Origin of the sequence: Hongsoonwoonella zoysiae, from assembly GCF_013266695.1 — a bacterium.
GTDB classification, from domain to species: Bacteria; Pseudomonadota; Alphaproteobacteria; order Rhizobiales; family Stappiaceae; genus Hongsoonwoonella; species Hongsoonwoonella zoysiae.
In genome coordinates this window covers 388236-500227 of record NZ_JABRXF010000001.1, presented here as the reverse complement: position 1 = coordinate 500227, position 111992 = coordinate 388236, and the positions used below count along the sequence as shown (strand labels likewise).

Annotated in this window: 107 protein-coding genes and 4 tRNA genes; 54 read left to right on the top strand and 57 right to left on the bottom strand. The window is 61.6% G+C overall.

Going from position 1 to position 111992, the window contains the following annotated elements; genetic code table 11:
* Positions 1–183 precede the first annotated feature (183 nt).
* Positions 184–810 carry an alpha-ketoglutarate-dependent dioxygenase AlkB family protein gene (locus tag HPQ64_RS02305; protein WP_172886769.1) on the top strand — a complete coding sequence of 209 codons (627 nt, stop codon included), beginning with the start codon at positions 184–186 and terminating at the stop codon, positions 808–810.
* 2 nt (positions 811–812) lie between these two features.
* On the opposite strand, the gene HPQ64_RS02300 is transcribed toward HPQ64_RS02305, so the two are convergent.
* From HPQ64_RS02300 to ubiE, 3 genes are all read right to left on the bottom strand, one after another.
* Positions 813–1232 carry a PRC-barrel domain-containing protein gene (locus HPQ64_RS02300; RefSeq protein WP_172886768.1) on the bottom strand — a complete coding sequence of 140 codons (420 nt, stop codon included), beginning with the start codon at positions 1230–1232 and terminating at the stop codon, positions 813–815.
* An 84-nt stretch (positions 1233–1316) separates the two neighbouring features.
* A complete protein-coding gene (gene ubiB / locus HPQ64_RS02295; RefSeq protein ID WP_172886767.1) occupies positions 1317–2885 on the bottom strand; it encodes a 2-polyprenylphenol 6-hydroxylase in 1569 nt (522 codons plus the stop codon).
* A gap of 5 nt (positions 2886–2890) precedes the next feature.
* Complete coding sequence (gene ubiE, locus HPQ64_RS02290) at positions 2891–3694, bottom strand: bifunctional demethylmenaquinone methyltransferase/2-methoxy-6-polyprenyl-1,4-benzoquinol methylase UbiE (RefSeq protein ID WP_172886766.1); 804 nt, start codon at positions 3692–3694, stop codon at positions 2891–2893.
* 122 nt (positions 3695–3816) lie between these two features.
* Here ubiE and mutM point away from each other — a divergent pair, with 122 nt between their 5' ends.
* The 12 genes from mutM to HPQ64_RS02230 all read left to right on the top strand — a co-directional run bounded on the left by mutM (position 3817) and on the right by HPQ64_RS02230 (position 17036).
* Positions 3817–4725, top strand: coding sequence for a bifunctional DNA-formamidopyrimidine glycosylase/DNA-(apurinic or apyrimidinic site) lyase (mutM, locus tag HPQ64_RS02285; protein ID WP_172886765.1), 909 nt, complete (start codon positions 3817–3819; stop codon positions 4723–4725).
* A 186-nt stretch (positions 4726–4911) separates the two neighbouring features.
* Positions 4912–5685: an enoyl-CoA hydratase gene (locus tag HPQ64_RS02280; protein ID WP_172886764.1), complete on the top strand. Its 774-nt coding sequence runs from the start codon at positions 4912–4914 to the stop codon at positions 5683–5685.
* 292 nt (positions 5686–5977) lie between these two features.
* Complete coding sequence (gene rpsT / locus HPQ64_RS02275) at positions 5978–6244, top strand: 30S ribosomal protein S20 (RefSeq protein ID WP_172886763.1); 267 nt, start codon at positions 5978–5980, stop codon at positions 6242–6244.
* A gap of 1360 nt (positions 6245–7604) precedes the next feature.
* The gene (gene dnaA, locus HPQ64_RS02270) at positions 7605–9074 is read left to right on the top strand and encodes a chromosomal replication initiator protein DnaA (protein WP_210260175.1); all 1470 of its coding nucleotides are present in this window, start codon (positions 7605–7607) and stop codon (positions 9072–9074) included.
* Positions 9075–9258: 184 nt separating this feature from the next.
* Positions 9259–10377 (top strand): DNA polymerase III subunit beta, encoded by a 1119-nt coding sequence (dnaN, locus tag HPQ64_RS02265; protein ID WP_172886761.1) that lies wholly within the window; start codon positions 9259–9261, stop codon positions 10375–10377.
* Positions 10378–10428: 51 nt separating this feature from the next.
* Positions 10429–11556 carry a DNA replication/repair protein RecF gene (gene recF / locus HPQ64_RS02260; RefSeq protein WP_172886760.1) on the top strand — a complete coding sequence of 376 codons (1128 nt, stop codon included), beginning with the start codon at positions 10429–10431 and terminating at the stop codon, positions 11554–11556.
* A gap of 465 nt (positions 11557–12021) precedes the next feature.
* Positions 12022–12420 (top strand): succinate dehydrogenase, cytochrome b556 subunit, encoded by a 399-nt coding sequence (gene sdhC / locus HPQ64_RS02255; RefSeq protein WP_172886759.1) that lies wholly within the window; start codon positions 12022–12024, stop codon positions 12418–12420.
* 11 nt (positions 12421–12431) lie between these two features.
* Positions 12432–12815, top strand: a complete 384-nt coding sequence (gene sdhD / locus HPQ64_RS02250) for a succinate dehydrogenase, hydrophobic membrane anchor protein (RefSeq protein ID WP_172886758.1) — start codon at positions 12432–12434, stop codon at positions 12813–12815.
* 4 nt (positions 12816–12819) lie between these two features.
* Positions 12820–14637, top strand: coding sequence for a succinate dehydrogenase flavoprotein subunit (sdhA, locus tag HPQ64_RS02245; protein ID WP_172886757.1), 1818 nt, complete (start codon positions 12820–12822; stop codon positions 14635–14637).
* A 10-nt stretch (positions 14638–14647) separates the two neighbouring features.
* The gene (locus HPQ64_RS02240) at positions 14648–15502 is read left to right on the top strand and encodes an FkbM family methyltransferase (RefSeq protein WP_172886756.1); all 855 of its coding nucleotides are present in this window, start codon (positions 14648–14650) and stop codon (positions 15500–15502) included.
* Positions 15503–15563: 61 nt separating this feature from the next.
* On the top strand, positions 15564–16346 hold the full coding sequence (locus tag HPQ64_RS02235) for a succinate dehydrogenase iron-sulfur subunit (protein ID WP_172886755.1): 783 nt from the start codon (positions 15564–15566) through the stop codon (positions 16344–16346).
* A 306-nt stretch (positions 16347–16652) separates the two neighbouring features.
* A complete protein-coding gene (locus tag HPQ64_RS02230) occupies positions 16653–17036 on the top strand; it encodes a VOC family protein (RefSeq protein WP_343035976.1) in 384 nt (127 codons plus the stop codon).
* Between the two features lie 23 nt (positions 17037–17059).
* Here HPQ64_RS02230 and HPQ64_RS02225 read toward each other — a convergent pair whose 3' ends face one another.
* Entirely contained in the window at positions 17060–17437 is a 378-nt protein-coding gene (locus HPQ64_RS02225) for an MAPEG family protein (RefSeq protein WP_172886753.1), read from the bottom strand.
* Positions 17438–17615: 178 nt separating this feature from the next.
* Here HPQ64_RS02225 and HPQ64_RS02220 point away from each other — a divergent pair, with 178 nt between their 5' ends.
* Together HPQ64_RS02220 and HPQ64_RS02215 are read left to right on the top strand one after the other, a co-directional pair.
* Positions 17616–17963: a carboxymuconolactone decarboxylase family protein gene (locus tag HPQ64_RS02220; protein WP_172886752.1), complete on the top strand. Its 348-nt coding sequence runs from the start codon at positions 17616–17618 to the stop codon at positions 17961–17963.
* 158 nt (positions 17964–18121) lie between these two features.
* Positions 18122–18589, top strand: coding sequence for an arsenate-mycothiol transferase ArsC (locus tag HPQ64_RS02215; RefSeq protein WP_172886751.1), 468 nt, complete (start codon positions 18122–18124; stop codon positions 18587–18589).
* Between the two features lie 54 nt (positions 18590–18643).
* Here the strand turns inward: HPQ64_RS02215 and HPQ64_RS02210 are convergent, their stop codons facing one another.
* Positions 18644–19219, bottom strand: coding sequence for a GNAT family N-acetyltransferase (locus HPQ64_RS02210; protein ID WP_172886750.1), 576 nt, complete (start codon positions 19217–19219; stop codon positions 18644–18646).
* Positions 19220–19562: 343 nt separating this feature from the next.
* Between HPQ64_RS02210 and HPQ64_RS02205 the strand changes: the two genes are divergently transcribed.
* The 11 genes from HPQ64_RS02205 to lpdA all read left to right on the top strand — a co-directional run bounded on the left by HPQ64_RS02205 (position 19563) and on the right by lpdA (position 32997).
* Positions 19563–20105 carry a protease inhibitor Inh/omp19 family protein gene (locus HPQ64_RS02205; protein ID WP_172886749.1) on the top strand — a complete coding sequence of 181 codons (543 nt, stop codon included), beginning with the start codon at positions 19563–19565 and terminating at the stop codon, positions 20103–20105.
* 107 nt (positions 20106–20212) lie between these two features.
* Complete coding sequence (locus HPQ64_RS02200) at positions 20213–20641, top strand: carboxymuconolactone decarboxylase family protein (RefSeq protein WP_172886748.1); 429 nt, start codon at positions 20213–20215, stop codon at positions 20639–20641.
* A gap of 109 nt (positions 20642–20750) precedes the next feature.
* Complete coding sequence (zapE, locus tag HPQ64_RS02195) at positions 20751–21932, top strand: cell division protein ZapE (protein ID WP_172886747.1); 1182 nt, start codon at positions 20751–20753, stop codon at positions 21930–21932.
* A 211-nt stretch (positions 21933–22143) separates the two neighbouring features.
* Positions 22144–23106 (top strand): malate dehydrogenase, encoded by a 963-nt coding sequence (mdh, locus tag HPQ64_RS02190; RefSeq protein ID WP_172886746.1) that lies wholly within the window; start codon positions 22144–22146, stop codon positions 23104–23106.
* 81 nt (positions 23107–23187) lie between these two features.
* Positions 23188–24387: an ADP-forming succinate--CoA ligase subunit beta gene (gene sucC, locus HPQ64_RS02185; RefSeq protein WP_172886745.1), complete on the top strand. Its 1200-nt coding sequence runs from the start codon at positions 23188–23190 to the stop codon at positions 24385–24387.
* Positions 24387–25295 carry a succinate--CoA ligase subunit alpha gene (gene sucD / locus HPQ64_RS02180; protein ID WP_172886744.1) on the top strand — a complete coding sequence of 303 codons (909 nt, stop codon included), beginning with the start codon at positions 24387–24389 and terminating at the stop codon, positions 25293–25295. The genes sucC and sucD overlap by 1 nt, the downstream gene beginning before the upstream one ends.
* Before the next feature lie 265 nt (positions 25296–25560).
* Positions 25561–28545, top strand: a complete 2985-nt coding sequence (locus HPQ64_RS02175; RefSeq protein WP_172886743.1) for a 2-oxoglutarate dehydrogenase E1 component — start codon at positions 25561–25563, stop codon at positions 28543–28545.
* Positions 28546–28658: 113 nt separating this feature from the next.
* On the top strand, positions 28659–30194 hold the full coding sequence (odhB, locus tag HPQ64_RS02170) for a 2-oxoglutarate dehydrogenase complex dihydrolipoyllysine-residue succinyltransferase (protein ID WP_172886742.1): 1536 nt from the start codon (positions 28659–28661) through the stop codon (positions 30192–30194).
* A gap of 167 nt (positions 30195–30361) precedes the next feature.
* Positions 30362–30724 carry a tautomerase family protein gene (locus tag HPQ64_RS02165; RefSeq protein WP_172886741.1) on the top strand — a complete coding sequence of 121 codons (363 nt, stop codon included), beginning with the start codon at positions 30362–30364 and terminating at the stop codon, positions 30722–30724.
* 47 nt (positions 30725–30771) lie between these two features.
* On the top strand, positions 30772–31536 hold the full coding sequence (locus tag HPQ64_RS02160; RefSeq protein WP_172886740.1) for an SDR family oxidoreductase: 765 nt from the start codon (positions 30772–30774) through the stop codon (positions 31534–31536).
* Between the two features lie 51 nt (positions 31537–31587).
* Positions 31588–32997 (top strand): dihydrolipoyl dehydrogenase, encoded by a 1410-nt coding sequence (gene lpdA, locus HPQ64_RS02155; protein ID WP_172886739.1) that lies wholly within the window; start codon positions 31588–31590, stop codon positions 32995–32997.
* A gap of 64 nt (positions 32998–33061) precedes the next feature.
* Here lpdA and HPQ64_RS02150 read toward each other — a convergent pair whose 3' ends face one another.
* The 10 genes from HPQ64_RS02150 to HPQ64_RS02105 all read right to left on the bottom strand — a co-directional run bounded on the left by HPQ64_RS02150 (position 33062) and on the right by HPQ64_RS02105 (position 43743).
* Positions 33062–33676 carry a hypothetical protein gene (locus HPQ64_RS02150; RefSeq protein ID WP_172886738.1) on the bottom strand — a complete coding sequence of 205 codons (615 nt, stop codon included), beginning with the start codon at positions 33674–33676 and terminating at the stop codon, positions 33062–33064.
* 84 nt (positions 33677–33760) lie between these two features.
* A complete protein-coding gene (gene thiE / locus HPQ64_RS02145) occupies positions 33761–34393 on the bottom strand; it encodes a thiamine phosphate synthase (RefSeq protein ID WP_172886737.1) in 633 nt (210 codons plus the stop codon).
* A gap of 189 nt (positions 34394–34582) precedes the next feature.
* On the bottom strand, positions 34583–34810 hold the full coding sequence (locus HPQ64_RS02140) for a hypothetical protein (RefSeq protein ID WP_172886736.1): 228 nt from the start codon (positions 34808–34810) through the stop codon (positions 34583–34585).
* Between the two features lie 169 nt (positions 34811–34979).
* Positions 34980–35510 (bottom strand): hypothetical protein, encoded by a 531-nt coding sequence (locus HPQ64_RS02135; protein ID WP_172886735.1) that lies wholly within the window; start codon positions 35508–35510, stop codon positions 34980–34982.
* Positions 35482–36432, bottom strand: coding sequence for a tyrosine recombinase XerC (locus HPQ64_RS02130; protein WP_172886734.1), 951 nt, complete (start codon positions 36430–36432; stop codon positions 35482–35484). The genes HPQ64_RS02135 and HPQ64_RS02130 overlap by 29 nt, the downstream gene beginning before the upstream one ends.
* A 43-nt stretch (positions 36433–36475) precedes the next feature.
* A complete protein-coding gene (locus HPQ64_RS02125) occupies positions 36476–37210 on the bottom strand; it encodes a nucleotidyltransferase family protein (protein ID WP_210260060.1) in 735 nt (244 codons plus the stop codon).
* Positions 37211–37225: 15 nt separating this feature from the next.
* The gene (tsaE, locus tag HPQ64_RS02120; RefSeq protein WP_343035891.1) at positions 37226–38731 is read right to left on the bottom strand and encodes a tRNA (adenosine(37)-N6)-threonylcarbamoyltransferase complex ATPase subunit type 1 TsaE; all 1506 of its coding nucleotides are present in this window, start codon (positions 38729–38731) and stop codon (positions 37226–37228) included.
* 19 nt (positions 38732–38750) lie between these two features.
* Positions 38751–41264, bottom strand: coding sequence for a sensor histidine kinase (locus HPQ64_RS02115; RefSeq protein ID WP_210260059.1), 2514 nt, complete (start codon positions 41262–41264; stop codon positions 38751–38753).
* 243 nt (positions 41265–41507) lie between these two features.
* Positions 41508–42905 (bottom strand): adenosylhomocysteinase, encoded by a 1398-nt coding sequence (ahcY, locus tag HPQ64_RS02110; RefSeq protein ID WP_172886733.1) that lies wholly within the window; start codon positions 42903–42905, stop codon positions 41508–41510.
* A gap of 355 nt (positions 42906–43260) precedes the next feature.
* Positions 43261–43743 (bottom strand): fasciclin domain-containing protein, encoded by a 483-nt coding sequence (locus HPQ64_RS02105; RefSeq protein ID WP_172886732.1) that lies wholly within the window; start codon positions 43741–43743, stop codon positions 43261–43263.
* 330 nt (positions 43744–44073) lie between these two features.
* Between HPQ64_RS02105 and HPQ64_RS02100 the strand changes: the two genes are divergently transcribed.
* Both HPQ64_RS02100 and HPQ64_RS02095 read left to right on the top strand, forming a co-directional pair.
* Complete coding sequence (locus tag HPQ64_RS02100; protein ID WP_210260058.1) at positions 44074–44895, top strand: pyrroline-5-carboxylate reductase family protein; 822 nt, start codon at positions 44074–44076, stop codon at positions 44893–44895.
* 265 nt (positions 44896–45160) lie between these two features.
* Positions 45161–45895: an NYN domain-containing protein gene (locus HPQ64_RS02095; protein WP_172886731.1), complete on the top strand. Its 735-nt coding sequence runs from the start codon at positions 45161–45163 to the stop codon at positions 45893–45895.
* 142 nt (positions 45896–46037) lie between these two features.
* Here the strand turns inward: HPQ64_RS02095 and HPQ64_RS02090 are convergent, their stop codons facing one another.
* Together HPQ64_RS02090 and HPQ64_RS02085 are read right to left on the bottom strand one after the other, a co-directional pair.
* Entirely contained in the window at positions 46038–46214 is a 177-nt protein-coding gene (locus tag HPQ64_RS02090) for a hypothetical protein (RefSeq protein ID WP_172886730.1), read from the bottom strand.
* Positions 46211–46549: a type II toxin-antitoxin system RelE/ParE family toxin gene (locus HPQ64_RS02085; protein ID WP_172886729.1), complete on the bottom strand. Its 339-nt coding sequence runs from the start codon at positions 46547–46549 to the stop codon at positions 46211–46213. Before HPQ64_RS02085 ends, HPQ64_RS02090 begins: the two co-directional genes overlap by 4 nt.
* A 198-nt stretch (positions 46550–46747) precedes the next feature.
* Here HPQ64_RS02085 and addB point away from each other — a divergent pair, with 198 nt between their 5' ends.
* From addB to HPQ64_RS02060, 5 genes are all read left to right on the top strand, one after another.
* The gene (gene addB, locus HPQ64_RS02080) at positions 46748–49879 is read left to right on the top strand and encodes a double-strand break repair protein AddB (RefSeq protein ID WP_172886728.1); all 3132 of its coding nucleotides are present in this window, start codon (positions 46748–46750) and stop codon (positions 49877–49879) included.
* Positions 49876–53364, top strand: a complete 3489-nt coding sequence (gene addA, locus HPQ64_RS02075) for a double-strand break repair helicase AddA (protein WP_172886727.1) — start codon at positions 49876–49878, stop codon at positions 53362–53364. Before addB ends, addA begins: the two co-directional genes overlap by 4 nt.
* 112 nt (positions 53365–53476) lie before the next feature.
* The gene (gene trxA, locus HPQ64_RS02070) at positions 53477–53797 is read left to right on the top strand and encodes a thioredoxin TrxA (RefSeq protein ID WP_172886726.1); all 321 of its coding nucleotides are present in this window, start codon (positions 53477–53479) and stop codon (positions 53795–53797) included.
* Between the two features lie 143 nt (positions 53798–53940).
* Complete coding sequence (grpE, locus tag HPQ64_RS02065) at positions 53941–54609, top strand: nucleotide exchange factor GrpE (protein ID WP_172886725.1); 669 nt, start codon at positions 53941–53943, stop codon at positions 54607–54609.
* Positions 54610–54809: 200 nt separating this feature from the next.
* The gene (locus HPQ64_RS02060) at positions 54810–55436 is read left to right on the top strand and encodes a trimeric intracellular cation channel family protein (protein ID WP_172886724.1); all 627 of its coding nucleotides are present in this window, start codon (positions 54810–54812) and stop codon (positions 55434–55436) included.
* 3 nt (positions 55437–55439) lie between these two features.
* Here the strand turns inward: HPQ64_RS02060 and HPQ64_RS02055 are convergent, their stop codons facing one another.
* From HPQ64_RS02055 to sppA, 3 genes are read right to left on the bottom strand one after another with little or no spacing between them, the layout of a single operon-like run.
* A complete protein-coding gene (locus tag HPQ64_RS02055; RefSeq protein WP_172886723.1) occupies positions 55440–55790 on the bottom strand; it encodes a lipopolysaccharide assembly protein LapA domain-containing protein in 351 nt (116 codons plus the stop codon).
* 60 nt (positions 55791–55850) lie between these two features.
* Positions 55851–56150, bottom strand: a complete 300-nt coding sequence (locus tag HPQ64_RS02050; protein ID WP_172886722.1) for an integration host factor subunit beta — start codon at positions 56148–56150, stop codon at positions 55851–55853.
* On the bottom strand, positions 56147–57151 hold the full coding sequence (gene sppA, locus HPQ64_RS02045) for a signal peptide peptidase SppA (RefSeq protein WP_172886721.1): 1005 nt from the start codon (positions 57149–57151) through the stop codon (positions 56147–56149). Before sppA ends, HPQ64_RS02050 begins: the two co-directional genes overlap by 4 nt.
* A gap of 221 nt (positions 57152–57372) precedes the next feature.
* On the opposite strand from sppA, the gene panB reads away from it, so the two are divergent.
* Positions 57373–58179, top strand: coding sequence for a 3-methyl-2-oxobutanoate hydroxymethyltransferase (gene panB, locus HPQ64_RS02040; protein WP_172886720.1), 807 nt, complete (start codon positions 57373–57375; stop codon positions 58177–58179).
* A gap of 87 nt (positions 58180–58266) precedes the next feature.
* On the opposite strand, the gene rpsA is transcribed toward panB, so the two are convergent.
* The 3 genes from rpsA to aroA all read right to left on the bottom strand — a co-directional run bounded on the left by rpsA (position 58267) and on the right by aroA (position 62199).
* Complete coding sequence (rpsA, locus tag HPQ64_RS02035; RefSeq protein WP_172886719.1) at positions 58267–59979, bottom strand: 30S ribosomal protein S1; 1713 nt, start codon at positions 59977–59979, stop codon at positions 58267–58269.
* Positions 59980–60229: 250 nt separating this feature from the next.
* Positions 60230–60850: a (d)CMP kinase gene (gene cmk, locus HPQ64_RS02030; RefSeq protein WP_172886718.1), complete on the bottom strand. Its 621-nt coding sequence runs from the start codon at positions 60848–60850 to the stop codon at positions 60230–60232.
* On the bottom strand, positions 60847–62199 hold the full coding sequence (gene aroA, locus HPQ64_RS02025) for a 3-phosphoshikimate 1-carboxyvinyltransferase (protein ID WP_172886717.1): 1353 nt from the start codon (positions 62197–62199) through the stop codon (positions 60847–60849). Before aroA ends, cmk begins: the two co-directional genes overlap by 4 nt.
* Before the next feature lie 348 nt (positions 62200–62547).
* Here aroA and HPQ64_RS02020 point away from each other — a divergent pair, with 348 nt between their 5' ends.
* From HPQ64_RS02020 to HPQ64_RS02010, 3 genes are all read left to right on the top strand, one after another.
* The gene (locus HPQ64_RS02020) at positions 62548–62931 is read left to right on the top strand and encodes a TIGR02300 family protein (RefSeq protein WP_172886716.1); all 384 of its coding nucleotides are present in this window, start codon (positions 62548–62550) and stop codon (positions 62929–62931) included.
* A gap of 310 nt (positions 62932–63241) precedes the next feature.
* Positions 63242–63317 (top strand) — tRNA-Ala (locus HPQ64_RS02015).
* A 95-nt stretch (positions 63318–63412) separates the two neighbouring features.
* Positions 63413–63488 (top strand) — tRNA-Ala (locus HPQ64_RS02010).
* Between the two features lie 387 nt (positions 63489–63875).
* Here HPQ64_RS02010 and HPQ64_RS02005 read toward each other — a convergent pair.
* The 5 genes from HPQ64_RS02005 to HPQ64_RS01985 all read right to left on the bottom strand — a co-directional run bounded on the left by HPQ64_RS02005 (position 63876) and on the right by HPQ64_RS01985 (position 68460).
* Entirely contained in the window at positions 63876–65720 is a 1845-nt protein-coding gene (locus tag HPQ64_RS02005; RefSeq protein ID WP_172886715.1) for a methyl-accepting chemotaxis protein, read from the bottom strand.
* 18 nt (positions 65721–65738) lie between these two features.
* Entirely contained in the window at positions 65739–66662 is a 924-nt protein-coding gene (locus tag HPQ64_RS02000) for a hypothetical protein (RefSeq protein ID WP_172886714.1), read from the bottom strand.
* A gap of 190 nt (positions 66663–66852) precedes the next feature.
* Positions 66853–67257, bottom strand: coding sequence for a hypothetical protein (locus tag HPQ64_RS01995; protein WP_172886713.1), 405 nt, complete (start codon positions 67255–67257; stop codon positions 66853–66855).
* A gap of 2 nt (positions 67258–67259) precedes the next feature.
* Complete coding sequence (locus HPQ64_RS01990) at positions 67260–67991, bottom strand: type IV pili methyl-accepting chemotaxis transducer N-terminal domain-containing protein (RefSeq protein WP_172886712.1); 732 nt, start codon at positions 67989–67991, stop codon at positions 67260–67262.
* Positions 67992–68091: 100 nt separating this feature from the next.
* Positions 68092–68460, bottom strand: a complete 369-nt coding sequence (locus HPQ64_RS01985) for a group I truncated hemoglobin (protein WP_210260055.1) — start codon at positions 68458–68460, stop codon at positions 68092–68094.
* Between the two features lie 360 nt (positions 68461–68820).
* Here HPQ64_RS01985 and HPQ64_RS01980 point away from each other — a divergent pair, with 360 nt between their 5' ends.
* The 4 genes from HPQ64_RS01980 (at position 68821) to HPQ64_RS01965 (ending at position 73049) form a co-directional block, all read left to right on the top strand.
* Positions 68821–70131 carry an extracellular solute-binding protein gene (locus tag HPQ64_RS01980; RefSeq protein ID WP_172886710.1) on the top strand — a complete coding sequence of 437 codons (1311 nt, stop codon included), beginning with the start codon at positions 68821–68823 and terminating at the stop codon, positions 70129–70131.
* A gap of 93 nt (positions 70132–70224) precedes the next feature.
* Positions 70225–71106, top strand: coding sequence for an ABC transporter permease subunit (locus HPQ64_RS01975; protein ID WP_172886709.1), 882 nt, complete (start codon positions 70225–70227; stop codon positions 71104–71106).
* Positions 71107–71115: 9 nt separating this feature from the next.
* Positions 71116–71958 carry a sn-glycerol-3-phosphate ABC transporter permease UgpE gene (gene ugpE, locus HPQ64_RS01970; protein WP_172886708.1) on the top strand — a complete coding sequence of 281 codons (843 nt, stop codon included), beginning with the start codon at positions 71116–71118 and terminating at the stop codon, positions 71956–71958.
* Between the two features lie 8 nt (positions 71959–71966).
* Entirely contained in the window at positions 71967–73049 is a 1083-nt protein-coding gene (locus HPQ64_RS01965; RefSeq protein WP_172886707.1) for a sn-glycerol-3-phosphate import ATP-binding protein UgpC, read from the top strand.
* A gap of 80 nt (positions 73050–73129) precedes the next feature.
* Here HPQ64_RS01965 and HPQ64_RS01960 read toward each other — a convergent pair whose 3' ends face one another.
* The gene (locus HPQ64_RS01960; protein ID WP_172886706.1) at positions 73130–73393 is read right to left on the bottom strand and encodes a hypothetical protein; all 264 of its coding nucleotides are present in this window, start codon (positions 73391–73393) and stop codon (positions 73130–73132) included.
* A 322-nt stretch (positions 73394–73715) separates the two neighbouring features.
* On the opposite strand from HPQ64_RS01960, the gene HPQ64_RS01955 reads away from it, so the two are divergent.
* Together HPQ64_RS01955 and HPQ64_RS01950 are read left to right on the top strand one after the other, a co-directional pair.
* Complete coding sequence (locus HPQ64_RS01955) at positions 73716–74147, top strand: Hsp20 family protein (RefSeq protein WP_160776965.1); 432 nt, start codon at positions 73716–73718, stop codon at positions 74145–74147.
* A gap of 49 nt (positions 74148–74196) precedes the next feature.
* On the top strand, positions 74197–74457 hold the full coding sequence (locus HPQ64_RS01950; protein ID WP_172886705.1) for a BQ00720 family protein: 261 nt from the start codon (positions 74197–74199) through the stop codon (positions 74455–74457).
* A gap of 94 nt (positions 74458–74551) precedes the next feature.
* On the opposite strand, the gene ptsN is transcribed toward HPQ64_RS01950, so the two are convergent.
* The 9 genes from ptsN to HPQ64_RS01905 all read right to left on the bottom strand — a co-directional run bounded on the left by ptsN (position 74552) and on the right by HPQ64_RS01905 (position 80889).
* Complete coding sequence (ptsN, locus tag HPQ64_RS01945; protein ID WP_172886704.1) at positions 74552–75019, bottom strand: PTS IIA-like nitrogen regulatory protein PtsN; 468 nt, start codon at positions 75017–75019, stop codon at positions 74552–74554.
* 65 nt (positions 75020–75084) lie between these two features.
* Positions 75085–75669 carry a ribosome hibernation-promoting factor, HPF/YfiA family gene (gene hpf / locus HPQ64_RS01940; RefSeq protein WP_172886703.1) on the bottom strand — a complete coding sequence of 195 codons (585 nt, stop codon included), beginning with the start codon at positions 75667–75669 and terminating at the stop codon, positions 75085–75087.
* Entirely contained in the window at positions 75666–75941 is a 276-nt protein-coding gene (locus HPQ64_RS01935; protein WP_172886702.1) for a hypothetical protein, read from the bottom strand. Before HPQ64_RS01935 ends, hpf begins: the two co-directional genes overlap by 4 nt.
* A gap of 32 nt (positions 75942–75973) precedes the next feature.
* A complete protein-coding gene (gene rpoN / locus HPQ64_RS01930; RefSeq protein WP_172886701.1) occupies positions 75974–77509 on the bottom strand; it encodes an RNA polymerase factor sigma-54 in 1536 nt (511 codons plus the stop codon).
* A 100-nt stretch (positions 77510–77609) separates the two neighbouring features.
* Positions 77610–78452 (bottom strand): LPS export ABC transporter ATP-binding protein, encoded by an 843-nt coding sequence (lptB, locus tag HPQ64_RS01925; RefSeq protein WP_425483788.1) that lies wholly within the window; start codon positions 78450–78452, stop codon positions 77610–77612.
* 74 nt (positions 78453–78526) lie between these two features.
* Entirely contained in the window at positions 78527–79087 is a 561-nt protein-coding gene (locus HPQ64_RS01920; protein WP_210260054.1) for an LptA/OstA family protein, read from the bottom strand.
* Positions 79084–79770 carry an LPS export ABC transporter periplasmic protein LptC gene (lptC, locus tag HPQ64_RS01915; RefSeq protein ID WP_172886700.1) on the bottom strand — a complete coding sequence of 229 codons (687 nt, stop codon included), beginning with the start codon at positions 79768–79770 and terminating at the stop codon, positions 79084–79086. Before lptC ends, HPQ64_RS01920 begins: the two co-directional genes overlap by 4 nt.
* Positions 79771–79970: 200 nt before the next feature.
* A complete protein-coding gene (locus tag HPQ64_RS01910) occupies positions 79971–80591 on the bottom strand; it encodes a ribonuclease D (protein WP_172886699.1) in 621 nt (206 codons plus the stop codon).
* Positions 80592–80802: 211 nt separating this feature from the next.
* Positions 80803–80889, bottom strand: a tRNA-Leu gene (locus HPQ64_RS01905).
* A 341-nt stretch (positions 80890–81230) separates the two neighbouring features.
* On the opposite strand from HPQ64_RS01905, the gene HPQ64_RS01900 reads away from it, so the two are divergent.
* A complete protein-coding gene (locus HPQ64_RS01900) occupies positions 81231–82205 on the top strand; it encodes a complex I NDUFA9 subunit family protein (protein ID WP_172886698.1) in 975 nt (324 codons plus the stop codon).
* Positions 82206–82343: 138 nt separating this feature from the next.
* Here HPQ64_RS01900 and HPQ64_RS01895 read toward each other — a convergent pair whose 3' ends face one another.
* Positions 82344–83150 (bottom strand): undecaprenyl-diphosphate phosphatase, encoded by an 807-nt coding sequence (locus tag HPQ64_RS01895; protein ID WP_172886697.1) that lies wholly within the window; start codon positions 83148–83150, stop codon positions 82344–82346.
* A gap of 193 nt (positions 83151–83343) precedes the next feature.
* On the opposite strand from HPQ64_RS01895, the gene HPQ64_RS01890 reads away from it, so the two are divergent.
* Positions 83344–84036, top strand: coding sequence for a glutathione S-transferase family protein (locus HPQ64_RS01890; RefSeq protein WP_210260053.1), 693 nt, complete (start codon positions 83344–83346; stop codon positions 84034–84036).
* Positions 84033–85184, top strand: coding sequence for a tRNA epoxyqueuosine(34) reductase QueG (gene queG, locus HPQ64_RS01885; protein ID WP_210260174.1), 1152 nt, complete (start codon positions 84033–84035; stop codon positions 85182–85184). The genes HPQ64_RS01890 and queG overlap by 4 nt, the downstream gene beginning before the upstream one ends.
* An 18-nt stretch (positions 85185–85202) precedes the next feature.
* Here queG and HPQ64_RS01880 read toward each other — a convergent pair whose 3' ends face one another.
* From HPQ64_RS01880 to HPQ64_RS01800, 17 genes are all read right to left on the bottom strand, one after another.
* A complete protein-coding gene (locus tag HPQ64_RS01880; RefSeq protein WP_172886695.1) occupies positions 85203–86408 on the bottom strand; it encodes an acyl-CoA dehydrogenase family protein in 1206 nt (401 codons plus the stop codon).
* A gap of 19 nt (positions 86409–86427) precedes the next feature.
* On the bottom strand, positions 86428–87198 hold the full coding sequence (locus HPQ64_RS01875; RefSeq protein ID WP_172886694.1) for an SDR family NAD(P)-dependent oxidoreductase: 771 nt from the start codon (positions 87196–87198) through the stop codon (positions 86428–86430).
* A gap of 170 nt (positions 87199–87368) precedes the next feature.
* On the bottom strand, positions 87369–87869 hold the full coding sequence (locus HPQ64_RS01870) for an RNA pyrophosphohydrolase (protein WP_343035890.1): 501 nt from the start codon (positions 87867–87869) through the stop codon (positions 87369–87371).
* Positions 87870–87875: 6 nt separating this feature from the next.
* A complete protein-coding gene (locus HPQ64_RS01865; RefSeq protein WP_210260052.1) occupies positions 87876–89051 on the bottom strand; it encodes a divergent polysaccharide deacetylase family protein in 1176 nt (391 codons plus the stop codon).
* Positions 89052–89151: 100 nt separating this feature from the next.
* A complete protein-coding gene (locus HPQ64_RS01860; protein WP_172886693.1) occupies positions 89152–90492 on the bottom strand; it encodes a S41 family peptidase in 1341 nt (446 codons plus the stop codon).
* Positions 90489–91709, bottom strand: a complete 1221-nt coding sequence (locus HPQ64_RS01855) for a murein hydrolase activator EnvC family protein (RefSeq protein WP_210260051.1) — start codon at positions 91707–91709, stop codon at positions 90489–90491. The genes HPQ64_RS01860 and HPQ64_RS01855 overlap by 4 nt, the downstream gene beginning before the upstream one ends.
* A gap of 350 nt (positions 91710–92059) precedes the next feature.
* Positions 92060–92542, bottom strand: coding sequence for a 23S rRNA (pseudouridine(1915)-N(3))-methyltransferase RlmH (gene rlmH / locus HPQ64_RS01850; protein ID WP_172886692.1), 483 nt, complete (start codon positions 92540–92542; stop codon positions 92060–92062).
* A 56-nt stretch (positions 92543–92598) separates the two neighbouring features.
* On the bottom strand, positions 92599–93009 hold the full coding sequence (gene rsfS, locus HPQ64_RS01845; RefSeq protein ID WP_172886691.1) for a ribosome silencing factor: 411 nt from the start codon (positions 93007–93009) through the stop codon (positions 92599–92601).
* 320 nt (positions 93010–93329) lie between these two features.
* Positions 93330–93983, bottom strand: a complete 654-nt coding sequence (locus HPQ64_RS01840; protein ID WP_210260050.1) for a nicotinate-nucleotide adenylyltransferase — start codon at positions 93981–93983, stop codon at positions 93330–93332.
* Positions 93984–93993: 10 nt separating this feature from the next.
* Positions 93994–95280, bottom strand: coding sequence for a glutamate-5-semialdehyde dehydrogenase (locus HPQ64_RS01835; protein ID WP_172886690.1), 1287 nt, complete (start codon positions 95278–95280; stop codon positions 93994–93996).
* 42 nt (positions 95281–95322) lie between these two features.
* On the bottom strand, positions 95323–96471 hold the full coding sequence (gene proB, locus HPQ64_RS01830; RefSeq protein WP_172886689.1) for a glutamate 5-kinase: 1149 nt from the start codon (positions 96469–96471) through the stop codon (positions 95323–95325).
* Between the two features lie 11 nt (positions 96472–96482).
* Positions 96483–97526 carry a GTPase ObgE gene (gene obgE, locus HPQ64_RS01825; RefSeq protein ID WP_172886688.1) on the bottom strand — a complete coding sequence of 348 codons (1044 nt, stop codon included), beginning with the start codon at positions 97524–97526 and terminating at the stop codon, positions 96483–96485.
* Positions 97523–98095: a GNAT family N-acetyltransferase gene (locus HPQ64_RS01820; RefSeq protein ID WP_172886687.1), complete on the bottom strand. Its 573-nt coding sequence runs from the start codon at positions 98093–98095 to the stop codon at positions 97523–97525. Before HPQ64_RS01820 ends, obgE begins: the two co-directional genes overlap by 4 nt.
* Positions 98092–98688, bottom strand: a complete 597-nt coding sequence (locus HPQ64_RS01815; RefSeq protein WP_210260049.1) for a GNAT family N-acetyltransferase — start codon at positions 98686–98688, stop codon at positions 98092–98094. Before HPQ64_RS01815 ends, HPQ64_RS01820 begins: the two co-directional genes overlap by 4 nt.
* Positions 98652–99257, bottom strand: a complete 606-nt coding sequence (locus HPQ64_RS01810) for a GNAT family N-acetyltransferase (RefSeq protein ID WP_172886686.1) — start codon at positions 99255–99257, stop codon at positions 98652–98654. Before HPQ64_RS01810 ends, HPQ64_RS01815 begins: the two co-directional genes overlap by 37 nt.
* Positions 99258–99392: 135 nt before the next feature.
* Positions 99393–99662, bottom strand: coding sequence for a 50S ribosomal protein L27 (rpmA, locus tag HPQ64_RS01805; protein WP_172886685.1), 270 nt, complete (start codon positions 99660–99662; stop codon positions 99393–99395).
* A gap of 53 nt (positions 99663–99715) precedes the next feature.
* Positions 99716–100336: a 50S ribosomal protein L21 gene (locus HPQ64_RS01800; protein ID WP_172886684.1), complete on the bottom strand. Its 621-nt coding sequence runs from the start codon at positions 100334–100336 to the stop codon at positions 99716–99718.
* Positions 100337–100970: 634 nt separating this feature from the next.
* Between HPQ64_RS01800 and HPQ64_RS01795 the strand changes: the two genes are divergently transcribed.
* The 7 genes from HPQ64_RS01795 to HPQ64_RS01765 all read left to right on the top strand — a co-directional run bounded on the left by HPQ64_RS01795 (position 100971) and on the right by HPQ64_RS01765 (position 108845).
* Positions 100971–101060: transfer RNA gene (locus tag HPQ64_RS01795), tRNA-Ser, on the top strand.
* Positions 101061–101458: 398 nt separating this feature from the next.
* Positions 101459–102232 carry a GGDEF domain-containing protein gene (locus HPQ64_RS01790; protein ID WP_172886683.1) on the top strand — a complete coding sequence of 258 codons (774 nt, stop codon included), beginning with the start codon at positions 101459–101461 and terminating at the stop codon, positions 102230–102232.
* Between the two features lie 148 nt (positions 102233–102380).
* A complete protein-coding gene (locus HPQ64_RS01785; RefSeq protein ID WP_343035889.1) occupies positions 102381–102962 on the top strand; it encodes a L,D-transpeptidase in 582 nt (193 codons plus the stop codon).
* Between the two features lie 281 nt (positions 102963–103243).
* Positions 103244–104680 carry a TolC family outer membrane protein gene (locus HPQ64_RS01780; protein WP_172886681.1) on the top strand — a complete coding sequence of 479 codons (1437 nt, stop codon included), beginning with the start codon at positions 103244–103246 and terminating at the stop codon, positions 104678–104680.
* Positions 104681–104713: 33 nt separating this feature from the next.
* Positions 104714–106885 (top strand): type I secretion system permease/ATPase, encoded by a 2172-nt coding sequence (locus tag HPQ64_RS01775; protein WP_172886680.1) that lies wholly within the window; start codon positions 104714–104716, stop codon positions 106883–106885.
* Between the two features lie 64 nt (positions 106886–106949).
* The gene (locus HPQ64_RS01770) at positions 106950–108227 is read left to right on the top strand and encodes an HlyD family type I secretion periplasmic adaptor subunit (RefSeq protein WP_172886679.1); all 1278 of its coding nucleotides are present in this window, start codon (positions 106950–106952) and stop codon (positions 108225–108227) included.
* Between the two features lie 6 nt (positions 108228–108233).
* Positions 108234–108845, top strand: coding sequence for a ribbon-helix-helix domain-containing protein (locus HPQ64_RS01765; RefSeq protein ID WP_172886678.1), 612 nt, complete (start codon positions 108234–108236; stop codon positions 108843–108845).
* 39 nt (positions 108846–108884) lie between these two features.
* On the opposite strand, the gene HPQ64_RS01760 is transcribed toward HPQ64_RS01765, so the two are convergent.
* The gene (locus HPQ64_RS01760) at positions 108885–109811 is read right to left on the bottom strand and encodes a transglutaminase-like cysteine peptidase (RefSeq protein WP_246270247.1); all 927 of its coding nucleotides are present in this window, start codon (positions 109809–109811) and stop codon (positions 108885–108887) included.
* Between the two features lie 311 nt (positions 109812–110122).
* Here HPQ64_RS01760 and HPQ64_RS01755 point away from each other — a divergent pair.
* Positions 110123–111992: beta strand repeat-containing protein (locus HPQ64_RS01755; RefSeq protein ID WP_172886677.1), on the top strand; the 1870-nt coding region annotated here is incomplete at its 3' end.

Here is a 111992-nt window from a genome sequence, read left to right as displayed (position 1 = left end):
TATAAGTGGGCCTGTCCCGCCCCGCAAGACGCGAGCGGCAGCCCAGTTGCATGTTTGTGCCGGCTTCAGAATCTCCTTGCGGGTGGCCATCGAGGCTGAAACATGCTTGGAAATCCGCGCTTCGGCGTGAAAATGCGAAGGGCCCGGGACTTGGTTACAGTGAAGGAAATTGGAAATCTGCCGATGACGAACGACTTTCCCGAAGGTTTCCGCCTGCTGCCCGGTTATTTCGACAAGCAGGCGCAGGAAGCGCTGCTTGGGGAGGTCCGCTCCGTGGTGCGCGCCGCCCCCCTTTTTACACCGGTGATGCCGCGAACGGGAAAGCCCTTTTCGGTTCGAATGTCGAATTGCGGCCCGCTCGGCTGGGTGTCGGATGTGAAGGGTTACCGGTATCAGCCTCATCATCCTGAAACCGGAGAGGCCTGGCCGGAAATGCCGGCCGTCCTGAAGGCCCTTTGGGCCGATGTCGCGCGCGACGCGCCGCCACCCGAGGCCTGCCTCATCAACTATTACGAGGGAAAGGCCCGCATGGGCCTGCATCAGGACAGGGATGAGGACACTTTCGACGCCCCGGTCGTTTCGGTCTCGCTGGGCGATACGGCCGTCTTCCGGCTGGGCGGAACGGCGCGCAAGGCGCCGACGCGGTCCTTCCGCCTCTCGTCGGGCGATGTTCTGGTGCTGGGCGGTGCCTCGCGCCTTGCCTATCACGGGGTGGACAGGCTCATCCCCGGCTCCTCGACGCTACTATCCGGGGCTGGGCGCATCAACCTGACGCTGAGACGGGTGACAAGCCTGGAATCGGGAACCTGAAATCACTGCCTCGCCGCATCGCCGGGTTCGGGCATTTCCTCGATTTCCTGGTCCGTCATGGGCACGACGATACGTTTCTCCTCCGGCACGATGCGCTCGACGGGGATCGCCCTCCTGCGCGTGAAAAAGCCCATCACGCCACCGGTTTCCGCCGTCACTTCGCGCACAATGCCTTCGTTGTCGCGCAGGATGCCGGCCACAGTGCCGATGGTCTTTCCGTCGGAGTTGACGAGCGGCAGGCCGATCCACACGGTTTCGGCGTCGCGGGGCACGGGTTGTCCGTCCGCCGTAGAGGGCGCCTTGCTTTCCATATCCCGGGCTTGCGCCGTTTCTTGCGCCGCGGCGTTCGCGGCATGGGCGTCGATCCCGAAGAACACGCTAAGCATGAGGGCGAAGATCAGCCCCTTCAAGGACCGGGTCATGCAGGCCTCCTTCCTGTGCCGCATGGTCCGGTCAGAATAGGAAAAGACAGTGGCGTCCTTTGGGCAAAGATTTGCAGGTGTGCCTTACGAAAAAACCGCAATCGCGAGGAGCGCCGCAATCACCCAAAGCGCGATGCGCCCCGACCGGGAGTGGCGCGCTTCGGCCCTGCCGATCGCCTCCGCCGTTTCGGGGTCGAACCTGAAGCCTCGCTCGGCCATGCGCTCCAGGTCGGAGGAAAGCCTGCCCAGCCTGTCGGCGAATATCGGCAGGTCGGAGGCGATGCGTCCCATGGACGACAAGCCGCTCGCCACGTCCTGGAGGCGCGCGGCGGGGCCGAGGTTCTTCTCGATCCATGTGCGCACCACGGGTTCCGACGTCTTCCACATGTCGAGATGCGGGTTGAGCGTGCGCGCGACCCCTTCCACCACCACCATTGTCTTCTGCAGCATGATGAGCTGCGTCTGGGTGTGCATGTTGAAAAGCTCGGTCACCTCCAGAAGCTGGGTGAGAAGCCGCGCCATGGAAATCTCCGAGGCGTCGTGCCCCTGTATCGGCTCGCCGATGGCGCGTAAAGCCTGGGCAAAAACTTCCACGTCCTGGTCGTCGGGCACATACCCCGCCTCGAAGTGCACTTCCGCCACCCGGCGGTAGTCGCGGGTGATGAAGCCGTAGAGGATCTCGGCCAGAAACCGCCGTTCGGCGCGCGAAAGCCTGCCCATGATCCCGAAGTCGACGGCGACGATCGTTCCGTCCGGATCGACGAACAGGTTGCCCTGGTGCATGTCGGCGTGGAAGAAGCCGTCGCGCACCGCATGGCGCAGGAAGGACTGGATGACGGTCTCGCCCAGTTTCACAAGGTCGTGGCCGTCGTCCTTCAGCTTGTCGAGGTTGTTGAGCTTCGTTCCCTCGATCCATTCCAGGGTCAGCACGCGTTTCGCCGTGCGCGTCCAGTCCACCGTCGGTACGCGGAAGCCCTCGTCCTCGCCGGTGTTTTCCGCCATTTCGGAAAGGGCGGCGGCTTCCAGGCGAAAATCCATCTCAAGCTCGACGGAGCGCGCCAGCGTGTCGACGGTGGCCACCGGCCTCAGCCGCCGCGAGCGGGGGTGGATACGCTCGATCAGCCGGGCGACGAAGTAAAAGCCGTCCAGGTCGCGCCTGAAGCGGCTTTCCACCTTCGGGCGCAGCACCTTGACGGCGACCTTCCTGAGCTCCCCGTCGCGGGTGCGGATCGTGGCGGGGTGAACCTGGGCGATGGAGGCGGCGGCCACCGGCTCGCCGAAGTCGACGAATACTTCCTCCACCGGGCGGCTTAGCTGCTCTTCCACCTGGCGGCGGGCTTCGGCCTGGGGAAACTCCGGCAGCTTGTCCTGCAGGGCGGAAAGCTCGCGCGCGACATCGTCGCCAACCACGTCGGCGCGGGTTGCGAGAAACTGGCCGAGCTTCACGTAGGAAGGCCCCAGCCGGTTGAGGGCTGCGGAAAGCCTTCCTTCCATCGTCTTGCGTCTGGCGGAGCGGCGTTCCAGAAGCCGCACAAGCTTGAGCGCCAGTTTCGCTCCCGCGGGAAGGTCGGGCAGGTCGACGATGGAAAACACGCCCTCGCGCGCCATGACGTAGCCGGCCCGGGAAAGGCGGAGAATTGCGCCGATCGCCATGTTTTTCAGATCTTCCAGCCGCTATGGAGCGCTGCTATGCCGCCGGAAAAATTCCGGTAGTCGACGCGCGAGAAACCGGCCTCGCGGATCATCTGCGCGAAACGCTCCTGATGGGGGAACTTGCGGATGGATTCCACGAGATATCGGTAGGGTTCGCCGTCGCCGGCGACGAAGCGTCCGATCGCCGGGATCGCGTTGAAGGAATAGGTGTCGTAGACCCGGTCGAGCATCGGCACGTCGACCTGCGAAAATTCCAGCACGAGCAGGCGCCCGCCGCGTTTCAGCACGCGAAAGGCTTCCGACAGCGCCTTGTCGATATGCGGCACGTTGCGGATGCCGAAGGCGATCGTATAGGCGTCGAAATGTTTGTCGGGAAAGGGCAGGTCCTCGGCGTTCGCTTCCACGAAACGGATCTTGTCGGAAAGCCCGGCCTTTTCGGCCCGTTCGCGGCCGACCGCCAGCATGGAGCCGTTGATGTCGAGGACGGTAGCCTCCGCCGGGCCGTCGGAGCGGGTGACGATCCGGGTCGCGACATCGCCCGTGCCGCCCGCCACATCGAGAATGCGAAAGGGCTTCCTGCCGGAGCGCGGCGGGGCGAGGCGCGAAACCATCGCATCTTTCCACAGCCGGTGCAGACCGCCCGACATCAGGTCGTTCATCACGTCGTAGCGGCGCGCGACCTTGTGAAATACCTCGTTCACCAGGGGCTGTTTCTCGCCATCGGCCACCGTGCGGTAGCCGAAGCTCGTCGCCATGTCCGGTCCGTGCGCGCGGGCCTTTTCTCCGGCGGAAGTCTTGTTCGCCGTCATGCCTGTTCTCCTTTTCGCGGCGGACCATAATATAAGCCGCATCGCATTGCCACGGCGCAGGCTGGATCCGTGACCTGAATCCTGTATGTAACGCCGGGAGATAGATAGGGATACCGAATTTCATGCCAGAATTGCCGGAGGTCGAAACGGTTCGCCGCGGCCTTGCTCCCAGTTTCGAGGATGCGCGCATCGTGCGGGTGGAGCAGCGCCGGCCCGACTTGCGCTTTCCTTTTCCAGAACGGTTTGCGGAGCGGCTGACGGGCAGGCTCGTGACAGGCCTCGGCCGGCGCTCCAAGTACCTGATGGCCGATCTTGACGACGGCAGTGTGCTCGTCATGCATCTCGGCATGTCCGGCTCCTTTCGCGTGGAGATGGGCCGCGTGGAGTCGGAAGAGCCCGAAATGCCGGGGGAGTTTCATATCCCCCGCTCGAAGGATCCGCGCCACGACCATGTCGTCTTTCATCTGGAGGGCCCCGCCCGGCCGGATGCCGTCAGGATCGTCTACAACGACCCGCGCCGTTTCGGTTTCATGACGCTTGTGGAGCGTGCGGCTCTCGCAAGCCACCCGCTTTTCGAAAAGCTCGGCATAGAGCCTACGGGAAACCAGCTTGACGCCGATCTTCTGGCACGCCTCTTCGCAAACCGGAAAGCGCCGCTCAAGGCCGCCCTTCTCGACCAGCGGCTGATTGCCGGGCTCGGCAATATATATGTTTGCGAGGCGCTGCACCGGGCGGGGCTTTCGCCGAAACGTGCCGCAGGCACCATCGTCACGAAGGCCGGCAGGGCGTCGGCGGGTGCCGAAAGGCTGGCGCTGGCGATTCGCGAGGTCATAGCCGAGGCGATCGCCGCCGGCGGATCCTCCTTGCGCGACCACAGGCAGGCGGATGGCACGCTCGGCTATTTCCAGCACGCTTTCCTGGTTTACGACCGTGAGGGCGCCCCCTGTCCGCGGCAGGGATGCGGCGGCACGGTCTTGCGCGAGGTGCAGGGCGGGCGCTCGTCCTTCTTTTGCGGGCGATGTCAGAAGTAGGGCCGAAACCTGAATGTCGATTGGCCCTGGGGCCACTGGCCACAGGTCCGGTTGCGGGGGGCGTTTGCTTCCGCTACCCCTTTTATCCGGACAGATGAAGGCGTCTTTCCTGCCCGCATGTCGAGGGCGGCAGGTTGCATCGGGCGGGGCCCCGCGCGGCGGGTCCGCCAACTCTCGGGAGGTTTCATGGCCTACGACAATATCCTGGTCGAAAAACGCGGCAAGGTGGGGCTGATCACGCTCAACCGGCCGAAGGCGCTCAATGCGCTCAATTCCGAACTTATCGGCGAGGTCAACGACGCGCTTGCCGGCTTTGAGGAGGACGACAAGATCGGCTGTGTCGTTCTGACCGGTTCCGAAAAGGCCTTCGCGGCCGGCGCCGATATCAAGGAGATGAGTTCGCTCACCTATATGGACGCCTACAAGGGCGATTTCATCACGAGCTGGGACAATGTCTCGCGCTTCCGCAAGCCGATCGTCGCCGCGGTCGCCGGTTATGCGCTGGGTGGCGGTTGCGAGCTTGCGATGATGTGCGATTTCATCCTGGCGGGCGAAAACGCTCGCTTCGGCCAGCCGGAAATCACGCTTGGCGTCATGCCGGGGGCGGGCGGCACGCAGCGCCTGACCCGTTTCGTGGGCAAGTCGAAGGCCATGGAAATGTGCCTGACGGGCCGCATGATGGATGCGCAGGAGGCTGAGCGTTCGGGCCTTGTCAGCCGCGTTCTGCCGGTCGACGAGCTTCTGGACGAGGCGCTGAAGGTGGCGGAAAAGATCGCCGACTTCTCCCTGCCCATCGCCATGATGACGAAGGAGAGCGTCAATCGCGCATATGAAACGACCCTTGGCGAGGGTGTGCGTTTCGAGCGCCGCCTCTTCCATGCGATGTTCGCGTCGGAAGACCAGAAGGAAGGCATGGCCGCTTTCGTCGAAAAGCGTGCGCCCCAGTTTCGGAACAAATAGGGCGCCGTGGGCGCGCGCCGGCCGCCCGATTTCCGTCAGGAAACGCGTTGACGGGCGAATTACGCGGCCTTATAAGCACCGCTTGATCGGTGGCGGCTCGTGCCGCCGCCGTTTTCGTTTCTCGTACATGTCTGACCGGGGCGGCTTGCCGCAGCCTCGATCTTGACTTGAACCTGAGCATGTTCAGCCGAAACACGGTCGTTCCGGGTTATGGATATGCTCTCAAGTATTGATCCCGGAGCGGCTTTCGTGAAAGGCGCTGCGGGCTCATCTGAACGGATCAGGACTGAAAATGGCCAACACACCCTCGGCCAAGAAGGCAGCGCGCAAGATCGCTCGCCGCACGGCCATCAACAAGACCCGCCGCAGCCGCGTGCGGACCTTCCTTCGCTCCGTCGAGGAGGCGATCGCTTCGGGCGATCAGGCGAAGGCGAATGAAGCCCTCAAGGCCGCGCAGCCGGAGCTGATGCGCGCCGCCTCCAACGGCGTCGTTCACAAAAACACTGCCGCCCGGAAGGTTTCGCGGCTGAACGCCCGTATCAAGGCGCTTGGCGCCTGAAGGTTGCATGACGTATGAATGAATGCAGCCCGCAGGGTCTGCAATCAGTACTTGAAAGCCCGGTTTTTGACCGGGCTTTTTTGTTAGCCGGTGAAGGCTTACCTATGATCGTCCGCCTAAAGTTGGGTTTCCGATACGGAAAAATAACGATTTTTGGCATGTCAGAAATTATATATTTATTTCAAGTGTTTATAAAGATGTCCCCAGGTGGGGACGGGTGTCCGGCCGTTTTCGGGAGAGTCAAGATCGGGCTCAAAAAAAATTTTTTTCGAGGTTGCATATCGTGGGTTTCATCGCGTGCGGAGGAAAAAAATCATTGAGTCCAAAAGCGTTCTCAAACCCTCACCCCTTTGGGTGATGTTGCAGGCTTCACGCAGACGGACGCTGCGTTAAGAAATCGGTAACCATGTGCTGTTGCAGGGGGGGTAGGGGCTGTGTATTGTCGTCTTCATCGGGCGGTCGCCCGGTCTAATCGTAAATCGAAGACCAACGAGCCTGTGAAAGAGCAATGAGGAAATATTGCCGAAATTCCGAGCGATCTTTTCGATCAATGTTCGCACATAGGCCTCCCGGCAGTGGCATAAGTCCGGGGCCGGATACTTCAAGCTTGCTCATGTAGCGGGCGTAATCACCAAAAAGATTATCGTGGTTGCTTGCCGAATACGTTCGGCGAGAAGGGGGCAGTGTGTCTGATTTAGTGGAAACCGGATGTGCCGGAGGCGCCATCGGCGTGCCTTTGCGGGGGAAGACACGTGCAGAGCGCTTTCCGCGAAAGCCGCTTGGATTTCGTGGAAATCAGTCGCTCCGGAATGGATGCGCGGGAGCATTGCCCCGTCGTCTGGGCGAAGGCGTTTCCTCAGATTGCGCTTCGAGCGGCTCCGGAAGGCGCCAACGCCGAGGAGCCGGATTAATCATCGCAACAATTGAAAGGGCCACCGCTACGGGGTCGGCAACCGTGGCTTACGTCGCGGCGCGCCGGACTTTGGCGGAATCTGCCCAGGTAGCTTTCGAAAATGGATTGAACAAGGGGCTTGACCGCGGCGGCGCAATGGCTTTTCTGTGCCGCTCCGCTGCAGGCACCGCGCTGCCGGTGCGGCACCTGCCTGGGGCGGACACCGGAGCGTTCGAGGAACGTCGGGCGGCGGTCGGCTGTCGATAGGCATTGCGCCGGTCGATGAGCGATATGCGACTACCGGAATGAACCTGGAATTTTGACGGGGCGGCGACGTCGCCCCGCGGGGAGATTTTGTGCCGGCGGCCGGTCAGGGCCCGCTGCGCGGAGATCGAAAAAATGCGGAACGGTTGCGGCGGCGCGTTCCGATAAAGAGCTTAGGAGGCGTAAGCAATGGACCTTCAGGATATGGCGGGGCCGGAACAGTGGGCTCGCGTAAAGAAGCGGCTTCGCGCGGAACTGGGAGAAGACGTCTATACGAGCTGGTTCGCGCGCGTCGACCTTGAGGGCCATGACGACGGAACGGTTCGCCTTTCGGTTCCCACGCGCTTCCTGAAGCAGTGGATCCAGTCGCATTACCGCGACCGTCTGATGGGTCTGTGGCAGCGCGAGTGCGAGGATGTTCACCGCATCGAGCTGACGGTGCGCGGCGCCATGCGCCCGGCGGCGCGAAAGCCGGCGGAAAGCCAGCAGCGGGCCGTGGCGGCCACCCGTCCTGCGGGCGACACCCGCCCGATCGCCCTTGCCGACCCCGCATCGCGCCAGGCGGCTCTGGCGGGCCTTCAGCCCGTCGCCCAGCCGGAACGCAGGCCGCAGGCCACCGCCACCCAGGAAAGCGACGTGCTTCAGGGCGCCTCGCTCGATCCGAAGTACACGTTCGAAACCTTCGTGGAAGGCGATTCCAACGCGCTCGCGCTTGCCGCGGCCCGTCAGGTCGCCGCCGGCGGCAAGGTCAACTTCAATCCGCTTTACGTGCATGCCTCCGTGGGCTTGGGCAAGACGCACCTGATGCAGGCCGTCGCCGCCCAGGCCAAGGCGTCGGGCCGGCGCGTGCTTTATCTCACGGCGGAGCATTTCATGTACCGCTTCGTCTCCGCGCTCAAGGCGCAGTCGGCAATCGCCTTCAAGGACACGCTGAGGACGATCGACCTGCTTTTGATCGACGACATGCAGTTCCTGCATGGAAAACAGGTGCAGCAGGAGTTCTGCCACACGCTGAACGCGCTGATCGACAGCGCGCGTCAGGTGATCGTCGCCGCCGACCGCGCGCCGTCCGAGCTCGACAGCCTGGACGACCGCGTGCGCTCGCGCCTTGCCGGCGGTCTCGTCGTCGGCATCGATGATCCGGACTATTCGCTGCGCCGGGCGATCATCATCAACCGGGTCGAGACGGTGCGCGCGTCCTATCCGAATTTCACGATCCCCGAGGGCGTGATCGATTACGTGGCGCGCAACGTCACCGCCTCGGGGCGCGATCTCGAAGGCGCGCTCAACCGCCTGATCGCCCACAATCAGCTCACCGGCCAGCCGGTGACCCAGGAGATGGCGGAAGCAACCTTGCGCGACCTGATCCGCTCCGTCGAACCGCGCCGGGTGAAGATCGAGGATATCCAGCGCGTCGTCTCCAAGCATTACAACGTGACGAAGGCCGATCTGCTTTCGGCGCGCCGCACGCGCACCATCGTGCGTCCGCGCCAGATCGCCATGTATCTCGCCAAGATGATGACGCCGCGTTCCCTGCCGGAGATCGGGCGGCGCTTCGGCAACCGCGATCACACGACGGTGCTGCATGCGGTGCGCAAGATCGAGGAGCTTGCCAGGGCGGACAACGGCCTTGCCCAGGAGATCGAGCTCCTGAAGCGCATGCTCGATGCCTGATGCCTGATGCCTGATGCATGAGGCGAGCTAAAACAGTGCGTTGAGGGGCGGCAAGACATGCTGCCCCTCTTGCATTTCTGTGCGGCAGCGGGCAGTGTCGTCTCCCCATTTTCTAGCCTTGGGCTAATCGAACGCATCATCACACGCGGCGGGGCCCTGCCGCTTCTCAACGACGGACAGCGCAATGAAAGTGACCCTCGAGCGGACGGATCTCCTGAAGTCCCTGACCCATGTTCATCGTGTCGTTGAGCGCAGGAACACGATCCCCATCCTGTCGAACGTCCTGTTGCGCTGCGACGGGGGCGAGTTGCGGCTAAAGGCGACCGACCTCGATCTGGAGATTTCCGAGACGGTGCCGGCCATGGTCGAGCAGCCGGGCGCGACCACGGTGCCCGCGCATATGATCTACGACATCGTGCGCAAGTTGCCGGATGGGGCGCAGGTCCAGCTCGAGACGTCGTCCGACAATGCCACGCTGGAGATCCGCGCCGGGCGCTCGCGCTTCGCGCTGCAGATGCTGCCCGAGGCCGATTTTCCGGACCTGACGGCGGGCGAATTCAGCCATGTGTTTACCCTTCCGGCGGGCGCCCTCAAGCGGCTGATCGATTCCACCCAGTTCGCGATCTCCACCGAGGAGACGCGTTATTATCTGAACGGCATCTACTTCCACACGGTCGAGACGCCGGGCGGAGAGCGTTTCCGCGCGGTCGCGACCGACGGTCACCGCCTTGCCCAGGCCGAAATGCCGGCGCCGTCCGGCTCGTCCGGCATGCCGGGCGTCATCGTGCCGCGCAAGACGGTGGGCGAGATCCAGAAGCTCCTGGAAGATCCGGAAGCCGAGGTGAAGGTGGAGATTTCGGAAGCCAAGGTGCGGCTGACCACGGCCAGCGTGGTGCTGACGTCCAAGCTGATCGACGGTACTTTCCCGGACTATGGCCGCGTCATTCCGCAAAACAACGACAAGCTTCTCCAGGTCGACCGGGAGGAGTTCAAGGAGGCGGTCGACCGCGTGTCGACCATCTCGTCGGAGCGCGGGCGCGCGGTGAAGATGGCGCTTTCCGAAGGGCGCATGGTGCTCACCGTGATCAACCCGGATTCCGGCACCGCGACGGAAGAGCTCGCGGTCGACTATGAGGCCGACCCGCTGGAGATCGGCTTCAACTCGCGCTACCTGCTCGACATCGCAGCCCAGCTCGACAAGGACACCGCGCATTTCCGCTTTGCCGATCCCGGCGCGCCAACGCTGATCCAGGACGACGGGTCTGAGGATGCGCTTTACGTCCTGATGCCGATGCGCGTGTAATTCCGGCGGCCGGGCCTGTCCGGCTGAAACCTGAACAAGGAGCGGGACAGCATGGCTGGACCGACACCGGTCGCGCTTCGCCGCCTGACGCTCGCCGATTTCCGGAACTACGCTTCGCTGTCGCTTGATATCGGCGCGCGGCTCGTCGCCTTCGTCGGGGCCAATGGCGCGGGAAAGACGAACCTGCTTGAGGCGATCTCGCTCTTGACGGCGGGCCGGGGCCTGCGCCGCGCGCCTCTTGCCGAACTTGTCCGCAAGGGGGCGGATGGCGGTTTCGCGGTCTCCGCCATTATCGACGGGCCTTACGGCGAAACCCGGCTCGGCACGGGCTACGGTCCAGGCGAGGCGGGCCGGCGCGTTCGCATCGATGGTGAGGATGCGCGCACCTCCGAAAGCCTGCTCGATTATCTTCGCGTTCTCTGGCTCCTGCCTTCCATGGACGGGCTTTTCACGGGGCCCGCGGGAGATCGCAGGCGCTTTCTCGACAGGCTGGTTCTGGCGATCGACCCCGGTCACGGGCGGCGCGTCGCGGATCTTGAAAAGGCGTTGCGCTCGCGCAACCGGCTTCTGGACGAGGGCGGCACGCCCGCTTATTTCGACGCGCTCGAAAGCCAGATCGCGCAGATCGGCGTCGCGGTCGCGCTTGCCCGGCGCGAAACGGTCAATCTCCTGTCGGGCCGCATCGCCGCGCAAGGCGCGCTGGGCCTGCCCTTTCCGCAGGCCGGCATCCGTCTGGAAGGCTCATTCGAGGCGGAGGCTGACGCGGTCGCCGCATCCGACATGGAGGATCGCTACATCGAAATCCTGCGCGAGGGGCGGGCGCGCGACCGGGCGGCGGGCCGCACGCTCGAGGGGCCGCACAGGTCGGACCTCGCCGTCACCCATCTCGCCAAGGACATGCCGGCGGGCATGGCGTCCACCGGAGAGCAGAAGGCGCTTCTGATCGGCCTCGTGCTTGCCCATGCCGATCTGACTGCTTCGGTCGCCGGCATGACGCCGGTGCTTCTTCTCGATGAAATCGCCGCCCACCTCGACCCGGACCGGCGCGCGGCCCTCTTCGCCCGTCTCGATGCGCTCGGCCTCCAGGTCTTCATGACGGGCACGGACCCGCTGCTCTTCGAATCGCTCGGGAATGCCGCACAGCTCTTCACCGTCGGCGATGGCAAGGTCGCGGGGTAGGGAGAGAACTCAGTTTTGATGAGTTGCCGGGTCAAGCCCGGCAATGACGATCCGAGAAGCCGCGGCTTGTGTTTCTTGTTCGATCGGCTGAGTTTTTCGAAACCCGCAAGCGGTCGCAGAGGGCCCGGCCTTGCCTTCGTCATCGCCGGGCTTGACCCGGCGACCCATCGAGCGTTTCGATATGAAAACCGGCATCCCCGCCCTGCACCTCCACCCCATGCAAGCACGTGCCCGCCCCATCTCACCAATTCGTGCAATCGCGGCATGACGCGCCAGCCAGCCTCTCACGCCGGATTTCCCTCATGAACCCGCCGGTAACCCGTTATTCTCCTTTGTGCCCCACTAAGCCTTTCTGACACTTTGACGGAAGCATGTTCAGGCGCTAGAAAGCCGTCAGACAAATCCTTGTTTGTGTTACCGTTTACGTAAGCGGAAGCATGACGGGAGGACGGGAGAAAAGGTTCCATGTCGAACGCCGATATAAAGTCAAACCGGCCGCTGTCGCCCCACATCCAGATCTTCAAGCCGATCCTGACGATGGTGATGTCGATCGTGCATCGCATCACGGGTGCGGCACTTTATTTCGGCACGGTGCTGGTCGCCTGGTGGTTGATCGCGGCGGCCGCCGGCCCCGCCTATTTCGATTTCGTGAACGAAATCTACGGTTCGTTCCTCGGCCGGCTCATTCTCTTCGGCTTCACCTGGGCGCTCGTGCACCACATGCTCGGCGGCATTCGCCATTTCATCTGGGACATGGGCTACGGCTTCGGTCCTCAAGCGCGCGAATGGCTGGTACGCGCCAATCTTGCCGGCTCGGTCGCGATCACGATCCTTTTGTGGATCATCGGCTACGCCGTTCGCTAAGGGGGCTTTTCATGACTGACATGCGCACACCGCTTGCCAAGGTTCGCGGCCTCGGTTCGGCGAAGGACGGAACGGAACATTTCTGGCGCCAGCGCCTTTCGGCGGTCGCCAACGTCTTCCTGATCACCTTCTTCGTTATCTTCCTCATCGCCACGCAAGGGGCAAGCCATGCGGAGCTTGTGTCGGCGCTGTCCAATCCGGTCGTCGCCGTACTCCTTCTTTTGACGGTCGCATCGGCCGTCTACCACATGAAGCTCGGCATGCAGGTGATCATCGAGGATTACGTTCACGGCGAGGGGCTGAAATACGCCACCCTCATCGCCAACACCTTCTTTTGCGCGTTGATCGGCTTCGGCTCGGTTTTCGCCATTCTCAAGATCAGCTTCGGAGGCTGAATAGATGTCGGGTGGAAAAGCCTATTCCTTCGTCGACCACAAGTATGACGTCGTCGTGGTCGGTGCGGGCGGCGCGGGCTTGCGCGCAACGCTCGGCATGGCCGAACAGGGCCTTCGCACCGCTTGCGTGACCAAGGTCTTCCCGACGCGTTCCCACACGGTGGCGGCGCAGGGCGGTATTGCGGCAAGCCTTCAGAACATGACGCCGGACCACTGGCACTGGCACCTTTACGACACGGTGAAGGGGTCGGACTGGCTGGGCGATGTCGACGCGATGGAATATCTCGCCCATGAAGCGCCGAAGGCGGTTTACGAGCTTGAACACTACGGCGTGCCCTTCTCGCGCACCGAGGACGGGCGCATCTACCAGCGTCCCTTTGGCGGCCACATGCAGAACTTCGGCGACGGCCCGCCCGTGCAGCGCACCTGCGCGGCTGCCGACCGTACCGGCCACGCCATCCTGCACACGCTCTACGGCCAGTCGCTGAAAAACAACGCCGAATTCTTTATCGAGTATTTCGCGCTCGATCTCATCATGTCGGAGGACGGCGTCTGCCAGGGCGTCATCGCCTGGAACCTCGACGACGGCACGATCCACCGTTTCTCCGCCAAGATGGTGGTGCTCGCCACCGGCGGTTACGGGCGGGCGTATTTCTCGGCCACTTCCGCCCACACCTGCACGGGTGACGGCGGCGGCATGGTGGCGCGCGCCGGCCTGCCGCTCCAGGATATGGAGTTCGTGCAGTTTCACCCGACGGGCATTTACGGCGCGGGCTGCCTCATCACCGAAGGTGCGCGCGGCGAGGGCGGCTATCTCGTCAATTCCGAGGGTGAGCGCTTCATGGAGCGTTACGCGCCGTCGGCCAAGGATCTTGCCTCGCGCGACGTCGTCTCGCGCTGCATGACCATGGAAATCCGCGAAGGGCGCGGAGTGGGCAAGGGCAAGGACCATATCTTCCTGCATCTCGATCATCTCGACCCGGCGATCCTGGCCGAGCGCCTGCCCGGCATTTCGGAATCGGCGAAGATTTTCGCCGGCGTCGACGTGACGAAGGAGCCGATCCCGGTCCTGCCGACCGTCCATTACAACATGGGCGGCATCCCGACCAACTACTGGGGCGAGGTGCTGAACCCGACGAAAGACGATCCCAACGCCATCCAGCCTGGCCTTATGGCCGTTGGCGAGGCGGGCTGCGCCTCCGTGCATGGCGCAAACCGTCTGGGCTCCAATTCGCTGATCGATCTTGTCGTCTTCGGCCGCGCGGCGGCCATCAAGGCGGGCGAGGTGGTCGACCGCAAGGCCGCCGTGCCGACGCCGAACGAGGCCTGGTGCGACAAGGTGATGGAGCGTTTCGACAAGCTGCGCAACGCCGATGGCGGTACGCCCACGGCCGAGCTTCGCCTCAACATGCAAAAGGCCATGCAGGAAGATGCCGCCGTATTCCGTACGCAGGAGACGCTGGAAAGCGGCTGCAAGCGGATTTCGCAGCTTTGGGGCGAACTTTCGGACCTCAAGGTCTCCGACCGCTCGATGATCTGGAATTCCGATCTCGTCGAAACGCTTGAGCTTGAGAACCTGATGGCGAATGCCATCACCACCGTCTACAGCGCGGAAGCGCGCAAGGAGAGCCGCGGCGCGCATGCGCGCGAGGATTTCTCCAAGCGCGACGACGAGAACTGGCGTCATCATACGCTTTCCTGGGTGGATGATGCGGGCAAGGTTTCTCTCGACTATCGTCCGGTCGTCACCGATCCGCTCATCCCGATGGAGGACGGCGGTATCGACCCGCAGAAGATACTGCCCAAGGAACGCGTGTACTGACGGATCGGCCATGCAGTCTGCGGCGCGCCCATTAACGGACACGAAATCGCCCTTTGGCACCTATGCGGGTCATGGGGTGGGCCGGTTCGTCTGGGCGCTTGCCGACCGTCGCTCGCTGGCAAAGCCGGTAAGGCGGCGCTTACGCCGTGTGGCGGAAAGCCGCTTCGCCGGACCTTACGACACAACAGTGGACGGCCTGAAGTTCCGCCTTTACCCGGGTGAGAATTACGACGACCGCAAGATGCTGGCCAAGGGTCGCCTGCCGGAACGCGCGGAACATCGGGCGCTTGCGCCTTACCTGAAGCCCGGCGTCACATTCGTGGATGTCGGGGCGAATATCGGCTCCTACGCGCTTTTCGCCGCCGCCAAGGGGGCGGATGTCGTCGCGGTGGAGGCCAATCCGGCAACGCAGGAGCGGCTTGACTACAACATCGCCGTCAATGGTGCGGACTGCGGAGCGGTCAGGGTGGTTCCGCGGGCCGTGAGTGACCGGGAAGGCAGCCTGACGCTCTGGACGACGCCGACGAACTCCGGCTTCGCGACAGGGGCGAGGGAATTGACCACCGGGGAACCGGCTGGCGAATGGCGTGCCATCGAGGTCGAGGTTTGTCCCTTGTGCAAGCTTCTCGTCGAGGCGGGCGTGAAGCGGGTCGACGTGTTGAAGGTCGATGTCGAAGGTTTGGAGGACCGTGTTCTCCTGCCCTTTCTTGCTGCGACGCCGGCGGGCGATCTGCCCGACGTGGTGATGTTCGAGACGAATTGCAGCGCTGTTTGGCAGGGTGATTGCCGGGCGGCGCTTGAAAAGGCGGGGTACGAGCCCGTCTGTGAGACGAATGACAATCTGATCGTCGCGCGGCGCGCGTGACGGAGCAATCTTGCCGGTCTTCGTGGTTCGCGGGCCGGCGGAAAAGCGGAGCGAAGGAAAGATGGTTCAGCTGACGCTTCCCAGGAACTCGCAGGTGACCGAGGGCAAGGTCTGGGACAAGCCCGAGGGTGCGAAAAACGTCCGGGAGTTCAAGATCTACCGCTGGAACCCGGATGACGGCCGCAACCCGCGCGTCGACACTTATTATGTCGACATGGACGATTGCGGGCCGATGGTTCTGGACGCTCTCATCAAGATCAAGAACGAGATCGATCCGACGCTGACCTTCCGCCGCTCCTGCCGCGAGGGCATTTGCGGCTCCTGCGCCATGAACATCGATGGCACCAACACGCTCGCCTGCACCCGCGGCATGGACGAGATCAAGGACGCCACCGTAAAGGTTTATCCGCTGCCGCACATGCCGGTGGTCAAGGACCTCGTGCCGGACCTGACGAACTTTTACGCCCAGCACCGCTCCATCGAGCCGTGGCTGCAGACCGTGACGCCGGAGCCGGAGAAGGAGTGGCGCCAGAGCCATGAAGACCGCGCCAAGCTCGACGGTCTTTACGAGTGCATCCTGTGTGCCTGCTGTTCCACCTCCTGCCCGAGCTACTGGTGGAACGGCGACCGTTACCTTGGCCCGGCCATCCTGTTGCAGGCCTACCGCTGGCTGATCGACAGCCGCGACGAGGCGACGGGCGAGCGTCTCGACAATCTGGAAGATCCTTTCCGTCTTTATCGTTGCCACACGATCATGAACTGCGCCCAGGTCTGCCCGAAGGGGTTGAACCCGGCGCAGGCGATCGCCGAGATCAAGAAGATGATGGTCGAGCGGCGGGTCTGACCGCAACCGATCGCCAAGTCTACCCGCATTCTCCGCTTGCGGGGATAAGCCGCTCCGGTTCATCCGGGGCGGCTTTTTTCTTGGGGCTCCGGTTATTCCCGCTTGGGTGGCACGGGTTATCCTGTCTCTTTTATGTCTTTGACCCGACGCCGCCATGCGCTCTGATCTGCATCCGGCCTGCCCGGGTTGGCCCCGGATTGGCCCCGGATTGGCCCCGGATTGGCCATGACGGATTTCTCGATTACCTTTTTCGCCCCGAAAGGAAATGGATTCGGCACGAACGGAATTATGCGAGGCGACATGGGTATACTGGATCACATCGGCTTTCCCGTCAGCGACTTTGAAGCCTCCAAGGCCTTCTACAAAAAGGCGCTTTCGCCGCTCGGCATCAAGGTGCTGCTCGAGATCGGGCCGGAACAGACGGGTGCGGGCAGCCATTGCGGTTTCGGCAAGGAATTTCCCGAATTCTGGATCGGCACCGGAAAGCCGCTCGAAGGCTGCCTGCATGTCGCCTTCACGGTTTTTACCCGTGAAGATGTCCATGCCTTTTACGACGCGGTGTTAGCTGCGGGCGGAAAAGACAATGGCGCCCCGGGTCTCAGGCCCCATTACCATCCGAATTACTATGGCGCCTTCGTCCTCGATCCTGATGGCCACAATATCGAGGCTGTTTGCCATAAACCTGAGTGAAAGTGGCGGAACTCAGCCGGTTTTCAACTCCATACCGGGCTTGTGAAGATCGCGATGGTCGAGGCAAAGCCAACGACCCAGGCAATCGATCGCGGGGTCGCCCGGTCGCTCAGATAGCAGAAAATATAGATGATCCGGACAGCGATGAAGAGGCCGGCGAGCCTGTCGATCCAGTCCGGGTCGCCGCCTTGTCCGAGACCGACGATCACGGCGATCGCGAAGAAGGGAAACGCCTCGAAACTGTTTTTTTCCGCCGCCCGTGCGCGAGCGCGGAAGCCATCCTTCCAGTAATCCGGATCGCGTGGTTTCGAGTTGTCGAAGTCGCGCGAGAGCTTTCCCGGATAGATCGCCGCAATCGGCAGGATCGCGGCGATCAGGATGCACCAGACGGCAAAAGGCATGGTCGCTTCTTTCTTGTTCGGACGTCACGTGGCCCACGAACTCGGTACGACTTCTGTGGGGTTTCGGTTTTCGCTTGTTTTTTGGATATTTGACAAGGCTCAAGGACGATTTCCGGCGGATGGGCCATGACCTCACCTGAAATGCCGGGGCCCGGCATCAACTGGAGGAGTGAGGGAAATGGCCGTCAGCGACTGGCAGGATTTCATAGAACAGACCGACGAGCGCATGGCCGATCTGCGCAAGGGTATTCCGGGCGTGGCCCAGGGCTTTCACGAGATCGCCAAATCGGCGATTGCCAAGGGTGCGCTCGATTCCAAAACCAAGGAACTTATCGCGCTCGCCATCGGCATCACGGTGCGCTGTGACGGTTGCCTGGCCTATCACGCCCGTGCGGCGGCGAAGTTCGGCGCGAGCCGCGAGGAGGTGGCCGAGGCAATTGGCGTTGCCGTTTACATGGGCGGCGGGCCGTCGATGATTTACGGTGCGGAAGCTCTCGCCGCTTTCGACAGTTTCCAGGATCTATGAGCCGGCAAGCCATATTGCATTGCACAACCCTAAGCCGTGCCCGCAAACCGTCCCATTCCTGTCACATGGACGACTCCAAAGGGCGGTATTTCATTTGCGAATCAAGCAGCGATCGCTTGGAAACGTGTTCCCGAAGGTCGGGAAGGAGCAGTATTTCGATGAAGGCGACGACTATTCTGTTCGTCTGTGAGGATAACGCAGGGTTGAGTCTCATGGCTGAGGCCTGCCTGAACGCAACCGCCCCGGAAGGCCTGCGTGCGTTTTCCGCCGGGCCGCGGCCCGCGCCCGAAATGCGCCGCGGCCTGAAGGCGGCACTTTGCGAAGCCGGCTTCGATACCGCCGGCCTTGAGCCGAAGTCCTGGGAGTTGTTTGCGCTGCCTCATGCGCCGGCCCCGGATGTGGTCGTGTTCATGACCGAAGCATCGCGCGGATTTAGCCCTCCCCGATGGCAGAACGAACCGCGCGAGCTGCACTGGACCCTGACAAAGCCGGATTTGAGCTCACACGCGCAGTTTCACCTTCGCAAAGCCCTGCGGGACGTGCGTCTTGCTGTCGACACGGCCCTCAAGAACGGAGATTTCTGCCTGGCGCCGGCGCTGCCACAGGTTTTTCGCGCCGCAAGCTGAGTGCACGATAAGGGCCGGGGAAACTCGCCCCGGCCTTTTGCGTGGCCCAAAGATTCATGCCAGCCGTTTGCGGCCGGCTTCAAGCAGGGATCCTGCAACGCCGAAACCGTCGTTCATCGCTTCCCGGAACAGGGAGAAAAACGAGAAGCTGGCCGGCTCCAGCCGCCCGACCACATCGCCGGCCTCGAAGGTCAGCTCGGCTTCGAATTTTCTCGCCAGAAGCTGCATGGCCCTGTTCGTGGAAAGGCAGTTGACGTAGATGTGCCGGTAGCCCCGGTTTCTGGCGGCAATCAGGGTCAATTCCATCAGCTTGGTGCCAAGGCCCGAATTCTGCCATGCGTCTTCCACGGAAAACGCCGCTTCGGCCGTGGTGATGCCGTCAACGGTTCTCAGTTCCGCGACCGCGCGCAAGATGCCGTCTTCGAAGAAACCGTGGATAACGGATCCGAGCGCCATGCTGGTTTCGGCGTAGCTTCTGAGAAACGCATCGTTTGCCGTCATGGCGAAACGGCTGCGCCGCGCATCCGGCGAAAGCCGCAGGAGATGGTCGCGAAACTGCGCCTGATCGCTCGCGTCAAGCTTCCTGATCAGGCCGTTTCCTGTACGATGTGGACCTATACGATGTGGCATGCCTCGCCCTCGCGATCGAAAAGAGGCTTTCGCCTCGACCGAGGGGCCCAAACAGGTTGGGACCCTATAGTGCGAGCCACTCCTTGGTTCCCTAGATGACGATCTATATAATTGTGCAGTGCGAAATTACCATGGCAGCCTCGAAATTGCCCAAAGTTTTGCAGGTCATGATTTCGCCCGTTTCAGGTTTATCAACGTTTCAGTCACCATAACCGGCAATGCTGATTCCATGCCGGCTTGCCGTCGCAGCACATCGCGATGAACGCCGGAAGACAAAATTTCGCCTGCATTCATGTGGCCTTGATGATTGAATGCGCGCTCTGGAGCCGGAAGGAAAAGGGAAATGAACCGTCCAGTCTCTATCGTCCTCGTCGTCGGCCTTGCCGTTGCAATCGCCGGCTGTCAGCGGCTGGGGCTCGGCGGCTCCAGCCCGGCCCCCCTGCCGGCAACGCCCGCGCCGCCGGTCGACAGCCAGCCGCTGACGCCGCTCGACGGTGTTCAGTCGTCCGATACGTTGATCGAGCAGCAGCCGCTCGATCCGGTGGAGGGCGGTGGCGAGCAGGTCGCCTCCGCGTCCCCGTTCGAAGCGCCTGCGGAGGCGAGGGAGATCGGCCGCAGCGATCTTCTCGGCGGCTGGACCATGCAGTCTGCCGCCGACCAGTGCCAGCTCTTCATGACGCTGACCACATGGAGCGGCGGTTACCGCGCCAACACGCGCGGCTGCGGCTCGCCGAACCTGCAGGGAATTTCCGCCTGGGACCTGACGGGCAAGCAGGTTGTGCTGAAGAACGATGCGGGCGAAACCGTCGCCAATCTTTATTCTTCAGGCGGAACGCAGTTCAACGGGCAAACGTCGACCGGACAGCCGATCACCGTTTTCCGCTGAACTCCGACGAAAGATGAAGCGCCGGCGCATTGCCCGGCGCTTTTCCTGCGTTTAGCTTGCCGATTGCGGCTCCCCTTTGCGGAGCGGCCTGATGCGGGAGGAACGCAATGTCCGTCTGGCCCATGCTGGAAGACGATGAGATGCCGGAGGCGTCGCGTGCTGTCGCCGACGACATCAGGCAAACGCGCAAGACCGATTTCCTGAACAATTTCTGGCGCGTGCTTGCCAATGATCCCGCGCTGATGAAGCGGACATGGGAAAGCCTGAAGGAGATCATGAGCCCCGGCGAGCTCGACCCGCTCGCCAAGGAGATGATCTATCTCGCCGTTTCGATATCGAACTCTTGCGACTACTGCATCAGTTCTCACACCGCTGCGGCCCGCGCAAAGGGCATGAGCGAGGCGCAATTGGGCGAGCTTCTTTCCGTCGTCGGCATGGCGAGCGAGACGAACCGCCTTGCGAGCGCGCTTCAGGTGCCGGTCGACGAGGCGTTCAGGCGACCGCCGAAGGCTTCCAATTCTCCAAAGGGTGAATAGGTTTGGCGGCCATCGGCCTTGCATGGCACCCGCCTGATTGGCTATTTCCTCGAAAAATACCCGATCCCGAAGCCCCCTGCCGTCATAAGGTCTGGAGCGAATTCCCTTCATGAGCGACATCGCATCTTCCTCCAGCCGGCTTCCGCTGACGCGCACCGTCGCAGGGCGCTATGCGTCGCTTATCGAGGCCGGGGAGATCGAAAGCGATCCGGCGCAGGAGGCGATCGTCAAGCGGCTCGACCGGCTGAACGAGGCGCTGGCCGAAAGGCGCCTGGCGTCCAAGAAAAGCTCGCTCGGCTGGCTGTTCGGCAAGCGCGGAAGCGCAAGGGAGCCGGTCAGGGGCCTCTATATCTGGGGGGCCGTCGGGCGCGGCAAGACCATGCTCATGGACCTTTTTTTCGACATTGCCGCGCCGCGCCGCAAGCGCAGGGTCCATTTTCACGAGTTCATGGCCGACGTGCACGAGCGCGTTCATGCGGTGCGCCAGGCTTTCAGGAACGGCGAACTCAAGGGCGACGACCCGATCCCGCCGGTGGCCGATGCCCTGGCGCAAGAAACGAGGCTTCTGTGCTTCGACGAATTTTCGGTCACCGACATTGCGGACGCCATGATCCTCGGCCGGCTCTTTACCAAGCTTTTCGAGCGTGGTGTGGTGGTGGTGGCGACCTCGAACGTCGATCCGGACGATCTTTACAAGGATGGCCTCAACCGCAGGCATTTCCTGGATTTTGTCGAGCTCCTGAAGACGCAGGTCCACGTCATGCAGCTCGACGCGCGCACCGACTACAGGCTGGAGAAGCTGGCGGGCGCTTCCGTTTACGTCACCCCACTGGACGATGGTGCGGATGCCGAAGTCGACCGGCTCTGGCGCAAGCTTACCCATGGCATGACGGCGCATTCGGAGGATCTTGAGGTGAAGGGGCGCAGGATTCACGTGCCGCGCACCGTCGCCGGGGTCGCCAGATTTACGTTTGCGGAACTTTGCGAGGCTCCTCTGGCAGCGTCGGACTATCTGCGGATCGCCCACGCTTATCACACCGTCGTCGTCGACCGTGTGCCCGTCATGGGCCTTGCGCAACGCAACGCGGCAAAGCGCTTCATAAACCTGGTCGATACGCTTTACGACAATTCCATCAAGCTCATACTTTCGGCGGAAACGGAGCCGGACGGGCTTTATACGGCGACGACAGGCGCTGAATCCTTCGAGTTCGCGCGCACGATCTCGCGCCTCACGGAAATGCGTTCGGAAAGCTGGCTGGCTGGTGCAGAAGCGTCGGCGGCGGCCGGCTGAGTCCCGCCGGACAGCGGCGGACGCGGCGAAAGAATTTCCGCCCGGCCTGGGAAGGGAAAGCGGAAAGAATTTTCCGGAAGCGGAAAATGGCGCGGCCTGGCCGCAATATTCCTTCGTTGATATTGCAAGGGCGGCTCAAAGAGAGTAGTGCCATGCCCGGTCATCACAGTATGGCGCATGCTCCAGTTTACGTAAAGGGAAACTTTTGGACATGGCTCGAAAGAAGATCGCATTGATCGGCGCGGGACAGATCGGCGGCACGCTCGCCCACCTGGCCGGGCTGAAGGAACTCGGGGATATCGTCCTCTTCGACATCGCCGAGGGCATCCCGCAGGGCAAGGCGCTGGACATCGCGGAGTCCTCGCCCGTCGACGGTTTCGACGCGAAGCTCGTCGGCACCAACGGTTATGAGGCGATCGCGGGCGCCGACGTGGTGATCGTCACCGCGGGCGTGCCGCGCAAGCCCGGCATGAGCCGCGACGATCTGCTGGAAATCAACCTCAAGGTGATGGAGCAGGTGGGCGCGGGCATCAAGGCGCATGCGCCGGACGCTTTCGTCATCTGCATCACCAACCCGCTGGACGCCATGGTCTGGGCGCTGCAGAAGTTCTCGGGCCTGCCGACGAACAAGGTCGTCGGCATGGCCGGCGTTCTCGACAGCGCCCGCTTCCGCTACTTCCTGGCGGAAGAATTCAACGTTTCGGTGGAAGACGTCACGGCCTTCGTGCTCGGCGGCCATGGCGACACCATGGTGCCGCTCACCCGCTACTCCACGGTGGCCGGCATTCCGCTGCCCGATCTTATCAAGATGGGCTGGTGCACGAAGGAACGGCTGGAAGAGATCGTCCAGCGCACGCGTGACGGCGGCGCGGAAATCGTCGGCCTGCTCAAGACCGGCTCCGCCTTCTATGCGCCTGCGGCTTCCGCGATCGCCATGGCGGAAAGCTACCTGAAGGACAAGAAGCGTGTGCTGCCGTGTGCCGCGCATCTCGACGGCCAGTACGGCCTGTCCAACACCTATGTCGGCGTGCCGACGGTGATCGGTGCCGGCGGCATCGAGCGGGTGATCGAGATCGACCTCAACTCCGACGAAAAGGCGATGTTCGACAAGTCCGTCGCCTCCGTCGAAGGGCTTGTCGACGCCTGCAAGAAGATCCAACCGGCGCTCGCCTGATCAAAGGCTGCGGTGGGGGCCGTATTCGCGGCCCTCACCCGCATCGAGCCGCCCGTCTCCACTTTCCGGGGGATAAAGCGCATGAACATCCACGAATATCAGGCAAAGGCCGTGCTGAAGGAATATGGCGCGCCGGTTGCCGAAGGTGTGGCCATTTTCTCCGCCGACGAGGCGGAAGCGGCTGCGAAGAAGCTTCCCGGCCCGCTGTGGGTCGTGAAGTCCCAGATCCACGCCGGCGGACGCGGCAAGGGCAAGTTCAAGGAACTCGGGGCCGACGCCAAGGGCGGCGTTCGCCTTGCCTTTTCCCTTGAAGAGGTCGTCACCAACGCGAAGGAAATGCTGGGCAACACGCTCGTCACCAAGCAGACGGGCGCAGCCGGCAAGGTGGTCAACCGCCTATATATCGAGGATGGCGCGGATATCGAGCGTGAGCTTTATCTCTCCCTCCTCGTCGACCGCACGGTCGGGCAGGTGGCATTCGTCGCCTCCACCGAAGGCGGTGTGGACATCGAGACGGTTGCAGAGGAAACGCCTGAAAAGATCCTGACCCTGCCGATCGACCCGGATGCGGGCGTAACGGAAGAGGCGGCTTCGAAGCTTTGCGACGCGCTGAAGCTCGAGGGCGAGGCGCGCGCCGACGGCATGAAGATCTTCCCCGTCCTCTACAAGGCCTTCGTCGAAAAGGACATGAGCCTTCTCGAGGTCAATCCGCTGATCGTCATGAAGAACGGGCGCCTGCGCCTGCTCGACGCCAAGGTCTCCTTCGACGGTAACGCGCTGTTCCGTCATCCGGAAATCGTCGAACTTCGCGACGTGACCGAGGAAGACGACAAGGAGATCGAGGCTTCCAAGCACGATCTCGCCTATGTGGCGCTCGACGGCGACATCGGCTGCATGGTCAATGGCGCCGGCCTTGCCATGGCGACGATGGACATCATCAAGCTCTATGGCGCGGAGCCGGCCAACTTCCTCGATGTTGGCGGCGGCGCCTCCAAGGAGAAGGTGACGGCGGCGTTCAAGATCATCACCGCCGACCCGAACGTGAAGGGCATTCTCGTCAACATCTTCGGTGGCATCATGCGCTGCGACGTGATCGCGGAAGGCGTGGTCGCGGCGGTCAAGGAGGTGGGTCTTCAGGTGCCGCTCGTGGTTCGTCTCGAAGGCACCAATGTCCAGCTCGGCAAGGACATCATCAACAACTCCGGCCTCAACGTGATCGCCGCGGATGATCTCGACGACGCCGCGCAGAAGATCGTCGCCGCAGTGAAGGGGGGCAACTGATGTCGATCCTCGTCAACAAGGACACCAAGGTCATCGTCCAGGGCCTGACCGGCAAGACCGGCACCTTCCACACCGAGCAGGCGCTTGCCTACAACGGCACGAAGATGGTCGCGGGCGTACACCCCAAGAAGGGCGGCGAGACCTGGACGAGCGGTATCGAGGGCTATGCCGAACTGCCGATCTACGCCACCGTCGGCGAGGCGAAAGAGGCAACCGGCGCGGATGCTTCCGTCGTCTACGTTCCGCCGGTGGGTGCCGCGGCCGCGATCATCGAGGCGATCGACGCCGAGATCCCCTTCATCGTCTGCATCACGGAAGGCATTCCGGTGATGGATATGGTCAAGGTCAAGGCGCGGCTTGAAAAGTCCAACTCACGGCTTCTCGGCCCGAACTGCCCGGGCATCCTCACGCCCGACGAATGCAAGATCGGGATCATGCCGGGCTCCATCTTCAAGAAGGGCTCGGTCGGCGTCGTGTCGCGCTCCGGCACGCTGACCTACGAGGCGGTGTTCCAGACGACGAACGCAGGGCTTGGCCAGACGACCGCCGTCGGCATCGGCGGCGACCCGGTCAAGGGTACGGAGTTCATCGACGTGCTCGAGATGTTCCTGGCCGACGACGCCACGGAATCGATCATCATGATCGGTGAAATCGGCGGATCTGCGGAAGAAGATGCCGCCCAGTTCCTGAAGGACGAGGCGAAGAAAGGCCGCAAGAAACCGATGGCCGGTTTCATCGCGGGCCGCACCGCGCCTCCGGGCCGCACCATGGGCCACGCGGGCGCCGTGATTTCCGGCGGCAAGGGTGGTGCCGAAGACAAGATCGCGGCGATGGAAGAGGCGGGCATCCGCGTCTCCCCGTCGCCGGCCAAGCTCGGCGAGACCCTGCTTGAGGTCCTCAAGGGCTGAATTCGGCAATCAACTCTTTGCGCGTTCGGGTGAATACGCTTGAATGCGAGTGATCGGTCGGCGCGCGGTTCCCTCTTTCTTAACTGCGCTCCAACCACCATAGTAGGGGTGGCCAGCGTGTCCTTGCGGCAGGCCGGCCCTACCGGGGAACAGGCCGGCGCGGGACACGCCTCGCGCTGGTCTTTAAAAAATGAAGCTTTAGGGGCGCTGCGTGAAAGGGCACCCCGTAAGGAGCATGGCGGGTAAACACCGCCAAAAAGGTGAGATGGCTCGGCAAGACGAGAACAACCTCTTCGCCCTGACGTCGTTCCTCTATGGCACGAACGCGGGCTACATCGAAGACCTCTACGCAAAATATCAGGAAAATCCGGCATCGCTCGACGAGGAGTGGCGCTCTTTCTTCGGCGAACTGAAGGACGAGAAGTCCGATGTTCTGAAGGAAGCGCGCGGCGCTCCCTGGAAGCGGGCCGACTGGCCGATCGCCGCCAACGGCGAGCTTGTCAGCGCGCTCGACGGCAACTGGGCGCCGGTCGAGAAGGACCTTGGCGACAAGCTGAAGGGCAAGGCCAAGGCCAGGGGCATCGAGATCAGCGATGCCGAGGTGCAGCAGGCGACGCGCGATTCCGTTCGCGCATTGATGATGATCCGCGCCTACCGCATGCGCGGTCATCTGCACGCCGACCTCGATCCGCTGCGGCTCAAAGCGCCGGGCGATCACGAGGAGCTTCACCCCGCGACCTACGGCTTCACGGAGGCCGACTGGGACCGGAAGATCTTCATCGATCACGTTCTGGGGCTCGAGTTCGCCACCATTCGCGAGATGCTGGCGATCCTGAAGCGCACCTATTGTTCCACGCTCGGCGTGGAGTTCATGCATATTTCCGATCCGGCCGAAAAGGCCTGGATCCAGGAGCGCATCGAGGGCCCGGACAAGCAGGTCACCTTCACCGAGCAGGGCAAGAAGGCGATCCTCAACAAGTTGATCGAGGCGGAAGGCTTCGAGAAGTTTCTGGACGTCAAATACACCGGCACGAAGCGCTTCGGCCTCGATGGCGGCGAGGCTTTGATCCCCGCGCTCGAACAGATCATCAAGCGCGGCGGCGCGCTTGGTGTGAAGGAAATCGTGCTCGGCATGGCCCACCGCGGGCGCCTCAACGTTCTGGCCCAAATGATGGGCAAGCCGCACCGCGCCATCTTCCACGAGTTCAAGGGCGGTTCCTTCACGCCGGACGACGTGGAAGGCTCGGGCGATGTGAAGTATCACCTCGGCGCCTCGTCCGACCGTTCGTTCGACGAAAACACGGTGCACCTGTCGCTGACCGCGAACCCCTCGCATCTCGAGATCGTCGATCCCGTGGTGCTCGGCAAGGCGCGCGCCAAGCAGGACCAGCTTTCGGCGGTCGACGGGCATTGGGTGGAAACGACCGAGGTCGACCGGTCCAAGGTCCTGCCGCTGCTTCTGCACGGCGATGCGGCGTTTGCCGGCCAGGGCGTGGTGGCGGAGTGCTTCGGGCTTTCCGCCCTTCGCGGCCACCGTACGGGCGGCTCCATCCACTTCATCATCAACAACCAGATCGGCTTCACGACGAACCCGCGCTTCTCGCGTTCTTCGCCCTATCCCTCGGACGTGGCGAAGATGATCGAGGCGCCGATCTTCCACTGCAACGGCGACGATCCGGAAGCCGTGGTCTATGCGGCCAAGATCGCGACGGAGTTCCGCCAGCAGTTCGGCAAGCCGGTGGTGATCGACATGATCTGCTACCGCCGCTTCGGCCATAACGAGTCCGACGAGCCGGCGTTCACGCAGCCGATCATGTACCGCAAGATCCGCAAGCACGCGACGACGCTGCAGATCTATGGCGAAAGGCTGGTGAAGGACGGCGTGGTCACGGCCGAAGAAGTCGAGGAGATGAAGGCGGGCTTCCGCGCGCGCCTCGACGAGGAGTTCGAGGCCGGCAACGCCTACAGGCCCAACAAGGCCGACTGGCTGGACGGCAAGTGGTCGGGCATGAAGCAGGCCAACCAGGTGGACGAGCCGCGCCGCGGCATGACCGGCCTTGACGACAAGACGCTTGAAACCATCGGCAAGCGGCTGACCACCGTTCCCGATGGCTTCAACGTCCATCGCACGATCCGCCGCTTCCTCGACAACCGCAAGAAGGCATTCGAATCGGGCGAGGGCATCGACTGGGCGACGGCGGAAGCGCTGGCGTTCGGCTCGCTCCTGGTGGAGGGGCATGCCGTTCGCCTGTCCGGCCAGGATTGCGAGCGCGGCACGTTCTCGCAGCGCCATTCCGTTCTCTACGATCAGGAGACGGAAAGCCGGTACATCCCCCTCAACAACCTGCAGGATGGTCAGGCGCGCTACGAAGTCATCAATTCGATGCTTTCGGAAGAAGCCGTGCTCGGGTTCGAATACGGCTATTCGCTGGCCGAGCCGAACGCGCTGACGCTTTGGGAAGCCCAGTTCGGCGATTTCGCCAACGGCGCGCAGGTTGTGTTCGACCAGTTCCTGTCGTCGGGCGAGCGCAAGTGGCTCAGGATGTCGGGCCTCGTCTGCCTGCTGCCGCACGGCTACGAAGGCCAGGGGCCGGAGCATTCCTCCGCGCGGCTGGAGCGTTTCCTGCAGATGTGCGCGGAAGACAACATGCAGGTCGCCAACTGCTCGACGCCCGCGAACTACTTCCACATCCTGCGCCGTCAGCTCAAGCGCGACTTCCGCAAGCCGCTGATCCTGATGACGCCGAAGTCCCTTCTGCGTCACAAGCGTGCGGTTTCCAAGCTTTCGGAATTCGGGGAGGAGGCCTCCTTTCACCGTCTCCTTTGGGACGATGCCGAACATAATCCGGGAGACGGCATCAAGCTCGCCGATGACAAGAAGATCCGTAGGGTCATCCTGTGCTCGGGCAAGGTTTATTACGACCTTTTCGAGGAGCGTGAGAAACGCGGCATCGACGACGTCTACATCATGCGCGTCGAGCAGCTTTTCCCCTTCCCCACAAAGGCGCTCAGCCACGAGCTTTCGCGCTTCAAGGACGCGGATATCGTCTGGTGCCAGGAAGAGCCGAAGAACATGGGGTCCTGGGCCTTCATCCAGCCCTATGTGGAATGGGTGCTCAACCAGATCGGCGCGAAGCATGACCGCCCGCGCTACGTCGGCCGGGCGGCGTCGGCCGCAACCGCGACCGGCCTGATGTCCAAGCATCTCGCCCAATTGCAGGCATTTCTCGACGAGGCCTTCGCCGCCTGAGGCGGGGGCCGTCTTTCGATCGCGCGACAAGCCGCGTGAAGGTTTTCAAGGGCCCTGGTCCCGCGTGAGCGTATTGCGGGGCAGGGCTACGGCCAGGACAAAGAGAAACGATCATGGCGACCGAAATCCGAGTGCCCACCCTGGGCGAATCCGTTACCGAGGCGACCATCGCCCAGTGGTTCAAGAAGCCGGGCGAGGCGATCAACGCCGACGAACCCATCGTGGAACTGGAAACCGACAAGGTGACCGTGGAAGTGCCGGCGCCCGCTTCCGGCACGCTTGAGGAAATCCTCGTCAAGGAAGGCGATACGGTGGAGGTCGGCGCGCTGCTCGGCCAGATCAGCGAAGGCGAGGGTGCCGCCAAGCCGGCTGCGGCGAAGAAATCGGACGGCGGTGCGGCCAAGGCGGAAAAGCCCGCCGAGGCGAAGAAGGCGGCCTCGGCTGAAACCGTGGACGTCGTCGTTCCTTCCGCAGGCGAAAGCGTGACGGAAGCCGAAGTCGGCGAATGGATGGTCAAGGAAGGCGATACGGTGAAAGCCGACGATACGCTTGTCGAGCTTGAAACCGACAAGGCCGCGCAGGAAATTCCGGCTCCCCAGGCAGGCACCGTCGTCGAGGTTTTGAAGAAAACCGGAGATACCGTCCAGCCGGGCGATATTCTCTGCCGCATCGCGGTCGGGGCGGGTGCCGCCGCCGCAAAGCCTGCGGCTTCCCCGGCCCCTGCTGCGAAAGAGGAAACGGCCAGCTCCTCCTCCATGCCGCCCGCGCCGTCTGCGTCCAAGATGATGGCCGAAGCCGGCCTTTCGGACGATCAGGTTTCGGGCTCGGGCAAGCGCGGCCAGGTGCTGAAGGGCGATGTCATTGCTGCACTCGCCGGCGACGCGGCCGCGAAGCAGGCCGAGGCGCCGGCGGCGAAGGCCCCGCGCGCGCCGAGCGCAGCCGGCGACGAGGGGCGCGAGGAGCGCGTTCGCATGACGAAGCTGCGCCAGACCATCGCGCGGCGGCTGAAGGATGCGCAGAACACGGCTGCCATGCTCACCACCTACAACGAGGTGGACATGGGCCCGGTCATGGAGCTGCGCAAGCAGTACAAGGACCTTTTCGAGAAGAAGCACGGCGTGAAGCTCGGCTTCATGGGCTTCTTCACCAAGGCCGTCTGCCACGCGCTGAAGGAAATCCCGGCGGTCAACGCCGAGATCGACGGCACCGACATCATCTACAAGAACTACTGCCACATCGGCGTGGCGGTGGGCACGGAAAAAGGCCTGGTCGTTCCGGTCGTGCGCGATGCGGATGAAATGTCGATCGCCGAGATCGAGAAGAAGATTTCCGAATTCGGCCGCAAGGCGCGTGACGGCAAGCTCGGCATCGACGAGATGCAGGGCGGCACCTTCACCATCTCGAATGGCGGCGTCTACGGCTCGCTCATGTCCTCGCCGATCCTGAACGCCCCGCAGTCCGGTATTCTCGGCATGCACAAGATCCAGGAACGGCCGATGGTCGTCGACGGTCAGATCGTCGCCCGCCCGATGATGTATCTGGCGCTCTCCTACGATCACCGCATTGTCGACGGCAAGGAGGCGGTCACATTCCTGGTGCGCGTCAAGGAGAGCCTTGAGGACATCCAGCGTCTCGTGCTGGATCTTTGAGAAAATGGGAATTGGCACCTTCCGGTGCCATTTTCTTTCCGGAGGAGCCAACGCGCGGCGAATTTGACGCCTTGAACGGGAGTGGATTCACGCAGCGATGCGGCAAGGGCGCTCATAATCGCGCGGAAGCATTGCGAAATTTGAATCTCGGGGGGAAGTGAAGGGTTATGCCGGTAATACGGGTTGATGTACCGAATGGGACGCCGCTTGAGACGCAAAAGCGCATTCGCCTCGGCGTGAAGGATGCGGTTCTGCGCACCCTTGCTCCGAAAGAGACGAAATACGATTACGTTGCGGTGCGCGAAGTGGTGGCCGAAATCGGCGATGGCGCACCGCTGGTGCAGGTCGATCTGCGGCCCGGGCGCGAGCCGGAAAGGAAAAAGGCGCTGGTTGACGCTATCGCCGAACTCCTGGAACGGGAAATAGGCTCGCCACCCGCCGATCTGTATGTTCTGTTTCGCGAAACGCCGTCTGAAAACCACTATTGCGGCGGCACTCCGCTGCCGGCCTGGGTGCCGGCGGACGTCTGAATGCCGTTCTCCGCAAACCGCGGCAAGACGAAAAGGATCGTCAGCACATGTCGAGCAATGATCCAGTCGCGATCGTAACCGGAGGAAGCCGGGGCATAGGTGCTGCAGTTTGCCGGCTTGCGGCGCGGGCCGGATATGTCGTCCTCGTCAATTACGTTTCGAACGCGAAAGCGGCGGAAGCGCTGGTGACGGAAATCGTGGCCGCCGGCGGCCGGGCCGAAGCGGTGAAGGGCAATGTCGCTTCCGAAGCCGATATCCTGAAGATCTTCGAGGCGGCGGATCGCCTCGGAACGTTGAAAGCGCTCGTCAACAACGCGGGTGTTGTCGACGTACCGCTGCGCGTCGACGAGATGAGCCTCGACCGACTGACGCGCATGTTCGCGATCAACATCACCGGTTCGTTCCTCTGCGCGCGCGAGGCGGTCAAGCGCATGTCCACAAGGCATGGCGGCAAGGGCGGGGCGATCGTCAATCTGTCTTCGGCGGCGGCCAAGCTCGGCGCGCCCTCGCAATATGTGGACTATGCCGCTGCCAAGGGGGCGATCGACACTTTCACCGTCGGGCTCTCGCGCGAAGTCGGGGCGGAGGGCGTGCGGGTGAACGCCGTCAGGCCAGGCATCATCGATACCGAAATCCACGCCTCGGGCGGGCAACCGGATCGTGTCGCGCAGATCCGCGACCAGTTGCCGATGAAACGCGAGGGCACGGCGGAAGAGGTCGCGAAGGCGATCCTCTGGCTCATGTCCGATGAGGCGTCCTATACCACCGGCGCGATTCTCGACGTCTCCGGAGGGCGCTCGGTCCTGCCCTGATCTCCAATCAACTCCCCATACGGAATAGCTTGAACGAAAGAGGCGAGCGAAATGCCCCAATACGATCTTGTGGTCATCGGCACCGGCCCCGGCGGCTATGTCTGCGCCATCAAGGCGGCCCAGCTTGGGATGAAGGTTGCCGTCGTCGAAAAACGCGCCACCCATGGCGGCACCTGCCTTAATATCGGCTGCATCCCCTCCAAGGCGTTGTTGCACGCGTCCGAGATGTTCGCGGAAGCAGCGCATAATTTCGAGACCTTCGGCATCAAGGTCGGCAAGCCGAAGCTCGACTGGAAGCAGATGCTCGCCCATAAGGAAAAAACGGTCGAAGGCAACGTCTCCGGCATTTCGTTCCTGTTCAAGAAGAACAAGATCGAAGCCCATCACGGCACCGGCAAAATTCTCGGAGCTGGCAAGGTCGAGGTGAAGGCGGACGACGGCTCAACCACCGTATTGGAGACGAAAAATATCGCCATCGCCACCGGGTCCGATGTGATGCCGCTGCCGGGCGTGGAAATCGACGAGAAGCAGATCGTTTCTTCCACCGGCGCGCTTGAGCTCGACAAGGTGCCGGACCGGCTCGTCGTGGTCGGTGCGGGTGTTATCGGGCTTGAGCTTGGTTCCGTTTACGCACGCCTCGGGTCGGAGGTCGTCTTCGTCGAATTCATGGACAAGATCCTGGGTCCGATGGACGGCGACGTTTCCAAGCAGTTCCAGCGCATGCTGAAAAAACAGGGCATGAATTTCAAGCTCTCTTCCAAGGTGACGGCGGTTTCCAAGAAGGGCAGGGAACTGGAGGTGACGGTCGAGCCTGCGGCGGGCGGCGAGGCGGGAGCAGAAACGCTTGCCGCCGACGTCGTGCTGGTCGCCATCGGCCGCAAGCCCTACACGGACGGTCTCGGTCTGAAGGAGGCCGGTGTCGCGCTGGACGAGCGCGGGCGCGTGAAGACCGACGGCCATTACCGCACAAACGTCGAGGGCATATACGCCATCGGCGATGTGATCGCGGGTCCGATGCTCGCCCATAAGGCGGAGGACGAGGGCGTTGCCCTTGCCGAAATGCTTTCCGGGCAGGCCGGCCACGTGAATTACGAGGTGATCCCGAGCGTTGTCTACACGGCGCCGGAAGTTGCCTCCGTCGGAAAGACGGAGGAGGAGCTGAAGGCGGCAGGCGTGAAATACAAGGCCGGCAAGTTCCCGCTGACGGCCAATGGACGCGCCAAGGCGATGCTTCAGACGGACGGTTTCGCGAAGGTACTGGCCGATGCCGAGACCGACCGCGTGCTCGGGGTTCACATCGTCGGCTTCGGTGCGGGCGAGATGATCCACGAGGCGGCCGTGCTGATGGAATTCGGCGGTGCGTCGGAAGATCTCGGCCGCACCTGCCATGCCCATCCGACGTTGAGCGAGGCCGTCAAGGAGGCGGCGCTTGCCACCTTTGCCAAGCCGATCCACATCTGATCGGCCGGGCATATTCGGAATTACGGAAGCGGCGGATCGTCTCCGCCGCTTTTCTTTTCCTCACTCAGATCGTGCCGGAGAACAAGAGGCCCGGTCCCGCCTCGCCACGGTCGATCTTCGCCTGGATGTAGTCTTCCTGGGTGAGGGCCGTTTCGGCGATGACGATCTCGATCTTCGGATTGTCTGGCGTGCCGGCGGGTTCGCTGCTTTCTTCCGCAATGCCGATCTCCGAGAGGTATTCGGCGATTTTCTTCACCCGCGCTTCCGCCGCATCGGGGCCTTGCGCTCCGTTTTCGGTCAAACCTTCGTACTGCAGCACGACGTTCAGCGTCGGCGCGACTTCGATGCTGCCGTCGTTGAACGCGCGCACCAGCGTCTTTCCGTTGACCTCCAGTTCGCTGTGGATATTTCCGGCGTGGTTCGCGGCTTGCGGATCGTCGGTTTGCGCGGGCGGCAGTTCCTGTCCCTTTCGCAGGACGGTCTTGAAGATGAAGGCCTGCGCGTCGGTGGCCGGTGCGCCTGTATCGAAGCCGCCTTGGCCAAACGCACCGTCGCCGGTGCCCCCCAGAAGCTGGAGCGCGGACGGGGCCTTGCCCAGCCCGCCGGCACCGCCCGCCGTGCCTCCGGTCAGGATGGAATAGGCGTTGAAACTCGAATTCAGGGAAATCGGACTTGTCATGAAGGCCTCGGAAATACTCGCAATTGCTTAACGCTTTCGCAGAATGCAATTGATGGCCCGGTTATGGTTAATCAGGTGTTAAAATTATGATTTGTTAATGATTTTCGAAAGCGCTCGCGCCGCCGCCGCCGGGTCCGGCGCCCCGCAGATCGCCGAGACGACCGCGACACCGTCGGCACCCGCCGCGATCACTTCGGCGGCGTTTTCAGCCGTTATTCCGCCGATGCCGACGACGGGCAACGGCAGGCTCGGACGCAAGGTTCGCAATCCTTCGACCCCGAGCGAGTCCGCATCGGCCTTGGTGGAGGAGGGAAAGCAGGCCCCGACGCCTGCGTGATCGGCAAGCCCAAGCGGTGTCGCATCTCGTTCTGCTTCCGATCCGATGGAGACGCCGATCACGAATTCCGGTCCGGCGAGCCGTCTTGCCTCTTCAAGGGGCATGTCGTCCTGACCAAGGTGGGCGCCGGCGGCCTCCGCTGCGAGCGCCACGTCGATGCGGTCGTTGACGATCAGCGGCACGCCCAGGGGATCGAGCCTTGTCTTCATCTCGCGCGCAAGCGTCAGGATATCGCGGGTCGCGCCTTCCTTGTCGCGAAGCTGCACCAGCGTAACCCCGCCCGAAGCGGCAGCTTGCGCAACATCCGCCGGGTTGCGCCCGCCGCAGTCGCGTGGGCCGATGACGAGGTAAAGCGAAAAGTCGATAACAGGTTTCGGCATGCGGGATATGCTCTGGCGGTTTTCATGACGTCGTGACAGTTGGCAGCGACCCTCATCCGCTTCAATCAAAAAAACGCCTGTGGGGCCATGGCCCGCACAGGCGCAATTGGTCAGGACAGCTTTTGGCTGGCTGCGCCTTCTCCCGCCGGTAAGGCGCCGCCTGGCATTCTCGAATTCTCTACGGTCGGATCATTTCGCCGGTTGGGCCGGAGTCTTGATCTCCTTGGTCTCTTCCTCGGCCACGATGCTTTTATCGAGATCGTTGGTCGCCAGCGACGCGACCGGCCTGGAGGTCTGGTCAAGCGTGATCTCGGTCATCGGGGATTTGGCCGACTTCACCCACTCGCAGGCAATTGCGGTGCCTGGGACGAAAGCGACGAAGACTGTGGTCAAAACCAATCCGGTAAGCACTCTCATGTCGGTCCTCCCTGCTCCAGGACGACATTGAAGGCGATGTCGAAAGTCACTCCCGTGCTTTCGATGCAACAGAGTGTAACGGAAAGTTATGAAAAATCAAATCGTCTGGGGATATCCAGCGCTTGACATCTAATAGACACAAATAAACACGCGGGAAGATTTCGAAGAACTATTCTTTATAAAGAATTGTACTGTAGATTTCGTCAGATGCTTTGGGGTCATACGGGTCGGCGTGCACTTCCGCCGACATTCGCTCGCCCATGGCCGACAGGCGGATCGATCGTTTTCCGAAAAAACCCATGAAATCAACGACTAATGAGTTGCCGATGCGCACGCCCTCGGTCCAGCCCCACTTGCAGTCGCGCGGGTAGCACAGCGTGAAGGCGCGAATGCGATAGGCCTTCGCCTCGCCTTGGCAGCGCGCCTCGACCTCGATCCGGTGGAGTTGCTTGAGCTCGGGATCTTTCGCGCGCCAGCTCCCGGTTTCGGGAGTTATGCACGCGTTATCCTCAGCTTTCGCCGGTTGGCCAACGGCAATCGCCAGGAATAGTGCGACAAGCCAAACGCGCATGATCGCGGCCTTTTTTGCTCTCTGGTCTCCTGCATGAACGTAAGGCAAGTAACTTAATCCATGTTTAACTGTGTCTTTTTGCTCACAGTGTCTGAAAAAATCACCTGTTGTGCGGGTGCGCCTTGTCATAGGCCTCCAGAAGCCTGGCGGTATCGATTTCCGTATAGACCTGCGTGGTGGAAAGGCTTGCGTGGCCGAGCAGTTCCTGGATCGTGCGAAGGTCGCCGCCGCCGGCAAGCAGATGGGTGGCGAAGGAGTGGCGCAATGCGTGCGGGGTCGCCGTGTCGGGCAGGCCGAGCGCACCGCGCAGCTTCTGCATGGCGTATTGCACGATGCGCGGGTTGAGCGGCCCGCCGCGCGCGCCGAAAAACAGCGGTCCTCCCGGTTGCGGCGTATAGGGGCAGAGGGCGAGATAGCTTTCGATCGCCTCCGTCACGACAGGCAGGACCGGCACGATCCTCTCCTTGCCGCCCTTGCCGCGAATGCGCAGGGTCCGCGCGCCTTTTCCCGGTGCTGTGTCGCCGGTCAGCGACAGCGCTTCGGCAAGGCGCAATCCGCAGCCGTAGAGAAGCGTCAGCACGGCGGCGTTGCGTGCGGCGATCCAGGGTTCGGCGTCAATTTCCATGTCGGCGTCCACCACGCGTTTCGCGTCGGCGCTGGCGAGCGGCTTGGGCAGGGAACGCGGCTGGCGCGGCGGGCGGATAACGGCGGCCGCGGCCGCGTTGACCATGCCGCGCTCCTCCAGAAAGCCCAGGAACGAGCGGATGCCGGCAAGCGCGCGGGCAATGGAGCGGCTTTGCACGCCGCCACGCCTTCGCCTTGCCAGGAAGGCCCGGAAATCGGCGGGCTTCAGCTCCTTGATGTCGCCAAGGCCCGGCGCACCGCCCAGGTGCTCGGTCAGGAAGAAAAGAAACTGCCGGACATCGCGCTCGTAGGCGATCAGCGTCTTGTCTGCGAGCCGGCGTTCCGAACCCAGATGGTCGAGCCAGTCGGAGATCGCGCGGTTGAGATCGGGTTTCGCCGAGACGAGAAGCGAATCACTGTCCGTCATGAGGGAAGTGTAGCGAAGAGTGCGCTCACAGGCAGCCGCTGCGTCAATCGATGCTTTCGCTTACTGCCCGTTCGGCGTCTGCAATCGCGGACGGCGTGCCGACGTGAAGCCAGATGCCTTCCATCAGCACACCGAAGAGCCTGCCGTCCTCCATTGCCCTGTCGAACAGCACGTTGAGGGAGAATGCGCCTTCCGGCGCGCCCTCGAACAGGCGCGGGTGAAGGATCGCGGCTCCCGCATAGGCGAAGGGCGAGACCGAGCGTTCGTTGCGGCGGGAAAGCATTCCCTCCTTGTCCATGTCGAAGTCGCCGCGCCCGTCGTAGCCGACGGAGGTCACCGTTTCCGACAAGAGCAGCAGCACGTCCATGCGGGTCTCGTCCCAATGGCGGACCAGATGTTCGAGGTTGGGTGTAACACCCTCGATCCAGGTGCTATCGGAATTGAGCAGAAAAAAAGGCTCGTCCCCAAGGTGGGGAAGCGCCTTGGCGATGCCGCCACCCGTCTCCAGCAGCTCGTCGCGCTCGTCGGAGATGACGATTTTCGGGGAGGTTCGCCGCGAGACGTGAACCTCCACGAGGTCGGCGAGATAATGGACGTTGACGACGCAAGTTTCCACGCCCGCCTTCGCCAGGCGGTCGAGCGCGTGGTCGATCAGCGCGCGCCCCGCCACCTCGATCAGCGGCTTGGGTGTCGTCGCGGTGATCGGGCGCATGCGCTTGCCGATGCCAGCGGAAAGAACCATGGCCCGTTTCGGGCGGAAAGCGTCGGTCTGCGCCATGTATCTCCAAGTCCTTTATGTAGAAACGCCGTGCGTCTCATACCAGAGCTTGAGATCGGCGAGAACGGGGTGCCTCGCGGCGCGGCTGAAATAGTCGTTGATGCGCGGCAGATGGCCCAGATAGCGCGGCTTGCCGTCGCGGCGGGCGAGGCGCACGAATATGCCGAAGAGCTTCGTCAGCCGCTGCGCGGCCATGATCGCGTAGTCCTGCGAAAACCGCTCTTCGTCGAAGCCGGGCGTATTCGCCTGCCGCCGCTCCACGTAGCGGGCGTAAAGGGCTTGTTCCAGCTCCTCGGGCACTGTAACGCGGGCATCCAGCGTCAATGACGCGACGTCATAGGCGGTAGGCCCGATGACGGCGTCCTGAAAATCGATCAGGCCTATGCGGTCGTTGCCCGTCTTGCCGGTACGCCAGATCAGGTTGGGCGAATGGTAATCGCGCAGGACCCAGGTTGTCTCGGCCGTCTCGAGGCTTTTGAGGAGCGGGCTCCAGACTTGCGCGAATTCGCGCCTCAGCCTCTCGTCCGCCGGATGGCCCGCATATGGCAGATACCAGTCGGTGAGAAGTTCGGCCTCGAACATGAGCGCGCGGGCGTCGTAGGGCGAAAGGACGTGGCGCGTCCCGTCGGGCAGCGGCGCTTCGTCCGGCCACTTGCGCGCGTGAAGATCGGCCAGCAGCTCGACGGCCGCGAAATAGCGTTCGGGGATCGGTGCTTCGTTTTCGACCACGCCTTCGCGCCCGAGGTCTTCAAGCAAAAGCAGGCCCGCGTCGAGGTCGCTCGCATGAATTTCCGGTGCGTGAAACCCTGCCTTTCGCAGGCCCTCGTCAATCGCCACGAACGGGCGCACATCCTCCGCCAGATGCACGAGCCGGCTATAGGGCAGGCCGTCCCGCACGGGTGGCCCGTCGGGCCGTGCCGGCGCGTTCATCAAGATCGCGCTGCGCCCGTTCGAGGTGACGGTTTCATAGGCCCTCGTCGAAGCGTCGCCCTGCAAGGGCACGCGCGTTGCCTGCTCCCAGCCGGACGCCTCCAGAAAGGCGCGCACGGCCCGCGCACGCTCAAGGCGTGTGCTCCAGTCTCCCCCGGTCCAGGAAAGCGTGATCTTGCGGGCTTCCGGCCCTTCGCCCTGCTCGAAGCGTATGACGAGCGCATCCCCGGGCAGCCGGTCTTCGGCGCGTTCGGGCCACTCGACAAGGGCCGCCCCGCGCTCCAGCAGTTCGTCGAGCCCCAGTTCGTCCAGCTCTTCGGCCTCCTCCAGCCGGTAAAGGTCGAGATGAGCGACCGCAAGCCTGTCGAGCTCGTATGTCTGGACGAGGGTGAATGTCGGGCTCGGCACTTCCAGGGCGGGATCGCCGGCAAGCGCGCGCAGGACGGCGCGCGCGAAGGTGGATTTTCCGGCTCCAAGATCGCCGACCAGCAGCACGCAGTCGCCAGGTTTGAGGATCGAAGCCGCATCTTCAGCCAGATGCCGGGTCGCGGCCTCGTCGGCGCAGTTCATGATCACGGTTTCAAGGCTCACGCAGGCTGCCTCCGGCAGGTCACTCGGCAGCGTGCCGTACCGCCTGCGGGGAAAGCGGCAGCCGGCAGGTCACGCTGGTTCCGTCGCCTTCCTTCGACTGGATGTCGACAGTGCCGCCATGCAGTTCCACGAAGCTTTTCACGATGGAAAGGCCAAGGCCCGCCCCGCGCCGCCGCGCGCCGGTGTCGCGGCCCACGAAACGCCCGAACACCTGGTCCAGCAGGTCGTCGGGAATGCCGCAGCCGTGGTCGCGAACCTCGAACTCGATGGAATCGGGCAGCCTCCGGCAGGAAATGTCGATCGTCCCGCCGTCCTCGGAATAGCGCACGGCATTCGAAATCAGGTTGAAGAGCACCTGGCGCAGGCGCCTTTCGTCGGCCTGCAATGTGCCGATGTCCTTCGGCACATCGGCGCGGATCGTGATGCCCGCGTCCTGCAACCTGTCCTTGAGGCCCTCGATGGCCGCCGTCACGGTCTTGGCCACGTCTACGTCGGAAAGGTCGAGTTCCATGATACCTGCGTCGATGGTCGCAAGGTCGAGGATGTCGTTGATGATGGCGAGAAGGGCGGAAGAGGAAGAGAGGATGTAGTCGGTATATTCGGCCTGTTTCTCGGTCAGCGGGCCGAACTTCGTGTCGGATAGAAGCTGTGCGAAGCCAATGATGTTGGTGAGCGGAGATCTGAGCTCGTAGGAAATATGCTGGATGAAAGCGTTCTTGAGCTGGTCGGCGGCTTCCAGCGCCTCGTTTTTTTCCAGCAGCACCCGTTCCACATTCACCGAATCCGTGACATTGACGAAGGTGACAAGCGTGCCTCCGTCTGGCAGCGGCACCGTCGCGTAGTCCACGACATCGCCATCCCCGCGTTCCAGCCGCCCCGTCACCGGTTCGCGGTTGTCCGCAAGGCCGGTAACGGCGAGGGTGAGCGCATGCCACGCGTCCGCCACGTCCTCGTCGCCGGAAATCCTTTCCGCGATCGCCTTGATATGCGGGCTTTCGTCCAGCACCCTTCCGTCGAGTTTCCAGATTCCGGAAAACGTGGGGTTGAAAAGCTTCAGCCGTCCGTCGGAGCCGAACACGGCGACACCTTCCGAGAGGTTGTCGAGCGTTTCGCCCTGCACCCGCGTCAGCGCGTTATAGCGGCTTTCAAGGTCCAGCCGCTCGGTCACATTCTCGTAAATGTAGGTGACGCCGCCCTTCGGATGCGGGTTGGCGATCACGCGCAGCGTGCGCCCGTCGGGCAGGTGCCACCAATATTCCTTGGCTTCCAGCGAGCGGTAGCTGTCCAGGTGCTTGGCGCGCCAACCGCGATAGTCCGCCTGTTCGGGCAGCTTGCGCGCGGCGCGAAGCGCGTCGAGGATCGCGCCTTCCTCCGGTTGCCCCTCCAGAAACGCCGGATCGAGGTCGAAGAGCGTGCGGAAAGCGGAGTTGTAGAACTGCAGCTTGTGGTCGGCGGAAAAGATCGCGACGGCGGTGGCAAGCTCGTCGAGAGTGCGCGCATGAAACTCCACCGTGCGCTTGAGTTCGCGCTGGGCGTTTTCAAGCTCGCTGATGTCGATGGCTATGCCGAAGCTTCCGGCTTGCGTTGCGGCTTCCGTTACCTCGAAGATGCGGCGCTTGCCGCCGGCGACAACGGGCAGGCGGCCCCGCGAGATGCCGTCTTCCCCGCGTCCGGCCGTAATCACCTTGCGGGCGTTGCCGTCCAGGATGTCCGTTCCCGCTTCGAGCGCCTGCCTGACGGTGCCTGCGTCCACTGCCTTTGCATAGGCCGCGTTGGCCCAGGTCAGCTTTCCGTCGACGTCGCGCGCCCAGGCCGGGCCGCTCAAGGCGTCGAAAAGCTCTCGCGTGGCGGCAAGCTCGGCGGAAACGGCGGCGTATTTCTCGTTGAGCAGCGCCTGCGCCCGCCGCTCGCCGGTCAGGTCGCAAAGCTTGAGCACGGCCGCACCCGCCGAGGGGCGTCCGCTTGCCTGCAGCAGTCCGCCCGTCCGGGTGGTAAGCCGCATCGTGAAGCCTTCGCCGTTCGCCCGCAGCCGGTCGAGCGCGCGTTCCAGTTCCTGGGCCGAGGCCGGCTCCAGCCATTGGCCGAAGGCGAGAAGCTGGGCATCGCCGCGCGGCACGCCGCTGTCTTCGGAAAGCGCGCCGGCGATCATCGGTTCCTCGTCGCGCCCGCTCCACATGACGAGGCGCTGGTCCTCGCTGTCGATCAAGCTTTCCAGCCGGTCGAGCCGTGCTTTCAGGGAGGCGTTCTGGCGGCGGACGGTTGCGAAGTCGTTTGCCGACTTGCGGCGGTTGACGACCAGCACGGTCGCGGTCGTGACGGCGAAGGCGATGGCACCGCCCGTTGCTGAAAGCCATACGACCTTGAGCGCGTCGACACCGGGCGAGGCGAGGCCGGGAAGGGCGCTCATGGCGAATGCGGGATTGATAGCGGTCGTGAGGGCAAGGACATTCGCGCCGGCACGCGCAAGCCTTTTCAGACTCCGTCCATGCCATGACGCGCGCTGGCGCGCATGTTGCAAGCCGTCCGCCGGCATTCCTGATCCCCTATCGCCGCATTTCGCGCCTGATCGGCTTTGCCCCCGTTCAGGCTTCACCGGACATTGTTGCCCCACAAATGGTCCGATTCGCAAAACCATACCGCGTTTGAGAATCGCGAAGAAGAGTCTCTTGCCAAAAAGTAAACAGGAGCTGCGGCGTCCACAGCTCCTGTTCATTCTCGATCGCTTGCCGGTATTGACAGTGTCAATACTATATATTGTAGCTCTTACAAGCGCTTGTCAGTATCTGTAGTGCTCCGGCTTGTACGGGCCCTGCTGGCTCACGCCAATATAGGCAGCCTGCTCCTCGCTGAGTTCGGTCAGTTCCACGCCAAGTTTTCCAAGATGGAGGCGCGCGACCTTCTCGTCGAGGTGCTTCGGCAGCACATAGACGTCCTTGTCGTACTGTTCGCCCTTGGTGAAGAGCTCGATCTGCGCCAACACCTGGTTGGTGAAGCTTGCCGACATCACGAAGCTCGGGTGGCCGGTGGCGTTACCGAGGTTCAGCAGGCGGCCTTCGGACAGGAGGATCATCCGCTTGCCGTCGGGAAACTCGATCATGTCGACCTGCGGCTTGATGTTGGTCCACTTGAAGTTGCGCAGCGTCTCGACCTGGATCTCATTGTCGAAGTGGCCGATGTTGCCGACGATCGCCATGTCCTTGAACCGGCGCATGTGGTCCAGCGTTACGACGTCCTTGTTGCCGGTCGTGGTGATCACGATGTCGGCGTTGGGCGCGGCCTTTTCCAGCGTGACGACCTCGAAGCCGTCCATCGCTGCCTGCAGGGCGCAGATCGGGTCGACCTCGGTCACCTGCACGCGCGCGCCGGCGCCCTGCAGCGACAGCGCGGAGCCCTTGCCCACGTCGCCATAGCCGCACACGACGGCGACCTTGCCGGCCATCATCACGTCGGTGCCGCGGCGGATACCGTCGACGAGGCTTTCCTTGCAGCCGTATTTGTTGTCGAATTTCGACTTGGTCACGCTGTCGTTGACGTTGATCGCCGGGAAGGGGAGCTGGCCCTTCTTCTTGAGCTGGTAGAGACGGTTGACGCCCGTCGTCGTCTCTTCCGAAACGCCCCTGATCGCGTCGCGCTGTTTCGTGAACCAGCCGGGGCTCTGCTCCATGCGCTTCTTCACCTGCGCAAACATGATCGTCTCTTCTTCTGACTTCGGATCGGACAGCACGTCCTCGCCGGCTTCGGCGCGCGCGCCGAGCAGGATATAGAGCGTGGCGTCGCCGCCGTCGTCGAGGATCATGTTGGCCGTGCCTTCCGGGAAGTGGAAGATGCGGTCGCAATAGTCCCAGTATTCTTCAAGCGTCTCGCCCTTTTCCGCGAAGACGGGCGTTCCGCCCGCGGCGATCGCGGCGGCGGCGTGGTCCTGGGTGGAGAAGATGTTGCACGATGCCCAGCGGACCTCGGCGCCGAGCGCGACCAGCGTCTCAATGAGCACGGCGGTCTGGATCGTCATGTGTAGCGAGCCGGCAATGCGCGCGCCCTTCAGCGGCTTTGACGCGCCGAATTCCTCGCGGCAGGCCATCAGGCCCGGCATTTCGGTCTCGGCGATGGCAATTTCCTTGCGCCCATAGTCGGCAAGCGAAATGTCCTTGACGTAATAGTCGCTGGCGGTGGTCATGTTGATCCTTCCGTTGGGAACTCAGCCGGCCCCGCCTTCGCGCCGCGCCTCATGTCCGGGATCCCGGCAGGGGCGGCTGCCGGAGCGGACCGGCAATCGTTTCGATCGGGGGCGTTCGCATCGCCTTCGGGCGGCGCGAACGGCGCACCCCGGTCTACGATGGCGGGTTATATACCGGCTCAAGGCTTAAAACAATAAGGATATAAAGATTTCTTTATATCATCTGGAAATCCGCAAGCGCTCATCGTCAAAACAACTATCACCTTCAATTGGTTATATGAATCGGATCGACGGCCCGCAACTGCGGAAAGGGCGCCTGTCCGGCGCCCTTTCGAAAAATTCAAGGCGAAATCCGTCAGTCGGACGGCAGGATCACCTTGTCGATAACGTGAATGACGCCGTTATCCGCCTCCACGTCGGCGGTGACCACATTCGCCCCGTCGACGGTCACGCCCGAAGCGGTCTTTTCGACGGTGATTGTCATGTCGCCGCTACCCTTCAGCGTGGCGACTTCCGCCGAACCGTCGGAAATCTGACCGGACATGATCTTCTGCGGCACCACGTGATAGCTCAGGATCGCGACGAGCTGATCCTTGTTCTCCGGCTTCAGGAGGTTCTCGACGGTGCCCTCGGGAAGGGCTGCGAAAGCCTCGTCCGTCGGCGCGAAAACCGTCAGGCCATCGGTCGTCGCCAGCGCATCGGCAAGGCCGGCGGCCTGTGCGGCGGCAAGCAGCGTGTTGAACGTGCCGGCGCCCTTGGCCGTCTCAACGATATTTGCCGAATGTGCGGCGGTTGTGGTTGCGAGTGCGAATGCGGATGCAAGTAGAAGCTTGCGCATAATTCGTATTCCTTCCTTGGGTGATTGGCCCCGGCCCCTGTCCGGCTCTTGCCTTTGAAGATCCGGTTGCGACTGTTTACGGTGCGGAGACTTTCAGGATCATCTTTTGAAGGAAAATATAGTCGTGTAGCTTCAATGGAATCGTGTGATCCACTTGTAGTTATTCTTCGTAGGGCCGCTTCTTTTCTGTTCTTCCGGTTTTAAGCCACCTGCGAATGCAAATTTATTTCTGCTCCTGGTCTGGCTGAAGGGAGGAGCCGCCTGACTGTCTTTGCGAAGCGGGCGTAATCTCGCGCAGACAATGTGTTAATGTGATCGCCCGGCGCATTCATGAACGGCTTCGCAAAGGGCGGTGTCATGGCCATTCACCACACATTCGGCATCATCGGCGGCAGCGGCCAGCTCGGCGGGGCGATTGCGCGCCAGCTTCTGCTCACGGGCACGCTCGCGCCCGATCACCTTTGGATCTCCAACACATCCGGCAAGCTGAACGGCTTCCGCAAGTGGCCCTTCGTGCGCTCCACGACAGACAATCAGGAACTGGCGCAAGCTTGCGAAACGATCCTGCTTTCCGTGCCGCCTCATGTTGCGAAGGAAATGGCGCTCAAGGCGGAAGACAAGCTTGTGATTTCCGTCGTCGCCGGATTGACGATCGAGAAGATCGGCGACCTGACGAGGGCAACCCGGATCGTGCGCGCCATGTCGAGCCCGGCCGCCGAATACGGGCTTGCCTATTCGCCCTGGATCGCGTCGCCGGGCGTAACGGAGCAGGACCGCGAAACGGTGGGTTTTCTCTTCAGGGCCTGCGGCAAGACGGATGAGGTTTTCGACGAGGACCAGATAGACCGTTTCACCGCGCTCACCGGGCCGGTTCCAGGCTTCGTCGCGCTGTTTGCAGAGTGTATGGCGGATTACGCGGTCCGCCATGGCGTCGATCCGAAGGTGGCCGACCGCGCCATCCGCCAGCTCTTTCACGCAAGCGGCGTGACGCTTTCGGAGACGGAGCCCATGCCGGCGCAGCGCGTTGCGGAGATGATCGCCTATGCCGGAACCACGGCAGCGGGTCTCGAGGTCATGAGGAAGTCCGCGCTGTCGCAGGCGATTTCCGATGGTCTTGACGCCGCTTACGAGAAAGCGAAATCGCTGGGGTGAGAGAATTTCCCTGGCAGAAGTAATTTCTCTCACGCGGCTCTTCATGGTTTCTCACATGAACCATTCGCCGACTGTCAGCTTTCCTGCTCGCCAAGAATGCTTTTTGAAAAGGGAACTTGAATCGAAATCAGCCGGATTTCGAGAAGTGATTTTGTCATAACGATCGATTTCGGAAAATATCCCTAGGGCATCTAAGAGCGAATATTGCAATCATAGGAGGTCTGCGCCAAAGTCTTGCAAGTATGGGCGGTCTGGGAACGGTCGTATGGGAACCGATTGCGTAGGGCGGGCAAACAGCCGGGTAGCGGTGCTTGTCGATGGCGATAATGTCAGCGCGTCTTACGCGCATCAGATCCTGGAACAGGCAAACAAATTGGGGTGCGTGGATATCGCCAGGGTCTATACTGACGCCAGCCATACCCAGGATTGGCTAAAAATACTGGGGTATCGCCTGATCCACACCGGAACCGGCAAAAACGCATCGGACCTTCTTCTCGCCATCGATGCCATCGAGATGAATCTCGCCTTGAATATCGAAACTTTCGTGATCGCTTCTTCCGACAGCGATTTCACGCATCTGGCGGTGCGGTTGCGCGAACATGGCCGGTATGTTCTTGGCATGGGCGAATCCAAGGCACCGCAGAATTTCCGCAAGGCTTGCTCGGACTTCGCGACCTTCAAGGAAGCTTCTGAAACTCCAGCAAAGAAGAAGCCGGTTTCCAACTGCAAGGACCTCGACAAGAAGATCGTCGCCATGATTGCCGAGCATGGTGACAGCAAACACGGCATGCAAATTGCCCTGCTCGGGCCGAAAATGCACTCCATTCACGGAACGCGGATCAGCACTTTCGAAGAACGAACCTGGCGCGCCTATCTGGCGAAACGGCGGGAACTCTTTGAACTTGATCCGAAGGGAAGCGACGCGATGGTTCGCCTCAAGCCCAAAGGAAAGCTTCTGGCAAATGGCCTCCCTGACCGGCGCAATGGCAGCGGGCCTTGAGGTCATGAGGAAGTCCGCATTATCGCAGGCAATTTCCGATGGTCTTGACTCGGTTCAAGAGAAAACGAAGTCGCTGAGGTGAGGGTGACAGATCCGGTTGGGCGAAAAGCGGTAAAGAATCCCGCAACGGCCTGCGCTCGCTTCAAGCGAGAATTCTTCGCGCCCTTTCCGGCGATCTTCCGCCTGCAGCCGCCGCTATGGATCCCTTCACCTGATCCTTTATGATCTCGCGCATGGCCCGTTCCTCGGCGCCGGCGAGCAGGCCATTTTCGCGCAGGAAGTCGTCGAAAGCCGTGCCGATTTCGCTTTCACGTATCATCCTCGATCTCCGGTTTTTGCAAATCGCCTGACTTCCGCCGGTATCCGGCTTGTACCAGTCACGCCGTGGATCAGGACGAGCCGCCGCCCCGAAAGGCTGTAAAAAATCCGGGCGAAACGCCCGCCGGCAAGATAGCTTCTAAGTTCGAAAAGCCCGCCGCCGATATGTCGGCCGTATTTGAGGCCGAGCGCCTCTCCGAATTCGAGCTTCTCGATCTGCGTATCGACGATCAGGCGATCGTCCTTACTTAAGGTTTTTAGCCAATCCCGAACGGGCTCCCGCCCGTTCGTCAGGCGCAGGAAGTATGCTGGAAATTTTCTTTTGTCCGGTAGCATAGAGCGCTGCTTCTTATTTTCGCAGCGAACTTCCCTGATTCGAAGTATTTACAGTTTCTTGCAGGAAGATTAGGGCAAAATAAAGGTTATATATTCTTGGGTTATTTATAATATTTATGCTCACTCTGAATTTCTGCTCGAATTCGGTTTCGATAAAGGCGCTCTGGACGGCGGGCGTGAAGCCGTCAAAATGACGTCATGACGATTCGCGAAACATCCATTTTCACGATCCCGCCTTCGGCGAATTTCCTTGAAACGCTGGTGGATGCGCTGCTCGCCGGCCGGCTGGTGCCGGACTTCGATGCGGGTGCCGACCCTCTAGCCCTTGCCGATATCACGCTCTACCTGCCGACGCGGCGGGCGGCTCGCGCGCTGCCAGAGATTTTCCGTGCGAAACTGGGAACGGACGCCTGCCTGTTGCCGTCGATCCGTCCACTGGGTGATGTGGATGAGGACGAGCACGCCTTGCGCTCGGTTGCCCAGGCAATCGATCTTCCGCCCGAGATCCCGGCGATGGAACGGCTGATGGAGATGACGCGGCTTGTGCGCGCCTGGGAGGGCGCGCTTCGCCGTGACGTTCTGGATCTTCCGGCGGATGTCCCCTTCGGCGCGCCGGCTTCTGCAGCGGATGCTGCCTGGCTTGCCGGCGATCTTGTCGCGCTTATGGATGAAGTGGCGACAGAGGAAGCCGGGTGGGAAGCGCTCGCCTCCCTAGTGCCGGAGGATCACGCCCGCTACTGGCAGATTACACTGGATTTTTTGAAGATCGCGACGGAAGCCTGGCCTGCCCATTTGGCGGAGCGCGGGTTGATGGACCCCAAGGCGCGCCGTTCGGCGCTCATCCGGCGCGAGGCGGAGGGCTTGCGGCAACACCCGCCGCGCGGGCCCGTTATCGTCGCGGGCACCACGGGTTCGGTTCCCGCCACGGCGGATCTTCTGAAGGCCGTCGCCGGGCTTGAAAAAGGCGCTATCGTCCTTCCCGGTCTCGATCTTGCGCTCGATGAGGAAAGCTGGTCGGCGCTCGGGTATCCCGGCGAGGCGGCTTCCATACCCGCCCATCCGCAATATAGCCTGAAACTGCTTTTGTCCCGGCTTGGCGTCAGCCGGGAAGATGTCGCGCCTTTGGGAGCCAGTGGATCGCCGGAGCGCGCCGCGCGAGAGCGTCTGGTCGCCGAGGCGCTGCGCCCGGCGGAAACGACGGATGCCTGGCCGCGCATTCTCGCCTCCACCCCCGTTGCGGCACGGCTTGCCGCTTTCGCCAATGTCTCGCTGGTGGAAGCGCGCAACGAAGCGGATGAGGCGCTGCTTCTCGCCACCGTGCTGCGCGAGGCGGTGGAGGAGGGCAAGACGGCTTCCCTCGTCTCTCCGGACCGTACGCTTGCCCGCCGCGTTGCAGTCGACCTCGCGCGCTGGGGCATCGTTGTGGATGATTCCGCCGGCCGCCCGCTCGACCAGACGCCGCCGGCGGTTCTGGCAAGCCTTGCCGCGCGCCTTGCGCTTCGCGGGCTTGAGCCTGTCGATCTTCTTTCCCTCCTCAAGCACCCGCTCTGCCGGCTTGGGCTTTCGGTCAAGGACGTGCGTTCGGCGGCACGCTCGCTGGAGCGCGGCGTGTTGCGGGGCCCGCGTGCAGCCCCCGGCACGGGCGGCCTTGCCGCTGCCGTTGCCGCCTCGCGTGCCGAGCATTCGTCGAAAGTGGCCAGGGACGAACGGATCCCGCGTTGGAAAAAGCTGGTCGAGGACGACTGGAACGCGATCGAGGATCTGGTTTCCCGGCTTGCCCATGCCCTGAAGCCGCTTGAGGATTTCGCGGATGTCTCAGGCGAAGTGCCGGTGGAAGCGCTGGTTGAAGCTCATGTCGAGTGCCTCGCCCGGCTGAGTGTGGATGAAAACGGCTCTTGCGATGAACTTTACGCGGGCGAAACCGGAGACCAGCTCGCCCGCACGCTTTCCGATATGCTGGAGGTGAAGGGAAGCGGGCTTTGCCTGCCCGCCTTCGACTGGCCGGATGTTTTTTCCGCGTTCCTTTCCGGCATCAACGTTCGCCGCCGCCTGCCGGGTGACCCGCGCATCGCCATTCTCGGGCCTTTGGAAGCGCGCCTGCACAGGCCCGATCTCGTCATACTCGCCGGTCTCAACGAAGGAACATGGCCGAAGTCCACGCGCAACGACCCTTGGCTTAACAGACCGATGAAGCGCGACCTAGGGCTCGATCCGCCGGAACGCAGGATCGGGGCGGCAGCCCATGACTTCTGCGAGGGGATGGGCGCGGGCGAGGTCGTGCTCTCGCGCGCCGCCCGTGCCGATGGCGCGCCGACGGTCGCCTCCCGATGGCTGCAGCGGCTGACCACCCTGCTCGGCAAGGAAGTTTCCGACGCCATGCGCCGGCGCGGAGAGCGTTATCGCCGGTTCGTGAGCCTGATCGACGCGGCTGAAGGTCCGGTGCGCTTCGCCGCGCGCCCGGAACCGAAGCCGCCCATCGCCGCCCGGCCCGACCGCTTTTCGGTTACCGAGGTCGAGGCGCTGGTGCGTGATCCTTACGCAGTTTACGCCAGGCGCGTGCTTCGTCTCGACGAGGTCGACCCCATCGGCGGTGAGCCCGATGCCGCCGAGCGCGGGCAGATCATCCATGATTGTCTTGCCGATTTCCTGATGGAATGGAACGGCCCCTTCGACGAGGCGGCCCTTGCCCGGCTGATTGAAATCGGGGCGCAACGTTTTGCCCCGCTCGACGCATTCCCTGCGGTCAAGGCGCTCTGGTGGCCGCGTTTCCGGCGCGTGGCGCAGGCCTTCATCGAGTTCGAGGCGGAACGGGCGGGCCGCATTTCGCATCGTCATCTAGAGATCGGCGGCGGCATGGAAATCGACCTGACGCCCGGTCGCAGGATCAGGCTCACGGGCCGCGCCGACCGGATCGACGAACTTGCCGACGGTACGCTTTCGATCATCGACTACAAGACAGGCCAGGCGCCCTCGCTGAAGCAGGTATCGGTGCTTCTCTCGCCGCAGTTGCCGCTGGAGGCCGTGCTCATCCGCGGCGGCGGCTTCAAGGGTGTCGACGCCGGCTTGCCCGTTTCGGAGCTTCTTTACGTTCGCCTGTCCGGCGGGCGTGTTCCGCTCGAAGCCTTGCCGCGCAACCCGAAGGACCGTTCGATTGCCGAACTGACGGACGATGCCGAGGCTCGCCTACGCCAGCTTCTTGCCGCTTACGAGGTGCCGGAGCGGGGATATCTTTCGCGCGCGCGTGTTTTGGAAGAGCGCGTCATGGGCGGCGTTTACGATCACCTCGCCCGCGTTCAGGAATGGTCGCTCGGCGATGGGGAGGATGCATGAGCCGGCCCGAGATTCCAGCCTCGACACTTGAAAAACAGTCGCGCGCCGCCGATCCCGCCCGCTCCGCCTGGGTCAGCGCCAATGCGGGTTCCGGCAAGACCTTCGTGCTCGCGCGCCGCGTCGTTCGCCTGCTTTTGTCCGGCACCGATCCCTCGCGCCTTCTCTGCCTCACCTTCACCAAGGCGGCGGCGGCAGAAATGGCGACCCGCGTTTTCGAGACGCTGGGCAGCTGGACCAATATGGACGACGCCCGCCTTGCCGAAGAATTGACGGATATCGAGGGAATGCGGCCTGATGCGCGCCGTCTTGCCCGGGCGCGGCACCTCTTCGCCAAGGCGCTCGAGACGCCGGGCGGTTTGAAGATCCAGACGATCCACGCCTTTTGCGAGGCGTTGCTGCATCAGTTTCCGCTTGAGGCCAACATCGCCGGGCACTTTACGGTTCTGGATGATCGTGTCGCCGCGGAACTTCTGGCCGAGGCCCGCGCCCGCGTTCTCTTCCGCGCCGAAAACGATCCGGACAGCGACCTTGGAAAGTCGCTTTCGTTTCTCATCAACGAGCTTTCGGACAAAGGCGTTGGCGATGTGCTCGACGAGATGGTTTCAAAGCGCGATCACCTCCGCCGCTGGCTGACGGATTTCCCCGGCCTCGATGCGGCGGTGTATGATCTGGCGAGGCGTCTCGGCGTCGATCCGGCCGCCAGCCTCGAGAGCATCGAAAATAACCTTGAAAACCCCGATTTGCTTTCGAAAATCCCGCTTTGGAATTTAGTTGGCATTTTCGAAGCCGGCGGCGCGAACGACAGAAAAATGGCGGAAACTCTGAAGTTTTGCGCTGAAGCCGAGCCCGGCCCCCGCCGTCGGGCCGCCTGGCTTTCGCTCTTCCTGACGCAGAAAATGGAGCCTCGAAAGAAGCTCGCCTCCAAGGCGATCGGCGAGGATTATCCCCACGTTCTGGAAGCGATGGAGCGGGAGCAGCTCCGTCTGCTCGACCTGCTGGACGAGCGCCGCAAGCTCGTCACGATCCGGGGAACGGAAGCGATCCTGAAGGTTTCCGACGCCATGCTCGGCGCTTATGAGAAGGAGAAGACCCGGCGGGGATTTCTCGACTTCGAGGATCTCGTGGTCAGGACGGCGAACCTGCTTTCGCGGGAGGATGCGGCCCTTTGGGTGCAGTACAAGCTCGATCAGGGTCTCGATCATATCCTTGTCGACGAGGCCCAGGACACGAGCCCGCGCCAGTGGGAAGTGATCGATGCCCTGGCCGGGGAATTCTTCGCCGGAAAGGGTGCGCGCGACGTCACGCGGACCATCTTCGCGGTCGGGGATGAAAAACAGTCGATCTATTCCTTCCAGGGCGCTGTCCCCGCCTATTTCGCGAAGATGCGCCGGGGGTTCGGCCGCCGCGCGGAACAAGCGGATGTCACCTTCGATGCGATTGACCTGACCCTTTCCTTCCGCTCCACACCGGACGTTCTTGGCGCGGTAGACGTTGTTTTTGCTGACGTTTCAGCCCGCAAAGGCCTTTCCCAAGACGGCGAGGCGCCGGTGCATGAAGCCGTGCGCCGCAACGATCCGGGCCTAGTCGAGATCTGGCCGCTCGAACAGGCGGAAGACGTGGAGGAAAGCGACGACTGGACGCAGCCGATCGACCGCGTCTCAACCGGAAGCCCGATGATGCGCGTCGCCCGGCGGATCGCGCAAACCATTGATAACTGGCGGAAAAATGGTGAGGCGGATCCCGGTGACGTGCTCGTTCTGGTCCGCAAGCGCGGCCCTTTCGTGGAGGCTTTGACGCGCGAGCTCAAGCGCCGTGACGTGCCGGTCGCCGGCAGCGACAGACTGATTCTCACGGATCATATCGCGGTGAAGGATCTGGTCGCGCTTGGCCGTTTCCTGCTGTTGCCCGAAGACGATCTGTCGCTCGCTAACATATTGAAAAGTCCGTTGTTTAACCTGTCGGACGATGATCTTTTCCGGATCGCCCGTGATGAGCCGGGGCGCCCGCGCGCCGGCACGCTATGGCAGTCGCTGGTCAAAAAGGCGGATGCGGACCCATATTTCGCCGAAGTGCGGAAGAAGCTGGAGGACTGGCGGTCCCGGGCCGATTTCGTGCCGCCCTTCGAGTTTTTCTCAAGGCTTCTCGGCGCGGACGGAGGGCGGAAGGCGTACCGCGCCCGCTTCGGAACGGAAATCGATGATATCATTGACGAATTCCTGGCGCTGACGATCGTTTTCGAGCAGACGGGAACGCCGGGGCTTGAGGGGTTTCTCGCCTGGCTGGCCGCGGCGCCCACCGAGATCAAGCGCGAACTGGCGAGTGCGGCAGGTGTGGTGCGCATCATGACGGTTCACGGTGCCAAGGGGCTGGAGGCGCCGGCCGTCATTCTGGTCGATCCGGGGGCTGCGCCGGTATCGGCCCATCATGATCCCGCAATGCTCGAATTCCCTCGCGGCGACAATGATTTCGCGGCCCCCGGCCTGCTCTGGCTGTCGGCGAAGAGCGACCGCACGAGCTGGCATGAAGAGGCGGTCGCGGAGCTTCGCGCGAAATCGGAAGAAGAGTACCGGAGGCTTCTCTATGTCGCGATGACCCGTGCTCGCGACAGGCTTGTCGTCTGCGGTTGGGCGGGCAAGTCGGCGCCGCCCGAGGGCACATGGTACGGCCTCGTGCGCACCGCCCTCGAGCCGCAAGCATTGGAGGAAAAGGACGGAGAAGGCGGGCTTTCGCGCCTTCTCTGGCGAAAAGGGGGGATGAACCTGGAAGCGCCGAAACTCGGCGGCGAGCCGTCCGCCGCCGCACCTTCCGAAATTGCCCCGCCCGACTGGCTGACCAGGCCGGCGAACGTGCCCGCGCGGCCGCGGCGCCTGCAGCCGTCCAAGGCGTTTGACGAGATGGAGGCCAAGGAAGGTTACGAGCAGCCGGACGGCCTTGCGGCACTTGAAGCCGCGCGTTCATCCGCGTCCTGGGCGCTGAAGCGCGGCAACCTGATGCACCGGATGCTGGAAACGCTGCCCGAAATGGAGGCGGCGGCGAGACGCGGCGCGGCGGAGCGCTATCTCGATCATGCGCTTTCACCCGACGAGGTCCCGAGAAAGAAGGAACTTGCCGAAGAGGCTCTCAACGTTTTGAACGATGCGCGGTTCGCCACCGTCTTTTCGCCCCAGGCGCGGGCGGAAGTTCCCATTGTCGGCAGGATCGCGGCACCCGACGGCGAGGAAATACTGGTAAGCGGACAGGTCGACCGGCTTCTGGTGGCGGAGGATGAGGTTCTGATCGTCGATTACAAGACGAACCGGCACGCGCCGCAGGCTGCCGAAGACGCACCTCTCGAATATGTGACCCAGCTCGCCGTCTACCGTCGGCTGCTTGGCGGGATTTATCCGGGCAGGACGATCCGCGCGGCATTGCTTTGGACTGCCGCGCCGCGCCTGATGGAGGTTTCCGCCGAACTCATGGACAAAGCGTACGCGGAACTGAGATAGATCGGGGCGGCCGTCGTTCGCGCTCGCTTGACGAGGCTTGCCGCACTTCCTACCTTCGGTGCAACTTGAGGGGCGGGCCAGGTGGCGCGCCCGGATATCACGAGAGGCGAAAATGGCCACAAATGTCGTTACCGATGATAGCTTCGAAACGGATGTCCTGAAGGCGTCCGGACCGGTGGTGGTGGATTTCTGGGCCGAATGGTGCGGCCCGTGCAAGATGATCGCTCCGGCGCTCGAAGAGATTTCGGACGAGCTTGCCGGCCAGGTGAAAGTCGCGAAGCTCAATGTCGACGAGAACCAGAACATCGCGATCAAATACGGCGTACGCTCGATCCCGACGCTGATCCTGTTCAAGGACGGCGAACCGGTGGCGACACAGGTGGGCGCGGCGCCGAAGAACAAGCTTTCGGACTGGATCAAGAGCGCGACCTGACGCGCCATTTCTCTGAATGCGAGCGTAAAGTCCGGCGGCTTTTTGCCTGCCGGGCTTTACGTGTTGCCAATAAGCGTTAAAAGGTGCGCGGTACATGAAGTGTGCCGGTAATTCCACCATCGAGACGAACGAACGTATAGGCGATGACGCAGAAAAACAGACCTGAAGAAAACCCGGAAACCGTCGAGACGCAGCATGACGCGGGCGCTGACGCAACCGATCAGGTTGAAGGCGTTCAGGAAGAAGGCGCGAATCCCGAAGGCGAAGGTAACCCGGTGGAAGCACTGAAAGCCGAAAACGCCGAGTTGAAGGAGCGTACGCTCCGCACGCTGGCGGAGATGGAGAACCTTCGCCGCCGGACCGAACGTGAGCTTAAGGACGCCAAGCAGTATTCGGTCGCGGCTTTCGCCCGTGACATGCTGTCGGTCAGCGACAACCTTCGCCGCGCGCTCGAGGTTATCCCAGCGGAAGCTCGCGAAGGGGCGGATGAGGGCCTCAAGAGCCTCGTGCAGGGCGTCGAGATGACCGAGCGCGAAATGCTGAACCAGTTGGAAAAACATGGCGTGAAGAAGCTCGATCCGTCGGGCCAGAAGTTCGATCCGAACTTCCATCAGGCCATGTTCGAGGTGCCGGATCCGAGCGTGCCGGCCAATACGGTCGTGCAGGTCGTCCAGTCGGGTTACATCATTGGCGACCGGGTGCTGCGTCCGGCTCTTGTCGGCGTTTCAAAAGGCGGGCCGAAGGAGGCCAAGCCTTCGAACGGCGGTGGAGAGCGCGCTGAACCTGGCGCTACCGTCGACAAAACGGCCTGATATTCAAGGCACGGAACCTGCGGGACATTTCGGCAGAGCCTGGACTGCCGGAGGAGTTCCGCGGGCCGACAAGTTCAACATGCTTCAAACGCCGCTCGTGGATCGAGCGGCGTTTTTACTTTGCGGTATGAAGTCTCGCATGTCATTGCGTTATGTCTGGCTGCGAGTGCCCGGCCGCAATTTCGCAAGGTCATTACAGCATGCTGCAGGTTTTCGACTTTCTGGGTGTCGCCGTGTTCGCCGTGACGGGAGCTATCGTCGCCTCACGCTTGAAGCTCGATATTCTGGCCTTCGTGTTTTTCGCAAGCTTTACCGGGATCGGTGGCGGCACGCTTCGCGATCTTCTACTTGGGGTTCCCATTTTCTGGGTTGAGGATCAGACCTATCTGATTGTTTGCATTGCCGTCGGTATTGCGATCTGGTTTTCGGCCGACCGGATCGAAAAACTGGGAAAGCCCTTGCGCTGGGCGGATGCCGTTGGGATTTCCGCTTATTGCGTCATGGGCGCGGCGAAAACGCTGTCTGCCGGTGACGTCCCGGTGGTTGCCGTCATGATGGGAATTACGACCGCCACTTTCGGCGGTATCATCCGCGACACGATCGCGGGCCAGCCGACGGCGATCGCCAGGTCGGAAATCTATCTGACCGCGGCATTCGCGGGAGCGACGGTCTACGTATGTCTGAATGCTGCCGGAATCCCGCAATGGCCTGCGGCGATCGCAGGTTTCGCGACGGCCGTGGTCCTGCGTGGCGGTGCGATACAGTTCGGCTGGCAGCTTCCGGCCTATGCGGGCGGGAGCGATAAAACCGGCAAAGGCGAAAACTGAAAATCAGGCGGCGTTGCGCTGATCGGGTCCGGTAAGCGCGGGAGCGTTCGTCGCTTCCGTTATGGCCTTGAGTTTGTCGGCCTCTTCATGCCACCGGTCAGCCTCGCGCCGTTTTACGCGAGCTTCCTTGCGGTATTTGCCCTGTTTCGTCCATGTCGCCACGCCGCCGATGACAACGCCGACCGCGACAGCCGCGAAAAGGAACCAGAAAAGCGGGGCGGTGAGCGTGAGTGCGGGATCGTCGGCCGAGAACGGATCGAGCGAGAAGACAACCTCATGCCGGTTCGCCACCGCGAACACCACAAGAAGAATGGCAAGCGGCAGATAGATCAGGGATTTCAGGAATCGCGCCACGTATCGTTCCTCGAGAGTTTTCATTCGGCCCGTACGGCTTGCGGTAAAATTTGCCGAAGATCAGTCGTCGCCGTGATCGACGCCGCCATTGAGTCTTTCGCGCATTTCCTTGCCCGTCTTGAAGAAGGGCACGTTCTTTTCGCTGACTTCGACCTTCTGTCCCGTTCTGGGGTTGCGTCCGACGCGGGCGGGGCGGTTTTTCACCGAGAATGCTCCGAAACCCCGGAGTTCAACCCTGTCGCCGCGTTTGAGAGCATCTGTGATCTCATCGAGGATGGCGTTTACAATGTTTTCCACATCGCGCTGGTAGAGATGAGGGTTCTGTTCGGAGATCCTCTGCACCAGTTCCGATTTGATCATCGGTCAGCCCCTGTCGTTTCATTTTTATCGGACGCCTCTGGAGCGTGCCAAACCGACACGAGACCGTCAAGCGAAACACCCGGAGGAACAAGGCCTTTGACCGTCTCCAGGTTCGCCAGGAGGCCGCTCGAAAGCCCCTGGCCGAAAGCGGCCGCCAGACGTGAGGCGAAGGGAAGCTCATCGAGTTCGGAGGGTTTGCGCCATGTCAGGACCGGCAAATCCGCAGGCACGCCGCGCTCCGTTTCCAGCCAGTTCACGGCTTCCTCCTCGCCGCCGAGAGCGTCGACAAGGCCCAGTTTCTGCGCACGCATTCCGGAATAGATGCCTCCGGTGGCAACCTTGCGAACCTCCGCCGCGTCCATTTTCCGCCGTTCCGCGACGATCTCAACGAACCAGTCGTAGCTGTCGTCGATTACGGCCTGAAGGTTGGCAACCGCGTCTTCCGGCGTTCGCGAAAAGAAATTCGGCTGCGCCTTCAGGGGTCCGCTTTTGACGACGTCGACCTCGATGCCAAGGGTGTCGAGCAGACCCTTGATATTGCCGTACTGGATATAGACGCCGATGGAGCCGGCCAGCGTCGAGTGGCGCGCGATGATATGGTCGGAAGCGACGGCAGCCATGTAGCCGGCGGAGGCGCCCAGCGTGCCGATCTGCGTGACCATCGGCTTTTTCTCCGCCAGTTTGCGCAGCGCGGTGTAAAGCGCTTCGCCGCCGGTGGTGGAGCCGCCCGGGGAATTGATGGAAACGATCACCCCCTTCACCGCATCGGATTCGGCGATCTTTTCTATCATCTCGTCGCGCTTGCGGTCGCTTGCGATGATGCCGGTCACATCGATGCGCGCAATATGCGCCGAGCGCTTGCCAGGCCCGCCAAGGCCCGCGAAACCGATGACCGCGCCGATAAGCGCCACGGCGATGACAAGGAAGGCGACGACCCGCCAGAAGCTCACCTTGCGGCGAAGTCGGCGACGGTCGACGATCTGATCGGCGTCGAGTGGCATGACGGCTGGAGCCTCCAGTATAATTCCTTCGCGTCTATCGCTACAGCCCCGAGCGCTTCTTGAAAAGACCTACAATGGCAATGCACACCCCGTTCGCCGATAAAAGGGGCGTATTCTGAATGAATTATTCGCCCTCTTGCGGGATTGATTTTGCAGCACGCAATCCGCTAACAGCTACGTTGCAATGCAGCATGGCAGGCGTGACGGAAGGGATTGAAACAATGGCTGAGGTAACGCTGTCCGGCCTTGACGGGGTAAAGCGCGAAGGACGGCGTTTCGCGGTTCTGACAGCCTACGACGCGACTTTCGCGGCCATAATGGCCGAGACGGGGATTGCGGTCATTCTCGTTGGAGACAGTCTCGGCATGGTGGTACAGGGGCGGAAATCCACCGCGCCCGTCACGATGGGCGACATGATCTATCACACCGGGTGCGTGGCGCGCGGGGTTCGCGACAGTGCAAACAGGCCGGTCGTCATGGCGGATATGCCGTTCGGGACGACGTTTTCGCCTCTGGACGCTGCCGGTCATGCCGCTCGGCTCATGCAGGCGGGCGCCAATATCGTGAAACTCGAGGGCGGCGCGATCATGGAGGAAACCGTCAGGTTCCTGACCGGCCACGGTATTCCGGTGTGCGCGCATCTGGGCCTGACGCCGCAGACGACCGACATGCTTGGCGGCTACCGCGTCCAGGGCAAGGGCGAAGAGGCCGGCAGGAAGATCGTGGAAGACGCGCTGGCGCTGGAGGCCGCGGGAGCGCGGATGCTGCTGCTCGAATGCGTGCCGAACGCCGTGGGCCGGGCGGTGGCCGAAGCCGCAAGGGTACCGGTCATCGGTATCGGAGCCGGACCTTCGGTGGATGCGCAGGTGCTCGTGCTGCAGGACATGCTGAACCTCACGCGCGGGCGCAAGGCGCGCTTCGTCAAGAACTACCTTGAGGGGCGGGGAGACGTGCCGGCCGCGTTTCGCGCCTTTGTGGAAGAGGTGGAAACGGGTGCCTATCCGGCGCCGGAACACTGCTACGGGTGAGTTTCCAGGCGGTTGAAGACCCTGACAAACAAAAAAGGCCCGGTCGCGAGACCGGGCCTTCGTTTGTGCAGGAGAAAGCCTTGAGGCTTATTCCTCGTCGCCTTCCTCGCGCGCCTTGAGGGCGGCACCCAGGATGTCGCCGAGCGACGCGCCGGAGTCCGACGAACCGTACTGCGCGACGGCTTCCTTCTCCTCGGCGATTTCCAGCGCCTTGATGGAGACGGAGACGCGGCGCGTCTTCTTGTCGAACTGGGTGATGCGGGCGTCGAACTTCTCGCCGACGGAGAAGCGTTCCGGACGCTGCTCCGCGCGGTCGCGGGAAAGATCGGCGCGGCGCACGAAGGTCGAAAGGTCCGTGTCGACGATTTTTGCCTCCAGGCCGTTGTCCTTCACCTCAAGCACTTCGCACGTCACGACGGCACCCTTGCGGATTTCGCCGGCGGCCGCGGTGTCGAACGGATCACCGCCGAGCTGCTTGATGCCGAGCGAGATGCGCTCCTTCTCGACGTCCACATCGAGGACCTGGGCGCGAACCATGTCGCCCTTCTTGTATTCCTCGATGACCTGCTCGCCAGGGCGATTCCAGTCGAGATCGGAAAGGTGGACCATGCCGTCGACATCGCCTTCCAGACCGATGAACAGGCCGAATTCGGTCTTGTTCTTGACCTCGCCTTCGACCTCGGTGCCGACCGGGAACTTCTCCGCGAAGGCTTCCCACGGGTTCTGCAGGGTCTGCTTGAGACCGAGCGAGATGCGGCGCTTGACGGGATCGACTTCGAGAATCATCACCTCGACCTCCTGGGAGGTGGAGACGATCTTGCCCGGATGGACGTTCTTCTTCGTCCAGGACATCTCGGAAACATGGATCAGGCCTTCGATGCCGGCTTCCAGCTCGACGAACGCACCGTAGTCGGTGATATTCGTGACACGGCCGGTGAACTTGGCGCCGACCGGGTACTTTGCCTCGATGCCGTCCCACGGATCGGCTTCAAGCTGCTTCATGCCAAGCGAGATGCGGTGCGTTTCCTGGTTGACGCGGATGATCTGCACCTTGACGGTCTGCCCGATGGAGAGAACCTCGCTCGGGTGGTTGATGCGCCGCCACGCGATGTCGGTGACGTGCAGCAGGCCGTCGATGCCGCCAAGGTCGACGAACGCACCGTAATCGGTGATGTTCTTGACCACGCCTTCCACGACCTGACCCTCTTCCAGGCTCTGGACGAGTTCCGAGCGCTGCTCGGCGCGGGTTTCCTCAAGCACGACACGGCGCGAAACGACGATGTTGCCGCGGCGCTTGTCCATCTTGAGGATCTGGAAGGGCTGAGGCGTGTGCATCAGCGGGGTGACGTCGCGAACCGGGCGGATATCCACCTGCGAACGCGGCAGGAAGGCAACGGCGCCGTCGAGATCGACGGTGAAGCCGCCCTTGACCTGGTTGAAGATCTGGCCGGTGACCTTCTCGCCCGCTTCGAAAGCGACCTCGAGACGCACCCAGCTTTCCTCGCGACGGGCCTTGTCGCGCGACAGAACGGCTTCGCCAAGCGCATTCTCGACGCGCTCCAGATAGACCTCGACTTCGTCGCCGACCTTCACGCCGCCTTCGTCCTCGCGGCCCTTGCCGCCGAATTCCTTCATCGGAACGCGGCCTTCCACCTTGAGGCCGACGTCGATCACCGCGAGATCCTTCTCGATGGCGATCACCGTGCCCTTCACCACCGCGCCTTCATAAAGCTCCTGGGTGGTGAAAGATTCTTCGAGAAGTGCGGCAAAATCGTCGCGGGTGGGGTTGAGAGTGTCCATAAATTCTCCTGAAAGCCTTTACGGCTTGTCGCCGGCGGGTTCGTGTTGCTTCGGGATCAAGCGCTCGTCCGGCCCGCTCGATGGAGCGGGCGACCGCGTTTTACGCGGGCCGGCGAAGCAGACGGTGCTGATCCGGGTTCGTTCAATTTTCTGCGGCGCCCTGCAATGCCGGGCGTCGCGATACCGTCCCGCCAGCGAAAGCGCAGGCCGGGCGGAAAGCGTCCTGGAAGTCCAAGCGCAAGCGCCGATTTTACCGGGCCTGCTCGACGATATCCACAGCCGCCTTGAATGCGGCTTCTATATCCATTTCGCTCGTGTCGAGCAAGTGGGCATCTTCCGCCGGTTTCAGCGGGGCAACGCTGCGTGAGGAGTCGCGCTCGTCGCGCTTTTTCAAATCCGCCAGGATCGAGGCATAGTCGGCCGGCTTTTCCTTGGACAATAGCTCATCCGTGCGCCGGCGCGCGCGCACCTCCGGAGAGGCGGTCACATATAGCTTCACAGGCGCATCCGGACAGACGACCGTGCCGATGTCGCGCCCGTCAAGAACCGCTCCGGGTTCGCGCCCGGCGAATTCGCGCTGCAGGCGCACCAGCTCGTCGCGCAGGCCTTGCAGGACGGCGATGCGCGACGCCGCTTCGCCGATTTCATGCGCGGACAGAACGTCGCGATCGAGACGCGAGAGATCGAGATTGCAGGCGGCGGAGATCGCGATTTCCTCATCCCCGAGCGGCAGACCGCGCGCAAGAAGCGCTGCCGCAACGGCCCTGTAGGTCAGGCCGGTGTCGAGGTGATGCAGGCCGAAGTGCCGGGCGAGCCGGCGCGCCAGCGTCCCCTTGCCGGACGCGGCCGGACCGTCTATCGCGATGATCATGCGCCCTCCCGCAGGCCGTCGATCTCTCCGCCGATCGAGCGCATCAGTTCCCGGAAACCGGGAAAACTCGTCGCGATGACCGCGCCGTCGTCGACCAGGACCGGTTCGTGCCCGGCAAGGCCCATCACAAGGAAGCTCATGGCGATGCGGTGATCGAGATGGGTCGTTACGCTGCCGCCGCCGATCCGGTTGCCACCGCCCGTGACGGTCAGATCCGTCTCGCCTTCCCGGCAGGAAACGCCATTGGCCTCCAGCCCCCTGGCGACCGCGGCAAGGCGATCGGATTCCTTCACGCGCAATTCAGCGAGCCCCGGCATATGGGTCTCGCCGCGCGCGAAAGATGCCGCAACCGCAAGCACCGGATATTCGTCGATCATCGAAGGCGCGCGTTCCGCCGGCACGGTTATGCCTTGGAGCGCGCTGTGGCGCACGTGAATGTCGCCGATCTCTTCGCCGCCGGTCTCGCGGATGTTTTCGATCTCGAGGTTGGCGCCCATTTCCTTCAGAGTCGTGAAAAGCCCCGTACGATGCTCGTTCAGAAGAACGTCTTCCACGACAAGGTCCGAACCGGGAGTTATCAGCGCGGCAACGATGGGGAAGGCCGCCGATGAGGGATCGCCCGGAACGGTGATGTCCTGGGGTTTTAGCGTCGGCTGGCCGACAAGGCGGATGACGCGCTCTCCCGCATCGTTGAGCTCCACCGTGATATCGGCGCCGAAGCCTTTCAGCATCTTCTCCGTGTGGTCGCGCGTTGGAACCGGCTCGATGACCGTGGTTACGCCCGGCGCGTTCAGGCCCGCCAGCAAGACCGCCGATTTGACCTGGGCGGATGCCACAGGCACCCGATAGGTCAGCGGGCTTGGCGTTTCAGGGCCGCGAACGGAAAGCGGCAGCCGGTCTCCCGAGCGGGCGACGACCTGAGTGCCCATCATGCGCAGCGGATCGAGCACGCGGCCCATCGGGCGGCGCGAAAGCGAGGCGTCGCCAACGAAAGTGGTCGCGATCGGATGCGAGCCGACGATGCCGAGCGCAAGCCGAACGCCGGTACCGGCATTGCCGAAATCGATCACGCTTTCAGGCTCCAGCAGGCTGCCGAGGCCAATGCCGTCAACCGTCCATATGCCGTCGTCGTTGCGCTCGACGCGCGCGCCAAGCGCGCGCATTGCAGCGATCGTGTTCAGCACGTCCTCGGATTCAAGAATTCCGCGAACCGTGCTGCGTCCCACCGCGAGCGCGGAAAGCATGATCGAACGATGCGAGATCGACTTGTCACCCGGCACGCTAATGCGCCCTTTAAGCGGCTTGCCGGGGTTGGCGGTCAAAGGCAGGGGCGAAGAAGCGTGGGACATTTCAAATTCCGGGGTTGCATCGGCACCATAAAACGGCTCCACCTAGAACATTCGGTCCGCATATTTAAGAATGCTTGCCGAATGCTCCGGGATTGTGAAACTGATCGGCATTCCTTGTTCGGATCATTCCACCTGAGCGCAGGCTGATCTAGCACGAAGGAAGCGAGCCGTCACCGTCGCAGATAAGCGTTGGTTTCATGGCCTCGGGCGGCGGGCTCGTACGCTATCGTGTGTAGCGGTTTTGCCTTGCGGGGCAAGCTTGATACCCGCCGGCGAGATTTGGCTTTGACACGCGGGCAGGCAGCGTTTATGCGAACCCCGCTTAATTGAGGATAAGGGTCTAGAACCGTGGCGAAACCGGAACTCGGCACCAAGCGCCTCTGCAGCGGATGCGGCGCAAAATACTACGATCTCAATCGCGACCCGATCACTTGCCCGAAGTGCGGGACGATCTTCGCGCTTGAAGCGGCAAGCGTGCGGCCGGCCAAGGCTTCCAAGAAGGCCGTGGTCGAAGACGATGACGAGGAAGAGGAGCTTGAGGGCGCCGAACTCGTCAGTCTCGAAGAGGCCGATGCCGATGAAGGGGACACCGTCGACGGCGACGACACCGACGATGTCGAGGTCGATGAAGATATCGGTGGAGACGATGATGTCTTCATTGAGGAAGAGGATGATGACGACGGTGACGTGGGCATCCCGGTCGAGCGCGAGGACGACGATACCGACCGCTGAAGTGCGGGGTTGATCGCGGGTCGCGAGGCGGGAAAACCCGCTTCGCAATCCACAGCCGGTCCGGCTTTGAGATGCGCGAACGGCGGAAGGCGACATTGTGCTTGACACCTAGGGCGGACAATCTATGTTCCGCCCGCACTGGAGTGGTTCTCGGCGAGGTCAAGGTGCCTTGCGGGAAACAAATCGCTCCGGATAGAACAGCCGGGCATCCCGTGTGCAAATGCATGATCCGGGGTGCTCGAAGGCCGGTTTCCCAAGCCGGCTGGTTAGTTCGCCCGGCCGCGCATCGCGGGCGCGACGGACGGTGAACGGGGCCGTAGCTCAGTTGGGAGAGCGCTTGAATGGCATTCAAGAGGTCAGGGGTTCGATTCCCCTCGGCTCCACCAATTCCGTCAGTGTCGTGGCATTCGACGGCGGGTAAACCGGCGCTCGGCTGCAAAGCGAGGTCGGTTGCCGGTTCGATAGATAACGGGTTCATACCGGGGCCGTAGCTCAGTTGGGAGAGCGCTTGAATGGCATTCAAGAGGTCAGGGGTTCGATTCCCCTCGGCTCCACCAATTTTCCAAGCAATTGAAAATCGTTCGTTCCGGATGCGGATTATCCGTAATTAAACGTCTTGTGGCAGAGCTATATTCCGACGGCGCTTGAAAGCTGATTTGGGGTCGAGGATATGTTCCAGGAAATTGATCCGGGTGCGAATTCCACCCGACCGGACAGATCCGTCCTTGGTGACAAGCCCTCTGCAAAACCTTCCGGTCGGCCGTGTGTTCCTTTTCCTGTCGGGCCTTGCTTGCGCTGTGCCGCCCGGATGCATGCAAGGCGGGCGGCACTGGATCTCGTGAAGCCGATGGCAGTAAAAACTCCCCCGCGATACCGGTGTCGTCCCGGTGCCGCGCGGAAGTTTGAAGGATCAAAAGCGAACCGGAACTTCCGGTCGAAAGCCGTTATGCTGCGCGGAGTCCTTTCAGGAACTCGGAGATTTCCGAAGCCAGTTCGTTTGCATGTGAGGCAAGCTGTTCTGCCGATTGCAGACTGCGAGCCGCGGTATTGGTCGCGTCCTCCGTCACCTGCGTGACGCGCTGGGTGCTTGAGGAGACATCCTGGGTTCCGACAGAAACCTGTTGAACGCTTTGGGCGATTTCCTGTGTTGCAGAGGTTTGTTCTTCCACCGCGCTGGCAATCGTCGTCGCAATGCCGTCCAGGCCTCGGATTGTCGCCGAAACCTTGGTGATCGCGTCAGCCGATGTGGTCGTCGCCTGCTGAATAGCGGCGACCTGCTCCGAGATTTCGGATGTGGCGCGGCTGGTCTCGTCGGCAAGTTTTTTCACTTCCGAGGCGACCACCGCGAAACCCTTGCCCGCGTCGCCGGCGCGAGCTGCCTCGATCGTGGCGTTGAGCGCAAGCAGGTTCGTCTGCTCGGCGATATCGCTGATGAGGCCGACGACCGAGCCGACACGGGCCGCCGTCTCGGAAAGCACCTTGACCATCGATACGGTCTGGTCGGCGTCGTTTGCCGCGGCGTTCGCAGCATCCGCCGATTCGCTCGCCTGACGGCCGATCTCGCGCACGGACGCCGCAAGCTCCTCCGTGGCGGAGGCCACCATCTGCACGTTCGAGCTGGCCTCATGCGATGTCGTTGCCACGGATTGGGCTTCATCCTTCGCAAGACGTACCGCCTCGCTGAGGGATTGAGCGGCCGTGCGCTGCTCGTTCGCCGCGTTCTGCACCTGGGAGATGATGGCGCCGACAGATGTTTCGAAGTTCGCGGCAAGCTCCTCCATCATCCGGCGCTGCTGCTCGTCGGTGTCGCGTTTCAGGCGCTCCTGTTCCTCCGAAAGCCTGCGCGTTTCCACCATATTGTCGCGAAAAGCGGTCATCGCCTCGGCAAGCTGGCCGATCTCGTCCTTTCCGGCGGCGGGAATGGGAGTTTCGATATTTCCGCCGGCAAGCTCGCTCAGGGCGGCCACCATTTTTTTCAAGGGGCGGGTGATCGTCATGACGGACACGAGCGCGGAGCCCACAAGCAAGCCCACTACCGTTATGCCGACGAATGTGAGGATCGCCTTGATCTGCGAATTCGCCTTGGCCTTGGCCTCGATGTCGATCTCTTCGAAGCGCTTGGCGATTTCCGTCTGCAAGGTGTTCGCAAGGGCCGTCATCATGTTGGCGGAGCGCGTCAGCCGCTTGGTGACGGCGTCAAAGCGAAACCTTTCCTCGAAGATAAAGTTCGTGATGGCGCTGTCCATCTGATAAAGCAGGGCGAGGCCGTTCGTTCGATCGGTGGATGCCTTCGCGAATTCAATCAGCTTGGTCACAATGGTTGCATTGCGGCGCAGGTACATGTACTGGCGGAAAAGCCGGTTATCGCCGATTTCGGCGATAAGGATGTCGAATTCCGACAGAGCCTCTATCGCGGCCAGATATTTCGCCGCCGCTTCGTCCAGCTCGCCTACAAGGGCTTGGGACCTGTCGAGATAACCCGGATCGCGGTTCAAGAGGCCGGTTTGCTGGTTGTTGGCAAGCGCGGAGACCGCCAGGACCAGCGTATTTGTCGCGGCAAGCGCGTTTTGCGCCAGCAATTGCGATTTCGCATGATCCTTCGTCTGCCAGGCAATGTCGTCAAGGCTTGAACTGAAGGTGTCGTACATCGTCTTGGCTTCGTAGACGACGGCACCCGCAAGAAGAACGATCGGAACGAGGGCGAGTGCGAAAACTCGCGTGTTGATGCCGAACATGGATGCGATGGGCAGGGACTTGAGCTTTGCGAGCATCGACTTTGTTGCGAGCATGAGACGTCCAACTCCGGGTTATTCTGCGGCGACGATTGCGGCCAATTGGGCGCGCGAGCCGGCTATTGCGTTCTTTACGTCGGCCGGGTTCTTGCCCGCCTGGGTTGGGATGCGCTCGAGCGGGTTTTTGTCGCCAAGCGCAACGTTGAGCGCATAGACGTCGGCCAAGGCGAATTGCGCGGCGAGCAGGACATCGGCGGGCCTGATCGTCTTTCCACCCTCGGGAACAGGCGGGACGGCAACGCCGGAGGGCAGGGCAAGGCTCGCATCGTTTTCGGTCGCGTTTCGCAGGTCGTCGATCAGACCCATGACCTCCGAAAGCGCATCGCTCGGCATCGCCGACTTGACGGCCTCGGCCTTGACGTTCGTCGGAGCGCCCTTCAGGGAAGCGACTTTTGTCATTTCCTGGCGAATTTCCAGCGCTGTGCGCTGGACGTCGTTGGGAAGCGTTACGGGCACGCCCAAAAGTACCAGACCGTCGTTGATCGCACGCAGATGCGCCAGCACTTCTCCGGGCGTCCTGTCGCCGTCGCGCCCCGGAAGGTCGATCTTGAGATTTACACCATAGATGGGCCCCAGTTCCTGAAGTTCGCTTGCGGCTTGCTCCAGAACGGCGACTACATCCGCAGCCCGGGTCGGTTTCGCCTCGGTCGTGGGGGCCGGATTTTCCGCGAGGCCATTCAGCAGCCGCAATGTCTGGATGCGTTCGAAAACATCCACCGCGACACGAAGGACATGCCGCGGACGACTTGGGACGATCGCGGGATCCGGCAGATCCTTCACGTCGTAAAGATCCGCCTCGAGCATCATGAGAACCATCGATTTGATCTGGGCGGCGCGCTGAAAGGCGTCTGTCGGGGTCAGGTCTTGTGCCGAAACAGGCGTGGAATAAAGACCGAGCGTCATGACCGACAGTGCTGCAAACCATTTGAATGCGCGCATGCGAACCTCTTGGCGGATATCTTCTTGAAGGATCAAGGGCATTTGTACAGTTACGGATATCACGAAAGTGTGTATAAAAATCTAATGTTCTTGGAAAAAAATATTTAAGCTATAGAAATAAATGAAATTATACGTAGAAACACGAGGCAATAAATGACGTTACGGAATTTTTTCGAAATTAAGCTTATAACTATATGCGGAAGAAAACCTTGAAAATTTTATTGAAGGAAATACAATTTATAGTAGTTTTCCGAAAATAATAATTCCTTAGTTGGTGTGAAGTCTGTTCGCAGGTGTGACAGATCGCGATGAAGGCAAGCGGTCCCGCCAATCCGCAAAGCGCGATGAACGAAACGCCGAGCGTTTCGACCGGCGAGCCCGTGGTTGCCGCCAGCAGATGCGCTGAAAGGACCGTGCCGAAGCTCGCGACCGGTTCGTCCTGCAGGGCAATCAGAATCACGGCCAGGGCGCCATATGAGCCGAGAACGAAATCTTGCGGCACGAGCGGCGACAGAACATGGGCAATACCAAAAAAAAGCGCTGTGGCCACGAGGCCCTTGATACCCTTGAAAAGGACATCCGTGTCGAAGCGCATCGTCACGATGCCCGGTTGGAGAGATTGCGGACGATCAGCTTCGATGATTCGCCGATTTCGTCCGATATCCGTTTCAACTCATCGGTCAGGGCGCCGAACTCCCGGCCGTATTCGCCGGCGCGGATCGAGGAAATCTTGGCGTTGAACGCGACGAGGCGCGACATATGTGCCGATTTCCGGATTTTCTCGAGTGCCTCCAGGACGGAGCGGGTCTCCTTTTCGCGCAGCAGGTCGATTTCCTTGTTGAACGCTATGTAGTCGTCTTCCAGCGCCTTGACGATCGCCTGCAGCAAAAGCAGCAGGTCGTCTTTGATGAAGGCGATGGAATCGAGGAAGCCTGGGACATCGTAGTCCCGCCCTCCGGTAAGATCGGCTTCATATCGCTCGCATATCGCGATGAAGCGTTCGATATCCTGCCCACCTTGCGCCTTGCCGAAAAGGATCTCCTTAACCCCTTCGCAAAAGAGAGGGGGGATGCCGCGCTCACGATCTCCTTTGACGAGGGTTGCGTGCGCTGAGCGAAAATCCGCTACCGCGCTTCTGAACGCCTTGATTTCTTCGTCGCCGATGGTCCGCTCGCCCTGCCTGTGGATATGAAAGTTCAGCAGATAAAGTCCGACACGCTGCGACAGCATGCGCTGGCGCCCTGTCAGATTGATCAAGGCGACGTAGACCGGGCCGCTGAGGGCGGAATGGTCCGTCGATTCCGGGGTGTGCAAGGTCGCGGAGTTCATTCGCATTCCCCAATGGCGTTCGGAAGGCTCGCCTGCATCCGCTCTCGCGATCGGACATCGCCGTGGAATCGGGTTGCTGCTGGCCGCAAAGAGCCGCGCGTCAGGCTGCCGACGCGGCCCTATTCAGGACATCATCACGTGTCGTTTCGACGACCGTGAGAATCTTGTCGACGAGATGTCCTGGAACTGAGAGCTCTTCCAGCGTCGCCTTGATGTGCCCGCCGACATTGTCGAAATCCTTGTCGGTGAGGTTCAGGTGTGCGTGGGAGCTGCGCAAATCCTTGCCGTTATATTCTGCTGCGCCTCCAAGGGCGTAAGTAAGAAATAGGCGCATCTTCATTCTTTGCTTGGCAACTTCCATCCCAGCAAAGAAATGTGACGTCTTTTTATCATTCAGAAGGCGCGTATATAAAATATTTACCGCTGCGTCAACTGCAATCTTCCCACCTATTTCATCATATAACGACATCATATTTCCTTTCAATTATTTACAGTCGCAATAATAGTATTCAATACTTAAATTTCGATATATATATGCAAGCGTGGAAAAATTTCGGGCGCCTCGCAGGAGCACGGAGCGCCGCGCCGGCCCGTCTTACGTGCGCTTGCCCGGCAATTCGCCTGGTGTAGCCTCCACGCGCTGCTGGCCGCGCCCGCCTTCAAACCTGCAGCTGTCACCTAATGTTCATTTGAACGCCATTAATCTTTCATCCGAAAACGATTTGGTGCTATTCAGGATCAGTCGTCAGGCTAAGCCGGTCGATGGAGGATGCGGCAAAGGCCGATTGATCGAGTGGGCTATGAAAAGCAAACAAGTGTGGAGGACAGCATGAATTATCGCACCAGCATTGCGAGCCTTGTCGCGGCGGCGGCATTGGCTTCGACATCGACAAGCGCGTTCTCGGCGACGGATATTTCCTGGTGGCACGCGATGGGTGGCCGCCTCGGCGAGGTCGTGAACGAAATTTCCACCAACTACAACAAGGCGCAGGACGCTTGCCAGCTGACCCCGGTCTACAAGGGCGGCTACGAAGACACGCTGACGGCCGGCATCGCTTCGTTCCGTGCCGGCGAGCAACCGAACATCATCCAGGTCTTCGACGCGGGTGCGGCGACGATCATTGGCGCGAAGGGCGCGACCGTTCCGGTCGAGGATCTGCTCAAGGAAGCAGGCGTCGATTTCAATATCGAGGACTACATTTCCGGCGTTCGCTATTTCTATGCCGACAGCAATGGCAAGATGATCGGCATGCCGTTCAACTCCTCTTCGCCGATCATGTACGTCAATGAGGAGGCTCTGGAGAAGGCCGGCGTTCAGGCTCCGAAAACCTGGGAGGAGTTCGAGGAGATTGCGCCGAAGCTGAAAGAGGCCGGTTACATCCCTCTGACGCAGTCGCACACGCCGTGGATTTTCACCGAGAACTTCAAGTCGCGCCACAACCTCCAGTTCGCCACCAACAACAACGGTTATGATGGCGTCGAGGGCACCAAGCTGGTTTTCGGCGATCCGATCAAGAACCACTTCAAGGCCGTGAAGGACTGGCTCGACAATGGCTATTACGCCTATTACGGCGCTGGCTGGGGCGACAACCAGACGCCCTTCAACGACGGCAAGGTCGCATTCTGGCTCGGCTCGTCGGGGTCGTTCGGCGGTATTTCCCAGACGGTCCAGTTCCCCTTCTCCGCAACGTTCCTGCCTTATTGGGACGCGGTCGAGGGTGCGGGTACGGGCACGTTCATCGGCGGTGCGGCCCTGTTCGCGATGTCCGGCAAGCCTGCCGAGGAAAACAAGTGCGTCGCGTCCTTCTTCGAGTACCTGACGTCTCCGGAGGTCCAGTACTTCTGGCACCGTGAAACGGGCTATGTTCCGATCACGAATGCCGCTTATGAGCTGGCAAAGAAGGACGGCCATTACGAGCGCACGCCTGCCGCCGAAGTCGGCATCAAGCAGCTGTCCCTTCCCGGCGGCGATTGGACGAAGGGCTATCGGATGGGCTTCTACGTCCAGATCCGCGACGTCATGAACCGCGAATACGGCAAGATCTTTGCCGGTGAGGCGAGTGTGGACGAGGCTTTCGCCACCATCGAGGGAGAAGGCAACAAGCTGCTCGAGCGTTTTGCAAAGACCGCTCAGCAGTAAGTAGTCTGAATCAGTCTGCCGGGGGCGCGGTGGCGCCCCCGGTTCTTTCAAGTCTTCGGGCGAAGCGCTGGCCCGGGAGACTGCGGGGCACCAATGAAGAAAGTACAATTCCAGAACCGGTGGATTCCGTATCTGCTTCTTCTGCCGCAACTATCGATCGTCGCGGTGTTCTTCCTATGGCCAGCCGCAGAAGCGGTGCGTGCGTCGTTCTTTCTCGAAGACCCATTCGGTTTCGGATCGACATTCGTCGGTTTCGACAATTTCATCGACACCGTGTCTTCGAGCGACTATCTGCGTGTCACCCGTTTCACCGTGGTGTTCACGTTTTTCGTGACGTTTTTCTCACTCGGACTAGCGTTGCTCCTGGCGGTCAAGGCCGACAAGGTGCTGCATGGGTCATCCGCCTACAAGACATTGCTCATGTGGGTTTACGCGGTTGCCCCGCCGGTGGCGGGGCTGATCGGAATTCTGCTTTTCGACCAGCATGTCGGCCCGATTGTCGATATGGCCGCGCTGGTCGGATGGAAGATGCAGATCGGTGTGAACTATTTCGACACCGGCATGGCCATGACCATGGTCGCCGTCTGGAAGCAGATCCCGGTGAACTTCATATTCTTCCTGTCCGGGCTGCAGGGAATATCCAAGTCCGTCCAGGAAGCCGCCGCCATCGATTGCCGCTCCGGAATCAGGCGTTTCTGGACCGTCACATTCCCGCTGCTTGCGCCGACCGGCTTCTTCCTGCTGATAATCAACATCACCTACGCGTTTTTTGACACGTTCGGCATCATCGATGTCATGCTCAAGACCCAGCCCGGCAACGACCCGATAACGCTTGTCTACAAGGTTTATCAGGACGGCTTCCGTGGCAACGATCTGGGGGGATCTTCCGCGCAATCGGTTATCCTGATGCTCGTCGTGTTCGTTCTCACCATCGTCCAGTTCCGCCTCATCGAGCGGCGCGTGCATTATACCTGAGGAGCGGTCATGACTCGTTTGCGGCTTCTGGACCACATCATCCTTCTCGTTGGCGTGCTGTTCATGGTAACGCCCGTGGTTCTGGCATTCATCACATCGACGCATGACGCGGTGACGATCTATCGGTCGGGACTGCAGTTCACCCTGGGCGATAACTTCCTGTCGACCTACCGCACCGTTCTGACGGAAGCGGGAGGCTTCACGAAGCAGGTCGATGGCTTCGTGATGCTGAAAAATTCGCTCATACTGGGTCTCGGATTTTCGATCGGCAAGATCGTGATCTCGATGCTGGCGGCCTATGCGATCGTGTATTTCCGGTTTCCCGCGGCTTCTTTCTGCTTCTGGGTGATCTTTTCGACGCTCCTTCTTCCGCTGGAGGTCCGGATCCTTCCGTCCTATGAGATCGTGCAATCCCTCGGCCTCGTGAATACATATACTGGCCTGATCGTTCCGCTCATCGCCTCGGCGACCGGAACTTTCTTTTTCCGCCAGTTCTTCAAGTCGGTGCCCGAGGAACTGCTCGAAGCCGCCCGCATCGACGGCGCGGGGGCGTGGAAATTCTTCATCGACATCCTTGTCCCGCTTTCCAAGACGATGATCGCTGCGATCTTCATCATCATGTTCGTCTATGGCTGGAACCAGTACCTCTGGCCGACGTTGATCACGTCGGATGAGACCTTCTTTACGCTCGTTCGCGGCATAAAGCAGATTCTCCAGGTCTGGATCGGGGCGCAGATACCCGACTACAACGAAGCGATGGCGCTTGCGGTGCTCGCAATGCTGCCGCCGGTGATCGTTGTTGTCATCTTTCAAAGCTGGTTCATCAAAGGGCTCGTTGAGAGCGACAAGTGAGGAAGTGAATGGCGATCATTACCCTCGACAAAGTCCGAAAGGTCTATGCCGGCGGCGTAGAAGCCGTGAAGGGCGTTTCGATCGATATCGCGGACGGAGAGTTCATCGTTCTCGTTGGCCCGTCCGGCTGTGGCAAGTCCACGTTGCTCAGAATGGTCGCAGGACTTGAGGAGATATCCGACGGCGAAATCCGCATCGGCGAGCGCGTGGTCAACCGGGTGGAACCGGCGGACCGCGATATAGCGATGGTTTTTCAAAACTATGCGCTCTACCCGCATATGTCGGTCTACGACAATCTTGCCTATGGCCTCAGAAATCGTGGAACGGCGAAAAGCGAAATCGATGCGCGGGTCAAGGAGGCGGCGCGCATCCTCGAGATCGGTGATTTCCTCGACCGCAAGCCGCGCCAGCTTTCCGGCGGCCAGCGGCAGCGTGTCGCAATGGGGCGTGCGATCGTGCGAAAGCCAGCGGCCTTCCTCTTCGACGAACCGCTGTCCAACCTTGACGCGAAGCTACGCGTCCAGATGCGTATCGAGATCAAGCGCCTGCAGGAGGCGCTGGGGACGACGAGCGTATACGTCACGCACGACCAGCTTGAGGCGATGACGCTCGCCCACCGGCTTGTCGTCTTGAACCACGGCCGTATCGAGCAGATCGGAACGCCGCTGGAGGTCTACGAAAAGCCGGCTTCCACCTTCGTTGCCGGCTTCATCGGTTCTCCGGCCATGAACATTATTCCGGTCAAGTCAAAGGAAGGGCGTCTGCACCTGGAAAGCGGCGAAGGGCTCGACGCGCCGGATGGTTTCGGAGCGGAAAAGGCGCTTTTGGGCGTGAGACCCGAGGATCTGAAGGTGGATTTCGAGGGAGGGTCCAGCGACGATGCGCTCTCGCTCTCCATGAAGGTCATCGCCGTCGAGCCGGTGGGCGCGGAAAGCTATGTCCATGGGCGCATGAGCGGTGTTGCGGACGATGTCGTCGTTCGGGTGCCGGCGAAGGCGGAATACGCAGCGGGTGTATCGCTGTCCCTCAAAGCGCCGCGCGACCGGCTTCATATCTTCGATGCGGCGAATGGCCAGCGCCTGAACGGATAACATCGGACGCGCCCGGCCCCAGCGGCGTAACCGGGATGTTCGAACGCCGCGGAGCATAATGGCTTCGCGGCGTTTTACGTTCACTGCACGATTTTGACGTCGCGGATACGGTCGATGCCGTTCTCGCTTCCGTCGTAGGAAATCTCGACGCGGTCGCCCGGCTTCGCGGGAACGGTCAAGTTGAAATTCTTCAAGTCGACTTCCACGATCGTGCGGTCTGTCAGGTGTAACTGATGCTTCGCCTGATTATAGGAAAGGATACGGGAAGACAGAACGTCCGCATATGCGGTTGTTGCCGAAACGGCTAGCAGTGCAGCGGTTGCTGCCACGAAATATTGGCGCATGGCCGATTTTCCGATCAAGTGAAATACCCCGCACATATCCGCCCGGCGGGCGTTTTACGCAAGGTTCGCGCATTATCGGGGTTCCCGCCCTTGCCATAAAGCGCGAATTTCGCAGAGCCGATAACGCCTCCCCCGCATTTTCAACATGGCTTGCCTTCATCTTGAAACCATTGGCACAAGCCGCCATATCTATTGTCAACCGGGGGTCGGTTCCCCCCATGCCGGATGCCTGAAAAGGGTCCGCAATTCAGTTGGGTCCGTTGCCTATCGCGGGGCGGACAATAGCCGTTTGGGCGGCGGCCGCTTGAAAAGGGCAAAAGAAATGACGCGTGTATCGGCGTTTTCCAGTCCCCTTCTGCTCGGTTTTGACGATATCGAGCGGGTTCTGGACAGGGTCAGCAAGGCGACCAACGACGGTTATCCTCCTTATAATATCGAAAGAATGCCTCGTACCGACGGCCATGGCGATGTCATTCGCATCACGCTTGCCGTCGCCGGCTTCACACGAGAACAGCTTGACGTCTCGGTTGAGGAAAACCAGCTCGTCATCCGTGGCCGGCAGGAAGAAGAGGACAAGTCGCGGCAATTCCTCCATCGGGGTATCGCGGCGCGTCAGTTCCAGCGTACCTTTGTTCTTGCCGAAGGCATCGAGATACTGGGAGCGGAACTGAAGGATGGACTGCTGTCGATAGATCTCTTCCGGCCCGAACCGGAGCGGATCGTGCGGCGGATCGAAATTACGGCGCGCGACTGAGAAGCGGTTTCCTGTCAAGGCATACCGGTCGCATGTATTGGAGCAGCCAATGACCCGTGAAGAGTTCAAAACCGCGAGAATTCCGAGCGAGGCTCTGCAGAGCCTTGGCGCAGGACATATCGCCTATGTGAAACCGATGACGTCGGAAGACGTGAATTCGCTTTTTCCCGAGACACCGAAGCTCGAAGCCGGGCTGAAACTTTGGGTTCTGCTTCATGCCGACGGCACGCCGATCCTGCTCGCCGACAGCCGCGAGGCGGCGGTTGCGAATGCGGTGGAGCAGGAGCTGGAAACGGTAAGCCTGCACTGAACCGCCAGGCGAACATGTCGTTTATGATCGGAAAAAAGGGGAAGGCCCGGGCCTTCCCCTTTTTCATTGTTTGAGTTGACTAGCGTTGACCCTGTCAGGCCGCGTTTGAAGAGGCCGCGGGTTGCATCAGGATCGTATAAAGCGCTTCCGCGTCGGATGTCGCCCGCAGTTTCTGTGCGGTTCCGGAATCGCGCAGGAGGCGCGCGATCCGCGCAAGCGCCTTGAGGTGATCGGCGCCCGCCCCTTCGGGAGCGAGAAGCAGGAAGATAAGATCCACCGGCTGGTCGTCGAGAGCATCGAAATCGATCGGCTTTTCGAGCCGGGCAAACAGGCCGACGAGCTTGTCCAGCGCAACGAGCTTGCCATGCGGAATGGCGATGCCGTTGCCCACCCCCGTGGAGCCCAGCCTTTCACGCTGAAGGAGCGTGTCGAATATATCGCGCTGGGGCAGCCCGGTCACCGCAGCGGCTTTCGCCGCCAGTTCCTGGATCGCCTGCTTCTTGCTCGTTGCCTTGAGAACAGGGACCACGGCTTGCGGTGAGATCAGATCGCTAAGATCCATCAGATAATCTCTGCTTTCGGTTCAAACCCGGCCGGTCACGCAGCCTGGAATTGGATCTGCGCGGCTCATTCGGCCCGGCCGTTCTTGGCCAGATCAGGATCGATCCAGCCGAAGTTTCCGTCCGGGCGACGGTAAACCACGTTGACCGAGCCGCTTCCCGCATTGCGGAAAACGACAACCGGGGCTTCGCTCAGGTCGAGTTCCATGACCGCCATGCCGACAGTCATGGTTTTGATTTTGGCCGACGTTTCGGCGACGACAACGGGCGTGAAATCCGCTGGCAGTTCCTCGTCTTCCTCGGTGGAAGCGAGTACATATGCCGCCGCCTCAAGCGCATCACGGCCATTGCCCGCGTTCTTGTGGTCTTTCAGCTTGCGCTTGTAGCGGCGCAGGCGCTTTTCGATGCGGTCAGCCGCGGCGTCGAAACTGGGGCGCGGGTCCTGGCTGTCGGCGGAAACCTGGAGAACGATGCCGGTGTCGAGGTGCAACGCGCACTCCGTGCGGAAGCCGGAGCCTTCGCGGCCGATCGTGATATGGCCCGTGTATCCCCCGTCGAAATACTTCGACATGGCTTCCTGGACCCGATCTTCGATGTGGGTGCGTAGCGCGTCGCCGACATCGACGTTTTTCCCCGAAACCCGCAGTGTCATGGGAACCTCTTATCGTTATTGAAACGAACCTGTGTGATCGCCTTTACAGGCTGTTCCGCTTCATGCCGTGCGCCCTTCGGCATACCGGGGCCGCCGCCCAAACGGCAAAAGCCGGTTGCCACACCCACTTCCGGCGCGGTCCGGCTGCGGCGGTCGCTATAAGCGGCCTTGCCTGCGAAGTCAATTGATGGCGTCATCGAAATCGCAAGCAACCGTTCACGCTCACCACCGGCACGTTTGTTGAGTGTTCGACAAGTCGCGGCAACTGACATGGTCCGTACCTACAGAATCGGATCGGAAGCCATCATGCGCTCCTGGCGCGAGCGCGCTTTTCCCGTCTCCTTTGAACCGATGAGCCGATGCGCATCGATTCCCTGTATTTTGCAACTGTTCGGCGGGCAATGTCGATGCCTTCTTGTTGCAGATTTTTGACAATCGCATCATCGGACAGCACCGCGTCGGCACTTTCGGCGTCGATCATCTGTTTTATTCTGTAACGTACTGATTCCGCAGAGTGGTCGTCGCCGCCTGCCGTCGCCGCGATGGCGGAGGTAAAGAAGTACTTCAGCTCGAAGATCCCGCGTGGGGTGGACATATATTTGTTCGATGTCACACGGCTGACGGTCGATTCATGCATTTCGATCGCCTCGGCGATGGCGCGAAGGTTCAGCGGACGCAGGTGACGTACCCCATGCGTCAGGAAGGCGTCCTGCTGACGGACGATTTCGCTCGACACCTTGAGGATCGTGCGTGCGCGCTGGTCCAGGCTCTTCACGAGCCAGTTCGCCGTTTGCAGGCAATCTGTCAGGAACGCCTTGTCGGTATCGGACTTCGCCGTCTTCGAAACCGTGGCGTAATAGTTCTGGTTCACAAGCAGTCTGGGCAGGGTTTCCGAGTTCAGCTCTATGGACCATCCGCCGTCGGAGGCGGGGGTGACAAGAACGTCAGGAACGACCGGCTGCAAGGGGGCGGAGGAAAAGCCGCTTCCGGGCTTGGGATCAAGAAGCTTCAGTTCGCCGATCATATCGGCGAGATCCTCATCGTCCACGCCGCACAGGCGCTTGAGTGCGGCATAGTCGTGACGTGCCAGGAGCTCGAGATTGTCGATCAGCGCCTCCATTGCCGGGTCGAACCGGTTCTTCTCCTTCAGCTGGAGGGCAAGGCACTCCTGCAGAGACGTTGCGAACACGCCCGTCGGCTCGAAGGTCTGGAGTACCTCCAGCACCGCATCGATGCGGCTTCGCTCCACGCCGAGGCGCTGCGCCGCCTCGTCCAGATCGATGCGCAAGTACCCGTCGCTGTCGAGGCTGTCGACCAGGTGGCCGGCGATAATGCGATCCGCGGGCTCCGTTATGGCAAGCGGGACCTGCTCGCCCAGATGTTGGGAAAGGGAAACCTCGGAGGCGACGAACGACTCGAGATTGTAATCGTCGCTGGAAACGTGGGACGAGGAGGGGCCCGGCGCCTGCCAGGGATCGCCTTTCATCGCAGCCGTGTCCGGCGCCTGCTGAACGCCGCTGTCGTCCTGGAAGACGTTACCGAGGTCTGTATCCATCCGCGAGGCGATTTCGGAAGAGCGGGGGTCGAGGTCCCGCTGCATCCAGTCTTCGTCCGGGGCCGCAGTGTCGCCGTTCTCGGCCGGATCCGGCTGGGGCGCCGGATCGTCCGCGCCCTGCTGCGGATCGGGGCGTTCCAGCAGCGGATTGCGCTCCAGTTCGTTCTCCACATAGGAGACGAGATCGATATTGGACATTTGCAGCAGCTTGATGGCCTGCATCAGCTGCGGCGTCATCACCAGCGACTGGGATTGCCTGAATTCGAGCTTCGGCGATAGTGCCATGTGCATTCCTGCGGTCCGCTCGCCGGATGCCGGACCGGTTTTCCGACATCCTCCCCCGCGATGGTCCGATTCTTGCTTTGTAGTTTAATCTACGATTCGCTCAAAGCGTAAATTGCTCTCCGAGGTAGAGGCGGCGCACATCGGGATTGGCGACGATCTCATAGGGGCTGCCTTCGGTCAGCACTTCTCCGGCGGCGATGATATAGGCGCGGTCGATCAGGCCGAGCGTTTCGCGCACGTTATGGTCGGTGATGAGAACGCCGATCCCGCGTTGGGTCAGGTGGCGGACGAGTTGCTGGATATCGCCGACGGCGATCGGGTCGATACCGGCGAAAGGCTCGTCGAGCAGCATGAAGGAGGGCCTGCTCGCCAGTGCCCTGGCGATTTCCACGCGCCGGCGTTCGCCGCCCGAAAGCGCTATCGCCGGCGATTTGCGCAGATGCGTGACGCCGAATTCGTCAAGCAGGGCATCGAGGTCCGCTTCGCGCTGGTTCCTGTCGGGCTCGACGACCTCAAGCACGGCGCGAATGTTTTCCTCGACCGTCAGGCCGCGGAAGATGGAGGCTTCCTGAGGCAGGTAGCCGATACCGAGACGCGCCCGGCGATACATCGGCAGCCGGGTAATGTCGAAACCGTCAAGCCGGATCGTGCCATGGTCGGGCTGTATCAGGCCGGTTATCATGTAAAAGCACGTCGTCTTGCCCGCGCCGTTCGGCCCGAGGAGGCCTACCGCCTCGCCACGTTCGACGGAAAGGCTCACATGGCGCACGACCTGACGGCGCCGATAGGATTTTCCGATGCCGTCGACAACCAGAAAGCCATCCTCCGCATGCACCGTGCCGACGGCGTCATGCCCGGAATGCGTTCCCGCATGGACCTCCGGGGCATAGGCGTTGCCATGGCCGTCAGACGATTTGCGAAACAGGGGGGAGAAGAGCTTCACGGATATCCAGTGCCGTTCAGGAAACTTTGCCGAATGCGTTGTTTAGGCGCATAACGCGGCGCTGTCGAGCCGTGTCAGTTGCCGCTTTGCTGCGCCTTGAAGCCGTTCGGCTGGATGAGCACCTTCACGCGACCGCTCTTGGGCGCCTCCAGGTCCGCCTGCCCGGTCTTCAGGTTGACCGTCAGCTTGCTGCCGACAACCACATTAGGGCCTTGCGAAAGCACCACTTCGTCACCCGTCATGACCATGACCTGGCGGTTCATGTCGAATGTCGCTTCCTCGCCGGTCGCGGTCTGGTCCCTGGAAGCGATATAGACCCTTCCGCTGGCTTCAAGCTTCGAAATGCGCTGCTGGACACCGTCGGTTGCCGAGCCGGCGTAATAGACGACAAGCCGCTGGGTTTTCAGCACCGAGTCGCCTTGCGTCACGTGCACGTCGCCGGAGAATACGGCGCTCTGGTCCTTGTCCTGGACCTTCAGTTCCTTCGCCTCGATCTGGATCGGCTCGCGATCGTTGGAGCCGAAGCCGGCAAAGGCGTCCGAGAAGGTTTGGGCACTTGCCATGGACCCTGCCGTAAGTGTCAGGACGGATGTCACCGCCAGGGCAAGCGCAAGTTTGCCGAATGTGCGCGTCATTGTTCGGTCTCCTTTGCCGGCGGCTGCAGGGTCATCGATATCCCGTCGGAGAATACAAGGGAACTGTCGTGTTGATCAAAACGCATTCGCGTGGCCTTGAGCGTGCCGTGGCTGGTGGCGATTGAAATGGGATCGTCGGTCTTCAGCGATCCTTCGTCGAGATCCACGAAAAGCCGTTCAAGCTCCGCCGAATGCCCGTCGCTGGTGGAAACGGAAATTCCTCCTGAAAGCCGAAGCGTCTCCGCCTGGCTGTCGTAGGTGCCGCTCGCGGCCTCGATCGCAACCCTCTGGTCCGGGTCGACCTTCAGTTCCGCGACGATCGTTTCGAGGTCGAAAATGCGGGGGTCGGAAATTCGCTGGATGGCCCTGGTCGCGGCCACGCGATAGGAGCGCTTGCCGTCATGGCCGGAAAGCTCCGGCTGGTCCATTACGAGCCCGTCCGCGGTCAGGCTGATCTTGCCGAAGCCGAGACCTGACAGATAGTTGGTGATTCCGATCGTGACGACGACACCGACGAAGAGAAGGGCACCCGCCCCCGGGATCGCCACTTTCAGGATCCTGACGAGGCGGCTGTGGCGCGTCGCGGCACGCCGCGCGCTTATCCGCCGCGAACTCTCCACGCCGCTCCAGTCCGCTTCGAAGCGGCCGGCCGTCAGGTGGGCGTCGTGGAGGCGTTTGTCCATCGTAGAAGCGTCTGCGATTCCCGCCGGAAACGCTCGCGGACGAGGCGGCTATCACCAACCTCTCCGGAAACGCTCCAGAACTTTCTGCTCGTGACATCGGTCGAACGGGGCACCATCACCCGTTCCCATCACATATATAGGCGAGGCGGGCGAGAATGTCTTGGTGCCAAGTACCGCGTGATTGCACCGACCCGGGTTTTTCAGGAATGGGCGAAAATATCGGTTTCCTCGAAGCCCGCGAGGTCGAGTTTCGCGCGGGTCGGCAGGAAGGTGAAGGCGGCTTGCGCGAAGGCCGTTCTTTCTTCGCGCTCGAGAAGGGCCGTCAGGCGCTCGCGCAGGTCGTGAAGGTATAAAACGTCCGAAGCGGCATAGGCGAGCTGCGCATCGCTCAGATCCTCGCTTGCCCAATCGGACGACTGCTGCTGCTTGGAAATCTCCACGCCGATCAGTTCGCGGCATAGGTCCTTGAGGCCGTGACGGTCGGTATAGGTGCGCACGAGCTTGGAGGCGATCTTGGTGCAGAAGACGGGCTCGGCCATGACGCCCAGGTATTTATGGATCACCGCAAGGTCGAACCGGGCAAAGTGGAAGATCTTGGTCTTGCCGGGGTCGCGGATAAGGCGCGCAAGGTTCGGCGCTTCCCGCTGTCCCCGGTCGATCTGCACGACATCCGCGGTCCCGTCGCCGGGCGACAGTTGCACCACGCAAAGCCGGTCGCGATGCGGGTTGAGGCCGAGCGTTTCCGTGTCGATGGCGACGGCCTCGGCATTCGCATAGGCGTCGAGATCGGGAAGGTCGTTTTTATGCAGGCGGATGGTCATGGCGGCCTCTGTCGATCAACCTCGCATCATCTCGACTGATGCGCGAGCAAAAGTCCGGTGCGCGGGTGAAGGTCGATTTATTTAGCTTGCCTGCATGATTCGCGGGAAACAAAAAAGCGGCCGGGCAAGCCTCGGCCGCTTTTTTTGATGTCTCGTCGACCGGTCTCTCGTCAATATCGGTTTTCGAGCGAAAAACGATAACGAGAGCAATTGGTGCCCAGGAGAGGACTCGAACCTCCACGCCCTTGCGAGCACTAGCACCTGAAGCTAGCGCGTCTACCAATTCCGCCACCTGGGCACGTGAGGGGAGCTTCTAAGCACGACGCGGGGGCTTGTCAACGACCGCGTTCGGACAAAATGAATTTCATGCACAACGTGCCTTCACATGGGGCCGGCCAGCGGATATGAGAGCAGAAAGCGGCTTGCGCCCGCGGGCCTGCGATCCATGCTTGCGTGCCCTTGGTCTGGCATCGCAGCAGGTGGCCAGGCGCAAGGCGCTCCTTGCAAGGAAGGGCCATGTCGCGAATGGCCCGATTGAACGGGCGCCTCGGCGCGCTGGAAGAGGCAGGGTGATCGGCCGGTTCATCCCCGGTGTGGCCGGGGAAATACGGACGGTCCCAAAGCGGCAGGAGCATAGGCATGGCAACCGCCTTGAATGGCAAGCTCGTAACGGTCTTCGGCGGATCCGGCTTCATCGGCAGATATGTCGTGCGCTCGCTTGCGCGGCGGGGGTATCGCGTGCGCGTCGCCGTGCGCCGGCCCGATCTTGCCGAGCATGTCCAGCCGCTCGGCGTGCCGGGCCAGATCATGCCCGTGCAGGCCAACCTTCGGTACAGATGGTCTGTTGACAGGGCGGTTGAAGGGGCGGATGCCGTGGTCAACTGCGTCGGCATCCTGCACCAGGCGGGCGCGCAGACCTTCGATGCGGTGCAGAGCTTCGGTCCGCGTGCGATTGCCGAAGCCGCCCGCGCGGCAGGCATCAAAAGGGTTGTGCACATTTCCGCGATCGGCGCGGATCCCGAGGCCGAATCCGGCTATGCGCGCTCGAAGGCCGCGGGCGAAAAGGGAATGTTCGAAACTGTTCCGGAAGCGATCGTGTTCCGGCCCTCGGTCGTGTTTGGCCCCGAGGATGAATTCTTCAACCGCTTTGCGGATATGGCGCGCATCTCTCCCGTTTTGCCGCTGATTGGTGGCGGGGAGACGAAGTTTCAGCCGGTTTATGTGGCGGATGTCGCGGAAGCGGTGGCGCGCGCCGTCGACGGCGATGCGAAGGAAGGCACGGTCTATGAGCTTGGCGGGCCGGACATCAAGAGCTTCCGCGAGTGCATGGAAGGTCTGCTGGCCGTCGTCAGGCGCAAGCGTCTTCTGGTTTCCATTCCTTTCGGGGTCGCGTCGATCCAGGCCCGCATCCTGCAAGTTCTGCCGAAACCGCCCCTGACGATCGATCAGGTAAAACAGCTCAAGGTCGACAATGTCGTGTCCGAAGGCGCGATCAAGGAAGGGCGGACGTTGAAGGGCCTCGGCGTGGAAGCTCACACGCTTGCCGCCATCCTGCCGACCTATCTCGGCCGCTTCCGCCTGCATGGCCAGTACGACGAGCACCGCACCGTTTGATGCGTGTATCGTTATAGTTAAAGATGAAAGCGCCGGACCGTATCCAGTCCGGCGCATTTTCGTTCTAGGCATTATTTGAACATAAGGTCTTCGTGCCGGCTGTTTCCAGGGTCGTCCGTATGGCGCGCGATGTGAAGATCACCCGTGGAAATAAAGCCCCGCGAAGCCTGCCAGCCCGACGACGATGCGCCACCAGGCGAAGGGCGCGAAGCCGTGCCTGGATACGAAGTCCAGAAGACCGCGCACCACGAAAATGCCGGCAATGAGAGCGGCAATGAAGCCGACCGATATGAGGGCGGCATCGTCGAGGGAAAGAACATTGCGGTTCTTGTAGAGGTCGAAGGCGAAGGCGCCGGCCATCGTCGGCATGGCCAGGAAGAATGAAAACTCCGCCGCCGAGCGCTTGTCCGTTCCGAGCAGCAGCGCACCTGCTATCGTGGCGCCCGATCGGGAAACGCCCGGTATCATCGCCAGCGTCTGGCAACAGCCGATCGCAACGCATAGCCACACGGGATAGCTCATCGCGTCGGTGTACTTTGGCTTGGTCGACAGGCGGTCGATGAAAAGAAGGATCACGCCACCAAGGACGAGTGTTGAGCAGATGAGAGCGGGGGATTCGAACAGGACCTTCTTGATGAAGCCGTGGGCAAAAACGCCGACCACGGCTGCCGGCAGGAAGGCGAGCACGATGCCGGTGGTGAAGCGCTGGGCCATCGGGTCGCTCGGCAGGGCTTTCGCGAGTTTCAGGAGGCGCGAGGAATAGACAGTCAGGATCGCCAATATGGCGCCGAGCTGGATTAGCACCTCGAAAGTTTTGCCAGTGCTGTGGAATCCGATGAAATGTCCGAGAAGCAGGATGTGGCCTGTCGATGAAACCGGTATGAATTCCGTCAGGCCCTCCACGAGGCCGAGAAGAAGGGCGCTTGCGAGTGTATCAGTTTCCATACAGGGCGATCTCCGCTCGCGCCGAATCGTTTCTGCTCTTTTCGCGGCGTATTGTGCAACGTTGCGTCACGGACTATACGGGAGCGCACGGGGGCGCAACCTCTTGCCGATACGGCATGAACCGTTGCGAAAGTGTTTTCGCCAATAGTCGCCAACATCGCTTGATAAGCGCGAACGGGTTACCATTCCCCTCATGCTGACGTTGTTCCACCATCCGTTTTCACCTGCATCGCGTTTCGTCCGGTTGATCCTGACCGAATATGGAGCGAAGCCGGAACTCGTCATCGAGCGCCCCTGGGAGCGGCGGCGGGAGTTTCTCCTGCTCAATCCGGCCGGTAGCGTACCTGTGCTGCAGGAAAATGACGGTCCGCCCGTCTGCGGCGTTTTCGCCATCATGGAGTATCTGGACGAAACGCGCGGTTATGCCGTCGGTAACCGCCGCCTTATGCCGGATCATCCGGATGCGCGCGCAGAAACCCGCCGCCTCGTCGACTGGGCGGTGAACAAGCTGGACCAGGAGGTGGTCGGCCCGTTCGTTCGCGAGCGGGTCTACAAGCAGGAAATGCCGGCATCGAGCGGTGGCGGTGCGCCCGATTCGACGGCGCTGCGCGCGGCCAGGGCCAACATCCGCCATCATATTCGCTATTTCGGTTATCTTGCCGCCTCGCGGAACTGGATTGCCGGCAGCCGGCTTGGATTTGCGGATTTCGCGGTTGCGGCGGAGCTTTCCTGCGCCGATTATCTGGGCGAGGTGCCATGGGAGGACGAGCAAAACGTGAAGACCTGGTACGCCAGGATAAAGTCGCGGCCAAGCTTCCGTCCGCTTCTGGGCGAGAGGGTGCGCGGCATGCCCCCGGCGGCGACCTACGAGGACCTGGACTTCTGACCCCGCGTGCCGCCGCGCGCCTCAAGAAGGCGCTTCAGAAGAAGGCCCGGGAACTGCGATTCGATCTTTGCCGGGTGGCGCCCGCCGATCTTGCGCCCCGGCATGGAGAAAACCTTCGCGCCTATGTGACGAACGGCTATCACGGCACGATGGCCTGGATGGAGGAAACGCTCTCCCGCCGGCAGCACCCGCAGGCGATCTGGCATGAAGCGCGTTCGGTGATCGTGCTGGCGATGTCCTACACGCCTGATATCGCGCCGAACGCCCATCTCTTGGCCAGGGACCGGGCAACGATTTCCGTCTATGCGCGCCACCGCGATTATCATGACATCGTCAAGGGCCGGCTCAAGGAACTGGCGCAGTTTCTTCTAGCGCGTGCGCGCGCCGCCGGCGTTCCGGATGGCGAGGTGAAGGTCTTCGTCGATACGGCACCCGTCATGGAAAAACCGCTCGCAGAGCAGGCCGGTGTCGGCTGGCAGGGCAAACACACCAATCTCGTCTCGCGGGAGTTGGGTTCGTGGTTCTTCCTGGCCGAGATTTTCACGACGCTGGATCTCCCGACGGACGAGGCCGAAATCGACCATTGCGGTTCCTGCCGCGCCTGCCTCGACGCTTGCCCGACGAAGGCATTCCCCGCGCCCTATCAGCTTGATGCGCGCCGTTGCATCTCCTACCTCACGATCGAGCACAAGGGGCCTATCCTTCGCGAATTCCGGAAGGCGATGGGAAATCGCATCTACGGCTGCGACGATTGTCTTGCGGCGTGCCCGTGGAACAAATTCGCCGTCGAGGCGCGGGAAGCGAAGCTGAAGGCGCGCGATGATCTTCTGGCACCGAAGCTCGCCGATCTCCTTAAGCTTGATGATGCGGCCTTCCGGACGCTGTTTTCAGGCTCGCCGATCAAGCGGATCGGGCGCGACAGGTTCATCCGTAACGTGCTGATCGCGGCCGGCAATTCGCAGGATACCTCTCTGCTGCCGGATATCGAGCGTTTGCTGGACGATCCGGCGCCGGTCGTGCGGGGGGCGGCCGTTTGGGCGCTGTCGCAACTGGCGGAGGCCGCTCGCTTCGCGGAACTTCAGGCAGCTACAAGACCGCATGAGGAAGATCCTGAAGTTCTGGCGGAATGGGCGGCTGCGAGCGGCTGATCGCGCCTCGCCGCGCTGTCAGCCCCATTTCCAGTAGTCGCTGCCCTCTATTGCGTAAGAGCGCGCCAGCACCATCTTGTGCACTTCCGACGCCCCGTCGACGAGCCTTGCGCAGCGGGCGTAGCGGTAGACCCATTCCAGGATCGTATCCTTGGAGTATCCGCGCGCGCCGTTGAGTTGCAGCGCCGTGTCGACTGCCTTTTGCAGCGTGTCGGCCACGTGAATCTTGGCGGAGGACACTTCGGTGCGCGCCCTGTCGCCCTGGTCGAGCTTCCAGGCGGCGTTCATGACGAGAAGACGGCCGATCTGGATGTCATGCGCCACTTCGCCAAGCTTGAGCTGCACGGATTCCCGGTCGGCAAGGCGAATGCCGAAGCCTTCGCGCCTGGACACATATTCCTGGGCGATTTCCATGCAGCGCTTGGCAAGGCCGAGCCAGCGCATACAGTGCGTGAGGCGGGCGGGGCCAAGCCTGATTTGCGTCAGCTTCAGGCCGTCGCCCACTTCCATCAGCCGGTTTTCATCCGGGATCGTCAAGCCGTCGAATTCAAGCTCGCACACGCCGCCGTGTTCGTCGGGGCCCATGTTCTCGATACGCCGGACGATGCGCCATCCCGGCTGGTCAGCGTGAAAGAGAAAGGCTGTCAGGTGTCTGCGCTTTTCCTCCGGGTTGGGGTCGGTGCGCGCCATGAGGATGAAGTGCCTGGCGACTGCCGCGCCGGAGATGAACCACTTGTGGCCGCGGATGCGCCAGCTGTCGCCGTCGCGGTCGGCCCGTGTCGCAATCATGCCGGGGTCCGATCCGCCGCCCGGATGGGGCTCGGTCATCACGAAGCTGGAGTTCACCTTTCCGTCCACGATCGGCTGTAGCCAGGCATCCTTCTGAGCTTCGGTCCCCACCATCTCAAGGGTGCGCATGTTGCCGTCGTCGGGTGCCGCGCAATTGAAGGCGGACGGCCCGAAGATCGAGCGGTTCGCCTCTTCGTAGAACACCGCCTGTCCCACCATCGGCAGGCCCAACCCGCCGCGCGCCTTTGAAATCTGCGGAGCCCAGAGCCCGACCGCCTTCGCCTTTTGCCTGAGCTCGTCGCGCAGGCTCATGCGGATGTTTTCGAATTCGTTGTAGTTCGCCGGATCGCTTTCCAGAGGGATAATGTGCTCATCGACGAATTCGCGAACCTTCAGGCGAAGCTCGTCGTGGCGCGGGTCGAGCGTAAAATCCATGCAAACAGCTCCGCTTTCGTCAGAGAGAAGATACCAGGTGGCCGCCGTCGACGGGGATGACGGCGCCGGTCATGTAGCGCGAGGCATCGCTCGCAAGCAGGATGAACGGACCGTCGAGCTCTTCGGGCTTGCCGGTCCGCCGCATGGGAATGCGCTTGATCATCGCCGCGCCCTGCGGGGTGTCGAAAAAGCCTGCGTTGATCTCCGTCTCGAAATAGCCGGGCGCGATCGCGTTCACGCGGATATCGTGGCGTGAAAGTTCGAGCGCCAGAACCTTGGTCATCTGGACGACACCGGCCTTGGAGATCGCATAGGGCGCCACGCCCTTGGCGACGCGCTCGCCGAGGATCGAGGCGATGTTGACGATCGCGCCGGGCGTAGCTGTATCGCGCCAGTGGCGTCCTGCGGCGGTGGAAAGCAGCCAGACGCCGCGCAGGTTGACGTTCACGACCTGGTCGAAATCCTCCGCAGTCTGGTCCAGCGCGGTTCCGCCGCTCGCCGTGCCCGCATTGTTGACGAGAACATCCAGCCCATCGAACGCCTCGACGACGTCGGCGATGCAAGCGTCGATCGACGTTTCGTCGCTAACGTCCAGCGTGCTGGCGAGAGCACGCTCCGCGCCGAGGGCAAGAAGTTCTTTGCACAGATCTTCAAGGCGTTCGCGCCGTCTTGCGGCAATGGCGACCTTCGCTCCCTGCCGGGCGGAGAGGCGGGCGAAATGCATGCCAAGCCCGCTCGATGCGCCGGTGATCAAGATGCGCCTGCCCCTAAGCGCCGAGCCGAAATCCATGAGCGCCCTCCCGTTTGCGCAGATGTTTTTTGCTTGTCTACCCGCAATTTAGTGTGCTTTCCACGAATGCGGAACCGCTTTCGAAATCAGAAATTACCCCGATCCCAACTTGCTCCGGGAGGAAGCGGATGCAGTTTTACGGGTATTCGATGTCCGGGAGGGCTATGCCGTCAGGCGGTCAAATCCGCGAAAGCCGAAACGACGCGTTTATAGACGTCCCGCTTGAAGGGAATTACCAGGTCGCAAAGCCTGTCCGCCTTTTCCCAGCGCCAGTCACAGAATTCCCGCTCATGGCCATCAGGCGGGGACTGGATATTTATCTCCGCCTCTTCGCCCATGAAGCGGAAGGCATACCACTTCTGCGCCTGGCCACGGTATTTCCCCTTGCGGGTGCGTTCCAGCACCTGAGGGGGAAAATCATAGGTGAACCATTCGGGGGCTTCGGCGATCAACTCGATGGAGCGGATCGACGTTTCCTCGTAGAGCTCGCGTTTGGCCGCAAGCAGGGGATCCTCACCCGGGTCAATACCGCCTTGTGGCATCTGCCAGGCGTGCTCCGGCTCCGCGTCGTGTTCCGGAACGCGCTTTCCCACCCATACGAGGCCTTTCGCGTTCACGAGCATGACGCCCACGCAAGGACGATAGGGAAGCGTCTCCACGTCGATCGTCACCGCGAACTAGTTCCCGACCGAGCGATCGATAGAGGCGCTGACCGGGATGAGTTGCAAGCCGCGCTCCTCCAGCGTCCTGGACCATTCGGCAAGTTGTTCGATCGTCACCGGTAATGCGGAGGCGCCGCCAACCGCCATGCCTTGCGCCCGCGCGACGCCTTCAAGCTGAAGCAGGCGCGAGGTGATTTCATCGGGCTTCGGCACTTCATCAAGCACGATGTCGACCTTGGAGAACGGCGTGTGTTCCCCGCTTGCCACGGTCGCCGCGACGCTGCGCGACGACGAACCGTCGTCGAGATACATCAGTCCGCGATCGGTGACCTGGGAAAAGAGGCCTTGCAGCGCCGCTTCGTCCGAGGTGAAACGGGCGCCGGTATAGTTGGTCACACCCACATAGTTAGTCAGGCGCGACAGCAGCCAGGCGAGGCGGTCGTGGATCTGGTCGGACTTGAGGTTCACGAGAAGCGTGTGGGGGCCGGGGTCGTTGTCGGGATAATCGAAAGGCTCCAGAGGAAGCTGAAGCAGCATCTCGTGACCCTGCTGCCTTGCCCGTTGCATCCAGCGGTCGAGGCTCGACCCGTAGGGGGCGAAGGCGAAGGTGGTTTCCGGCGGCAATTTCTCGATCGCCATTTGCGTCGTCGTTTGCGACAACCCCAAGCCGCCGACCACGATGGCGATCTTCGGCACGTTGGGGAAGGAATTGTCGGCCGGCCGCGCGTAGAGATCGAGCGGTCGCAGCCCGTCGGCTGAAACGGCGGGAAGCGGGCCGTAGGGGCCGGGTTCCATCACGCGGGAATCGGCCCGGATAGAAAGACTTGAGGGGATCGGCGGAGTTACGCCGGCGGCAACGGTCTGCGACAAATCGGGGTTCGGTTCGAACCTGGGGCCGAGAGGCTTCTGGGCTTCTCTCTTGCCGTTTGCGGTTTGCGAGGAGGATTCGTCGTTGAGTACCGGATCGATGCCGACGACGCCGATGTCTCGCGCGGAAAGGCCTTCCAACGATCGTTCGAGGCGAACCACAGCCGTCGGTTCGCCGCCAAGGGGGTCGTCCACGACGCCGATCCAGACCAGTGCGGTAGTGATCAGAATGACGAGAAGGCCGGCCCCGACGAGGCCGAACGGCAAGCGCATGATTTTGCGCTTGCCCAGTCCGAGGGGAGCGGACAGATCATTCGAGCTCATATTCGGTCAAACCGCCTTTGCCGCATCGCCGGGCCACTCCCTCAATGACCTGGAGTCGATCTGCGTTGATATTCGAACCGGCTACTAGCGACTTGGCCGATCAGTTGGGAACGGATGCCTTCTGCTCACCGGTTGGCGGGAAGGCGCTGTGTACCTGGATGCCCCGCAACAGGTCGAGGGCAAGCTTGAGCTGCGCGTCGTCCTTCGGGTCGGTCGGAACGTAGGCCTGGCTGCCGGAGCCTTCGTTCTCCTCGCCGTCTTCCGCTTGCAGATGGCCGCGCAAGCCTGCTTCGCCCTTGGTCTCGGCCTTGCCTTTCAGTTCGTCGGGCAGTTCCTGAAGGACTTCGATGTCGGGCTCGATGCCCTTGGCCTGGATGGATGTGCCGGAGGGCGTGTAGTAACGCGCCGTGGTCAGGCGGATGGCGCCATTCGCGCCAAGCGGGATGATCGTCTGCACGGAGCCCTTGCCGAAGGAGCGGGTGCCGAGAATGGTCGCGCGGCGATGGTCCTGCAGCGCACCCGCCACGATCTCCGAGGCCGAAGCCGAACCGCCGTTCAGCAGCACGATCACCGGAACGCCTTTGACGAGGTCGCCGGAACGGGCGTTGTAGCGCTGCGTTTCCTCGCTGTTGCGCCCGCGTGTGGAGACGATCTCGCCACGGTCGAGGAAGGCGTCGGAAACGGCGATCGCCTGATCCAGCAGGCCGCCCGGATTGTTGCGCAGGTCGATCACGAAGCCCTTGAGCCTCGTTTCGCCGATGGATTTCGTCAGTGATTCGATACCGTCGCGCAAGCCATCGAACGTCTGTTCGTTGAATTGGGTGACGCGGATGTAGCCGACATCGTCCTCTTCTCGGAAGCGCACGGACTTGATGCGGATGACGTCCCGCTTGATGGAAAATTTCAGCGCTTCGTCGGCGCCCTCGCGGCGAACCGTGATTTCGATTTCGGTGCCCACGGCGCCGCGCATGCGCTCGACCGCTTCGTTGAGGGTCAGGCCCTGCACCTGTTCGCCGTCGAGGTGGGTGATCAGGTCGCCGGCCAGCACGCCGGCCTTGAATGCCGGTGTGTCGTCGATAGGTGTGACGACCTTGACGAGCCCGTCTTCCATGGTGACCTCAATGCCGAGGCCGCCGAATTCGCCGCGGGTCTGCACCTGCATGTCGCGGAAGTTCTTCGGCGACAGGTAGCTGGAATGCGGATCGAGCGACGACAGCATGCCGTTTATCGCCGATTCGATCAGCTTCGCGTCATCCGGCGTCTCGACATAGTCGGACCGGACACGTTCGAACACATCTCCGAACAGGTTGAGCTGCCTGTAGGTGTCGGATGCGGCGGCGTTTGCGACACCGCTGACGCGTACCGGAACTTGCGACAGCGTCGTCACGGCGGTTGCGCCCATAACGACACCAACCAGGAGTAGTGAGGCTTTCCGAATCATCCGCGAACCTTTTCGTCTTCGGCTCGATCCCACCATGGCGATGGATCGATCGCGATGCCGTCTTTTCTGAATTCAACGTAGAGGACGGGCTGAGTCGCTGCAAGGTCAAGGGTCGCTGCACTTGCCAATTGCGTCGATCCCATCTCCGCCACGGGTTCCCCGGCGAGAACGAACTGCCCCAACTCCACGTCTATGCGTCCCAATCCGGCAAGAAGGATATGATACCCGTCGCCGGCGTTCAGGATCAAGAGCTGGCCGTAGGAACGGAACGGTCCGGCATAGACCACCCAGCCATCGGTCGGCGCCGTAACCTGGGCACCGGAACGGGTGGCGATGGACTGGCCCTCGGTCAAACCGCCGAATCCGTCGTCTTCGCCAAAGCTTCTGAGAGAGGAGCCGGCCACCGGAAGCGGCAGGTTTCCTTTCGTGTTCACAAATGCGACAGCGGGCGCCAGCCGGCCCGGATCGGCAAAGGGTGCCGCGGCGGTTTCCGTTTCGCCGGCCTTCGCCCGTGCGGCTTCGGCGGCGCGCGCCTCTTCCGCCGCCCTGCGCGCGCTTTCGATTTCTTCTTCGATGGAGGCTATCAGCGTCTTCAGGGACGTCGCCTGCTCCGCCAGTTGCGCTGCGCGTTCGCGCTCGGATTCCAGTTCGGCCTGGTTTCTCGCGCGCTGTTCCCTTTTGGAGGCCAGTATCAGTTCCACGCGCTTGCGCTCTTCGGCAAGGCGCCCGGCATCGGTCGTCAGCCGGTCCCGCTCCGCCGCGATGGAGACTTTCAGCCGACGCAATTCCTTCAGGTCGCTCGACAGCGCCTGAGTTTCGATGTGAACTTCCGGCATGACCGCGTTGAGAAGTAGCGCGCCGCGAACGGCGCCGATCGCGTCTTCCGGCCTTACCGCGAGCGCGGGCGGCGGACGCTGGCCGATCCGCTGCAGCGCGGATAGCACTTCCGTCAATACGCCTTCCCGTTCTCTCAAAGAAGCCAGCACGGTTTCCTCGTTCCTCACCAGGCGGCCAAGCCGCGCCTCGGTTGCCGCCAACTGGTCCTCAAGCGCCTTGACCCGCTGTGCGGTGCGCAAAAGGTCTACGTTGAGCGCCTCCCGGTCCCGGTCGATCGCGCGGATCTCGCGGGCGATCGCCGCCTGCCTTTCGGCCGACAGCTCGATGTCCTGCGTAAGGGCGCCCAGTTCCTTTTCCCGCTCGGCGATCCGTCCGCTCAAGGCGCTCTCGTCGGCGCCTTCGCCCGGCGTATCCTGCCCTGACGCGGCAGTTGCGCCGAATAGGAGGCACAGACTCAACAAGAAAGCCGTCACGGCGTCCCGAGCCCGGGCTGACCCAATGCGCATACCCACCCCTTGAGAAACGTTCGAACAGGTCGCAACCATGGCCGGGTGCTTTTTCTGCACCGTCATCTCGCCTGTCCGTTTCCCTCAGGATGGCTCCGTCACGTTAATGAATCGTCAACCATAACGACCGTTCGCGCGGAGGCCCCATCGATCATTCGTTCGCTAGTTTACAAATGAGGCAGAATACGGGCGTTGGAATGGTTATGCCCAATCGGCAGGCGATATCATGCGCGGTGATAGGGGTGACCACTCAAAATCGTGATCGCGCGATAAACCTGTTCGGCGGCAAGACTGCGCACGATCTGGTGCGGCCATGTCATCGGCCCGAAGGCGAGTTTCAGCTCCGCTGCGTTCAACACTTCGTCACCGTGCCCGTCCGGCCCGCCGACGAGGAGGGCGATGGCCGGTGCGCCGCTGTCTTTCCAGCTTTCGAACCGTGCGGCAAAGGCCTCGCTCGTGAACGTCTTGCCGTTTTCGTCGAGTGCGATGACGATACACCCTGCCGGCAGCGCCTTCATGAGTGCGCGCGCTTCGTTTGCCTTGCGCTCTTCCGCGCGCGGCGAACGGTCTTCCGGTATTTCGATTTCTTGCGCGGAGGATATTCCAAGCGGGCGACCGGCCTTGCCGATCCGCTCTGCGTATCTGTCGAAAAGCTGCCGTTCGGCGCCGGCTTTCAGGCGTCCGATAGAGGCGAACAACACACGCACAAGCCGCTGCCGGAAAAATCCGGTCCCTGAATAAGATACTGCCCGTCAGGCGTGCTTCAGCCCGATAGTCTGGGTGTCGCCGGAATGTCGGCGGACCACATCTTCTCGATGTTGTAAAAGCCGCGCACTTCCGGACGGAAAATGTGGATCACCACATCTCCGGCGTCGATCAGCACCCAGTCGCAAGCCGAAAGTCCTTCGACCCGCGCCGCTCCGTGCCCGGAGTCCTTGAGATCGCGCAATAGATGATCGGCGATGGCGCCCACGTGCCGGTGAGAACGGCCCGAGGTGACCACCATGTGATCGGCGATCGCGGATTTTCCGGTGATGTCGATTGAAACGGTGTCCTCGGACTTGGAGTCTTCCAGACTGGCGAGGACGATATCGAGCAGATTGCCGCGCTTGGCAACGGAAATCGCTTCATCCTGATGAGAGGACGCCACGGTCCCCTCGGATTCAAAGGTCATGCTCAGACGTGTAGCCCTTCGTCTGGAGCATATCCCGCGAAATCAGAACCGGATTTCGCGACACTGATATGCTCAAGCCATTGATTCAGGGGCGTTTCCTTGTCACGAAAGCGATGCCGCTTTCGTGGAAAGCGCTCCAGGTCAGGGATAACGCGGACCAACCCGCGTATCCGGAAGCTCGATTCTGGTCGCTCGAACATGCTTCGCGCATGATCGAAACCAGATCGAACGACTGTAAAGATAAGCGATCCGGATCGACATTTTCAAGATGTGGCGGGCCGGCGAAAGGTGCGAACAGAGCCGGAATGCGTTTTAGAGCCTCATTGACCCGCAACTGTCACACGCCCGCAACGCTGTGCCCGCAACATTGTCGAGGACGTATCGTCGAGGCGGGTGTGCAGGAAAGTCCAGGCCGGCGCGGGGGTGTCGGCAAGGCGCGCGGCCAGGCGTTCGTCGCGCCGATACGGCGCATAAGCGGTTGCCGCAACCGATTTCAGTGCCGCGAAGGACGCCCCGGGCCGGTCCACGACGATCACCGGTACGCTTTCCAGGATGGAACGCCAGGCCCGCCAGCGATGGAAGGTCATCAGGTTATCGGCGCCGATAACCCAGGCGAATTGCAGATTCGGGCGGATATCCCGCAGTTTTGCGAGCAGGCTGGCGGAATAGGTCGTGCCGGCCAGCGCCTCGAAGGCGGTTACCTTCATGCGCGGGTGGCGGGTCAGTTTTTTTACCGCTTCCACCCGCTCCTCGAGGGGCGCGAGCCCGCCGCGTTCCTTCAGCGGGTTGCCGGGTGTGACCAGCCACCATATCTGGTCGAGGCCGCAGCGTTTCAGCGCCGTTTCGGCAACCATCCTGTGGCCGGAGTGTGGCGGGTTGAACGACCCGCCGAACAGGCCGATCCGGTTGCCGGGTTCGGCATGGGGCAGCCGCATCCACTCCGCAGGCGGCACTGCAATGAGGCCGGCTGTCATTGCCGGCCCGTCATGGCCGGGTCTGGCCGGAGCCGCGCACCCGGTACTTGAAGCTTGTCAGTTGCTCCAGACCAACGGGTCCGCGCGCATGCATGCGTCCCGTCGCGATGCCGATCTCCGCGCCCATGCCGAATTCTCCGCCGTCTGCGAATTGCGTCGAGGCGTTGTGCACGAGGATCGCCGAATCCACTTCGTTGAAAAACTTCTCCACCGCTGCCGCATCCTCGGCGATGATGCCGTCCGTGTGATGCGACCCATAGGTCTCGATATGGTCGATGGCCTCGTCGATGCCGTCGACGATCTTCACGGACAGGATCGCGTCGAGATATTCGCTGCGCCAGTCTTTTTCATCGGCCGGTTTTGCGCCCGCGAAGTACGTTTTGACTTTTTCCTCGCCGCGAATTTCACAGCCGCGCTCTTCAAGCGCGCGGAGGATCGGCGCGAGGTGGGTATCGGCAACCGTGCGGTCGACAAGAAGCGTTTCCAGCGCGCCGCAGATGCCTGTGCGCCGCATTTTCGCATTCGTCACCACATCCACCGCCATTCCCAAGTCCGCTGAACGGTCGATGAAAAGGTGGCAGATTCCCTCAAGATGCGCGAAAACGGGTACTCGCGCTTCCGTTTGCACGCGCTCGACCAGGCTCCGTCCACCGCGCGGCACGATCACATCTACCTGGCCGTTCAGGCCCTTCAGCAATTCTCCCACAGCCCCCCTGTCGGTGACGGGCACGAACTGGATAGCCGCCTCCGGCAGACCTGCGGCCTTCAAGCCTTCGACAAGGCTTGCGTGAATGGCAATGTTGGAGCGGATGGTGTCCGACCCGCCACGCAAAATGGCAGCGTTACCCGCTTTCAGGCAAAGCGCGCCAGCATCCGCCGTCACATTCGGGCGGCTTTCGTAGATGATGCCGATCACGCCGAGCGGCGTTCTCACCCGCTCGATCTTAAGCCCGTTCGGGCGGTCCCAGGAATCGACGACCTTGCCGACGGGATCGTCGAGCCCGGCAATCGCTTCAAGGCTTGCGGCAATCGCCTCGATCCGCTCTTCACTGAGCGTGCCGCGGTCGAGATAGGCGGGCGTCTGGTCGTTCGCCTTCATCGCGGCGATGTCCTGAGCGTTCTCCGAAAGGATTTCCGCCGTGTGGGCGCGCAGACTTTCCGCCATGGCATTAAGGGCCGCGTTCTTTGTGGCGGTCGGTGCCGTTGCAAGCTTGCGTGCGGCCGCGCGTGCGTTCGCGCCCATTTCGAGCATCAGCTCTTCGATATTGGCCTGACCGGCCACCGCTTCCTGCAACATCGCTCTTGTCCTGTAAATTCCGAGTGTCGTTCTTTTTGTGGTCTACATGTTTCTTTCAACGGCCGCCCCGTCAAGGACCAGGTCGTCCCGGTGGATCATCTCCGCACGACCGGCGTAACCCAAAATCGCCTCGATTTCGCGGCTGTTGCGCCCGAGAATGAGGCTCGCCTCCGGGAAATCGTAAGCCACAAGGCCGCGTCCTATGAGACGCCCCGCATCGTCCAGGAGGCGCACGGCGTCGCCACGTGAAAAGTCGCCGTCGATGGCCCTCACGCCGGCGGGCAAAAGGCTCTTGCCGCTTAGCAGGGCGCGTACGGCCCCGGTATCGAGGTGCAGCGTGCCACGCGTTTCCAGATGCCCTCCGATCCAGGCCTTGCGCGCCGAGCCGGGGGTGGATGAGGCGAGAAACCACGTCGCGCGGGCGTCGCCATCGATCGCGGTGAGCGGGTTGAGACGCTTGCCGCTCGCAATCGCCATCACCGTACCGGCCGAAGTCGCGATCTTGGCGGCCTCGATCTTGGTCTTCATCCCGCCGCGCGAAAGTTCCGACCCGGCGGAGCCCGCCATGGCTTCGATTTCTTCCGTGACAACCGGAACGACGGGAATGAACAGCGCATCCGGATCGCTCGCGGGCGGGGCGGTGTAAAGGCCGTCGACATCGGAAAGCAGAACCAGGCACTCGGCACTCACCATCGTCGCGACGCGCGCGGCGAGCCGGTCGTTGTCGCCGTAGCGGATTTCGGAGGTCGCCACGGTATCGTTCTCGTTGACGATCGGGATCGCGCCGAATTTCAAGAGCGTCGATACGGTTTCGCGAGCGTTGAGGTAGCGCCGGCGTTCTTCCGTGTCGCCAAGGGTAAGCAGGATCTGACCGGCCGTGAGGCCGCGCGCGCCCAGGCTCTCGGAATAGGCGCGGGACAGAGAGATTTGCCCGACGGACGCCGCTGCCTGGGCCTGTTCCAGTTTCAGCGGCCCCTTCGGCAGGCCGAGGACACCGCGCCCGAGCGCGATGGACCCTGAGGATACGACAATGATTTCCGCCCCGCCCCTTGCGAGTTTCTGAAGATCATCGGCAAGGGAGTCCAGCCATTCGCGCTTGAGACGGCCGTTATCGACGAGAAGGGATGAGCCGATCTTCACGACAATACGCCTGAAATCGGCCAGATGCATGGGGGTGGCGGTCGTGGTCATGTCATTATGCCTCAAGGCCGCCAGGGCTCTTCGAGCTTGGAGGGAACCTGATTCGCCTCAACCTCCTTGTCGCGGTCGATCGCGCGAACCATCATGCGCAAGGTCCGGTCGATGTTCTCGCGGCTTGCCGAGGAAATAACGATTGGCTTCTGGCCGCAGGCTGCTTCCAGCGCCTTCTCCTTTTCCTCGCGCACTTCCGGCGTCAGCGCGTCCGCCTTGGAAAGGGCGACTATCTCGGGCTTGTCGGTCAGGCCGTGGCCGTAGGCCTCCAGTTCGCCGCGCACGACCTTGTAGGCGTTCCCCGGGTCTTCATCCGTCCCGTCGACGAGGTGAAGCAGAACGCGCGTGCGCTCGACGTGGCCGAGAAAACGGTCACCCAGCCCCACGCCGTCATGCGCGCCTTCGATGAGCCCCGGAATATCCGCCAGCACGAATCCCCGCCCGTCGATTTCCACGACGCCGAGGTTCGGGTGCAGCGTCGTGAAGGGATAGTCGGCGATCTTCGGCTTGGCGGCGGATACGGCTGCAAGAAAGGTCGATTTGCCGGCATTGGGAAGCCCGACAAGACCTGCATCCGCAATCAGCTTGAGCCTCAGCCAGATCCACTTTTCCTCACCGGCCAAACCCGGATTGGCATGGCGCGGCGCCTGGTTCGTCGAGGATTTGAAGTGCGAATTGCCGAAGCCGCCGTTGCCGCCTTTCAAGAGCAGAAACCGCTGGCCGGGCTGCGTCATGTCCGTGATCGGCGTATCGTTGTCCTCTTCCAGGATTTCGGTGCCGACGGGAACGCGCAGGATCACATCCTCGCCTTTGCCGCCCGTGCGGTTGCGGCCCATTCCATGGGTGCCGGTCTTCGCCTTGAAGTGTTGGTGATAGCGGTAATCGATCAGGGTATTCAGCCCTTCGACGCATTCGATCCATACATCGCCGCCGCGCCCGCCGTCGCCGCCGTCCGGGCCGCCGAACTCGATATATTTCTCACGGCGAAAGGAGACGCATCCGGCACCGCCGTCGCCGGAGCGTACGTAAATCTTCGCCTGATCGAGAAACTTCATTCCACCAGCTCTTTTTCCGCTTCCTGCTCCGCCGCATGCTGCGTCGTCGTCAGGAAGGTGTTTCGTTCAAGGCGCAGAACAAGCGATGGCATGGCCTCGCCCCTAGCTTGCGACGCGCAGTTCCCGCTTGCCGTTTCCTCAAAGCCCAGTTTGCGCAAAACGGCGATCGAGGTCGGATTTTCCGCCATGGCCTCCGCCTCCACGCCATGCGCGTCGAAGGTTGAGAAAAGCCATGTGAGTGCGGCATGCGCCGCTTCGCTCATATAGCCCCGGCCCCAGAAAGGCCGGCCAAGCCAATAGCCGATCCGGGGTGTTTCCCGCAACTTCCGAAACGAAATGGCTCCGATGAGCCCGCTCCCGTCGTCGATCGCGAAAGTCTGCTCGTCCTTTCCATCCGTTGCGCGGATGTGCTCCAGCCATTCGATTGCGTTTCGCCGCTCGTAAGGGTGCGGGACGACCGCCAGCATTTTTGAGACTTCGAAATCGCCGGCAAATTCGACCACCCGGTCGATGTCGTGATCGCACGGAGTGCGCAGCGTCAGGCGAGCTGTCTTCAGATTATCCGTCATGATGAATATCTCTTTTCGAATTCTTTTCGTTCAAGGCACATCGTAAAGTTCTCGACCACTTCGCCCCTGGCTCTTGAATACCTTTTACACTGGCCTGTGGAGACAAAGCCAATCTTCTCAAGCAGCTTGCGCGAGCGCCCGTTGTCCTTGAATACGCGTGCGGCGAATCCAGGCGCGCCATGCGCCTCGAAAGCCCAGTCGAGAACCGCCTGGGCAGCCTCGAAGGCATATCCGAAACCTTGAAACGGCCTGCCGATCCAGTATCCGAGCGTCGGCAGTTTTGCGTATTCCTCCAGGTCGCCGGGCGCTTCCATGGCCACCACGCCGATGAAGACCCCGCCGAGAGTGACCGCGAAAACGGCCTCCCTGACGGCAGGGTTACAGGAAAGCGCCTCTTCCACGAAAGTTTCGGCCGAGCCTTCTTCATAGGGCCAGGCGAAACCGGTCGTCCAGCGCGCAACCTCGAAATCGCGCCCGCCGAGCTTCTCTATCGCATCGGCATCCGCCGGCAGGAGCGGGCGCAGAACAAGTCGCCGCGTTCTGAGCTCCGGCGGTTTCATGACGCGCGCGCCCACTTCTTCAGGGCCTGCCATGTGCTGCGTTCCAGGTAGAAACGCTCGACCGAAACGGCGCCGCCCGCGGCCCGTGACTGGATCATGCTCTGGTCGCGATACTGAAAGCCGCATTTCACCAGGACCCGCCTCGAGGCCGGATTGATGATGCGGATTGCGCCTTCGAGCCGTGAAATCGGCGTGTTCGTGAAGACGTGATCGATCAGGGTCTGAGAGGCTTCCGTCGCATATCCCTTGCCCTGGAACGGCTCGCCGATCCAGTAGCCGAGATGAACCTCGCCCGAATCCCCGAACGCGCCGAAACCCGCAGCGCCGATGAAGCGGCCGGTCGACTTCAGCCTGACCGCAAATTTCGCCCATCGCGGACCGTTGTCCTCGCAGCGCGCCACCATTTCGCGCGCATCTTGAAGGCTGAAGGGATGCGGCATCGTCGCCAGCATCGAGGCGATCTTTCGGTTGTTTGCCAGATAGACGATGTCCGCGAGATCGTCGTTACGCGGCGCGTCGAGGCGCAGCCGCGCGGTTTCCTGCGGCGTCAAGGCCGCATCCGGACTTCTCTCTTCACTGTCTTCCCTCAGATCGGCAACCATATTGTCCTCCCGGCGGACGGATAAAAGAAAAAGGGGAGATGGCGTCCCATCTCCCCTTGATCTCTTTGGATCGCGCCGGTTTTCAAAACCGTCCGGGTCGATGAGACGCCGGCGGTTTCAAAGGACACGTCGGCGTTACTCCGCGGCTGCCATTACCGGGAGTACGTTGATAAAGGTTCGGCCGTTGGTTTTCTGCTGGAAGGCCACCTTGCCCTCAACCGTGGCGAAGATCGTATGATCCTTGCCCATGCCGACGCCCGTGCCCGGATGCCACTTCGTGCCACGCTGACGGGCGATAATGTTGCCCGGAATCACGTGCTCGCCGCCGTACTTCTTGACGCCGAGGCGGCGGCCTGCGGAATCGCGGCCGTTACGGGACGAACCACCTGCTTTTTTATGTGCCATGACGAAACTCCTCGTCCGATTTCTTCAGTTCAGGATCTCAAGGGCGCAGGCAATTACTTGCCTGCCAGCTCCTTGGCCTGCTCGACCCAGTTTTCGCGCTCGATGCGGCCCTTGAAGCTCAGGGCCTCGTCGACGCGGGCGATGTCTTCAGCCGTGAAGGCGGCGATCTGCGCATAGGTGGTGATGCCGAGCGCGTTCAGCTTGCCTTCGAGGACCGGACCGACGCCGCCGATCTTCTTCAGATCGTCCTTTTCGCCTTCGGGCGCGGTGAAGAGGACCGGAAGTTCGGCTTCGGCCGTTTCTTCCTTGGCCGCAGCCGGCTTTTCGTCCTTCTTGGCCTCGGCCTTCTTCGCCTTGGCGCCATTCGTCAGGATGTCTGTGATCTTGACGAGCGTGAAAGCCTGGCGATGGCCGTTGCGGCGGCGCGAATTCTGACGGCGACGCTTCTTGAAGACGATGATCTTGCGGTTACGTCCCTGTTCCACGACTTCGGCAACGACGGTCGCGCCTTCGACGGTCGGGGAACCGATCGTGGTGTCGGCGCCGTTGCCAACCATGAGAACTTCGTCGAAAACGACGGATTCGCCGGCTTCCGCCGGCATTTTCTCGACCTTCAGGAGGTCGTCTGCGGCAACCGTGTACTGCTTGCCGCCGGTTTTGATCACTGCGAACATGTCGCGCACGTCCTTCTTTTCGTTTTTACATTCGCCCGGCGGTTTGCCGGGCTTGCTTCGTTCGTATCCTTCGGCGCCGTCACTGCGCCGCGAATTCGCGCAGATCGGGACTTGTCGGTGCCGGGCTTGCTTTTCTGCCCGGAAACTTTCCCAATGCCTCAGCTGTCGGCCGGGAAGTCCCTTCAAACACATCGACCCGCCAAAGCGGGAACGTCTGCGCTGACGAAGGGTTGGAGAGCCTCGGATTACGACGTGGAAGGAACCGTTCCTTCGACGAAGCGCCTGGACTATACGGATTGACGAGGCAAAGTCAATCGATACGCGCCGCATATCGCGCCAATTTCGATAGAGTTTCTGCCATGATCACAGGACCCGGCCGCGATACGTCTTCATGGTCGTGGCCTGGCTTGCAGATTGCCCGGCTGCGAGCTTCCGGTAAATTGTCTGTTCGGGCGGGGCAGGGGAAGCCGCGGTTACCAGGTTGCCCACGAAGGCGCATTGCCGTTCGTCGGTAAATGAGCGTGCATTTTTCCAGGCTTTTCCACCCTTGCGGAAAACCGTTATCACCCCCCTTGTTAAGTGCAATTCGCTTGGCTATGTTCCGCGCCACCTGAGGCCAAATACAGCCCAATGCGGAGAGGTGCCGGAGTGGTCGAACGGGGCGGTCTCGAAAACCGTTGAGCGCGCAAGCGTTCCGAGGGTTCGAATCCCTCTCTCTCCGCCAGTTCCCACTTTTATATTTCAATTAGCGTCGTGTGTTCGCGAGGGTAGGGCGTCTCTATCCCTTGCATCGGGACGCGGCCCGCTGTCGACATGCAGATTTCATGCCCCCAAGCTGGCGGGTTTGGTCTGATGCCGCGCAGAGATCCGTCTGCCTGTATCGCCTGCAATTCGCCGATCGTCGGTGCAAGTTGCCGGCTTTCGATATTCGCAAGTATTTCGATGCGGCGACATTGGGCGGTTCCACGCGCTTGTGGGAAGCGGAAGTACCTAAAATCGCTCACTTTCTTCCGGGGAAACCGATTGTTAAACGGCCTCCTTTAGTCTGTCGTTGCGAATAACGCTGCCCGAAAGCGCCAAATAATGTTGCGGAGGCAAATTGTGAAAGGTCGAAAGACTGCGATGCAATGCAGTTCAAGCGTAGCTCGCCATGCGGGCTTCGTGATAATCGGCCTTGCCGTGGCGGTCGGGCTTTCGCTCATAGTTCACTATCTCATGTTCTTGGGTGAGGAAATCAATCCTTACCAGAGGGCACTTGCCGCCGCCGTTACAGTGCCGGCCGCCGTCGCGGTTCCCATGCTGGTCTATATCGGAGTCCTGCGGGAGCGCCTCAGGCGATTTAGGCACGAGCGGAACTTCGCGGCGGCGCACGATCCGTCGACGGAAGTGCTCAATGGAAACGCCTTTGCCACGCTCGTGGAGCGGCGGAGGTCGGTTTCCGTTTCAGAAGCGGGGAGGACGTTCGGCGCGTTCGTCATTATCGAGGCCGAATGCGCACGGACGATCAATCGCGACCACGGTTACGAATGGGGTGAGGAATCCATGCGGCGGGTCGCCTCGGTCATTCGGACCAGCGTTCGCCGGAGCGATATAATCGGACGGCTTAGCGATCATTCGTTCGGAATATTCCTTCCAGGCGCTGGCGAAGAACAGGCGCGCGACGTGGGCGAACGGATCCGCGAGGCGGTTGCGAATGCCCCATTCCTTGCGGAAGGGCAGGCCATTCATCTGAAGCTCGATATCGGCGGTGTCATCTTCGAAGATCAGATCGAATTGAAGAACATGATGCGGATCGTTTCCGAGCAGGTGGAGCTGGCGCGCCGCGGCGGAGAAGAGATACGCTTCGACTGTTATTCCGCCGAAAGAAAGCCGGCATCCCTTGGGTGTAGTGCCTGATCTTACAATACGCATTTGATTTCCGAAGGGGAAATCTGAAAACAGTTTGCCCAGCAGCGTGATACTTGGGTATTTCTGGTCCCGGTGAACGGGAGTGTCTTACGTGTTGCTGCCTCGAAACATTTTTCCAATAGTTCTCTGTTTGCTGTTGGCCGTTGCAGGGCAGGAGCATTCGCTGGCCGCGGGCGATCGGGCGACTGTTCGCCAGTTCGATCCGGCTTCCGGAAGGTGGGTGCTCAAGGAGCGCAGCCTGTCGTTCAAGGCTCCGTGGGAAGATCCCGATCTGAAGCCGAAGGTCGTTCCCTTCGAGGAGAAGCTTGAGGCGGGCACGATCGTCGTGGATACGGGGAAGCGTCGACTGTTCCACGTGCGGGGAGACGGTACGGCCGTCCGATACGGGATTGGCGTAGGCCGCGAGGGGTTTTCCTGGCGCGGGCGCGAGCGTGTCTCTCGCAAGGCAAAATGGCCCGATTGGCGCCCTCCGGCGGAAATGATCCGCCGGGAGGCAAGGGAGGGACGACAGTTGCCGTCCGTTATTCACGGCGGGCCGGAAAACCCCCTTGGCGCGAGAGCGCTCTATCTGGGGCAAACGCTTTACCGAATCCATGGAACCAACCAGCCATGGACGATCGGAAGGGCTGTTTCCTCCGGTTGCATAAGGATGACGAATGAAGACATTTCCGCGCTGTTCGATCAAGTGACGCTCGGGACAATGGTCATCGTGAGATGAGGTGATCTCCCAGTTTTGAAATTTTCGAAATTTCGCTTCCACCGGCTCCGCCTGCCGTCGGTGTGAGGTGTTGCAGAACTGCAACTTAGTTTCTAAATGCGGCATCGCAGCAACGGAAAACCCTGTATTCTCCGAGGTCCGTTTACTCATCTCTCTTGTTACATCGTTAAGCTTGCCATAGCGTGACGCAGTCTCGACGCCGCATCGGCGCGGGGGAATTTCAATCGACGAATTGCCGGCAGCCTTGAACGTAAATGCTGGCTCCCGGGGGGATGGAGTAGATGCCGCGTATTTCTCGTGTCTTGGCTGCAGCTCTGCTTGGTACGGTTGCGTCATTCAGCAATGATGCCAATGCGTTGTCTCTCAAGGAAGCACTGTCCGTTGCACTGGAATCCAACCCGGAGATCGGTCAGGCGATCGAGAACCGCGAGGCGATCGAGTTCGAATTGCGGCAGGCCCGCGGGCTCTACCTGCCGAGCCTTGACCTTGAAACTTCCGTTGGCGTCCGTCGTCTCGATAACCCATCGCGCCGTGCCTCGCGATTGGACGATGATCCGCTTTACCCGGCGGACGTAGGCCTTACGCTGACGCAAACGCTGTTCGACGGCGGTAACCGGCGGGCGGAACTTGACCGCCAGGCGGCGCGCGTGGATTCCGCCTCCTTTCGCGTTCTTGAGCGCTCCGAAACGATAGGTTTGCAGGTCGTTCGCGAATATCTGGAATATATTCTCCAGGTCCAGATCGTGAACGAGAACCGCGGAAACGTCGCGTTCCATCAATCGATAAACGGCGAGATCAGAACGTTGATCGAAGGGGGGGTGCTGACCGAGGCCGATCGCCAGCAGGGGATCGAGCGACTGCAGTCGGCCCAGGCGCGTCTCATAGAGACCGAGGAAGAACTGGAGGCTGCGAAAATCCGGTTCTACCGTTTGGTCGGCAAGCCGATAAAGAACCCGTCCATGCCCGCCTCGGTCGCGGGCGCGTTGCCTCAGTCGCTCAACGCCGCGATCGGTACTGCGCGCCAGAGTAATCCCCGGGTGAAAGTGGCCGTCGCAGATATCGATGCCGCGGAAGCTCTCGTCAACGCAGCCCGCTCGGACTACTTTCCGCAGATCAGCCTGGAGGCCGGCGGGTCCACTGGTTACGACGTGAACGGCGATGACGGGCGTACGAGCGACTTGCAGGCGCGTGTCGTGGCGCGCTGGAATCTTTACCGGGGAGGTATCGACAAGGCGAACGAGCAAGAGCAGGTCCGCAGGGCGAGCGAACAGCGCCTGGTGTTACACCAGGTGCATCGCGAAGTCGAAGAGGCCGTGCGCATCTCCTGGGACAGGCGCCAGCGCCAGATCGAGCTGGCACGATCGCTCAGCGCTCAGGCCGCGACGAATGCGCGGATCGTGGAAGCCTACCGCGAACAGCTTGTGGTCGGCAGGCGCTCTCTGCTTGACGTTCTTGATGCGCAGAATACGCGTGTGAATGTCAATATCCTGGCGAAGACCGCACAATTCGCGTCGCTTTTTGCCGAATATCGCCTGCTGGCGGCGACCGGAACGCTTCTGGACACCATGCAAGTCGCCGCAGCAAAGCAGTCCGATGCCTACGCTCGCGAGGAATTCGACGTGCCTCCGACCCCGCCGACGGAAACCTACAAGCGGGTGCCGTCTCATCAGGAAAATACGTTGCCGCTAGATCTGCTGGCTCCGATTCGAAGCCAGTAGGGAGCCCTCGCGGAGATAGTCTGAAAGGCGCTATTGGAACAGGTTCGGACATTCCCGGTAGAAAGCCGCTCAAACCCGGATACATTCAGGTTTGCGTTCCGGGAGATTGCGCAGTTTCTCGCGCGTCCGAGTTCCGAAACCGTCCTGTTTTCGGATACGCCTTTCGATGAGGCGCATCCATCGTTTGAAGATGTCGAGCGCCTGGCCGCGCGTATCGGCCTCGATGTGGAAGAGCACAGCCGCCGCGATCTTCTGAGCGGCTCGGCCGATTTGCCGTTGCTTGTGGTTTACGAGGACGGTACGGCGCTCGCCCTCCTGGAGGCTTTGCCCGACAATTCGATCCGTACGTCGTTATTGCCCGGCTCGGGTGAGGATGAGGGCGTTCCTCTCATCGATGTGCTTTCGAAGAAGATTCGCCTGATAGTCTCCTTCAGTGTCGTTTACCTGAACCGGTCAGAGACGGCTCAGGTCGGTGAGGGGAGCAGAATCGAGCGCCATCATTGGCTGGCGTCGACGCTTGCGCCTTTCTGGCGATCTTATTTACAGGTTGCGGTGACGGCCTTGTTCGTGAACATGCTGGCGCTCGCTACCCCGCTGTTCGTCATGAACGTCTATGACCGGGTGTTGCCGAACCAGGCAACGGCGACGCTATGGGTCCTGGCGCTCGGGGTGGCGGGCGCTATCCTGTTCGATTTTCTCCTCAAGAGCGTACGCGCGGCGTTGATCGATTATGCGGGCCGCAAGGCGGACCTCAAACTCTCCTACAATCTGTTTGAGAAAGTGCTGCACGCCACGCTTTCCTCCCGGCCGATGTCGACAGGCGAATATGCGAGCCGCGTGACGCAATACGAATTCGTTCGGGAGTTCTTCACATCGAATACGCTGAGCACGATCATCGATAGCGTGTTCGTATTCATATTCATTGGCGTGATCTACAGCGTATCGGGTTGGCTGGCGATCATCCCGGCGATTGCTTTCGTGCTTGCGCTCCTCACGGGGTTTGTCGCCCAATCGAGGATTGGCCGGCGCGTGGCGGCGGCGAATAACGAGGCTGCACAGCGGCAATCGCTCCTCGTCGAGACCATTTCGACGATCGAGACGGTAAAATCTCTGCGGGCCGAGCGCCAGTTGCTGCGCAAATGGAGCGAACTGGCCAAGAACGCGTCGCGGACCGCGGAAGGAATAAAGCAGCTTTCCGCCTGGGCGGCGAACATGACCCAGTTCTTCCAGCAGTTGGTGACAGTGGCGCTGATCGTTGCTGGCGCCTATGAATTTTCGGAAGGCAACATTTCGTCGGGCGCGATTATCGCCACCGTGATGCTTTCAGGCCGCGCCGTCGCTCCGCTGGGGCAGATCGCCCTGACGCTTTCACGCCTGCGTCAGGCGATGCTGTCGCTGCGCATCCTCGATACGATCATGAGCCAGCCCGAGGATCGGCCGCAAAGCGCCGGCTTCGTCAATCGGGAAATCCGTTCGGGCAGCGTTGCATTCAGGTCGGTGTCCTTTTCATATCCAGGGGCGGACAGCCTTGCGCTCAACGATTTCACTCTTTCCATCGAAGCAGGCGAAAAGCTCGGTATTATCGGCCGTGTAGGATCGGGAAAGACGACTGTCGGGCGGCTGATTGCCGGGCTCTATCCACCGACTGACGGCAATCTCCTGATCGACGGCGTGGACATCCGCCAATACCACCCGGCAATCGTGCGATCGGCAGTGGGGTTTTCCTCTCAGAGCGCAGATCTCTTTTCAGGCTCGGTGAAAGAAAACCTGCTCATGGCCAGGCCCGGGGCGAGCGACGAGGAAATCGTCGAGGCGGCCCGGCTGGCTGGCGTCGACGAATTCGTGGCCAGACACCCGAAGGGTTACGACATGCCCGTCGGAGAGCGGGGCAGTCAACTTTCCGGCGGGCAGAGGCAGGCGGTTGCGATCGCCCGGATCCTGCTCAGCAAGCCGCGGATCGTTTTCATGGACGAACCGTCCGGCGCGATGGATCTGGGAAGCGAACGCCAGTTGATCGGTAAGCTCAATCGGGCATTCGACGAAACGGTGACGCTGATCATCTCCACACATCGTTTCAGCATGCTGCAGCTCGTGAAACGGCTGGTGGTTATCGATCAGGGCCGCGTGATAGCTGATGGGCCCAAGGAGCAGGTGATCGCCGAACTTCAGAAAAACGCAAGGGCGAAGGAAGCGCGCGTGACGTAAAGCGCCACCGGACGCGGGATCCGCCCCGTGCGCCGGCGGTGGTTAGGAAGAGAGGAGTGGGGCGATGGATCGTCCTCCTTTATTTGCAAGGCTGGGCCTTCTCGTCATAGGTGCGCTTCTGATCGGCTTTATCGGCTGGGCATCGATAACCGAGGTGGAGGAAATCGCCCGGGGTGAAGGAAAAATCATCCCCATCTCCAAGACCCAGATCGTTCAATCGAGCGAAGCCGGAGTGGTGCAGGAAATCGCCGTCTCTCTCGGGCAGGTCGTGAGAAAGGGGGATTTGATCCTGCGGCTCGACGATACCGCGACGACGGTCTCCCTTGGCGAGTCCGCTGCGCGCGCAAGAGCTCTTCGCGCTCAGATCGCGAGATTGGAACTCGAGGCGGCAGGCCGTTTCGACGAGCCGTACGCCTGTCCTTCCGAAATCGCGGGTGTCGCGCCCGAGATCTGCGAGAACGAGGCGCGCCTCCTGAAGGCGCGTGCCGACAACATAGTGAACAAGCGGGCGGTTTTGATCGAGCGGCGGCGGCAGCGGATGCACGAACTTGACGAGGCTCGTGCGAATATCACAAGGCTGGAAGCCAATCTGGAGGTTACCCAGAAAGAGGCTAGCCTTCTGCGGCCGATGGTCGAGCGCAAGCTCGTCGCTCAAACCGAGCTTTTGCGCGTCGAAAAGGAACTCGCCGAAACGCGCGGTCAACTGCAATCGACGCAGGAGGCGGTGGGGCGGATAACGGCATCCATCAACGAGGCAAAGCTGCAGATCGAGGAATTGAGGCTGCAGGTCCAACAGGAAGCGCTGGCGGAAAAAACCGAGGCGCTGTCCGAGCTCTCGGTGGTGGAGGAGACGATGCGCGGCGCCAGCGACCGCGTCGCCAGAACGGATATCCGCTCGCCTGTCGACGGCATCATAAATACGCTCGAGGTCAATACCATAGGCGCTTATGTCGATCCGGGAGCCGTCATTGCGGGAGTGGTGCCGACTTCGGAGACGCTTCTCGTCGAAGCGCGGATCTCCCCGCGCGACGTGGCCTTCGTCAGACCCGGCCAGCCGGCGCTGATAAAGGTAACCGCCTATGACTTCTCGATCTATGGCGGGCTCGAGGGTGAGGTGCAGAACATCTCCGCCGACAGTCTGGTCGATCAGAACACGGGCGAAACCTTCTACCAGGTGCGCGTCAAGACCGATGACGCAGAACTCGTCAAGGACGGAAAGAGCTATGCGATCATCCCTGGAATGGTCGCTACGGCCGACATATTGACGGGCAAGAAGACCATCCTTGCCTACCTCATGAAGCCGATCAACAAGGCGCGAAACGAAGCGTTGAGGGAGCGCTGAAGCGGGATGCTCAAGGATGGAGGCGCCCGTCAGGAGGGATGGGAGTTCGAGCCGCGTTTTAGGGTCGTTCGGGTCGACGACGCGCGTCGGGGCATCCGGCTGGAGAGGATTTTCTGGGAAAGCCTGGAGGATTTGGCGAAATCCGAAGGCCGGTCGCTTGGAGAAGTCATAGGCACTATCGAGAAGGCCGCCGGAAGCGATGCAAATCTTTCGTCAGCCCTCAGGGTGGCTGCGGCAATGTATTTGCGCAAGGGCGTGCTGGCGGGCAGGGAACTGACCGGACTTTCAGCGGTGCGAAACCAGGTCCAGGCGTGCCCTTCGCCCTGTTTTGCGCTTTCGCAAGACAGGAAGCTGATCGCCTACAATCCGGCGTTCATGTCTCTTGTACAATCGAGGATGCTGCGGCTTTCGGAAAACACGACGGTGCAAGGGGTGCGTCTTTCCCTTGATGTTCACTTCGAAGACTTGATCGCAAAGCTCAAGCTTGTTGGTGGGGGAGCAGCTACTGTCGGTTATATCATCGCGGTTGAGCAGCAGGTCCTGCGCGGGCGCCTCAACGCGACAAGGGCGCCGCTGACCGACCACGACGCTATCATCGGCTACATCCTGCCAGGTTGAGGCACCATGGCTGATGGGCCCGGGCGGGCCACCTGATTTTCACAAGCCGGCGGCCGGGGCTTCGAAGCGGCTGTTCGCCGCAATACCTTCCCCAGGCGAAAAATCTGCAGGCGCGCTCGAAAGCGATGCGATCGTCTTTCCGCTTTGCCTGATGCCGTGGATCCAGGACCGTTCAGCACTCATCGAGTAAAGCGGCATGTAGTCACCGAGTTCGCTGTCTTTCATGACGCTGTCGTGCAGATTGTCCAGAATATAGTGACCCTGGTTGGTCGAAACGGCCAGCACGGCATGAAACAGAGACCGGCGCGTGTCCTGCAGAACGACGATCGACATGCTGTTGAGCGGTATGCCGGCGGCGCTCAATGCGGCCATCTTCAGAATTGCATAGTCTTCGCAGTCGCCTCGGCCGGCGTTCAGGGTCTCATCCGGCTTCGCCCAATGGTCGAGTTTGCGGTAGTTCAGGTTGTCCGGAACATAATGCACCGCATGATTGACTGCGACGTTGATCAAGGCGAGCTTCTGCGAGAAAGGCATGATTTTCGCGCTGTGAACCGTCTTGGCGAGATCGAGGCTCCTGTCGTTGCAATTCGCCGAGCTTGCGCAATCGACGAAGGTCGCCCGTTTGACCTGCGGAAAAACAGCCTGCCAATCCTTCTTGGACGGAAGTGATCCGAAGGGAACGGCTACCGAACCGAACACGCCCCGTCCGGCGTTGGAACTTTTCTTTGTCGTAAAGTTTTCATTCTGGCGGCGGTCGCCGAACCGCCTTGCTTCGTGCCGGGGAGAAATCGCGGCAACCCTCCAGTCGTCGTGCGTAGAGCTGATTGCAGCGACCGACGCAAATTCTTTATGGTCTGCCTCTTGCGCCAGAGCACTGCCAGGAAATACAGCAATCGACATACCGATGAGGGCCGATATAAATATTCTATAAAAATTTATCTTGATTGTATTCACCGCCGCCCCCAATATTTATTACTTGGGGTACGTTAGATCAGATAAATAAATTGGCAATTAATACATATAGAATATTTTTGATTTACATAAACGATAAAATTTTAATCAGATATAGTGTCCTGCCCTAAAGGGCGTTTTCTTAGATGATATTGATTATTATATTTCGGAACTCAAAATATATAATATAATATGCATTTTTGTTAACCAAACCAAAAAATACGCAGAGTTAGCATATAATAATATATCGAATAGGTAGACTACGTATTGCAGAAATCTTTGATCTAATGGCCTCTTCCCGAAAGGCATTATCTTTGGGGGATGTTATGGCCAACCAGGATTATTCGAACGTATCTGGTGTTGAGTTAGAAGTTTCCGCGAATGAAGCGACACTTCCCGTAAGGGATGAAGGCGACGCGGCGTTTGCGGTTGCTCAAGCGGATACGGGCGAGGAACCGGTTCCGGTCGACCCAGCTTCGGGCGAAGTTGTCGAGGCGGCGCCGGAGGCTGATGCGGAGATCATTATCCCCTCTCAAGTGTCCGCCGGCTCCGACGGTTTCGTCCGCCTTCCTCAAGGTGTTTCCATCGACGAGATCAGAGTTGACGGAGACAATCTCGTGCTTGTCCAACCGGACGGCACAACGATCACGATCCTGAATGCAGCCTTGAGAATCCCCACATTCGTTATTGACGATGTCGTCATTCCGGAGGTGGCGCTCACCGCGGCGCTGGAAGCAAATGGCATAAACGTGGCGGCCGGCCCGGACGGCGGGCTTTCGGTCGTGTCCGAACCACAAAGCAGCGGCGCTAACTTCGGTGTGGCGGCACCAGGAATCGGCGATGCAGGTCCTGTCATCGACCTCTTGCCGCCAACGGGTTTGCAGTTCGGCACACTCGATGAACCGGAACTTTTTCCGGCGGCTATCCAGGAAAACGACCTGCCCACGCTCGGCATCACTCCGCTACCGGGAATTGTCGATGAAAGCGCGCTCGATACGCAGGATGCCCAAGGGTCAGGCGGTGGCTCGTCCTCCACGACGGGAGATATCATCGTCAACCCGGGAAACGATGGCCTCGGCTCGCTGGTTGTGACGAATTCGAACGGGGATTCCGTTAACGTAACGGGTGGCGGTTCCATAGAGGGCGAATATGGCACGCTCATCGTAACGGTTGGCCCGGGCGGGCAGTATTCCTTCGAGTATGTGCTCAGCGATAACACGATCGACCATGACGGCATCGGTCTCGTCGGCGCTGACGATGTCGTCACCGACGAGTTCAATGTAATTCTGACCGATGGCAACGGAGATTCGGTCCAAAGTCCGATCACAATAACAATAACCGACGATGTTCCGACGGCCTATGCGGACACGAACAGTGTGTCTGAGGGGGCGTCGGTGTCTGGCAACGTGCTGACGGACGGGACGGATGACGTGTTTGGGGCGGACGGTCCGGCTGCGACGGTTCCTTCGGGCGGCGTGACGGGTGTTGCTTCGGGCAGCGACACGTCGAGCCCTGTGAGCGGGAACGTTGGGGTTGCGATTGCCGGGGCTTACGGGACGCTGACGCTGAACGCGGACGGGTCCTACACGTATCAGTCGACGGCGGATGCGATCAGCGGCGATGTGACGGACACCTTCGTCTACACGATCACGGACGGCGACGGGGACACGTCGACGGTGACGCTATCGATCGACGTCACGGATGTGACGCTTTCCGGTGTGAACCAGACGAAGACGGTTGACGAGGCGTCGCTTGATCTTGTCCAGGACGGGTCTGACCTTGCGCCGGGCACGGTCGAGGGGTCGAACCCGTCGGGGACGGGGGAGACGGTGACGGGGTCGCTGAACGTCGCGGGGGCGGTGAGCTACACGCTCGACAGCGGCACGGACAGCTACGGCACGCTGCAGCTGAACGCGGACGGTACCTACACCTACACGCTGACGCGCCCGTTCGACACGTCGCCTGACGCGGACAACGGCGGTCAGACGGAGACGGGCGCGGAGAGCTACGGCTACACGGCAACGGATGCCAACGGCAACACGGTGACGGGCACGATCACCATCGACATCGTCGACGATGTTCCGACGGCCTATGCGGACACGAACAGTGTGTCTGAGGGGGCGTCGGTGTCTGGCAACGTGCTGACGGACGGGACGGATGACGTGTTTGGGGCGGACGGTCCGGCTGCGACGGTTC

Coding starts and splice junctions, on each gene's coding strand:
- HPQ64_RS02305 (WP_172886769.1), top strand. CDS start 184: ATGACGAACGACTTTCCCGAAGGTTTCCGCCTGCTGCCCGGTTATTTC.
- HPQ64_RS02300 (WP_172886768.1), bottom strand. CDS start 1,232: ATGACCCGGTCCTTGAAGGGGCTGATCTTCGCCCTCATGCTTAGCGTG.
- ubiB (WP_172886767.1), bottom strand. CDS start 2,885: ATGGCGATCGGCGCAATTCTCCGCCTTTCCCGGGCCGGCTACGTCATG.
- ubiE (WP_172886766.1), bottom strand. CDS start 3,694: ATGACGGCGAACAAGACTTCCGCCGGAGAAAAGGCCCGCGCGCACGGA.
- mutM (WP_172886765.1), top strand. CDS start 3,817: ATGCCAGAATTGCCGGAGGTCGAAACGGTTCGCCGCGGCCTTGCTCCC.
- HPQ64_RS02280 (WP_172886764.1), top strand. CDS start 4,912: ATGGCCTACGACAATATCCTGGTCGAAAAACGCGGCAAGGTGGGGCTG.
- rpsT (WP_172886763.1), top strand. CDS start 5,978: ATGGCCAACACACCCTCGGCCAAGAAGGCAGCGCGCAAGATCGCTCGC.
- dnaA (WP_210260175.1), top strand. CDS start 7,605: ATGGCGGGGCCGGAACAGTGGGCTCGCGTAAAGAAGCGGCTTCGCGCG.
- dnaN (WP_172886761.1), top strand. CDS start 9,259: ATGAAAGTGACCCTCGAGCGGACGGATCTCCTGAAGTCCCTGACCCAT.
- recF (WP_172886760.1), top strand. CDS start 10,429: ATGGCTGGACCGACACCGGTCGCGCTTCGCCGCCTGACGCTCGCCGAT.
- sdhC (WP_172886759.1), top strand. CDS start 12,022: ATGTCGAACGCCGATATAAAGTCAAACCGGCCGCTGTCGCCCCACATC.
- sdhD (WP_172886758.1), top strand. CDS start 12,432: ATGACTGACATGCGCACACCGCTTGCCAAGGTTCGCGGCCTCGGTTCG.
- sdhA (WP_172886757.1), top strand. CDS start 12,820: ATGTCGGGTGGAAAAGCCTATTCCTTCGTCGACCACAAGTATGACGTC.
- HPQ64_RS02240 (WP_172886756.1), top strand. CDS start 14,648: ATGCAGTCTGCGGCGCGCCCATTAACGGACACGAAATCGCCCTTTGGC.
- HPQ64_RS02235 (WP_172886755.1), top strand. CDS start 15,564: ATGGTTCAGCTGACGCTTCCCAGGAACTCGCAGGTGACCGAGGGCAAG.
- HPQ64_RS02225 (WP_172886753.1), bottom strand. CDS start 17,437: ATGCCTTTTGCCGTCTGGTGCATCCTGATCGCCGCGATCCTGCCGATT.
- HPQ64_RS02220 (WP_172886752.1), top strand. CDS start 17,616: ATGGCCGTCAGCGACTGGCAGGATTTCATAGAACAGACCGACGAGCGC.
- HPQ64_RS02215 (WP_172886751.1), top strand. CDS start 18,122: ATGAAGGCGACGACTATTCTGTTCGTCTGTGAGGATAACGCAGGGTTG.
- HPQ64_RS02210 (WP_172886750.1), bottom strand. CDS start 19,219: ATGCCACATCGTATAGGTCCACATCGTACAGGAAACGGCCTGATCAGG.
- HPQ64_RS02205 (WP_172886749.1), top strand. CDS start 19,563: ATGAACCGTCCAGTCTCTATCGTCCTCGTCGTCGGCCTTGCCGTTGCA.
- HPQ64_RS02200 (WP_172886748.1), top strand. CDS start 20,213: ATGTCCGTCTGGCCCATGCTGGAAGACGATGAGATGCCGGAGGCGTCG.
- zapE (WP_172886747.1), top strand. CDS start 20,751: ATGAGCGACATCGCATCTTCCTCCAGCCGGCTTCCGCTGACGCGCACC.
- mdh (WP_172886746.1), top strand. CDS start 22,144: ATGGCTCGAAAGAAGATCGCATTGATCGGCGCGGGACAGATCGGCGGC.
- sucC (WP_172886745.1), top strand. CDS start 23,188: ATGAACATCCACGAATATCAGGCAAAGGCCGTGCTGAAGGAATATGGC.
- sucD (WP_172886744.1), top strand. CDS start 24,387: ATGTCGATCCTCGTCAACAAGGACACCAAGGTCATCGTCCAGGGCCTG.
- HPQ64_RS02175 (WP_172886743.1), top strand. CDS start 25,561: ATGGCTCGGCAAGACGAGAACAACCTCTTCGCCCTGACGTCGTTCCTC.
- odhB (WP_172886742.1), top strand. CDS start 28,659: ATGGCGACCGAAATCCGAGTGCCCACCCTGGGCGAATCCGTTACCGAG.
- HPQ64_RS02165 (WP_172886741.1), top strand. CDS start 30,362: ATGCCGGTAATACGGGTTGATGTACCGAATGGGACGCCGCTTGAGACG.
- HPQ64_RS02160 (WP_172886740.1), top strand. CDS start 30,772: ATGTCGAGCAATGATCCAGTCGCGATCGTAACCGGAGGAAGCCGGGGC.
- lpdA (WP_172886739.1), top strand. CDS start 31,588: ATGCCCCAATACGATCTTGTGGTCATCGGCACCGGCCCCGGCGGCTAT.
- HPQ64_RS02150 (WP_172886738.1), bottom strand. CDS start 33,676: ATGACAAGTCCGATTTCCCTGAATTCGAGTTTCAACGCCTATTCCATC.
- thiE (WP_172886737.1), bottom strand. CDS start 34,393: ATGCCGAAACCTGTTATCGACTTTTCGCTTTACCTCGTCATCGGCCCA.
- HPQ64_RS02140 (WP_172886736.1), bottom strand. CDS start 34,810: ATGAGAGTGCTTACCGGATTGGTTTTGACCACAGTCTTCGTCGCTTTC.
- HPQ64_RS02135 (WP_172886735.1), bottom strand. CDS start 35,510: ATGACAAGGCGCACCCGCACAACAGGTGATTTTTTCAGACACTGTGAG.
- HPQ64_RS02130 (WP_172886734.1), bottom strand. CDS start 36,432: ATGACGGACAGTGATTCGCTTCTCGTCTCGGCGAAACCCGATCTCAAC.
- HPQ64_RS02125 (WP_210260060.1), bottom strand. CDS start 37,210: ATGGCGCAGACCGACGCTTTCCGCCCGAAACGGGCCATGGTTCTTTCC.
- HPQ64_RS02115 (WP_210260059.1), bottom strand. CDS start 41,264: ATGCCGGCGGACGGCTTGCAACATGCGCGCCAGCGCGCGTCATGGCAT.
- ahcY (WP_172886733.1), bottom strand. CDS start 42,905: ATGACCACCGCCAGCGACTATTACGTCAAGGACATTTCGCTTGCCGAC.
- HPQ64_RS02105 (WP_172886732.1), bottom strand. CDS start 43,743: ATGCGCAAGCTTCTACTTGCATCCGCATTCGCACTCGCAACCACAACC.
- HPQ64_RS02100 (WP_210260058.1), top strand. CDS start 44,074: ATGAACGGCTTCGCAAAGGGCGGTGTCATGGCCATTCACCACACATTC.
- HPQ64_RS02095 (WP_172886731.1), top strand. CDS start 45,161: ATGGGAACCGATTGCGTAGGGCGGGCAAACAGCCGGGTAGCGGTGCTT.
- HPQ64_RS02090 (WP_172886730.1), bottom strand. CDS start 46,214: ATGATACGTGAAAGCGAAATCGGCACGGCTTTCGACGACTTCCTGCGC.
- HPQ64_RS02085 (WP_172886729.1), bottom strand. CDS start 46,549: ATGCTACCGGACAAAAGAAAATTTCCAGCATACTTCCTGCGCCTGACG.
- addB (WP_172886728.1), top strand. CDS start 46,748: ATGACGATTCGCGAAACATCCATTTTCACGATCCCGCCTTCGGCGAAT.
- addA (WP_172886727.1), top strand. CDS start 49,876: ATGAGCCGGCCCGAGATTCCAGCCTCGACACTTGAAAAACAGTCGCGC.
- trxA (WP_172886726.1), top strand. CDS start 53,477: ATGGCCACAAATGTCGTTACCGATGATAGCTTCGAAACGGATGTCCTG.
- grpE (WP_172886725.1), top strand. CDS start 53,941: ATGACGCAGAAAAACAGACCTGAAGAAAACCCGGAAACCGTCGAGACG.
- HPQ64_RS02060 (WP_172886724.1), top strand. CDS start 54,810: ATGCTGCAGGTTTTCGACTTTCTGGGTGTCGCCGTGTTCGCCGTGACG.
- HPQ64_RS02050 (WP_172886722.1), bottom strand. CDS start 56,150: ATGATCAAATCGGAACTGGTGCAGAGGATCTCCGAACAGAACCCTCAT.
- sppA (WP_172886721.1), bottom strand. CDS start 57,151: ATGCCACTCGACGCCGATCAGATCGTCGACCGTCGCCGACTTCGCCGC.
- panB (WP_172886720.1), top strand. CDS start 57,373: ATGGCTGAGGTAACGCTGTCCGGCCTTGACGGGGTAAAGCGCGAAGGA.
- rpsA (WP_172886719.1), bottom strand. CDS start 59,979: ATGGACACTCTCAACCCCACCCGCGACGATTTTGCCGCACTTCTCGAA.
- cmk (WP_172886718.1), bottom strand. CDS start 60,850: ATGATCATCGCGATAGACGGTCCGGCCGCGTCCGGCAAGGGGACGCTG.
- aroA (WP_172886717.1), bottom strand. CDS start 62,199: ATGTCCCACGCTTCTTCGCCCCTGCCTTTGACCGCCAACCCCGGCAAG.
- HPQ64_RS02005 (WP_172886715.1), bottom strand. CDS start 65,720: ATGCTCGCAACAAAGTCGATGCTCGCAAAGCTCAAGTCCCTGCCCATC.
- HPQ64_RS02000 (WP_172886714.1), bottom strand. CDS start 66,662: ATGCGCGCATTCAAATGGTTTGCAGCACTGTCGGTCATGACGCTCGGT.
- HPQ64_RS01995 (WP_172886713.1), bottom strand. CDS start 67,257: ATGCGCTTCGACACGGATGTCCTTTTCAAGGGTATCAAGGGCCTCGTG.
- HPQ64_RS01990 (WP_172886712.1), bottom strand. CDS start 67,991: ATGAACTCCGCGACCTTGCACACCCCGGAATCGACGGACCATTCCGCC.
- HPQ64_RS01985 (WP_210260055.1), bottom strand. CDS start 68,460: ATGTCGTTATATGATGAAATAGGTGGGAAGATTGCAGTTGACGCAGCG.
- HPQ64_RS01980 (WP_172886710.1), top strand. CDS start 68,821: ATGAATTATCGCACCAGCATTGCGAGCCTTGTCGCGGCGGCGGCATTG.
- HPQ64_RS01975 (WP_172886709.1), top strand. CDS start 70,225: ATGAAGAAAGTACAATTCCAGAACCGGTGGATTCCGTATCTGCTTCTT.
- ugpE (WP_172886708.1), top strand. CDS start 71,116: ATGACTCGTTTGCGGCTTCTGGACCACATCATCCTTCTCGTTGGCGTG.
- HPQ64_RS01965 (WP_172886707.1), top strand. CDS start 71,967: ATGGCGATCATTACCCTCGACAAAGTCCGAAAGGTCTATGCCGGCGGC.
- HPQ64_RS01960 (WP_172886706.1), bottom strand. CDS start 73,393: ATGCGCCAATATTTCGTGGCAGCAACCGCTGCACTGCTAGCCGTTTCG.
- HPQ64_RS01955 (WP_160776965.1), top strand. CDS start 73,716: ATGACGCGTGTATCGGCGTTTTCCAGTCCCCTTCTGCTCGGTTTTGAC.
- HPQ64_RS01950 (WP_172886705.1), top strand. CDS start 74,197: ATGACCCGTGAAGAGTTCAAAACCGCGAGAATTCCGAGCGAGGCTCTG.
- ptsN (WP_172886704.1), bottom strand. CDS start 75,019: ATGGATCTTAGCGATCTGATCTCACCGCAAGCCGTGGTCCCTGTTCTC.
- hpf (WP_172886703.1), bottom strand. CDS start 75,669: ATGACACTGCGGGTTTCGGGGAAAAACGTCGATGTCGGCGACGCGCTA.
- HPQ64_RS01935 (WP_172886702.1), bottom strand. CDS start 75,941: ATGTCAGTTGCCGCGACTTGTCGAACACTCAACAAACGTGCCGGTGGT.
- rpoN (WP_172886701.1), bottom strand. CDS start 77,509: ATGGCACTATCGCCGAAGCTCGAATTCAGGCAATCCCAGTCGCTGGTG.
- HPQ64_RS01920 (WP_210260054.1), bottom strand. CDS start 79,087: ATGACGCGCACATTCGGCAAACTTGCGCTTGCCCTGGCGGTGACATCC.
- lptC (WP_172886700.1), bottom strand. CDS start 79,770: ATGGACAAACGCCTCCACGACGCCCACCTGACGGCCGGCCGCTTCGAA.
- HPQ64_RS01910 (WP_172886699.1), bottom strand. CDS start 80,591: ATGACCATCCGCCTGCATAAAAACGACCTTCCCGATCTCGACGCCTAT.
- HPQ64_RS01900 (WP_172886698.1), top strand. CDS start 81,231: ATGGCAACCGCCTTGAATGGCAAGCTCGTAACGGTCTTCGGCGGATCC.
- HPQ64_RS01895 (WP_172886697.1), bottom strand. CDS start 83,150: ATGGAAACTGATACACTCGCAAGCGCCCTTCTTCTCGGCCTCGTGGAG.
- HPQ64_RS01890 (WP_210260053.1), top strand. CDS start 83,344: ATGCTGACGTTGTTCCACCATCCGTTTTCACCTGCATCGCGTTTCGTC.
- HPQ64_RS01880 (WP_172886695.1), bottom strand. CDS start 86,408: ATGGATTTTACGCTCGACCCGCGCCACGACGAGCTTCGCCTGAAGGTT.
- HPQ64_RS01875 (WP_172886694.1), bottom strand. CDS start 87,198: ATGGATTTCGGCTCGGCGCTTAGGGGCAGGCGCATCTTGATCACCGGC.
- HPQ64_RS01865 (WP_210260052.1), bottom strand. CDS start 89,051: ATGAGCTCGAATGATCTGTCCGCTCCCCTCGGACTGGGCAAGCGCAAA.
- HPQ64_RS01860 (WP_172886693.1), bottom strand. CDS start 90,492: ATGATTCGGAAAGCCTCACTACTCCTGGTTGGTGTCGTTATGGGCGCA.
- rsfS (WP_172886691.1), bottom strand. CDS start 93,009: ATGACCTTTGAATCCGAGGGGACCGTGGCGTCCTCTCATCAGGATGAA.
- HPQ64_RS01840 (WP_210260050.1), bottom strand. CDS start 93,983: ATGACAGCCGGCCTCATTGCAGTGCCGCCTGCGGAGTGGATGCGGCTG.
- HPQ64_RS01835 (WP_172886690.1), bottom strand. CDS start 95,280: ATGTTGCAGGAAGCGGTGGCCGGTCAGGCCAATATCGAAGAGCTGATG.
- proB (WP_172886689.1), bottom strand. CDS start 96,471: ATGACCACGACCGCCACCCCCATGCATCTGGCCGATTTCAGGCGTATT.
- obgE (WP_172886688.1), bottom strand. CDS start 97,526: ATGAAGTTTCTCGATCAGGCGAAGATTTACGTACGCTCCGGCGACGGC.
- HPQ64_RS01820 (WP_172886687.1), bottom strand. CDS start 98,095: ATGACGGATAATCTGAAGACAGCTCGCCTGACGCTGCGCACTCCGTGC.
- HPQ64_RS01815 (WP_210260049.1), bottom strand. CDS start 98,688: ATGGCAGGCCCTGAAGAAGTGGGCGCGCGCGTCATGAAACCGCCGGAG.
- HPQ64_RS01810 (WP_172886686.1), bottom strand. CDS start 99,257: ATGGTTGCCGATCTGAGGGAAGACAGTGAAGAGAGAAGTCCGGATGCG.
- rpmA (WP_172886685.1), bottom strand. CDS start 99,662: ATGGCACATAAAAAAGCAGGTGGTTCGTCCCGTAACGGCCGCGATTCC.
- HPQ64_RS01800 (WP_172886684.1), bottom strand. CDS start 100,336: ATGTTCGCAGTGATCAAAACCGGCGGCAAGCAGTACACGGTTGCCGCA.
- HPQ64_RS01790 (WP_172886683.1), top strand. CDS start 101,459: ATGCAATGCAGTTCAAGCGTAGCTCGCCATGCGGGCTTCGTGATAATC.
- HPQ64_RS01780 (WP_172886681.1), top strand. CDS start 103,244: ATGCCGCGTATTTCTCGTGTCTTGGCTGCAGCTCTGCTTGGTACGGTT.
- HPQ64_RS01770 (WP_172886679.1), top strand. CDS start 106,950: ATGGATCGTCCTCCTTTATTTGCAAGGCTGGGCCTTCTCGTCATAGGT.
- HPQ64_RS01765 (WP_172886678.1), top strand. CDS start 108,234: ATGCTCAAGGATGGAGGCGCCCGTCAGGAGGGATGGGAGTTCGAGCCG.